Here is a 112,694-nt window from a genome sequence, read left to right on the forward strand (position 1 = left end):
CAAAGAAAGTGAGTCGCCCGCCGGGGCGAAACCCGGCCCCGGAAAACAAACCAAGTCCAGCCACCGGCAGGCAAACCGACGCCCCTTACCAGTCCTCTTTCACTGCGAGCACCACGTCCTTGCCTGCCGCGGCCCGTCCCGCCAACCACGCGGTCACGGTGCCAGCCACCACCACCGCACCGCAAAGCACCAACAGCCTCGTCCAAGGCACCAGCAAATCCATGCTCCAGTGAAAGCTCTGCGGATTCACCACCTTCACCAGCACCACCGAAACCGCCAGCCCCAGCAAGAGCCCCGCCACCGCACCAATGGCCGTCCATGCCGCACCTTCACCCGCCACCACCGCCAGCACTTGCCGCCGCGTGAACCCCAGGTGCGCGAGCAGCCCGAACTCCTTGCGCCGCGCCAGCACCTGCGCGCTGAAGCTCGCCGCGATGCCGAAGAGCCCGATGGCAATCGCCACGGCCTGCAGCCAGTAGGTCACCGCAAAACTGCGGTCGAAAATGCGCAGCGAGGTTGCGCGGATCTGCCCGACCGATGAAATTTCGATGCTCGAATCGGACCCGTCGATCCCGCTCGGCCGGTGTCCCGCCAGTTCGCGAACCGCAGCCTGAACCGCGCCTTCCGATGCACCCGGTGCGAGCCACAACGACACGTCGCTCACCTCGCGCTCGCCCGTCAGCCGTTCGAAGTCGCGCGCGTCCATGGTGATGGCGCCGAACTGCCGCGCATAGTCTCGCCACACGCCCGCCACAAAGAACGCAGCCGGCGCGGCCCCGCTGGCGGTGCCCAATGCGTTCGACAGCGGCGCAAACACGGCTCCCGGCTTCGCGCCGTACAGCTCCACCATCGGTTCGCTCACGTAGATGCCGATCTGCCCAGCCGGTACCGGCAGCGCAGCGCCTACCAGCGGCAGCGCCTGCGAAGCACCACCTTCGAGGCTTCGCGCGATCAGCGTGACGGCGGGTTGCGCGGGGTCCAACTGCAATGATCGGGTGCGCAGCGTGCCAGTGCGCTCCACGCCCGGCAATTGCGCCAGCGCCTGCACGAATGCCGGAGAAAAAGTGGCGGTATCGCTGCTGCTCTGCGTGCCCGAATTGGCAGAGCGGCCGCTCGATGTGGCGCGAAGATAAAGATCGGCCGGCAGCACCACGTCGAGCCAGCGCGTTACTGAATCGCGAAAGCTCGCGACCATGACCGTGAGCGCAACCGCGAGGCTCAGGCTGGCGACCACGCCGCTGACGGCCACCGCCGCGGTGCCGCGCATGCGCCGTGCGCGCTCGATGGCCAGCATCGGCAGCACGCTTTGCGCAAAGGCGGGCGCGATGCGGTCGTACAGCAGCGCAATCAGCCAGGGCAATGCGGTGATGCCGCCCACCAGCAGGCAGCCTACCGACAGATACGCCGCCACCGGAATGCCGCCGACAGCCGGCATGTTGGCCAATGCCGCACTTGCGGCAATAAGGCCGAGCGCCAGCCAATGGCTTTTGCTTTGGACCGGCGCGGCGCCCAGGCCCTTGAGCGTTTGTGCCTCGGGCAGGGCCTGCGCCGCACGGGCGGGCCACCAGCCGCCCACCAACGCCGCAAGTACGCCGAGCCCGCCGTACAGCAAAGCCGAGCCGGTGCTCCAGTGCAGCGTGGGCGCCACGCCCTGAAAGTAGCCGCCGCCCAGGTCGCCGCCCAGCACCCGCAGCGCAAGGGCCGCGAGCGCGGTGCCCAATGCCAGGCCGGCGGCGCTTCCTATCAGGCCAAGCACCAGCGACTCCGCCAGCACAAGGCGCAGCCGCTCGCGCGGCGTGAGGCCCAGCACGCCGAGCAGCGCGAATTGCTGTGCGCGCTTGGCAACGCTGAGTGCCAGCACCGAGAACACCAGGAACGCGCCGGTAAAAAGCGCCACCAGCGCAAGCACCGTCAGGTTGACTCGGTAGGCACGCGATAGATTGCTCACCCGCTCGGCCGCATCGCCCGGCTCTGCAAACTGCAAGCCTGCGGGCCAGCCCGCCGTCCGCTGCAGCGATGCGATGAACGCCTCCCGGTCTGTACCAGGAGCAAGCTTCAGGTCGACGCGGCTGAGCTGGCCCACCTTGTCGAACAGGTCTTGCGCAGCACCGATATCCATCACCGCGAGCGCGGTGCCGCTGGCTGCCACATGGCCCGCCAGTTCGAGTCGATGCCAGGCGCCGCCGCTGCGCAGTTGCGCCGTTTCGGCACCGTCTTCGGCCGCTTGTGCAGGCAGGCCCAACACATTGCGGGCGGCGGCGTTCACAAACACGTGGCCGGGCGCCAGCATGGCAAAGCGGTCCGCATTCTTGTGGGGCTGCGGCATCAACGCCGGCGCAATGGCGGGCAGTGCCAGCGCGTCGACGCCGATCACGCGCATCGGCACCTGCCGTTCACCAACAAGCGCAAAGCCCTGGAACTCGAGCACCGGGCTCGCCAAGCTCACCTGCGGATGCCGGGCAAGCCGCTCGAACACCGCTTCGTCGAAGCTGCCCTGAACAGCACGCACTTCCAAATCTGGCTGGCCGTTGACGGACCTGACCGCACTGGAGAATTCGTCGAGCGCGGAGGCGTTGATGAGCTGCACTGAAAACGCAAGCGCCACTCCCAGCATCACGGCCAGTACGGCCGCGGCATTGCGCCAGGGGTGATGGCGCAGTTCCTGCCAGGAAAAGGTGGTGAGCAAGGCACGCATGCCGCCATTGTGGCCGCCGAAAAGGCCCCGGGGGGCATGCACGGGGGGCGGGGCTTGCGGTGCCGCGCACCGATGAATCCCGCGGTCCGCTAGGCAGCCTTGGCCTGCACGGACGGCGCGAACATGGCTTCCATTTCGGCGCGCAGTTGGTAGGCGCGGGTCGAGGTGTCCATGGCCACATCAGCCCAGCAAAGGCTTTGGCCCTTCTTTACCGCGCGCACCAGCTTGACGTTGTGCGCCAGCCCGAGCGGCAGGCCGCCCAGGCGCATCGAGCGATCGGCCGGCAGCAGCTTGCCCCACACGGTGTAGCCGCCTTCGCCATCGAGCATTTCGCCGGGCGCGAGGTCGCGCTTGGCGGTGGCGACCACGTCGGCGTTCCAGCAGGTGGCAACGCCTGTGGGTTCGCTGCGCAAGGCCACGCTGGCTACAGACATGCCGACCTCCAGGCCGATGAGGTGCCAGCGTTTGTAGAGAGTGAAGTAGCGGCCGCTCGGGTCGGTGTGGGCGTTGTATTCCTCAAAGCAATTCTTGATGTAGTCGGTCTCGGCCTCGACCGTGACCCACACACCCATGCGGATGTCGTATGGAATTTTTCGCCCATTGGCTTCGAGAGATGAGATGACCTCGACCATGCCCTTGCGCTCCAGCACGCCGCCTTGGCTCTGCGGACGCGTCACAAAGGGAATGTCCTCCACGCTCGCGGGCGGGTAAAGCAGGCCGTCCGAAGGCACCGTAAGGCCGGTGGCATTGGCCACCGCCGAGCTTTCTATCGAAGGCTTGGAGCCGTCGAGAAAGCTGTTGAACATTTTCGGGTTGAGCCCACCGCGCAGCGCCTGTTCGGGCGTGAGGCCATAGTTGCCCCACACGGTTTCAGGTGTCGATTCCGTGAAGTGCGGTAGCCACTTGTGGCCGCGCCCCGCCGCCACCACCGGAAAGCCGCAAGTGCGTGCCCAATCGACCAGGTCGCAGATGAGCGCGGGCTGGTCGCCAAAGGCCAGCGAATAGATCACACCCGCCTGCCGCGCCTTGTGCGCCAGCAGCGGACCGCAAAAGGCGTCTGCCTCGACCGTCACGTTCACCACATGCTTGCCGTGCGCATATGCATCCAGGCAATGGTCGACCGCAGCCACCGGATTGCCTGTGCACTCGACAACGATGTCGATGGAGGGTTCGCGCGTCACGGCCTGCCAGTCGTCGGTGATCCATGTGCTGCCAGTCTTCAGCGCCTGCTGCACCGAGCCCGCAGCCGTGCGTTCGGCCTGCCAGCCGACCCGCTCCAGGTTGACGCGCGCGGCGGCGGGCGAGAGGTCGGCAATTGCCACCAGCTGCACGCCGGGCGTGCGCGGAATCTGTGCGAGATACATCGAGCCGAACTTGCCCGCGCCGATCAGGCCGATGCGGACGGGGCGACCTTCGGCGGCGCGCTGCTGCAGGCGGGTGTAGAGGCTCATGGGATCAGGCCTCCGCCGTGTCGAGAGTTTCGAGCGAGGTCTGCAACGCGCTTTCGGGCAGGCCGTTTTTCCATGGCACCTCGACCGGGTAGGGCTTCAGCAGGCAGTCGTCGGGCAGCATCTCGATGGGCGTGAAGTCGCGGTGCGCGATGTACTCGGGCCGCTTGTGGCGCCGAATGTGGTTGCTGACGGCGCACAGGCTAAGGTACACCGCCACGCGATTGAAGGGCGAGAGATTGCTGCCCGATGCATGCACGAGGCAGCTGTGGAACAGGATCATCGAACCGGCGGGCCCCTTGGGCGAGACGATGCCGCCATGCTTGCCGCCGGCGCGCTCCACCAGTTGGCGGATGAGGTTGTTGTCGACTGTCCAGAGAGGGTAGCTGGTGGTCGTGAGGTCGTGCTTCGCATCGACCACGCCCTTGCGGTGGCTGCCCGGAATGAACATCAGCGGGCCGTTGTGCTCGTTGACGTCGTCCAGAAAAATCGCCACGTTCATTGCACGTTCAGTCGGCATCAGGTCGTCGTTGAGCCAGGTGCCGTAGTCCTGGTGCCACTGCCACACGTCGCCCTCGAAAGCCATCTTGCCGTTGATCTTGAACTGGTGCATGTAGACCTGTTCGTCGAACAGGTCCATCACCGGCCCTACCATTCGCGGATGGCGCGCCAGCCGGGCGAAGGGTTCGCTGATCAGGTGCGCGGCAAAGTTCGTTCGCACGGCGTCCGAGCCCTTCTCGCGCACGTTGAAGGCCTCGCGCCGGCTGTAGAGCTCGGGCACCGCATCGGTCAGCACCTTCGTCTCTTCGGGTGAGAAATGGCCGGGAAAGAACAGGTAGCCGTCGCGCTCGAATTGCGCGCGCTGGTCGGGGCTCAACTTCATGCCTTGTCTCCTTTGCGTTGGGTGGTGTGTCGGGTGTTGGATGCGTTGCGCGCCAGCTGCTGTGCGAGCCGCTGGCTCAATGCTTCGCTGGCTTGGGCAACATGCTCTTCGCTCAGCTGCGCGGCGCGTTGTGCGTTGCCTGCGGCAATGGCGTCGGCAATGGCCTGGTGCTCGTCCCACAGCGATTCCCGCTGTGGTTCGGCCTGCAGCACCGCGCCCATGGCGCGGCGAAGATGGCGCCAGTGCTGGCCGGCGCTCTGGCCGATCAGCGGATTGCCGGACGCCTCGTAGATGGCCTCATGAAACGCCATGTCGGCGTCGATCATGGCTTCGACATTGCGCCCGCGCGCTGCGCGCCGGCCGCGTTCCATCAGCTTGAGGTCGATGCGAAAGCGCTGTGCTGCGGCAAGCCGGGCGGCCAGCACGTCGAGCGCGCCGCGAACCTGGTAAACCTTGCACATCCACTCCGCATCGAGCGGCGCCACCAGCACGCCGCGACCCGGTGCATCGAGCACGAAGCCGTCTTTCTTGAGCAGGCGCAGCGCCTGCAGCACCGGCTGGCGCGACACCGAGAGGCGCTGCGCGATGTCTTCCTGCGTGATGCGCTCACCAGGCGCGAGCGAGCCGCTGCTGATGGCGCCGAGCAGGGCGCGGTAGACCTGGTCGACGAGGTCGGGCGAGGCTTCGATGCTGACGAGGTGGGCTGGCATGGATCGTTTTTCTCTGAACTCTGTATACAGAGTACAAAGATGCGGACCCGGCGTATCCCGGGTTTTTACCCATGGGCCCTGCAAAAAAACGTAAGCCGCCGCTAAGCTCTCCGCATGCAACTACCCACCTACGACGACGTCATTGCCGCGGCCGCGCGGCTCGAAGGCCACGCCCATCGCACGCCCGTGCTGCGATCGACCACCGCCGACGAGCGGTGGGGCGCACGGTTCTTCTTCAAGTGCGAGAACTTCCAGCGCATGGGCGCGTTCAAGTTTCGGGGTGCCTTCAATGCGCTCTCGAAGTTCGACGCTGCGCAGCGCAAGGGCGGCGTGATCGCGTTTTCTTCAGGCAACCACGCGCAGGCCATTGCGCTGTCGGCGCAGCTGCTGTCGATGCCCGCGGTGATCGTCATGCCCAAGGACGCGCCCGCTGCCAAGGTGGCCGCCACCAAGGGCTACGGCGCTGAAGTGATGATGTACGACCGCTTCACCGAAGACCGCGAGGCGCTGACGAGGCGGCTCGCGCAGGAACGCGGCATGACGATGATCCCGCCCTACGACCACCCCGATGTGCTCACGGGCCAGGGCACCGCGGTGAAAGAGTTGATCGAGGAAACCGGTCCGCTCGACCACTTGTTCGTGTGCCTTGGCGGCGGTGGGCTGCTGTCGGGCTCGGCGCTGTCGGCGCGTGCGCTGGCGCCCGATTGCAAGGTCTATGGCGTAGAGCCCGAAGCCGGCAACGACGGCCAGCAGTCGTTTCGCGCCGGAAAGATCGTGCACATCGAAACGCCCAAGACCATTGCCGACGGCGCGCAGACACAGCACCTTGGCGAGTACACCTTCGGCATCATCAAGCGCGACGTGAACGACATCTTCACGGTGACGGACGACCAGCTCGTCGAGGCGATGCGCTTCTTTGCGGAGCGCATGAAGATCGTGGTCGAGCCGACGGGTTGCCTTGCCTTTGCGGGCGCCATTGCCGCGGGCAAGCTCATCGAGGGGCAGCGCGTCGGCATCGTGATCAGCGGCGGCAACGTCGACCTGTCGCGCTACGCGGCGTTGCTCGCCTAGCTCAGGCGCGGATGCCTTCGGCGGTCAGGTGCAGCAGCCGGCCTGCACGGGCCGCGGCGCTTTCGGAGTGCGTTACAAGCACCAGCGAGGCGCCGTGTTCACGCGTCTGGCCAATGAGCAGTTCCATCACTTTGGCCGCGGTGCCGGGATCGAGATTGCCGGTGGGCTCGTCGGCAAGCAGCAGGGCGGGGCGGTGCACGAGCGCGCGCGCAATGGCCACACGCTGCAGTTGCCCGCCTGAGAGCGTTTGCGGCAGCCGGTCGCCCATGCCGGGCAAGCCCACCGCATCGAGCATGTGCGCGACACGGCTTTCATCGCGTTGCTGGCCGAGCAGCATCAGCGGCAGCGACACGTTTTGCGCCACGTCCAGGTGCGGCAGTACGTGGAAGGCCTGAAACACAAAGCCGACATGGCGGCGGCGCCATAGCGCGCAGGCTTCGCCGTCGAGCGCGCCTATGTCGGTGCCGTCGTGCGTCACGGTGCCCGCGTCCCAGCTGTCGAGCCCGGCCATGCAGTTGAGCAGCGTCGACTTGCCCACGCCCGATTCGCCAACGATGGCGACAAACTCGCCGGGTTCGACTGTGAGCGTTACGTTCTCGAAGACGGGTACGTCGCCGTAGTGCTTGGCAAGGTTGGATATGCGCAGTGTCATGCGGCGGCTGCAATGCGTTGAACGGCGGTGCGCACCGCGTCGGGCGCGTCGCAGGCGATGACGGTGCGCGCAGGCATGCTGCGCAGCCAGGTGATCTGCCGCTTGGCCAGCTGGCGCGTGGCGGCAATGCCGCGCTCCCGCAGTTCGGCCATGGCCTTGGCATCGGGTCTGGCGCCGCCGCAGGTGTCGAGCATTTCCCACGCTTGCCGGTAGCCCACGCAGCGCATCGAGGGAAGATCAGTCGAAAGGTCGCCGCGTGCGCGCAACGCTTCTACCTCGTCGAGAAAGCCGGCGGCGAGCATGGCATCGAAGCGCTCGGCAATGCGCGCATGCAGCCAGGCGCGGTCGGCGGGCTCGAGCGAAAAGAGCGCGCCGCCGGCCAGGCCTTTCACGGCCTTGTCTTCAACGGCATGAAAGCTCGACAGGGGCTGCCCGCTGCTTTCCCACACTTCGAGCGCGCGCTGGATGCGCTGGCTGTCTTGCGGCGCAAGGCGCGCGGCCGTCACGGGATCGACCTGGGCGAGCCGCGCGTGCATGGCGGGCCAGCCGAGGGCGGCGGCTTCGGCGTCGATGCGTGCGCGCACCGCTGCATCGGCGGCGGGCATGGCGTCGATGCCGTCGAACAGGGCCTTGAAGTACAGCATGGTGCCGCCCACCAGGAGCGGCAGCGCGCCGCGCCCGCGAATCTCTTCGACAAGCCGCGTTGCGTCGGCCACGAAAGCCGCTGCGCTGTAGCTCTCGGCGGGGTCGCGAATATCGATGAGGTGGTGCGGCACGCTCGCCAGTTCGGCCTTGCTCGGTTTGGCGGTGCCGATGTCCATGCCGCGGTAGATCAATGCGGAATCGACGCTGACGATTTCCACGGGCCGCAGTTGCGCCACCGCGAGCGCCACCGCGGTCTTGCCGGAGGCAGTCGGCCCCGCGAGCGCTATGTATTTCAGGTTTTCAGGAAGGCCGGAAGCGGCAACGGAGGGCGGCATAAGCGCCCGAGGGTAACAACAAAATGGCGCCGGGACTCCGGCTCAGATTGCCTGCGCGCTTGCTGCGGCCTTGGCGCGCGCTTCTTGCGGCAGGGCGGGCGAATCCGCGCGAGGCGCCGCTGGCAGCACAGGCACCGGCTGGGCGCCGCGCACGACCGGCGCGCCTTCTGCTTGCCTGGAGGAGGCCAGGGTGGTCTCGGGCTTCATGCGGAACAACTGCGAAAGCGCCGAGCGGTACTGCGCCTCGCCGACCGAATTGGTGTTGTGGTGCGACCCGCCCTCGACCAGCACGAAGAGCTTGGGCACGGTGGCCGCGTCGTAGAGCTTGCGGCCCAGCGTGGGGTTGATCAGGCTGTCGGCGGTGCCATGCACCACCAGCAGCGGCGCGCCGATGTCCTTGACGCGGTTGATGGCCTCGAAGCGCTGCGTGATGAGTGGACCGAACGGCAACCAGCCCCACTTGAAGCCGCTCACCACGTCGGCAATGGAGGTAAAGGTGCTTTCGACGATGGTGCCGCTCTCGTCCTTGACGTTGGCCGCCAGGTCGATGCCGATGGCACCGCCGAGCGAATGGCCGAAGATGTAGCGGTGCTGGCGCGGGTGGCGTGCGGCGAGCCACATCCAGGCGGCGCGGGCGTCTTCACGCGCCGATTCCTCGGAAGGCAGGCCCTTGGAGCTCTTGCCGAAACCGCGGTAGTCGATGGCCAGCACCGAAAAACCCAGTTCGTGCATGCGCTGGATGCGCGGGGCCGAACCGGCCACGTTGTAGCGGGCGCCGTGCAGGTACAGCATGACGGGCCGGTCGGTGGTTTCAGGTTCGCCGCCCAGCCAGAGGCCGTGCAGCCGTGCCGGTTCGCCGGTAATGGACGACTGGAAGTCGATCCAGACGTCTTGCATGCCTTCGGTCATGCTGGCGGTGTTGCCCCAACTGCGGTCGCTGGGCTGAAAAATCCATTCGCGTTGCTGCTCGTCGAATGTGGAGCAGCCGGCGGCCAGAAGGGCGCACAGCGAAATAACGGAGGCAAGCAGAGACCAGCGTTTCATGGGCTAGAGGGACAGCGAAGCCGGCAGAAAGTTCATACGCTTTCGACTGAAACGCGCCGACACTGCGCTTCAGGACCTCCCCTTGAGTGCCTCAAGTGGCACTTTGTTCTACACATGCAACGCCCGTGCCCGCTTCACGGATGACCGCAAAAAACTCCGTGAAAACCCTCAAAATGCCCGGTTTTGTTACCTGCCGCGCATAAAAAGCGCGTCCAGCTCACGAATCGACAGCTGCCGCCAGGTGGGACGGCCATGGTTGCACTGGTCCGAACGCTCGGTCGCTTCCATTTGTCGTAATAAAGCGTTCATCTCGTCGATGGTGAGCTTTCGGTTGGCCCGCACGGCGCCGTGGCAGGCCATGGTCGAAAGCAGTTCGTTTTGTGCCCGCTGCACCACCGTGCTGGCGTCGTGCTGGGCCAATTCGGCCAAAACGCTGCGAGCAAGCTCCACCGGGTCGCCGTCGGCCAGGGTGCCCGGCACTGCGCGCACCGCAAGGGTGCGAGGCGAAAACGGGGTGATTTCGAGGCCCAGCGTCGGCAGCACGGCAGCACAGGCCTCTGCCGTGGCCACTTCTTGCGGCGTGGCCGCAAAAGTGGCCGGAATCAGCAGCGGCTGGCTGGTAATGGCCGCGCCGTCCAGCTGTGTCTTGAGCCGCTCGTAAACGATGCGCTCGTGCGCTGCATGCATGTCGACCACGATCAGGCCCTGGCTGTTCTCGGCCAGGATGTAGATGCCATGCAACTGGGCTACTGCGCGGCCGAGCGGCCAGGCCTCTTCGTTGGTGGACAGGGATTCGGCGGCCGCAGGGGCCGCAGGCAGCCCGACAGGCGCCCGGAACGACATGGGCGGTGTGCCGATCACGGGCCAGTGCGAGGTTTCTGCCCCGGAATGCTCCAGCGCCGATTCGTCGGCCCGTCGCGGCCACATGGCGTCGAAGTCGCCCACGCCGCGTTCTGCTGCCGTGAAATTGATTGCCGGCTGTGCCCAGGTGGCACCCGAGGCCGGCACATTCGGCTTGAAGAAGGGTTGCTGCGCCGCAATCGGCACGACTGCATCGCCCGCACGCGGCGCTGCGAGTGCGTTTTCGATGGCGTGGCGCACCGCCTGGTGCACCTCGCGCCCGTCGCGAAAACGCACCTCGATCTTGGTCGGATGCACGTTCACATCGACCCGCGACGGATCGATTTCGAGGTACAGCGCGTACACAGGCTGGCGCTGGCCGTGCAGCACGTCTTCGTAGGCGCTGCGCACCGCATGCGAGAGCACCTTGTCGCGCACGAAGCGGCCGTTGACGTAGAAGAACTGCTGGTCGCCGCGCGACCGGGCCGCGTCGGGGATGCCTGCGCGCCCCACCACGCGCACTGCGCCGCCAATGTGATCGACAGCCACGCTCTGCGCCACGAAATCGTCGCTGAGTGCATCGGCCAGCCGCTGTTCGCGCTTGTCGGCGGCGCGCCACTGCTCCATCAGCTTGCCGTCATGCCACACCGAAAAGCCGACCTCGGGGCGCGCCAGTGCATGCCGGCGCACGGCCTCGATGCAGTGGGCCAGTTCGGTGGCGTCGGTCTTCAGGAACTTGCGGCGTGCGGGCGTTGCAAAGAACAGTTCGCGCACCTCGACGGTGGTGCCGACCGCGCGGGCCACCGGGCGCAGTTCGCCGGTGCGTCCATCGAGCGCAAAGGCGCTGTCGGCACCGGTAAAGCGCGAAAGAATGCTGAGTTCGGCAATCGCATTGATTGCCGCGAGCGCCTCGCCGCGAAAGCCCATGGTGCCGACCGTTTCAAGATCGTTGAGGCTGGCGATCTTGCTGGTTGCATGGCGGCGCAAGGCAACCGTGAGTTCTTCGCGCGGAATGCCCAGGCCGTCGTCTTCGACAGAAATCAGCCGGACCCCGCCCGAGGCCAGCCGCACCGTGACCTGGCTTGCGCCCGCGTCGAGTGCGTTGTCGAGCAGTTCGCGCACCACCGACGCCGGCCGCTCGACCACTTCGCCGGCGGCAATCTGGCTGATCAGCTCGTCGGGGAGCTCGCGGATCGGCCTGCGTTCGAGGGAGGGAATGGAAGAGGGAAGGGCGCTCACGCGAGCATTCTAGAAGCCCGGGCAGGTTGTATCGACCTGTCATTGGGCGTCACTGAATCCATCACGGAAAGCCTGCAGGCGTGCAGCAAGGATAATCCGCCACCATGGAAATCATCAGCTTTCTCGTCGACTTCATCCTGCACGTCGACAAACACCTCGAGGCCTTCGTTGTTGCCTATGGTCCTTGGGTCTACGCGCTGCTCTTCCTGATCGTGTTCGTGGAAACCGGTGCAGTGGTCATGCCGTTCCTGCCAGGCGACTCGCTGCTTTTCATTGTGGGCGCGCTGTGCGGCGTGGGGCTCATGAGCTTTCCGATTGCATGCACGGTGCTCATCGTCGCGGCCATTCTGGGCGACCAATGCAACTACAGCATCGGCCGCTACTTCGGGCCCAAGGTCTTCCAATGGGAGAACTCGCGCTTCTTCAACCGCAAGGCTTTCGACCAGGCGCATGCGTTCTACGAGCGCTACGGCGGTATCACGATCGTGCTTGCCCGCTTCATGCCGTTCATTCGCACCTTTGCGCCCTTCGTGGCCGGCGTGGCTGAAATGAACCGGGCCAAATTCACCATGTTCAACGTGGGCGGCGCGCTGCTCTGGGTGCTGGGCATTGCAACTGCGGGTTACTTCTTTGGCAACCTGCCGTTCGTTCGCGAGCATCTCGACAAGATCATCTGGGCGCTGATCTTCGTGCCCGGGTTGCTTGCAATCTTCGGTGCCTGGCGAGCCTCGCGCGCAGAAAAGGCGCGCGCGCAGTTGCCTTCAAAGGCTTGAGTTCAGCGCCCATGAAAAAAGCGCGCCAGTGATGGCGCGCTTCAAGAACGGGTTGGTAGAAGGTCAGTAGGTCGGGCCATTGCGCGGGTAGTAGGTACCCGGCGGATAGGCACGCTGGCTCTCGTAGTAGTTGCGCTGGTTGCGTTCGTCGACGCTGCGGCCCACTTGATTGCCGATTACACCGCCCACGGCTGCACCGCCCAGCGTACTGGCCGTGTTGCCGCCAATGGCATGGCCCACTGCCGCACCGCCAAGTGCGCCAACGCCGGTGCCCAGGTTCTGGTTGGGACCAGATGCGCAGCCCGCCAATGCCATGACCGAAGTCGCCGCCGCAGCGGTAATCCAGATGCGTGCTTTCATGATGTCCACCTTTCTAAAGTGATGGCTCATGATGGGCAAAAGCGGCCCGAACCCAGTGTAGGAGCCTGCCGCGCCTGACTGTGCGGTGCCACGGGCCGCCCTGCGTGGGACAGCAGGGCGGCGCGCAAGGGTTTAAAGCTGACGGCTGCGCGCGAGCGGCGGGTTCTGCGCAAAGTAGCGCTGGATGCCGCGCATGAGCGCATCGGAGAGGCTTTCCTGGTAGCTGACGCTGCGCAGGTTCGCTTCTTCTTCAGGGTTGCTGATGAACGCAGTTTCGACCAGCACGCTTGGAATATCTGGCGCCTTGAGCACGGCAAAGCCCGCCTGCTCGACCTGCGGTTTGTGCAGCCGGGCGCCAATGCCGCGTATCTCGCCGAGCATGGCGCCGCCGAGCTTGAGGCTGTCGTTGATCTGCGCGGTGGTGCTCATGTCGAGCAACGCGCGCTGTACCTGCACTTCGTGGTTGCCGACGTTCACGCCGCCCACCTTGTCGGCATCGTTCTCTTTGTTGGCGAGCCAGCGTGCCGCGCTGCTCGAGGCACCGCTCTGGCTCAGCGCAAAAACGCTGGCGCCGCGCGCGGCGGGCGTGGTGAATGCATCGGCGTGGATGCTCACGAAGAGATCGGCCTGCACGCGCCGCGCTTTTTGCACGCGCACGCCAAGCGGCACGAAGAAGTCGGCATCTCGCGTGAGAAACGCGCGCATCGGGTTGCCGCCGACGCTGCTTGCGTTGATGCGATCGCGCAGGCGATGCGCGATTTGCAGCACGATGTCTTTCTCGCGCGTGCCGTTCGGGCCGATGGCGCCCGGGTCTTCGCCACCATGGCCGGGATCGAGCGCCACGATGATGATGCGGTCGGTGCGGCTTGAGGTGGCGCCACCGCGCGAGGCCGTTGCGGGTGCAGGAGAAGGCGCCACTGCCACCGGAGGCGGCGGTGCAGCAGGCGGTAGCGGCGGCGCGGCGACGGGGCGCGTGGCCTGTTGCGCCATGAGTTCGCCGAGCGGATCGGGCGCGGGCGCGGAGGGAGGCATGGCCACCGCGACCGGTGGCCGTGCAGCAGGCGCGGCGGGTGCAGTAGGCGCGGCGGGTGCAGGAGTGGCAATGGCACCGGGCGCGGGGCGCGGCGCGGGCACGTTGGGCGATGGCCGAACAAGGATGGGCGGGCCGCCGTCGGGCGCAAGCCGCGAGGTAGGCGCGGCTGGTGGCGGCACCGACGGAGCGGTGGCCACTGTGGTGTCGTTGTTGCCGCCGGTGCTGCCGCGCGGCGCTTCGCGCAGGCGCTCGGTGATCAGCGCCTCCATTGGGTCGACGGCTTTTTCGGGGTAGAGGTCGAGCACCAGGCGGTGCTTGTACGCGGCAATTGGCGCAAGCGAAAAGACCTGCGGCACCACGGCCTGCTTCAGGTCGAACACGATGCGCACTACCTTCGGCGCGTTCTGGCCGACACGCAGGCCGTTGATGTAGGGGTCGCCCGGCTTGATCTTTCCGACCAGCTCGCGCAGCTCGGGGTTGAGATCGATGCCCTCGATGTCGACCGCCAGCCGCGGCGGGCTGCCGACCACCAGCTGCTGCGAGTGGAGCCGCGCATCGGACTCGATGGTGACGCGCGTGTAATCGGCCGCGGGCCACACGCGCACGGCGAGGATGGAGGCACCGCGCGCAATCTGGTGCACGCCGAGCATCAGCGCAATGCTGCCGCCCTGCAGCAGCACGCGCCGTTTGAGACCGCCGGCCTTCATGCGCCGGCGTGCGTCAGCAGGCCGCTGCCGCGAGGGGTGTTGGCAAGAAGGGTCACGCTGCGTGTGTCGTCTGTCATTGCTTCTATTTTAATAGCGAGGTCCGCAATTGGTGTGCGGCCTGCAGCGTTTTCGGGCCATTCGGCGAGCTTGAGGCCCGGTCCCGCGAAAATGTCACGAAAACCGGCATCGTCCCACTCGCGTGGATCGTTGAAGCGATAGAAATCGAAGTGAAAGATGGCAAGGCCGTCCGGCGCCTCGTGCGGCTCGACCACGGCATAGGTCGGGCTCTTGATGCGCCCTTGGATGCCGAGCGCGCGCAGCAGGTGCCGCACGAAGGTGGTCTTGCCCGCGCCAAGGTCGCCATGCAGCGCAATGAAGGCGTCGCGCAAAGCGGGCGCAGCGGCTAGCGCGCGTGCGAAGGCGTCGGTGTCCTCCTCGCTGCGCCAGCGCAGTGTGCGGCCGGCGTTCTTCGGCGTTTCTACAATCGGCAAGTGATCGTCAGCCATCCACTCGTTGCTCGTATTCAGGCATTGGCCCGGGAACTCGGATTCTCCCAAATCGGAATCGCGGGCGTCGATTTATCGAGCGCCGAGGAAGGTCTGATGCAGTGGCTGGCCCATGGGTTCCATGGCGAGATGAAATACATGGCAACGCACGGCACGCGCCGCGCGAGGCCCGCCGAACTGGTGCCGGGCACGGTGAGCGTGATTACCGCGCGCATGGACTACCTGCCACGGGGCACGCAGCTGGACGACTGGCAGGCCGTCGAGTTCGATCGTCTCGCGCGGCCCGGCGAGGCCATCGTCTCCGTCTATGCGCGTGGCCGCGACTATCACAAGGTGCTTCGCGCACGGCTCGCCAGGCTGGCCGAACGCATTGCCGAAGAGGTCGGCCCATTCGGGCATCGCACCTTCACCGATTCGGCCCCTGTGCTCGAGGCCGAGCTCGCATCGCGCAGCGGCCAGGGCTGGCGCGGCAAGCACACGCTGGTGCTGGACCGCAGCGCGGGTTCGATGTTTTTTCTTGGCGAGATCTACGTCGACATGGCGTTGCCCGAGAGCGAGCCCGTCACCGCACATTGCGGCAGCTGCAGCGCCTGCATCGACGTGTGCCCGACAAAGGCCATCATCGCGCCGCACCGGCTGGACGCGCGGCGCTGCATTTCGTACCTCACCATCGAGCACGGCGGGCCGATTCCGCTGGAGCTGCGGCCGTTGATGGCCAACCGCATCTACGGGTGCGACGACTGCCAGTTGATCTGCCCCTGGAACAAGTTTGCAAAGAAAAGCGCGCTGCCCGACTTCGATGCGCGCGAAGGACTCACGGGGCAGGCGCTGGCCTCGCTCTTTGCCTGGACCGAAGAAGAGTTTCTGCGCTACACCGAAGGCAGCCCGATCCGCCGCATTGGCCACGAACGGTGGCTGCGCAACATTGCCGTGGCCTTGGGCAACGCGCTTCGCGCCGACGAGAGCGGTGCCGCAGAGGCGCTTGCCATGCGGGCGGCGGATGCGAGCGAACTGGTGCGGGAGCACGTGGCCTGGGCGCTGGCACAGCGCCCCGAGGCAGCGAAAAAGCCCTAGCGCGGCAGCGCCAGCGCAAACGGCAGGCTTGCCACGCCCAGCAGCGTGGAGAGGGTCACCAGCCCGGCCACATAGGGCCCGTTGTAGCCCATGCGCGCCGCGAGCACATAGGCACTCGAGGCCGTGGGTACGGCGGAAAACGCCATCAGCACGGAAGCCTGCGTTGCGTCGAGCCGCAGCGCATGAGACAGGCCCCAGGCGACCAGCGGCAGCAGCAGGTGCCGAATCGACAACACCGAAACCGCCAGCACCTTGCCGCGCCCCAAGGTGGCGAACTGCATGCCCGCACCCGCTGCCAGGAGGCCGAGCGCAAGCGATGCGGCGCCGATGCGCGTGAGCGTTGGCGTGGCCCAGCCCGGAACGGTGAAGCCCAGCAGATTGGCCAGCAGACCCGCCACCGTGGCGACGATCAGCGGATTGCGCACCAGCTGCCGCGCAAAGCCGGACTGCGCATGCCGAGCCATGGGCCACACGGCAGCAATATTGAACATCGGCACGCACACGCCGATCAGCACCGCAATCAGCAGCAGGCCCTGCGGACCGGCGAGCCGTTCGGCAAGCGCAAGGCAGATGAATGAGTTGAAGCGAAATGCGATCTGCGCGCTGGCGGCGTGGTCGCGGCGGTCTATGTGCGATCGCAGGCCCGGCACGTAGGGCAGGGCGTAGGCGAGCGCAATGCCGCTGAGCCCGACACCCACGCCCGCCGTGAGCAAGCTCGATGTGGCGCCAAAATCGAGCGGGCTGCGCACGATCGAATGGAACAGCAGCACCGGAAAAAGAAAGTAGTACACCAGGCTTTCGACCTGGTCCCACACGCGGCGGTCCAGGGCGGTGTAGCGGCAAAGAAGCCAACCGATGGCAATGAGCGAAAAATCCGGAAAGAGCAGCTGGGCGAAGTTCACCGCTTCGAGCATAAACCGTCGCCGGCCATGGGTAATCCACAGCACCGCCAGCGTGCGAAGCAGCTAGCATCCGGGGCTTTGCTTTTTCGACATCAGTCAATCAAGGAGTTATAGATGCAACGTCGTCAATGGGGCGCCATGGTGGGGGCCGCCGCGCTGGTCGCGGCCGCGGGCCAGAGCTTCGCGCAGGGCTATCCGAACAAGCCGGTCGAACTGAGCGTGCCCTTTGCACCAGGTGGCACGACCGACATCGTGGCGCGCGTCATTTCCGATCCGTTGGGCAAGGTGCTGGGCCAGCCGGTGGTGGTGATCAACCGCGCTGGCGGCGGCGGCATTGTGGGTGCGGCAGAAACGGCACGCGCCACGCCCGATGGCTACAAGCTGGGCGTTGCCACCGTTTCGAGCACGGCGGCCAACCCGGCCATCAACCCCAAGGTGCCGTATGACCCGGTCAATGATTTCACGCCAATCATCAACATTGCGGCCACCCCGAACATCATTGCGGTGAACCCGAGCTTCCCGGCCAAGAACTACGCCGAATTCGTGGCCGAGATCAAGAAGAACCCCGGCAAGTATTCGTACGCCTCGTCGGGCACGGGCGGCATTGGCCACCTGCTGATGGAGCTCTACAAGAGCCTCACCAACACCTTCGTCACGCACATTCCCTACCGCGGCGCGGGCCCCGCGCTGAACGACGTGGTGGCGGGCCAGGTGCCGATCATGTTCGACAACATTCCGTCGGCCATGCCTTTCATCCAGAGCGGCCGCCTGATTCCCATCGTGGTGTCGGCGCCCCAGCGCCTTGCCGCGTTGCCCAACGTGCCGACCTTCAAGGAAGTGGGTCTGGAGCCTGTCAACCGCATGGCCTACTACGGCATCCTCGGCCCCAAGGGCCTGCCGAAGGAAGTGGTCGACAAGATCAGCGCGGGCGTGAAGAAGGCGGTGGAAGATCCGGCCGTGAAGAAGCGCATCGAAGACACGGGTTCGCTCATCGTGGCCAACACACCCGAGCAGTTCGCCGCGCAGATCAAGGCCGAATACGACGTCTACAAGCAAGTGGTGGTCAAGCAGAAGCTGAAGCTCGACTGATCTGTTTTACCGGAGCAAAGCCGCCCGCAACCGGGCGGCTTTTTTCTTTTTGCTATCTTGCAACGCATGACAGAGGCCGCCGCCCCACAAACTCCCGAGATCGACGATTTCATCGATGCCCTTTGGCTCGAGGACGGACTGTCGAAGAACACGCTGGCTGCCTACCGGCGCGACCTGGCACTGTTCGCGCAATGGCTCCGCAAGGAGCGCAGCGGCGCGGCGCTCGACACCGCCAAGGAAAACGACCTGCAGGCCTACATGGGCGTGCGGCTTTCCACCAAGGGCAAGGCCACTTCGGCCAACCGGCGGCTCACCGTGTTCAAGCGCTACTACCGCTGGGCACTGCGGGAGCGGCGCATCGTGGCCGACCCGAGCCTGCGCCTCGCGCCGGCGCGGCAAATGCCGCGTGCCATCAAGACCCTGTCGGAAAAGCAGGTGGACGATCTGCTGGCCGCGCCCGACGTGGAAACGCCGCTCGGGCTGCGCGACCGCGCCATGCTCGAGCTGATGTATGCGAGCGGGTTGCGCGTGAGCGAGCTCGTCGCGCTCAAGGCCATCGACATGAGCCTGAACGACGGCGTGCTGCGCGTGCTTGGCAAGGGCAACAAGGAGCGCCTGGTGCCGTTCGGCGGGGAGGCGCGGCGGTGGATAGAGCGCTACCTCGAGGAGTCGCGCCCCGCCATTCTCGATGGGCAGCAGACGCCCGACCTGTTTGTGACTTCGCGCGGCGCAGGCATGACGCGCGTGATGTTCTGGGTGATTGTGAAGAAGCAGGCAGCCGCAGCCGGCATTCACGTGCCGTTGTCGCCGCATACCCTGCGCCACGCTTTCGCCACGCATCTGCTGAACCATGGCGCCGACTTGCGCGCGGTGCAGCTGTTGCTGGGCCATGCCGATATTTCGACGACCACCATCTACACGCACGTGGCGCGCGAGCGGCTCAAGCAACTGCATTCCCAACATCATCCACGGGGCTGAGGACCGGGCGAATGATCCGCACGATGCCGCTGCCGTCGCTCCGCACAGGTTGCGCCGGCTGGAGCCTGCCGCGCGACCTGTGGCCGGAGTTTCCGTCCGAAGGCTCGCACCTGGAGCGCTATGCGCAGCGCTTCGACGTGGCGGAAATCGACACGTCGTTCTACCGGCCGCACCGGCGCGAAACCTATGAGCGATGGGCTGCGAGCACGCCCGACGGCTTTCGCTTTGCGGTCAAGCTGCCGCAATCCATTACGCATGAAAAACGGCTCGTCGACGCGATGCCCGAGTTCGAAGCGTTCGTTGCGCAAGTCGATGGACTCGGTGCCAAGCTGGGCTGCCTGGTGGTGCAGCTTCCGCCCAGCCTTGGGTTCGATGCCGCTACGGTGAAGCGCTTTCTCTCGGCCGTGCGGCGCCGGCACGAGGGACCGGTAGCGCTCGAGCCTCGGCATCGCAGCTGGTTTGTGCCGCAAGCGGAGTCGTTGCTGTCGCGACTGCACGTTGCGCGCGTGCTGGCCGACCCGGTGCTGTTCGACGAGGCGGCCGCACCCGGCGGTTGGCCCGGCCTGGTCTATCTGCGGCTGCATGGGTCGCCGCGGCGCTACTGGTCTGCCTACGACGATGCGGTGCTCGAACGGCTTGCCTCGCGGCTTCGACTGGCGCAGGCCGATGGTGCCGAGTGCTGGTGCATCTTCGACAACACAGCGGGCGGCGAGGCCGTTGGCAACGCGATGACCTTGGCGCGGCTGCTTCAGAATTGCTGATTCATCCGAGGAGACAGAACCATGAACTTCAAGAAAAAACTCTGCGCAGGCCTGGCGCTGGCTGCAGCAGCCGGCCTTGCAGCGGCGCAAGCCTTTCCCACTGCCAAGCCCATCCGGCTGATCGTGGGCTACCCGCCGGGCGGCGGCATCGACTTTGCGGCGCGCACGGTGCAGGTGCCGCTGCAAGAGGCCCTCAAGCAGCAACTGGTGGTCGACTACAAGCCCGGCGCAAGCGGCATGATCGCGGCCACCGAGCTCACGCGCCAGCCGGCCGACGGCTACACGCTGCTGCTGGCCAACACCGGGCCCTTCGCCATTGCACCGTACCTGCAAAGCAAGCCGCCGTATGACCCGGTCAGGCAGTTCACCTACATCGGCCAGATCAGCCAGGGCAGCTACATCGCGGTGACGCGGCCGGACCATCCGGCAAAGAACCTCAAGGACTTCGTCGCCTGGGCCAAGGGGCAGCCGGGCAAGGTCAACTTTGCCTCGGGCGGCAACGGCACCTCGACGCACCTGAATGGCGAACTGATGAACCAGGTAACGGGCCTGGACATGACCCACGTGCCCTACAAAGGCAGCGCACCCGCGGTGCAAGACCTGCTCGGCGGGCAGACGCAGATCCTCATAGACGCAGGCAGTGTGCTGCTGCCGCAGGTGAAGGGCGGCAAGCTGAAAGCGCTGGCGGTAACCGGGCCGGTGCGCGATCCGCAATTGCCCGACGTGCCGACCGTGAAGGAACTGGGTCTTGCCGGCATGGAGTCCGTCGGCTTCCAGGGCCTGGTGGGGCCGGCCAGCATGCCCAAGGACGTGGTCGAGCGGCTTTCGAACGAACTGGCCCGCGTGCTGGCCCAGCCAGACGTCAAGGCCAAGTTCGCGACCGCGGGCGCCGAGGTGCATCCGCTCGGGCCGGCCGAGTTTGCGGCTTTCGTCAAGGCCGACAATGAGAAGTGGTCCAAGCTCATCCGCGAGCGCAAGCTGCAACTCGACTGAATCTCTTTCCCGCGACATTGACCGCTACCGTTACCGTGACCGACATGCATTTCTCGTCATTCAAGCCTTCATGGCTGCTCGCCGCCGCCGCCGCACTCTGCGCTGCAGCCGGCGCGCAGGCACAAACCATCCCCAAGACCGTCCGCCTCATCGTGGCGTACCCCGCCGGAGGCGTGAGCGACGTGGTCGCGCGTGCGCTCGGCGACAGGCTCGCCGCGCAGCTGGGCACCACGGTTGTCGTCGACAACCGCGCCGGTGCGAGCGGCGCCATCGGCATGGACGCCGTCGCCAAGGCCGCGCCCGACGGTGCAACGCTGGGCTTCTCGGCCATCAGCCCGCTGGTGCTGAGCCCGCACCTGGGCAAGCTGCCTTTCGATGCGCAGAAAGACATCGCGCCCGTGGCAAGCGTGATGTATTCGCCCGTGCTGCTGATTGCCACGCCGGCCAGCAAGTCGAAGGACTTTCGTGCGCTCATTGCCGATGCCAAGGCGCAGCCGGGTGCGGTGCGCTGGGCCACTTCGGGCCCGGCCTCGCTCGGCCACATCGTGCTCGAGCAGGTAAGGGCGGCCGCGGGAGTCGACATTACGCACGTGCCCTACAAGGGTGGCGGCCAGCAGCTCAACGATGCGCTGGGCGGGCAGTTCGAAATTCTGTCGACCAACGCGAGTCCCACGCTTTCTTCGCACATCCAGTCGGGCAAGCTGCGTCCGCTTGCGGTGGGCGCGCCCGCGCGGCTGGAGAGCCTGCCGCAGGTGCCCACGCTGGGCGAGCTGGGCTACAACGCCGCAAACATCAACTCGCTGTTCGGTGTGTTCGCGCCTGCCGCAACGCCGCCCGCGCTGATTGCAAAATACAACGCCGAGATCAACAAGGCGCTGGCCAGCCCCGAGCTGCGCGCCAAGCTCACCGCCACCGACAATGTGCCGACCGGCGGCACCTCCGCCGCGTTTGCAAAGGAAATTGCCTCGGAGTTCGAGAGCAATGGCCGGATCATCAAGGCGGCGAACATCAAGGCCGATTGACCCTGCTGCTTGCAGGCCCGCCGCACCCTACCTTATAGTAGGTAGATGTCCACCGCCACCGCACTTGCCACCGGCAGCACCCGCGAGCAGATTCTTGCGGTGGCGCGTTCGCTGATTGAAACGCGCTCGTACCTGGGCTTCAGCTTCCAGGACGTGGCCGATGCAATCGGCATTCGCAAGGCGAGCCTGTACCACCACTTTCCCACCAAGGAAGCGCTGGGCATTGCGGTCATCCGCGAAGCCACCCAGCTCTTCAAGGCCTGGGACGCGGCGCGGGTGCGCACGCCCAAGGACGCGCTCGAATCCTATTTCCGCATGTACCGCAACACGCTCAAGGCGGGTTCGGGCATGTGTCCCGCAGGGGCGCTGACGCCTGGCTGGGACTGCATCAATGAAGAGTTGCGCCAGGCCGTCCAGGAGTTGCGCAACACCCAGGTGCTGTGGCTCACCGGCGTGCTGGGCGCACTGGCGCCGGCCACGCAGGAAAAGAGCGTGCCGGTCGCATCGCTGGCTGCCTATGTGTTTTCGGTCTGCCAGGGCGCGCTGCTTGCATCGCGCATGACCGGGCGCGCCGAAGACTTCGACGAAGCCATTGCGCACCTCAGGAGTTCATTGCCCGGCTGACTGCGGGCGGTATCGCTGGCACGCATCGGTGTGCCTATTTTTTGATCTTGTTGCCTACCGACTGGATGGTAGCTTTACCGTAAAGGAACATCTCCATGAAAGCCGTCATTTCCGCCTACGCCCGCTCGCCGTTCCACTTTGCCAAGAAGGGCGCGCTCGCAGAGGTTCGCCCCGACACGCTCGCCGCCGGCGTGGTGGGCGGCCTGCTGCAGCGCACCGATCTCGACCCCGCGGTGCTCGAGGACATCGTGCTTGGCTGCGCCTACCCCGAAGCCTCGCAGGGCAACAACCTCGCGCGCATCGTCGGGTTGCTCGCGGGGCTGCCGCACGAGGTGGGTGGCATGACGGTGAACCGCTTTTGCGGCTCGTCCATGCAGGCGGTGCACATTGCCGCGGCGCAGATCGAGGCGGGCATGGGCGAGGCTTTCCTGTGCGTTGGCGTGGAGTCGATGACCATGGTGCCGCAGGGCGGCTTCAATTTTTCGCCCAACCCCGAACTGAAGGAAAGCACCGACGCCTATATCTCGATGGGCGAGACCGCCGAAAACGTGGCACAGCGCTGGAACGTGAGCCGCGCCGACCAGGAGGCCTTTGCCGTCGAATCGCACCGCAAGGCTGCAGCCGCGCGCGCCGAGGGCCGCCTGGCAGGAGAGATCGTGCCGGTGCGGCTCGCATCCGGCGACGTTGTCGATGCCGACGGCTGCATTCGGCCGACCACCTCGGCCGAGGCGCTGGCGGGCCTGAAGCCGGCGTTCCGCCCCGATGGCGTGGTAACGGCCGGCACCTCTTCGCCGCTCACCGATGGCGCGGCGGTGGTGCTTGTTACCAGCGATGCCTTTGCGGCAAGGCACAACCTGCAGCCGCTTGCCCGCATCAAGTCTTTTGCAACGGTGGGTGTGGATCCGGCCATCATGGGCATTGGCCCGATCCCCGCAACGCGCAAGGCGCTGGCCCGCGCGGGCCTCTCGGCCGCCGATCTCGACGTGATCGAACTCAACGAAGCCTTCTCGTCGCAGGCGCTGGCCTGCATCAGAGACCTGGGGCTCGATCCGGCAAAGGTCAATCTCGACGGCGGCGGGCTGGCCATCGGCCATCCGCTGGGTGCCACCGGTGCGCGCATCACGGGCAAGGCGGCGGCCCTGCTGGCGCGCGAGAAGGGCCGCTACGCGCTGGCCACGCAATGCATTGGTGGCGGGCAGGGCATTGCCACCATCCTCGAGCGCATCTGAAGGTTGAAAATGCGCGCAGGCACTACAAGGAACCCTCATGGCGGCACTCCCTGACCACACCGGCGCCGAGCGCGCGTTGTATCTCGAAGACCTGTCGGTCGGCGATCGTTTCCAGAGCGGTGAGCACACGCTGGACGCAGCGCAGATCAAGGCGTTTGCGCTTCAGTTCGATCCGCAGCCTTTCCACACCGACGAAGAGGCCGCAAAGAGCACCTTCTTCGGTGGCCTTGCGGCAAGCGGCTGGCACACGGCTGCGCTCACGATGAAGCTGTTGGTGGAAAGCGGCATTCCGCTGGCCGAAGGCATCATTGGGTCGGGCGGCGAGCTTCAGTGGCCCAAGCCGACGCGGCCTGGCGATGTGCTGCATGTGGTGAGCGAGGTGCTGGACATCACCCCCTCGCGCTCCAAGCCGGGTCGGGCAATGGTGACGATGCGCTGCCGCACGCTCAACCAGCGCGGCGAAGTGCTCCAGTACTTCACGCCCAAGCTGGTGGTGCACGCCAGGCCTGCGTAGGCCTGCTTCTATTCAGCCTTGCTGCCGGCCGAGAGCGCGCGCATTTCTTCGGCGCTGAAGCCGGCGCGTTCGCGTGCTTCGAAGTTGAAGGGCGGCTTCAGGCGCGGTGCTTCGTATTGCGCCACGAGCTCCGGGTAGGTCTGCTCGGGGTCGCGGCCGGCGCGCTCGCAAAGCCAACGGTACCAACGGTTGCCGATCGCAACATGGCCAACCTCGTCGCGCAGGATGATGTCGAGAATCTCGACCGCGCGCAGTGCATCGGGCGTATTGACGCGCTTGAGCTTTGCCTGGATGAGCGGCGTGGCGTCGAGCCCGCGCGCCTCGAGCGTGCGCGGCACCAGCGCCATGCGCGCGAGCACGTCGCTCCTGGTTTTTTCGCACATGCTCCAGAGTCCGTCGTGGCCCGGAAAGTCGCCATAGCGGTAGCCCATGCCCTGCAGGTGGGCGTGCAACAGCGTGAAGTGCTGCGCCTCTTCATCGGCCACGCGCAGCCAGTCGCGGTAGTAGGCCTCGGGCATGCCGTCGTAGCGCCACACGGCATCGAGTGCCAGGTTGATGGCGTTGAACTCGATGTGGCAGATTGAATGGATCAGCGCGGCGCGGCCTTCGGGCGTGAAGGGCGACCGCTTCTGCACGGCAGTGGCGGCCACGCGCACCGGCTTTTCGGGGCGGCCCGGCACGCCGACATCGTCCCCTTCGGCTCGCAGGGGTTCAATTGCTATGGAATCGGTAGCTGCCAGCGCAGCAACGGCGCGAGTCGCGGCAACCTTGGCTTCGGGGTCGGCCAGTCGCAGTGCGGCCAGCGCGCTCAATCGGGGGTGCATCCCTACAATTCTAGTTTTTGCCCCCGGAGACTCCACGATGGCCCTTTATGAACTCGACGGCGTTGCGCCGCAACTCGGCACCGGTGCATGGGTGGCCGACAGCGCGGAAGTGATCGGCAACGTGAAGTTGGGTGAAAACGCGAGCATCTGGTTTGGCGCGGTGCTGCGCGGCGACAACGAGACGATGACCATCGGCCGCAACAGCAACGTGCAGGACATGTCGATGTTGCATTCGGACCCAGGCAGCCCCCTGACCATCGGCGAGAACGTCACCATTGGCCACCAGGTCATGCTGCACGGCTGCACCATCGGCGACAACTCGCTGATCGGCATCCAGGCCGTGGTCTTGAATAACGCCAAGATCGGCCGCAACTCGATTGTCGGCGCCGGCAGCGTGGTGACAGAGGGCAAGGAGTTTCCGGACAACTCGCTGATCTTCGGTTCGCCCGCCAAGGTCATGCGCACGATCAGCGACGAAGACGCCGCCCGCTTGCGCCACGGCTCCGACCACTACGTACAGAACGCCGTTCGCTATGCGAAGGGCTTGAAGAAAATCGCCTGATTCCATTCAGGCACAACTGAAAGAAATCCGTTTTGAGCGAGCTGCACAAATTCCTGTTCGATGGCCTGCCGGTGCGCGGCGTGATCGTGCGCCTGACAGATGCGTGGCAGGAAATCCTGGCGCGGCGCGCCTCCAACACCACCACCGGCGCCTATCCGCCGCCCGTGGCCGAACTGCTCGGCGAAATGACCGCCGCGGCCACGCTGATGCAGGCCAACATCAAGTTCAACGGCTCGTTGATCCTGCAGATCTTCGGCGACGGCCCGGTCAAGGTCGCCGTGGCCGAAGCCAAGCCCGACTTGAGCCTGCGTGCCACCGCCAAGGTCATCGGCGATCTGCCGGCCGACGCGCGCCTGCCCGACATGGTCAACGAGAACAACAAGGGCCGCTGCGCGATCACCCTCGACCCGAAGGACAAGCTGCCGGGCACCACGCCCTACCAGGGTGTGGTGCCGCTCTTCGACGACGATGGCGAGAAGCTCGGCAAGCTGAGCGACGTGCTGCAGCACTACATGCTGCAAAGCGAGCAGCTGGACACCACGCTGGTGCTCGCGGCAGACGACAAGGTGGCAGCGGGCCTCCTGATTCAGCGCCTCCCGGTAAAGGGCGAGGGCAACCTCGAAGGCTCGTCGAGCGGTACTTCCGGCAAAGACCACGACCAGGCGAATGAAGACGAGATCGGCCGCAACGAAGACTACAACCGCATCTCCATTCTTGCATCGACCCTGACGCGCGACGAACTGTTGACGCTGGACGTCGAGACCATTCTTCGGCGCTTGTTCTGGGAAGAAAAATTGCTGCGCTTCGAGCCGCAGATGGGCTTGCTCGGCCCGCACTTTGCCTGCACATGCGGCCGCGAACGCGTGGCGCAGATGATCCGCGGGTTGGGGGTGCAAGAGGCCGAAGAAATTCTGGCCGAGCGCGGCGACATCGAAGTGGGTTGCGACTTCTGCGGCAAGCAATACCGCTTCGATGCGGTCGACACGGCGCAGATTTTCACGCCGCCCGGCGACCAGGTGCCCGCGAGCCCCGTGGTGCAATAGCGCTCGCCGGTCTTTGTAGCGTCCGCTCAGCGCGGAACGGCGTCGTCGAAGCCGCCGAATGAGATATCGGGTGCGCTCGTGTTGTGCCGCGAAGGCAGGCTGCGCCCAAAGCGCATCTGCGTGCCGCTCAGTGTCTTCACGTCCGGCAGGGGCAGCACCTGCTCCGCGGCGTCGGGCGATTCCTGCCAGCGCACTTCACTCACGTCGGCGTTGTCCGGGGCCACGTACATCGACCGCAGCACTGCAAAGGGCCGCGCATCTGTGGTCGGCGAGGAAAGGCTGACGTCGAGCGCCGTACGCGTGCGGCTGATTTCAGACAGCTTGGCCACGGCGCTGCCGCCCCTTGCAAAGCGCAGGTGGATCGCCATCGGCTTTGGCACGATGCGGATCGACGCAATGTCGACCACCGGCCGGCTGCCTTGCTCGACCGGGCCGAGCAGGAACGAAGAGCCGTACACGCCGTCGCCAAAGCGTGCTTCCGGCAGCGGCTTGATGCGCCAGTAGCCGTCGGCGGGGTAGAGCACCAATGCCTCGAGCACCTTGCCTTCTTCCTTGCGGAAGATCTGCAGCAGATGAAAGCCGCGGTCGGTGCGGGCGCCCACGCGCACCGGCACCTGCTGCGGTCGCCAGAAGCTGGGCAGCGTCATGCCGACGATGCGCCACTGCGCGTCGTCGAGAAGCACCACCCGGCGCGGCTTGAACTTGTGCGCGGGATCGGTGGGGTGGGCGCCGCCGTCGAAGTTGCAGCCTGAAAAGTCGGGCGCGGTGACGTCGTTGCCAATGCTGCCCAGATACGCAGGCTGCAGCGCCTCGATGCGCATGCGCCGGATGCCTTCGCCCCGCAGCACCAGCGAGACGTTGTCTTCCTCGGCACAGGCAGTGGTTGTCGTGGCGTTTTCCACTGTGGCCGCAACCGGTGCGGCTGTCGCGGTGCCGGCCAGCAGGAGCGCGGAGCCAAGCAGATGAACAAGACAGGCGAGACGCGAAATGCGAGGCGGGAACATCAAATCTCCGAACGAGGGTTTGGCGGGTTGTCGCGGCGGCCGAGCAGGTCGCTGAACAGACGATGTTCGCATTCCGGGTCGGAACATTTCTCGCAAGGCCATGACCAGGAGGTGGGTTTCGCGTCGCCGCGGCTTCCCCGTGCCCGGGCCTGGCCTTCGTTGCCGGCTATCGAGTTGATGGCGTTCCATGCATTGGAGAGCCGTTCGCCGCCGGTGCCATGCACTACGGCGAATGAGAGCCCGGCGCCAGAAAGCGCCGCACGCACCAGCGTGTCCGTCGGCTCGCGCGCGTGGTCGCCGTCGCGCAATGCGTCGGCAACCCAAGGAATGTCGAGCGCAGTAAGCAGCGTGATCGCATAGCGGCGCTGTGCGGCGAGCGCATCGGCGTAAAGGGAGGTGTCGCCGAACAGCTGGTCGCTGTACACCGCGGTCATGAGCGCGGTGGTGTCTGCCACCACCACCCCCGAGGCGGCTGCGGCTTCAATACGACGGGTTTGCTCATCGGCGATGGCGCGTTGCTCGTCGGGGCGAGGCGTGCGACCTTCGCGCTCGCACCACTCGCGCAGGTACTCGGTCACGAGCGTGGCGGCAATGCCGCGTTCTTGCAGGCGCTGCGTGAGCGCGCGGGCGAGTTCGGTCTTGCCTGTGCTCTCGGCGCCGAGCAGCGCAATGACGCAGCCTGTGGGCAGCGTGGGCGTCATGCGCGCGCAGCCTTGCTCTGCATGCGCGAGCGCCACGCAACAAAACCCGCCACGCTGAGCACAGCGAACACCGCATACAGCCCCACCGTGAGCCACAGGCCCTTGTGGACGAACAGGCCCACGCTCACGATGTTTACCGCCAGCCACACCAGCCAGTTCTCGATGAACTTGCGTCCAAGCAGAAACTGGCCGACAAGGCTGAGGCCGGTCGAAAAACCATCCCACCAGGGCACGTCGCTGTCGGTGAAGCGGTGCAGGAAGAGGGCGACCGCGGGCCATGCCACGGCGCAGGCCAACAGCGCAAACGCAATGCCACGCGGCGAAAGCCGGCTGACCTGCAGTGCACTGCCGTCAGCCCGATGGCCCCGAAGCCATTGAAACCAGCCCCAGAACGCGACGAGCGCGAAGAACACCTGGAGCGAGGCATCGCCGTAGATGCGCGCCTCTGCAAACACGGCCACGTAAAGCAGCGAGCTGATGATTGCGAGCGGCCAGCCCCAATGGATTTCGCGCATGTTGCAGCCGACCATGGCCAGCGCCAGCACGGCAGCCAGGAGTTCGAGCCAGCTGACTGGTGAGCCCCAGAGCGCGAAGGCGGGGGCCGAGAAGAACTCGGGCATCAGGACGTCAGGCGCCGAGCGCCGCCGGGCCGCCCCAAGGCGCGAGCGGCCCCCTTGGGGGGCAGTGAGGACACGCAGTGCCGAGCGTGGGGGCCAGGACCATGTTCAGTGTGTGACTTGAACGAACACTTCGTTGGGCTTGACCATGCCCAATTCTTGCCGCGCTCGCTCTTCGACCATTTCAAGGCCGACCTTGAGATCGTTGACCTCGGAGGCCAGCCGCTCGTTGGTGACGGCGGCCTTGGCGTTGGCCTCTTTCTGCGCAGCCAGCTTGGTCTGCAGCTGCGACACGTCGCGCACGCTGCCGCGCCCGTTCCACAGCTGCCACTGCAGGACGACCAGCAGCAGCAACAGCACGATGGGTGGAACGAGGCGCGAGCGCATGCCGCGGAGCCGGGCGCTACTTCAGGTTGTAGAACGCGCCGCGGCCGGGGTAGCTGGCGATGTCGCCCAGGTCTTCTTCGATGCGCAGCAGCTGGTTGTACTTGGCGATGCGGTCGGAGCGCGAGAGCGAACCGGTCTTGATCTGGCCCGCGTTGGTGCCCACGGCAATGTCGGCAATGGTGCTGTCTTCGGTTTCGCCCGAGCGGTGCGAAATGACGGCGGTGTAGCCCGCGCGCTTGGCCATTTCGATGGCCGCGAAGGTTTCGGTGAGCGTGCCGATCTGGTTGATCTTGATCAGGATCGAATTGGCAATGCCCTTGTCGATGCCTTCCTGCAGGATCTTGGTGTTGGTAACGAACAGGTCGTCGCCCACCAGCTGCACGCGTTTGCCGAGGCGGTCGGTGAGCAGCTTCCAGCCGTCCCAGTCGCCTTCGTGCATGCCGTCTTCAATGCTGATGATCGGGTACTTGTCGACCCAGGTAGCCAGCATGTCGGCCCAGTTGCCGGCCGAGAGCGTGAGGTTCTCGCCGGAGAGCACGTAGTTGCCGTCCTTGTAGAACTCGCTGGCTGCGCAATCGAGGCCGAGCGCAATCTGCTCGCCGGCCACGAAGCCCGCCTTGTCGATGGCTTCGAGAATCAGCTGGATGGCCGCTTCATGGCTTTCGACGCTGGGCGCAAAACCGCCTTCGTCGCCCACCGCCGTGCTGATGCCGCGGTCGCCCAGAATTTTCTTGAGTGCATGGAACACCTCGGCGCCGTAGCGCACGGCTTCGCGGAAGCTCGGCGCGCCCACGGGGATGATCATGAACTCTTGCAGGTCGAGGCTGTTGTTTGCGTGCGCGCCGCCGTTGATGACGTTCATCATTGGCACGGGCAGTTGCATGCCGCCCATGCCGCCGAAGTAGCGGTACAGCGGCAGGCCCGACTCTTCGGCCGCGGCGCGTGCCACGGCCATCGAAACGGCGAGCGTCGCATTGGCGCCCAGGCGGCCCTTGTTGTCGGTGCCGTCCAGGTCGATCATCGTGCGGTCGAGGAAAGCCTGCTCGCTGGCATCGAGGCCGAGCACGGATTCCGAGATTTCGGTGTTGATGTTCTCCACCGCCTTGAGCACACCCTTGCCGAGATAGCGCTTCTTGTCGCCGTCGCGCAGCTCGATGGCTTCACGCGAACCGGTCGATGCGCCCGAGGGCACAGCCGCGCGGCCCATGGTGCCCGATTCGAGCAGCACGTCGCACTCGACTGTGGGATTGCCGCGGCTGTCGAGAATTTCGCGGCCGACGATGTCTACGATTGCACTCACTTATTGCCTTTCGTTTTGAACTGAATCTCAGACCGGGGCGGAAACGCCCTCGACCAGAACCATATTGAAGAATTCGGTCGTTCCGGCGCGTTTGGCGCGCGCGGCACGGTACAACTCGTCGTCGTAGAAAGCCTTGGCCTTCTCATAGCTGGGAAAGCGCAGCATGGCGATGCGTGCGGGCTGCCAGTTGCCTTCAAGGGTTTCGAACTGGCCGCCGCGCACGAGGTACTCGCCGCCCGCCGCCTTTACCGCGTCTGGCGCAATAGCCATGTACTGCTTGTACTGCTCGGGGTCGGTGACCTTCATGTCGACGATGATGTAGGCGGACGCCATGTGTTCTCCAGTCTTGTTGTTGGTGCTCAGTTGAAAGAGCTTTCCAGGAAGCCGTTCTTCTTGGTGATGCGGTCCAGCTCAAGCAGCGTTTCCAGCAGGGCCTTCATGTGCTTGAGCGGCACGGCGTTGGGGCCGTCGCTCAAGGCCTTGGCGGGATCGGGGTGCGTTTCCATGAAAACACCGGCCACGCCCACCGCAATGGCAGCGCGCGCCAGCACCGGCACCATTTCGCGCTGGCCGCCCGAGCTTGTGCCCTGGCCGCCCGGCAGCTGCACCGAGTGCGTGGCGTCGAACACCACGGGTGCGCCAGTCTCGCGCATGATGGCGAGCGAACGCATATCCGACACCAGGTTGTTGTAACCAAAGCTCGCGCCGCGTTCACAGGCCATGAAGCTGTTCTCGTCGAGGCCCGCTTCCCTGGCGGCCGCGCGCGCCTTGTCGATCACGTTCTTCATGTCGTGCGGCGCAAGGAACTGGCCCTTCTTGATGTTCACCGGCTTGCCCGACTGGGCCACCGCGTGAATGAAGTCGGTCTGGCGGCACAGGAAGGCGGGCGTCTGCAGCACGTCGACCACCTTGGCGGCCTCTGTGATGTCTTCGTTGGTGTGAACGTCGGTGAGCACGGCCAGGCCGAGTTCGCGCTTCACCTTGGCGAGGATTTCCAGGCCCTTGTCGCGCCCGGGGCCACGGAAGCTGGTGCCCGAAGAGCGATTGGCCTTGTCGAAGCTGCTCTTGAAGATGAACGGAATGCCGAGCGCCGAAGTGATTTCCTTCAGCGTGCCGGCCGTGTCCATCTGCAGTTGCTCGGATTCGACCACGCAAGGGCCGGCAATCAGGAAGAAGGGCTGGTCCAGCCCGATGTCGAATCCGCAGAGTTTCATGCTGCTACCGCCTTCAGGTTCTTTGCACCGCCCGCGCTGCGGGCCTTGTGGTCGAGCGCCGCCTTGATGAAGGCGTTGAAGAGCGGGTGGCCGCTCCAGGGGGTCGACTTGAATTCAGGGTGGAACTGCACGCCCATGTACCAGGGGTGCACGTCTTGGGGCAGTTCGACGATTTCGGTGAGATGCTCGCGCTGGGTAAGAGCGGAAATTACCAGGCCTGCGGCGCGCAGTTCGTCCAGGTAGTTCACGTTGGCTTCGTAGCGGTGGCGATGGCGTTCGGTCACCACGTCGCCGTAGATGCTGTGGGCCAGCGTGCCGGCCGCCACGTCGGAGCTTTGCGCGCCCAGGCGCATGGTGCCGCCGAGGTCGGACTTCTCGTTGCGCGTTTTCACGGTGCCGTCTGCGTCTTTCCACTCGGTGATGAGTGCGATGACGGGGCAAGGGGTTTCGGGGTCGAACTCGGTGCTGTTGGCGTTTTTCAGGCCCGCCACGTGGCGCGCGTATTCGATGGTGGCCACCTGCATGCCCAGGCAGATGCCAAGGTAAGGCACCTTGCCTTCGCGCGCAAAGCGGGCGGCGGAAATCTTGCCTTCGACGCCGCGCTGGCCAAAACCGCCGGGCACCAGGATGGCGTCGTACTTGGCAAGGCGCGACACGTCTTGCGGCGAAATGGTTTCGGAGTCGATGTAGTCGATCTTCACGCGCGCATGGTTCTTCATGCCGGCGTGGCGCAGTGCTTCGTTCAGCGACTTGTAGCTGTCGGAGAGGTCGACGTACTTGCCGACCATGGCAATGCTCACTTCCTGCTGCGGATGCTCGACCTCGTAGACCAGCTCGTCCCAGCGGTTGAGCTTGGCCGGCGGCGTGTTGATGCGCAGCTTGTCGCAGATGAGGCCGTCCAGGCCCTGCTCGTGCAGCATGCGCGGCACCTTGTAGATGGTGTCCACGTCCCACATCGAGATCACGCCCCATTCGGGGACGTTCGAGAACAGCGAGATCTTGGCGCGCTCGTCGTCGGGAATCGGGCGATCGGCGCGGCACAGCAGCGCGTCGGCCTGGATGCCGATGGCGCGCAGTTCCTTGGCGGTGTGCTGCGTGGGCTTGGTCTTGAGCTCGCCGGCGGCGGCAATCCAGGGCACGTAGCTCAGGTGCACGAAGGCCGAGTTGTTCGGGCCCATGCGCAGGCTCATCTGGCGAACGGCTTCCAGGAAGGGCAGCGATTCGATGTCGCCCACCGTGCCGCCGATTTCGACGATGGCCACGTCGACTTCGTGCGCCGTGCCAAGGCCGGCGCCGCGCTTGATGTATTCCTGGATCTCGTTCGTGATGTGCGGGATCACCTGCACCGTCTTGCCGAGATAGTCGCCGCGGCGCTCTTTTTCGAGCACGGTCTTGTAGATCTGGCCGGTGGTGAAGTTGTTGGCCTTGCGCATCCGCGTGGTGATGAAGCGCTCGTAGTGGCCGAGGTCGAGGTCGGTTTCAGCGCCGTCGTCGGTAACGAACACTTCGCCATGCTGGAACGGTGACATCGTGCCGGGGTCGACATTGATGTACGGATCGAGCTTGATGAGGGTGACCTTGAGGCCGCGCGATTCGAGGATCGCGGCGAGGGAGGCGGAGGCGATTCCCTTGCCAAGGGAAGATACGACACCACCGGTGACGAAGACAAATTTGGTCATGCCAGTTCCGGACCATAGATCCGGGCAGTGGGAAATTCCGATTATAGGTGTGCCCATTGCGACACCCTGCGGCAAGGGCATCTTTCGAAGGGGCGCCCGCCCGAGCGCCCGCAAGCTGGGGTGAGCAACAATACGCCCCATGCAAGATCTCGCCGGCAAACACATCGTCCTGGGCCTTACCGGTGGTATCGCCTGCTACAAATCGGCCGAGCTGTGCCGCTTGTTCGTCAAGGCGGGCGCCACCGTGCAGGTGGTCATGACCGAGGCGGCCGAGCAGTTCATCACGCCGGTGACGATGCAGGCGCTTTCGGGGCGCACCGTCTACACCTCGCAGTGGGACGCGCGCGAGCCCAACAACATGCCGCACATCAACCTGAGCCGCGAGGCCGATGCCATCGTGCTCGCACCCTGCAGCGCCGACTTCATTGCGCGGCTTGTGCAGGGCAGGGCCGACGACCTGCTGAGCCTGATGTGCCTGGCCCGCCCGATGGACCGCGTGCCGCTCCTGATTGCGCCCGCCATGAACCGCGAAATGTGGGCTCACCCCGCCACCCAGCGCAACCTTGTGCAAGTGTCGGCCGACGGCGCCACGGTGCTGGGCGTGGGCAGCGGCTGGCAGGCCTGCGGCGAGACGGGCGACGGGCGCATGCTGGAGCCGGCGCAGCTGCTCGAAGACATTACCGCCTTCTTCGCCCCCAAGCTGCTTGCGGGCCACAAGCTGCTCGTTACCGCCGGTCCCACCTTCGAGCCACTCGATCCGATACGCGGCATCACCAATCATTCGTCGGGCAAGATGGGTTTTGCCATTGCGCGCGCTGCGCACGAGGCGGGCGCACAAGTCACGCTGGTGGCCGGCCCGGTGCATCTGCCGACGCCGCGCGGCGTCAACCGGATCGATGTGCTGTCGGCGCAAGACATGCTGGACGCTACCCTGCGCGCAGCGGAGGCTGCTAGCATTTTTGTAGCAACGGCTGCGGTTGCCGATTGGCGCCCGGCAACCCACAGCGAACACAAGATCAAGAAAGACGGCAGCGGCAAGACGCCGGTGCTGAATTTCGTCGAGAACCCCGACATCCTGCTTGCCGTGGCAAAGAGCGAGCGAGCGCAATCGCACAAGCTCTTCTGCGTTGGCTTTGCGGCCGAGAGCGAGAACCTGGCCGAGCATGCCAAGGCAAAGCGCCAGCGCAAGGGAATCCCGCTCCTGGTCGGGAACATCGGCCCGCTGACCTTCGGCCAGGACGACAATGCGCTGCTGCTGGTGGACGCCAACGGCACGCGCGAGTTGCCTCGGGCCCCCAAGCTCACCCTCGCGCGCGAACTCATGACCGAAATCGCCGCACGCCTGCCTGACTGGAGGGTCTGATGAATCCGCAATGGAACACGCCGCCGAATGGCGACTTTGCGAGCTATGTGGAGCGGCTCTCGGCACAGGCCGCACTGCCCAGGCGGGCGCCGCATGAGGGCGACCATGGGCTGGACGTCGGCATGAACCCCGCGCAGGGTGCGCCCGGTGCGCAGGGCGCCGCCGCGGCGCAGAGGCGAGTAGCCTCGAACGAGGACACCCCTGCGCAGGGCGGGCCGTTCACGCCCGCGGTGCTCAAGGCCATGGCTGTCGGGGGCGCGCTGGTGTTTCTGGTGCTGTGGTCAGCCGGCGTGCCTATCGTCGTGCTGGTGGTGCTATTTGGCGCGGCGCTCTGGCTCGCCAGCAAGTTGAAGGGCCTCAAGCTCTCCCCCGGCGTTGCCAAGTGGCAGCAGGTGCTCGAAGAAGCCGCCCGCAAGCAAAAAGAACAGCAACATAAACAAGGCAGGCAGAAGTGAAAGTAGACGTTCGTATCCTCGATCCACGCATGGTGGATCAATTGCCAGCCTATGCCACGCCCGGTAGCGCGGGGCTCGACCTCAGGGCCTGCCTCGATGCGCCGATCACGCTGGAGCCCAATGCCTGGCAGCTCGTGGGCACAGGCATCGCAATCCACCTGGCCGATCCGGCTTATGCGGCGCTGATTCTGCCGCGCTCGGGTCTCGGCCATAAGCACGGCATCGTGCTGGGCAATCTGGTCGGCCTGATCGACAGCGACTACCAGGGCGAACTGAAGATCAGCGCCTGGAACCGCAGCGACACGCCTTTCGTGCTCGAACCGATGGAGCGGCTTGCCCAACTCGTGATCGTGCCTGTGGTGCAGGCCCAGTTTCGGGTGGTCACAGAATTTGCAGCCACGCAACGCGGCGAAGGCGGCTACGGCTCCACTGGCAAGCACTGAAATCCCGGTTCGTATCGGCCCAGTAAAGTTTTGGAACCGATCAGCTTGCGGTTTGCTCCTACATACCGGTGTGTGTCGGACGTCATCCCCTGTGCGGGAATGGCGTTAAACACAGGCCCAGGCTTGGTGCTTCCGGATGCTCCGGTTGCATTGACTAATTCCGAGGAGCCATCAACATGAAAATTTCAACGCGCTTCATTTCCATCGGCGCTTCCGTGCTGGCACTTGCCACGCTTACCGCCTGCGTCGCTCCCGCGCCGGTCTATCACACCACGCGCTACCCCTACCAGGCACCGCCGCAGGCCGTTCCGTACCAGGAAGCGGCGTACGTCGAGTATGGCCACGTGGCCAACATCGAAGTGCTGCGCAGCGAAACCAGGGGCACAGGCACTACCGGCGGTGGCGCCGTGGCAGGCGGTGTCGTAGGCGGCGTGGTGGGCAACCAGTTTGGCCACGGCAGCGGCCGGGCCGCGGCAACCGCGCTGGGCATTGTGGGTGGCGCCCTGCTGGGCAACACCATCGAAGCCCAGAACAACGGCCCACGCGCATACGAGAGCTACCGCATCTCTGTGCAAACCGACCGCGGCGGCTATCGCGCCTTCGATGTGCAGCACCCGGGCGACCTGCGCATCGGCGATCGTGTGCGCATCGACAACGGCCAGCTCTCGCGCATGTAGAAGGCATCGAAAGCGCTTTTCGCGAGCAGCAAAAAGCCGGGCAGTGCCCGGCTTTTTTGTTTGCCGCCGGGGCTCGGCCTCAACGCAGCAGGTCAGTGCAGCAGGTCAGTGCAGCAGGTCGTTGCCTGGCGCCGTGGGCGGCACCTTGAAGAAGGCCGTGCCCGCCGTGCCGCGGCCGACTTCTTCTTCGGTGGCCTCGCGTACCGAGCGAACCGTGATGTCGAGCCGAACCGCAATGCCCGCGAGCGGATGGTTGCCGTCGAGCACCAGGTGGTCCGGGTAGATTTCGGCCACCGTATAGATCACGTCCTTGGGCATCGCCTCGCTCACCCCCTTGGGCAGCGCGGCGCCGTCGAAGGTCATGCCTTCTTCCGTGCCTTCCGGAAAGAGCGACCGAGGCTCGAGAAAGAGCAACTGGTCGTTGAAGTCGCCAAAGCCTTGCTCAGGCTCCAGCTGCAGTTGCACCTTGGCGCCGGGCTCGTGGCCCTGCAGGGCGGCTTCGATCACGTCGAAGAGGTCGTCGCCTCCCACCATGAATTCAACGGGCTCGTCGAGCACGTCCAGCACTTCGCCCAAAGTGTCTTTCATGGTCCAGGTCAGGCCGACCACGCATTGTTCAGAGATTTCCATTGCAGAATTCTCCCATGGAGATTACACAACCGCTGCCGTTGCTCGGCGGCCTGAGCGCCGCGCAGTTCATGCGGCGGTATTGGCAGAAAAAGCCGTTGCTCGTGCGTCAGGCGATACCCGCCATGGTGCCACCGATCGAGCGCAGCGCGCTCTTTGCCCTGGCCGAGCGCGAGGACGTCGAATCGCGCCTCATCCGCCATGGCAAGGCGGGCTGGACGCTCAAGCACGGGCCGCTCTCGCGCCGCGCTTTGCCGCCGCTCAAGCAGCCCGAATGGACGCTGCTGGTGCAGGGCGTCGACCTGCATCACGACGGCGTGCATGCGCTGCTGCAGCAGTTTCGCTTCTTGCCCGATGCGCGGCTGGACGACCTGATGATCAGCTACGCCAGCGACAAGGGCGGCGTGGGCGCGCATTTCGACAGCTACGACGTCTTTTTGCTCCAGGCCCAGGGCACGCGGCGCTGGTCGATCGGAAAGCAAGGCGACCTGCGCCTGCAGCAGGGCGTGCCGCTCAAGATCCTCGAGCAATTCGAGCCCGAGCAAAGCTTTGTGCTCGAGCCCGGCGACATGCTCTATTTGCCGCCGCGCTACGCGCACGACGGCGTGGCTGTCGGCGACGACTGCATGACTTATTCCATTGGCCTGCGGTCTTCCGCCGCGGGCGAGCTCGGTGCCGACCTGCTGGCCCGCATGGCGCAGGCCTATTCAGAAGCCCTTGAAGACGCCGGCCCCGCCGAGTTGGCCCGCTACCGCGATCCGGCGCAGCCCGCGGTCGATGCGCCAGCCGCCATGCCTGCGGCGCTGCAGGCCTTTGCGCGCAAGGCAGTCGATGCTGCCCTGCGCGACCCTGACGCCATCGACCGCGCGCTCGGGGAATCGCTGACCGAGCCCAAGGCCAATGTCTGGTTCGACGAAGGCGCCGAAGCGCCCGGCGCGCTGCACAGCGTGGTGCTCGACCGCCGCACGCGCATGCTTTACGACGCGCGGCATCTCTACATCAACGGCGAGAGCTTTCGCGCCGGCGGCGCTGATGCAACGCTGATGCGCAAGCTGGCTGACCAGCGTGCGCTGGGCCCCCGCGAACTGGCGCGCGCAAGCAGCGGTGCGCTCGCGCTGCTGGCCGAGTGGTGCGAAGCGGGGTGGCTCCATGCCGAATGAGCGTACGGCAGGGGAGCAGCCCTTGCCCGAAGGCTGGTTCGATGGCCGGGAGGCCTTCGATGGCATCGTGCGGGCCGCGCTCTCGGCCGCAGTCCGGCAAGGCTGGAAAGAACTGGTCTTGAGCGACCCCGATTTTGCCGACTGGCCGCTGGGAGAGCGTGCCAGCGTGGAAGCGCTGCAGGCCTGGTCGGCTTCCGGCCGCCGCTTCATCTTGCTGGCACAGCGCTTCGATGTAGTCGAACGTAACCATGCACGCTTTGTGCCCTGGCGCCGGATGTGGGATCACATCATCGAATGCCGCGTCGTGCGCGCAGAGGGCAGCAACGCCGTGCCAAGCGCCATCTGGACGCCCGAGTGGTGTGCCCACCGCACCGACCCGGAGCGCAGCCGCGGCGTGAGCGGTTTCGACCCGCGGGCAAGGCGCGAACTGCGCGAAGCCATCGATGAGTCGTGGCGAGCGGCGCGGCCTGCGTTTCCGGCATCGACACTGGGCTTGTAAGCCAATGCCGCGAATGACGGCGCGAGACACAAACGGGCAGTGATGCGGGTCTAGAATTTTTTGGTCCAGACATTCATTGCAAAGGAGTTTCCATGAAGAAGCCGTCATCCGTCCTGCTGGCCTCGCTGATTGCCGCTGCCGCACTCGTGGCTTGCGGAAAGAAAGAGGACGCCGCGCCGGCGGTTGTGACCCCGCCTCCCGCTCCGGTGACCGAACCGGCTCCTGCACCGCCCGCGGCTGCTCCGGCACCCTCGACCACCGATCCCTCGGCCGCAACTACGCCTTCGCCGGGTGCTTCGTCGGCCCTCGATGCGGCCAATGCCGCCACCGAGGCTGCCAAGAAGAACGAAGCCCCCAAGCAGTAACAAAGCCGAAGCGGGTATTCATTCACCCAGCAAAAAAGCCGCCTCATGGCGGCTTTTTGCATGGGCCATTCGCGGGCGGCGCCAACCGACAATCAAACGTCCAGCCAGGGCGAACCTTCCGAAGCACTGGCCGTGAGCATCTCGGCCTCGTGTGCCCCTAGGGCTTCAGCCATGAGGCGGCGCACGATTTCGGGACGGTTGTTCTGCTCGCTCAGGTGCGCCGCGACCACATGGCGCAGGCCGTCGTGCCGAACTGCGCGCGCGATCTCCGCGGCGGCTTCATTCGACAAGTGGCCGTGCTTGCCGCCTACGCGCAGCTTCAGGAAGGCCGGATAGGCCGAATTGGCCAAGAGCTCGCTGTCGTGGTTGAACTCGAGCAGCAGCGCATGAACGCCGCTCAGCCTGGAGAGCACATGGGCCGTGGCGTGTCCCAGGTCGGTGAGCACGCCCAGCGTTCGCGCGCCGTCGGAGCAGCGCAGCTGCAGGGGCTCGCGCGCGTCGTGCGGCACGGTAAAGGGCTGCACCGCGATATCGCCGACCGCAAACTCCGCGTCGTCTCGTGCCAGGTTGAGCCGGCCTTCGAAGTCGCGTCCGCCGGTGGCGAGCCAGGTGCCTTCGCTCATCCACACGGGAATGCGGTTGCGCCGCGACAGCGAATGGGCACAGCCGATGTGGTCGCCATGCTCGTGCGTGACAAAGATTGCGTCGATATCGGTGGCTGCGAGGCCTGCCTTGGCAAGCCGCAGATCGAGCTGCCGCAGGCCAAAGCCGCAATCGACCAGGAGCCGTGAGGTGCGGCCGCCGCTGGTCGCTTCGACCAGCGCGGCGTTACCCGTGCTGCCGCTGCCGAGGCTTCGGAAGCGGAGCATGCGGGTTACTTCAGGTCGTCTGCAATGACCTGGACGATGCGTTGCGCATTGGCCGAGGTTTCAGGTGCGCCGGATTCGTTCAGTACCGAGACCGTGGTCGATTCGCCCTGGCCCTTTACCAGAATGCGGAACTTGATCGGCGCCTCAGCCTTGCTGGAGCCGCTGAAGAGCTTGCCGAAGAAGCCGGGTTCCTTCTTGTCGGTGTTGGGCGTCACGTAGCGCACGTAGTAGATGCCGGCGCTGCGGTCGCGGTCTTCAACGGTGAAGCCGGTGCGGTCGAGTGCAAGGCCCACGCGGCGCCATGCCCGGTCGAAGCCTTCGTTGATCTGCACGACCGGCTGGCCGCCTGCGTTCGAGACGGTGGCAGTCTTGGTCGGCGCCGTGGTGGCGGCCAGGATCTTCGACTGCTCTTGCGAAACGCCGAGCTTGACCATCAGGCGGCGCAGGAACTCGGTTTCGAGTTCAGGGTCGCTCGGGCGGGGCTGCCACACGGTCTGGTCCTGGCGGCTGTTGTTGTAGACCTCTTGCATGCCGCGGTGGCTGATGAAGATCTCGGTGCCATTGGGCGTGCGCTCCAGGCGGGTGCGGAAGCGGTCGAGTTCGCCGGTCGAGTAGACCGAATCGACCAACTTGCCCAGCGTGCCGCGGATGATGTCCTGCGGCAGCTTGGCGCGGTTTTCAGCCCAGTCGGTTTCCATGATGCCGAGGTTGCGCTGCTCGGTGGTCAGCAGGAAGCCGCTTTCCTGCCAGAAGTCTTTCACCGGATCCCACAGCTGGTCGGGCGAGCGGTTGATGACGATCCAGCGCTGCGTGCCCGAACGCTCCATGCGAACGTCGCCGATGTTGGCAACTGCAGTGGGAATGCCAGGCGCGTTGGTTGCGCCGGCCTGGTAGGCGTTGGCGGTGACCGCGCCGCCCGGAACCGCATAGCGGTTCTCGCGCGAAAGCTGCGACAGGTCGGGCGGGACCTCGAGCGTCGGGGCCTTGCCGGCGCTCTTGTAGTCGATCTTGTCGCCCTCGAGAACGGAGCAGGCGGCGAGGCTGACAACAAGGGCCAGCAGTGCGAATCGCGAGATATGCGAAAGGTTCTTCAACGTCGTCTTCCTTGTTGGAATGGGTTCGATCAATCTATGGGGCCGCATTGCCCGCACTCTGTGAGCACGGTTCAGGCAAAAGGTTGCGTAACCTCGATGCGGCGGGGAGAAAAGAGGTGTTTGGGGGAGAAAGCGGGCTCAGCCCTTGAGCAGGCCGCAGGCGCGCAGGGCAGCCTCGACCACGGGTTGGTTGGTTTCAGCCAGTTCGGTGAGCGGCAACCGCAGGCTGCCGCCGCAGAGACCAAGCCTGGACATGGCCCACTTGAGAGGAATCGGGTTGGGTTCGACGAACAGGTTGCGGTGCAGCGGCATCAGCTCGAACTGGATCTGCATGGCCTTGCGCACGTCGCCCGCGATGGCCGCAACGCACAGCTCGTGCATCTTCCGCGGGGCAATGTTGGCCGTCACGCTGATGTTGCCCTGGCCGCCGCAGAGCATGAGAGCCACCGCTGTCGGGTCGTCGCCGGAATACACGGCAAAGTGCTTGGGCAGGTCGCGAATGAGCCACTGGGCACGCTCGATGTTGCCGGTGGCTTCCTTGATGCCGATGATGCCAGGCACCTGCGCGAGGCGCAGCACGGTGTCGTGCGCCATATCGGCAACGGTACGGCCGGGCACGTTGTAGAGCACGGTAGGCAGGTCGCCCACGGCTTCTGCAATGGCCTTGAAATGCTGGTACTGGCCTTCTTGCGTCGGCTTGTTGTAGTAGGGCACCACCTGCAGCTGCGAATCGGCGCCAACGCCCTTGGCGAACTTGGCAAGCTCGATGGCTTCCTTGGTCGAATTGGCGCCGCAGCCGGCCATCACGGGCACGCGGCCCTTGGCCTGCTCGACCGACACGCGGATGATTTCGCAGTGCTCCTCCACGTCGACCGTGGGCGATTCGCCGGTGGTACCGACGACGCCGAGGCAATCGGTGCCTTCGTCGATGTGCCAGTCGATCAGTCGGCGCAGGGCCGGGTAGTCGACACTGCCGTCTTCGTGCATCGGCGTGACGAGAGCGACGATGCTGCCTGTCAGTTGCTCCAAGGGGGAATCTCTCTGTCGGGTGGACGAAAGCGCCGATTCTACTTACTCCGGCGGCCCCGGAAACCGCCGCGGCGGCGGGGTCAGATTGCCGGCAGGAGATGGCGGTCGGGCTCCCCGGACGAGGCGCTGCCGGCACGAACCGCGGCAATGCGCTGCACGAAGCGATCCGGCTCGGCGAGAAAGCCGTCTTCATAGGCCACCACGCGCAGGCCCTGGCAGGCGGCCAGCAGTTCGCCCGGCTGCAGCAGGAAGTCGGGGCGAGAGGGCTTGCCTACCGTTTCGTTTCCGGCGGCAAAGGTTTCGTAGAGCAGCACGCCACCGGGCGCAACCGCGGCCACGATGTCGGCCATGCGCGGTCGCCACAGGTAGTTGGTGACGATCACCGCACCAAAAACGTGGCCCCCGAAAGGCCAGGGGCCGGCTTCGATGTCGGCGGTTACCGTGTCGCCAAAGACGCGAGCGGCCTTGATTGCTTCGGTGGAGCGGTCGACGCCCGTGACCGTATGCCCGCGTCCGGCAAACCACTGCATGTGCCGCCCATTGCCGCAGGCCACGTCGAGCACTGTGGCGCCTGGTGCGAGCAGGTGCGACCACCGCACGATCCATTCCGAGGGCTTCGATCCGCTGTGCAAGGTTGCTATGTCTTTCATGGCAATCAAAAGCAGGACCAGACCTGGTTGGCCAGCGTGACGAGAAAGTCCGGGTGAACGTAGAGCGCGAAAACGCCGCCCAATACCGCCACCGCGGCGGTGAGCCAGCCGGCGTGCACGAGGCGGTGGCGCGTTTGCGGAGTCATGGCCGCCATTGTCCGCCGCCTGATCAGCCCGGCACAACCGCAGGCCGCGCCGCCCGGGCAATTGCGCCCTCCTTCACCGGCAGGTTGATCAGCGCGGCGAACACGCCCAAGGCAATTGCGATGTACCAGACGATGTCGTAGCTGCCTGTGGTGTCATACAGGTAGCCGCCAAGCCAAACGCCGATGAACGACCCGACCTGGTGGCTCAGGAACACGAAGCCGCTGAGCATCGACAGGTGCGCCACGCCGAAGATGCCCGCGATGATCGCGTTGGTTGCGGGCACCGTCGAAAGCCAAAGAAAGCCCATGGCCGCCGAAAAAACATAAACGCTCAGCGGAGAAATCGGCACCAGCAAAAAGAGCACGATGGAAACGGCCCGCGCAAAGTAGATGGCCGCCAGGATCTTTCGCTTGGCCAGCTTCTGGCCCAGCAAGCCCACGGTGTAGGTGCCGAACACATTGAAGAGCCCGATCAGCGCCAGCGCGTAGCCGGCCACCTCTACCGGCAGCTTCTGGTCGCGCAGGTAGGTCGGCATGTGGATGCCGATGAAGGCCAACTGAAAGCCGCACACGAAATATCCCGCCATCAGCAGCCCGAAGCTCGGGTAGCGAAACGCCTCGCCCACCGCCTGCACCACCGATTGCTCACGGTGCCCCGCCAATGCGCCTTGCCGCGGCTCGCGCAGGCCCAATGCCAGTGGCACGATCACCAGCACGAGTACAGCCACCACCGCAAGGGCGGTTTGCCAGCCCAGGTGCCCGATCAACTGGCCTTCGATCGGCGCCATCAGAAACTGCCCGAACGAGCCCGCCGCAGCGGCCACGCCCATGGCCCACGAGCGCCGTTCTGCGGGAATCTGCCGCCCGATCACCCCGTAGACGACGGCATAGGTCGTACCTGCCTGCGCCGCGCCAATCAGCACGCCGGCGCTCAGCGTAAACAGCAGCGGCGTGGGCGAGTAAGCCATGCCAAGCAGGCCGAGCGCATAGAAGACCGTGCCGGCCAGCAGCACGCGGAATGCCCCGAACCGGTCGGACAGCATGCCCGCGAAAACTCCGAAGATGCCCCACGAGAGGTTCTGCACGGCCAAGGCAAACGAGAAGGTCTGGCGGCTCCAGTCCTGCGCCTGCGTGATCGGCTGCAGCCACAGGCCGAAGCCGTGGCGAATGCCCATTGAGAGCGTGACGATCATGGCGCCGCAGATCAGCACCTGCTTGATCGAGAGGGTGGGGGAGGAGGCTTGCATTGCTCTGAATGTACCGATTTGCTACTTTGACGGGAGGCGCAGCGGGCAAAGCCATTGATGATTTGTTCCGGCCACACCGATGCTTCAGACGCATCAAAGCCGCAGTTTCTCGCCAGCCTGGGATTGCTTGTAATTGGTTACATTTGCGTTTTCTCAACGCCACTGATTGCAAGGATCCTCACCCATGAGAAGAGCCGTCCTGAAGTTCGCCGCCCTTGCGGTGCTGACCGTCGCAGTTGCCGGCTGCGCCAGCGGCCCGACCGGGCCCAAGTTCCAGGAGATGGGCAACGTCATTCCCAAGCTCAAGCCGGGCAACGGCCGCATCTATTTCTTCCGTGCCGCCGGGCCTTTCGGCGCCTCGCTGCAGCCTGGGGTGCGCCTCGACAAGCTGCGTGTCGGCACGTCGAAGCCCGGCAGCTTCTTTTTTGTCGACCGGCCGGCTGGCACCTACCAGGCCGCCACGACCAGCGACCTGCGCAAGACACTTGAAGTACCGCTTGCTGATGGCGAGACGAAATACGTGCGCATGTCGCCTTCGTTCGGGCTCGCGGTCGGAAGCATCGTTCTCGATCTCGAGGCGCCCGAGAAGGCCCGGGCCGAAATGGGTTGGCTCAGCTACGCGGGGCAGTTCATCGGCGACAAGTAAGTCCTGCGCCAGGCGGAGCATCGGCCGGGGGCGGATCGGTGCCCCTGTATGGGTATCCAGTCATTTCGCACCGACTGACTACAATCCGCCCCCATGGCGACTCCCCCCAAGACTCCCCCCAGTTCATCGTCCGCGTCCTCCGGGTACTCGGAAGGTTCCATCCGCGTGCTCAAGGGCCTTGAGCCCGTGAAGCAGCGCCCGGGCATGTACACCCGGACAGACAACCCGCTGCACATCATCCAGGAAGTGCTGGACAACGCCGCCGACGAGGCGCTGGCCGGCTACGGCAAGAAGATCAAGGTCACCCTGCATGCTGACAACTCGGTCAGCGTAGAGGACGATGGCCGCGGCATTCCCTTCGGTATGCACCCCGAAGAAAAGGCACCCGTGATCGAGCTGGTCTACACCCGGCTGCACGCGGGCGGCAAGTTCGACAAGGGCTCCGGTGGCGCCTACAGCTTTTCGGGCGGCCTGCACGGCGTGGGTGTTTCGGTAACCAACGCGTTGTCGAAACGGCTCGAAGTCACTTCGCACCGCGAAGGCTCGGCCGCCAGGCTGGCCTTCAGCGCCGGCGACGTGATCGAGGCGCTCGAGATCCGCAAGCTCGAAGCCGGCGAACGCAAGCAGGGCACCACCGTGCGCGCCTGGCCCGACGCCAAGTACTTCGAAACCGCAGCCCTGCCCATGGGCGAGCTCACCCACCTGCTGCGCAGCAAGGCCGTGCTCATGCCCGGCGTGAGCGTGACGCTCACCATCGAGAAGACCAAGGAAACGCAGCAGTGGCTCTACAAGGGCGGCCTGAGCGACTACCTGATGCAGACGCTCAACGGCGACCCGGTGATTCCGCTCTTCGAAGGCAGCGGCCATGCCGACAAGAACGCCGACAACTTCGCCGAAGGCGAGGGCGCCGACTGGTGCGTGGCCTTTACCGAAGACGGCCAGCCGGTGCGCGAGAGCTACGTCAACCTGATTCCCACCAGTGCCGGCGGCACGCACGAAAGCGGCCTGCGCGACGGCCTGTTCACCGCGGTGAAAGGCTTCATCGAACTGCATTCGCTGCTGCCCAAGGGCGTGAAGCTCTTGCCCGAAGACGTGTTCGCACGCGCTTCGTATGTGCTGAGCGCCAAGGTGCTCGATCCGCAGTTCCAGGGCCAGATTAAGGAGCGCCTCAACTCGCGCGACGCGGTGCGGCTGGTGTCGAGCTTTGTTCGCCCCGCGCTCGAGCTGTGGCTCAACCAGCACGTCGACTACGGCAAGAAGCTCGCCGAACTGGCCATCAAGGCCGCGCAAACACGCCAGCGCGCCGGCCAGAAGGTCGAAAAGCGCAAGGGGTCGGGCGTAGCCGTGCTGCCCGGCAAGCTGACCGATTGCGAAAGCAAGGACACGAGCCACAACGAGGTCTTCCTGGTCGAGGGCGACTCCGCGGGAGGCAGCGCCAAGATGGGCCGCGACAAGGAAAGCCAGGCCATCCTGCCGCTGCGCGGCAAGGTGCTCAACACCTGGGAAGTGGAGCGCGACCGCCTCTTCGCCAACACCGAAATCCACGACATCTCGGTGGCCGTGGGCGTCGACCCGCACGGGCCCAACGACACGCCCGACATGAGCGGCCTGCGCTACGGAAAGATCTGCATCCTTTCCGATGCCGACGTGGACGGCTCGCACATCCAGGTGCTGCTGCTCACGCTGTTTTTCCGGCACTTTCCAAAACTCATCGAAGCCGGCCATGTGTATGTCGCAAAGCCGCCACTTTTCCGTGTCGACGCGCCGGCGCGCGGCAAGAAACCGGCTTCCAAGGTCTATGCACTTGACGAGGGCGAACTGACCGCCACACTCGACAAATTGCGCAAGGACGGCGTGCGCGAAGGCGCCTGGAGCATCAGCCGCTTCAAGGGCCTGGGCGAAATGAGCGCGGAACAATTGTGGGAAACCACGCTCAATCCGGATACCCGGCGCCTCATGAAGGTACAGCTGGGGCGCTTCGACTTCACGTCCACCCAGGGAGAGATCACCAAGCTCATGGGCAAGGGCGAGGCAGCCGCGCGGCGCGAGCTCATGGAACTGCGCGCCGACGATGTCGATATCGATGTTTGACCATCCTCGTGAAAATTTCAGATTTCATGCGTCCGTTGCTCCTGGCCTTGCTGCTTTGCACGCAGCAGGGGCTTGCGCACGCCGCTGACATCTACGGCTACATCGACAGCAAGGGCATCGCCCATTTCGCTTCCGAGAAGATCGACGAGCGCTACCAGATCTTCTTTCGCGGTGGCCAGAGCTTCGACACTGCCAAGGGAATTTCGCCGCTAGGCCGCGGTGGGCACAGGCTCGACGGCAAGGTGCCGCCGGCATCGCAAACCTTGCTTGCGCTGTTCGAAGCTTCGCCAAGCTACAAGACTGCAAAGGCCGCGCTGCGCGACGCATCGAACAAGCATTCGATCGACTACGAGTTGCTGCAGGCGCTGATTGCAACCGAATCGGGCTTCGACGCGCAGGCCGTCTCGCCAAAGGGCGCGATGGGCCTCATGCAACTCATGCCGGCCACCGCGCAGCGCTACGGCGTCTCCGCGGACAAGCGCGGCACCATCGAAAAGAAGCTGTTCGATCCGCGCGTCAACATTGCCGCCGGTTCGCGCTACCTGCGCGACCTGATCGAGATGTTTCCGGGGCAGATCGAACTGGCGCTTGCCGCCTACAACGCAGGCGAAGGCGCCGTGCAGCGCGCGGGCAACAAGATTCCGAACTACAAGGAAACGCAGAACTACGTTCAGACTGTGCTGCGGCTCTATGCATATCTGAAGCCGTCGGCAGGCATGGCGGCAGGCGGCAGCAGCACCGGCAATGTGCGGGGCGGCAAGACGCCGGGCCGCATCCGCATGGAGCTGGTGGTTCCCAAGGGCGGGGCGGTGGGGCGTGGCAACATGCCGTCCGATTCGCCGAGCAGCATGCCTGCAATGCCCGGGATGTCCGAGCAGCCGGCGGTGCCGGATGCTGCCGTAGAAGCGCCCGTGTCCTGATGCCCGTGCACTGATGCCGCACACCCGCCTTTCTTCGTCGCCAATGAAGGAGCCCGCCATGCAACGCCGAAGCTTCGTTCTTGCGACCGCCGCTTGCGCGGTAGCCGGCGCTGCACGCGCGCAGCATGCGGCCACGCACGACACGCTGCCGCCGGTGCCTTCGTCGAAGGATCCGTATGCAAGGCTCCAGGGCGGCGTTCCGCATCACATGACACCCGAGCAAGAGGCCCAGCGCGTCACGGACAGCCCCGCGCCCGCCGGGCCCGCAGGGCGCTGGGTAAAGCGGGCGGCCCTGCCGATTCCGCGCAGCGAGATGGCCTGGGCCACTGCCGCGCAGGGACGCATGCATGTGGTCGGCGGCTATGGCGAAGGCGCCGTCAACCGCGACTACCACCACATCTACGACCCCGCGGCCGACCGCTGGCTCGACGGTGCGCCGCTGCCGCGCGGCGCCAACCATGTGGCGGTTGCCGCCGACGAGGGCCGCGTCTATGCACTCGGCGGCTTCGTCGAACAGAACCGCCGCTCCGACACCAACGCCTACGTCTACGACATAGCGGCCAACCGCTGGACCACCATTGCGCCGTTGCCGCGGCCCCGCGGCGCGGCGGCCGCCGTGATGCTGGACGGCTCGCTGCACCTGATAGGCGGCGCTTCCGAGCCCGCGGCCGAACGCGCGAGCGTCGGCTGGCATGAGGTCTACGACGCCAAGGCCGACCGTTGGACCCCGCGCAAGCCGTTGCCTGGCGCGCGAGACCACGTCGGCTGCGTGGCGAGCGGCGGCCAGATCCACGTGATTGGCGGACGCTTCAACACCTTCGAATACAACACCGACCTGCATCATGTGTACCTGCCCATGCGCGACACCTGGGAGCTGCGCGCGCCGCTGCCCACCGCACGTTCGGGCCACGGACTGGTGGTGTACCGGGGCCGCCTCTTCGCCATGGGCGGGGAGGGCGGGTTCCTGGTGGGCGGCGTGCCGCGCCAGGCCAGGGTTTTCGGCCAGATGGAAAGCTACGACCCCCTGGGCGACACCTGGCAACGACATGCACCGATGACCACGCCGCGCCATGCCGTCGGCGCCGCGGTCATCGGCGACTGGATCTACGTGGCCGGCGGCGGCGCGGTGCTCGGCGGCTCCGTGCAATCCGCGGTACACGAGGCCTTCACATTAGGCTGAGCGCGCAAGCGCCCGGCCCGCAACTGTTTTTCTTTCTCTCTTCTCCATGGACGACTCCCAACCTCCGCTCGATCTCCAGGGTCCCACCGACGGCGACACCACCCTCACCCTTGCCGACTATGCACAAACCGCGTATCTCGAATACGCGCTCAGCGTGGTCAAGGGCCGCGCGCTGCCCGATGTGTCCGACGGCCAGAAGCCGGTGCAGCGGCGCATTCTTTATTCGATGTCGCGCATGGGCCTGGGCTTTGGCGGCACCAACGGCACCGTGGGCGCCAAGCCGGTCAAGAGCGCACGCGTCGTCGGCGACGTGCTGGGCCGTTTCCACCCGCACAGCGACCAGGCGGCGTACGACGCGCTGGTGCGCATGGCGCAAGACTTTTCGCAGCGCTACCCGCTGGTCGACGGGCAGGGCAATTTCGGCAGCCGCGACGGCGACGGCGCCGCGGCCATGCGCTACACCGAGGCGCGGCTGGCCCGCATCACCAGCCTGCTGCTGGACGAGATCGACGAAGGCACGGTCGACTTCATTCCCAACTACGACGGCAGCACCGAAGAGCCGCGCTTGCTGCCAGCGCGCCTGCCCTTTACGCTGCTCAACGGCGCAAGCGGCATTGCAGTGGGCCTGGCCACCGAAATTCCGAGCCACAACCTGCGCGAAATTGCCGACGCCTGCGTGGCGCTGATCAAGTCGAACGGCAAGCTCAGCGATGAAGAGCTGCTGCAGATCGTGCCCGGCCCCGACTACCCGGGCGGCGCGCAAATCATCAGCGGCCCGGGCGACATTGCCGACGCGTACCGTACTGGCCGCGGCTCGCTCAAGGTGCGCGCACGCTGGAAAATCGAAGACCTCGCACGCGGCCAGTGGCAGCTTGTGGTCAATGAGCTGCCGCCGGGTGTCAGCACGCAGAAGGTGCTCGAGGAAATCGAGGAAATCACCAACCCGAAGGTCAAGGCCGGCAAGAAGGCCCTGAGCGCCGAGCAGACGCAGCTCAAGGCCGCAATGCTGTCGGTGCTCGACGTGGTGCGCGACGAATCGAGCAAGGACGCCGCCGTGCGGCTGGTGTTCGAGCCGAAGACCTCGCGCATCAGCCAGGAAGAGTTCATTACCACGCTGCTCGCGCAGACTTCGCTCGAAACCTCATCGCCGATCAATCTCACCATGGTGGGCATCGATGGCAAGCCGACGCAGAAGTCGCTGCGCCAGATGCTTAACGAGTGGATCGCGTTCCGCGAAATCACGGTCGAAAAGCGATCGCGGCATCGGCTGAACAAGGTGCTCGAGCGCATCCACATCCTTGAAGGCCGGCAGCTGGTGCTGCTGAACATCGACGAGGTGATTGCAATCATCCGCGCGGCGGAAGACCCGAAGGCTGCGCTCATTGCGCGCTTCAACCTCAGCGAGCGCCAGGCCGAAGACATTCTCGAAATTCGTCTGCGCCAACTCGCGCGGCTCGAAGCCATCAAGATCGAGCAAGAGCTCAAAGGCCTGCGCGACGAGCAGAAAAAGCTCGAAGACATCCTCGGCAGTCCGGCGGCCCTGCGCCGCCTGCTGGTGAAAGAAATCGAAGCCGACGCAAAAACCTTCGAAGACCCGCGCCGCACGCTGATCCAGGCCGAGAAGCGCGCTGTCGCCGAAGTGAAGGTGGTCGACGAGCCCGTCACCGTCATCGTTTCGCAAAAGGGCTGGGTCCGCGCGCAAAAGGGCTGGGCCAGCGAGAAGGCGGCAGGCAACGGCTCGGCCGCGCCCGAATACAGCTTCAAGTCCGGCGACGCGCTCTACGGTGCCTTCGAGTGCCGAAGCGTCGACACGCTGCTGGTCTTCGGCAGCGCAAAGGACAAGACCGTGCGCGTGTACACAGTGCCCGTGGCGTCGCTGCCGGGCGCGCGCGGCGACGGCCAGCCCGTGACCACGCTCATCGAGCTGGATGCCGGCACGCACGTCACGCACTTCTTTGCGGGCCCGGTGGGCGCGAGCGTGCTGCTGGCCAACACCGGCGGCTACGGCTTCATCGCCACCGTCGAAAACATGATGTCGCGCCAGCGCGGCGGCAAGGCCTTCATCGACGTGGGCGAGGGCGAGCAGCTTTGCCGCCCATCGCTGGTGGGCGGTGCGAGTGGCGCCGAGCCGATGCCCGCGGCCACGCACGTGGCCTGCGCCTCCACCGGCGGCCGCATCCTGACCTTCGACATTGCCGAACTCAAGAGCCTGCCGAAGGGCGGCCGCGGATTGACCCTGATCGACCTCGACGCCAAGGACACGCTCGCGGGCGCCGCGGCCTACACGCGCAGCGTGAAGATCGAAGGCATTGGCCGCGGCGGCAAGGAGCGCGACGAAACCCTGGAGATCCGCACGCTCAACAACGCGCGCGGCAGCCGTGCACGCAAGGGCAAGGCGGCCGACCTCGGGTTCAAGCCGACGAGCATCGTGCGGGTCCTGTGATGGGCGGCATCGACTTCAGCACTATCGGCCTCGCGATTGCGGTGGTCACGGGCATTGGCAGCTTCTGGTTCGGCCGCCAGATGCGCCTGAAGCGCGGCGCCAAGCAGCGCGAGAAAGATCGCATTGCTGCGCAAGCCAACGAAACCCGGCAGCAGCGCCGGGCGCGCGAGCGCAAGGAACGCGGCTAGCCCTGAGCCCTGGGTGGGCGGCCTATTTGAGGCCGTCCCACCAGCGCTCGTTGGTGCGGGCCTTTCCTACCGTCAGCACTTCGCCGATGACCGGCGTTGCGAGTTCGATGTTCTTTGCCTTCGAGAGATTGGCGATGCGGTCCAGCGGATCGTGCCAGGTGTGAAAGGCAAGGTCGAAGGTGCTGTTGTGCACCGAATAGAGCACCTTGCCCCGCAGGTCTTCGAAAGCCTGCACGCTTTGCTCCGGCGTCATGTGCACGGCGGGCCAATAGGCGTCGTAGGCGCCGTTTTCCATCAGCGCCAGGTCGAAGCCGCCGAAGCGTTCGCCGATTTGCTTGAACCCCGGAAAGTAGCCGGAGTCGCCGCTGTAGAAGATGCGCTGGTCGCCGCTTTGCACCACCCATGAGGCCCACAGCGTGCGATCGCGGTCGGTCAGCGTGCGGCCCGAGAAGTGCTGCGCCGGTGTGGCGGTGAGCTTCACGCCGTCGTGTTCACCGCCTTGCCACCAGTCGAGCTCCGTCACGCGGTCGGCCGGCACGCCCATGGCCAGAAGTCGTGCGCGTACGCCCAGCGGTACGAAGTAGCGCTGCACACGCTGCGCAAGATATTCGATGGTCGCCACGTCCAAATGGTCGTAGTGGTCGTGCGAAAGAATCAGCCCTTCGATGGGCGGCAACTGCTCGAGAGTGAGCGGCGGCTTGTGAAAGCGCTTGGGCCCCACCCAGGTGAACGGTGACGCGCGCTCGCTGAACACCGGATCGATCAGCCAGTATTTGCCCTGCAGCTTGAGCAGGTGAGACGAATGCCCGAGCCGCACCACGTGGTTGGCCTTGGGGTCGAGCGCATCGAGTTCGGCGGTGCTCAGCGTGTGCACCGGAATCGGATCGACCGGCACCGTGCCTACCTTGCTGCCCACGATGAAGCGCGACCAGATTCGCCAGGCGCTGGCGGAGGGCAGGACTTCCGGGTTCGGCAGGTTCTGGAAGCCGCAGCCCTTGAACTGTGGCGATGCGTCGTAGCGTGCCTCGCACCCGCTGCTGCTCACGCAGCCGGCGACCATTGCGCAGCTTGCCGCGAAGAGCGAAGTGCCGTAGCGGCGAAAGCGGCTCAAGCGGTGCTTCAGAAGGAGGAGGGGGCGAGCAACGTCGTTCATGGATGCGGATGTTCGGGGGTGTTTGCGGCGCGAGCTTAGCCGGGGCTTCGTTGCCAATGGTTTCAACGGCAGAAACATTCGGCGCACAGGGACATTGCCGCACCGCTTGTCGTATGCCATGTGCTCTATGGCCGGGCGGGTCGCCGCGCGGCACACTGAAAAGCGCCAGACCCGCGGGCTTTGAAAGGGCGACACCCACCATGAGCAGCAATCGCTATCCCATCATCTACGTGCGCGGCTACGCCATGACCGAGGCCGAACGCGACGACACGGCGGCCGACCCGTTCTGCGGCTTCAATGTGGGCTCCACCGTGTACCGGGCCACCGTCAAGAAGGACGCGCCGGCGCAGAAGTTCGTCTTCGAATCTCCGGTGGTGCGTCTCCTGGCGGACTTTCAATACCAGAGTGTTTATCAGAACGGCCTCGACATTCTGGACAACGACTGGAAGCCCTCGCCGGACGAAACCGGCAAGGACGTGGACGGCATTCCAGCCGCATCCATCGTCATCTACCGCTACTACGACAGCGGCTCTGAACTGCTGGGCGACGGCAAGTCGCGCGACGTGAAAATCTACGCGCAGGGCCTTGGCAAACTGATTCTCAGAGTGCGTGAACTGGTCGCGCTGCGCGAGGGCGCCGCCTTTTCGCCCGCGGACTTTCGCTGCTACCTGGTGGCGCATTCGATGGGCGGCCTGGTCGTGCGGGCCTTCTTGCAGAACCCCACGCTCGCCGAGCCCGCTGCTCGCGCCTGTGTCGACAAGGTGTTCACCTATGCCACGCCGCACAACGGCATCGACCTGGGCGGAGTCAACGTGCCGGGCTGGCTGACCGCGAATGAGATGAACACCTTCAACCGCGAGAAAATGTCGGAGTTCCTCGACACCGCACCGGTCGATGGCCGCATGGACTACCTGCCCGCCGCGGCCTTTCCGGCCGAGCGCTTCTTTTGCATGGTGGGCTCCAACCGCGGGGACTACGAGGCCGCGAAGGGCCTGTCGCGCATGTTCGCGGGCCACGGCAGCGATGGGCTGGTGCGCATCGAGAACGCCTCGCTCTGGTCCATCGACGAGGCAAAGCGCAGCAAACCCGTCGCCACCGCCTACGCCTTTCGTTCGCACTCGGGCTACTTCGGCATCGTCAATTCCGAGGAGGCGTACCAGAACCTGGTGCGCTTTCTGTTCGGCGACGTGCGCGTCGATCTCTGGTTCGACGTCGACGGCGTCACCTTGCCGCCCGACCTGCCCAAGGACGCCGACGTCGATGCGCTCTACCAGGTAGAGTTGCTCGCTGCCCCGCGCGGAAAGCGGTGGTACCTGAGCCGTCGCGTGGCCGAAGAAGATTCGCCCGCCTGCCGCACCCACAAGGAACTCACCGATCCGGCCAAGCCCGAACGCCGCTCGATCTATCTGTCGACCGTGTTCCTTGCCAACAAGGCACGCGTGAAGCAGGACCGGCCAACGCTGGCCTACGCCATGACGCTCGGGGTGCGCGTGCCCGACTACCAGGTCAACAAGAAGTTCTGGCTCGACGGCCACTACGAGGGCAGTTCGCTGTTCCGCGACACGCTGGTCATCGAGCTTTCCCCGCCCCAGGCGGACGATCCGGCGCAGAACTGGAACATCAAATACGGCTGGCAGACTGACACCGCGGGCAAAGCCTCGCTGCCGATGAGTTCGACGCAGCTGGCCAATGGCAAGCAGCAGTGCATCGTGCCGCTTTCGAGCCTGGGTGCGGCAGCGGCTGCGCCGGGTATCAGCGGCAAGGTGCGGCTGGAGGTGAGCGCCTGGAATTGAAGAGAGAAGCGGACTGAGATGGCTCACAATTGAGCCTGATATGCACTACTTGCTCTTCATCGGCGCCTTCATCTTCTTCGCCTTCTTGGCGCCGCTCAAGCTCACAGTGGCCGTCGGCGCGCTCGTGCTGTTCGTGACTGTGGTGGTGAAGATCTCCGCGCAGGTCGTCGCGGGGGTCTCGCCGACGTTGAGCGAATCCTTCAAATCGGTTTTCTACGCCTCCCTGTTCGTGGCCCTGGCCCTTCTCGCGTTCGTGAGCTTTTCCAGCGGAACGGGCATTCACCAAGTCGACGGGTTGCCCGCCTTGGCGGTAATGGCGGGGCTGTTCGTCGCCTATACGCTGGGCTTCCAGCTTGGCATCGGCACATCTTTCGGCGCCAGCGCGGTCATTGCGCTCATCTCGACCCTGCTGTCGGGTGTCATCCTCTGGTCTATCAAAGGCCTTGCTTTCTAACGCCATGCTGAAAACCGCCGTTCTCGTCATCGACATGCAGCGCGGCCTCTATGACGATCTGCCGCGCCCTCACGAAGCTGGCGAGGTCGCGCAGCGGGTCAATGCTCTGACGGAGCGTGCCCGCGCCGCGGGAGTGCCGGTGGCCTTCATCCAGCACGAGAACACCATCGACCTGGAATTCGATTCCGAGCGATGGCAACTTGCCGACGCCTTGCGCGTGATTGCGGGCGATACGAAGATTCGCAAGACAACCTCCGACTCGTTCCTGCGCACGCCGCTCGAAGCGTGGCTCGCCGGCCAAGCGGTGCAGCGCGTGGTGATCTGCGGCTATTCCTCGGAGTTCTGCATAGATAGCACCGTGCGGCGTGCCGCCGCGCTGGGCTACGAGGTGGTGCTTGCGGCCGACGCGCACACCTCGCACGACAAGCCGCACGCCACGGGTGCCTTCATTCGTGCGCACCACAACGCCACGCTGTCGGACATCACGAGCTTTGATGTGCCGATCCGCGCGGTGGACAGCGCGCAGATCGCGTTCGGCGATTGAACCGGAAGCTCACGGCTTCCGGTGCGAGGAGGTTTTCCGTAGATGTCGGAGGCGAGGGCTGCACGCATCTGTGGGTTTGTCCGGTAAGTGGCCGCGAGATCTTGGTCCTGACGTGTTTCTTGTGAGCGCATTCAGGGCGCGTGCAAAGGCCACCGGGTACTCCCCTCCGCGAATGTCCCCCGCCTTCGGCTCCTCCTTTATTTCGCTGCGGGGAGCACCCGATGCCCTGTGCACCGGGGCACGCTGCTGGTGTGCGGCCGATCAATGACCGTTGCTCATAACGCGCCCGTCGACGGGGTGCCTTGCGCAGCGAAATAAAGGAGGAGGCCGCAGGCCGGGGGACATTCGCGGAGAAAGGTACCCCGTCGGCGGGCGCGCACCCCGAACAACGTCGGTCAATCCGCCCCCGGCCGCCAGACCCGCGCCAGCGCACTGAGCTTCCCGCGAAACCCCAGCCTATCGTTGGACAGCGCATCGATGAAGTCAGACAGCCGCTGCGACTTCACCATCGTGTAGATCGTGAGCCAAGTCGTAAAGACGAACACCACCCCGAACCAGAGTGCCTTGCGCCACAGCGGCGCATCGGCCTCGGCCAGCAGGTTCATGCCCAGAAAGCCCGTGGTGACGGTGCCGATCAGGCCGAACAGCGTGACCACCGTAAGCCGCACCACGGTGCTCGCCTGCCGGCGCAGGCTGTCTGCATCGAGGTAGGTGTTCATGTCGGCAATGCGCGACTTGACCTCGTCGTAGAGCGGGTCGAGCCCGAGGTGCGTGGTGCACATGTGCGAGAGCGCGCGCACTTGCGCCTGCTCTGAAATCTCGTGGAACCAGTAGCGGTGGGTAAAGCGCAGAAAGCGCTCGAAGCTCGAGCGGATGGCGCGCTTGAACTGCTTCACGCTCGGCGTGCTGCGAATGTCGAGCCGCTTGAGGGCCTCCACCAGCTGGTCCGAGAACATCAGCAGCGAGGCCTTCTGGAAATGCGCGATGAGGAACAGCAGGAAGTGCTGGTGCCTGAACTGCGCGAGCACGCCGCGGTCGCGGCAGCAGAAGAACTCGGAACGCGCGTCGCCGACCACGATCAGCGCATGGCCGTTGCACAGATAGCGCGTGTTCGGCGCAGCGCCTGCATCGACCCAGAAGCGGTCGTAGCAGTACTTGTGCTCGAAGTCGGCCAGGTGCTGCTCTGCATAGGGCAGGTGGGCATCCCGCGCCGCATCGGCCTCGGCGGCACCGGTGACCAGGCCGAGCCGGATGAAGTCGTTGCGCGAAAGGCGCTTTGGATCGTCGAGTGAAAGGTATGCCATTACCGGCATGCGGTAGTACTCGATCTGCCGGTAGCGCAGCACGCCGGGGTCGTCCGAATGGTCGCTTACCAGCGGCTGCATCAGGTAGGCCCAGTGTGCCGAAATGCGCGGTGCCCGGTGCTCGGCCACATGCGCAAGAAATGCGTCGCGGTGCTGTGCATCCGATCTTGCGAGCACGCTGCCGTCGGCCGCCAGCCATTCGACGCTGGCCATGCAATGCAGTGCGCCGCCGTCGGCGCCCCAGCCGGCCGGGTAGGCGCGGCCGAAGCGGTAGAGCAGGTCTTGCGCCTGCGCGAGGCTCAGGTTGTCCGCGCCGACTTCGAGGTTGAGCAGCACCACGTCGACGTCGAAGAAGAAATACAGGTCGCAATGCACCACGTCGAGCGTGATGGGTGCGTCGCCGGCCTGCGGCACCATGCGCACGGCGGCGATGTCGTGGCGCCGAAAGATGCGCATCGGCGAATCGCCGTCGTTGCCGTCTTCTTCCCCGCTCCTGCTCCTGGAGCGGCCCTCGCCGTAGAGAAAGCGCTGCACGTAGGGCAGGAAGCTCACGAACTCGTTGTAGTGGCGCTCGTGAAAACGGCTGCTGTCACCCGTGTATTCGTCGATCTCTTCGCGCCAGGGCGAGGCGTCGCCCATCTCGCGCAGCACGTGCCAAGGGCCGTGGTGCGTGGGCTTGGCGTCAGGCGCGGGCATGAGCCGCAAGGGCCAGAGAAGGGCTTGCCTGAAATGCTGCACGGCAGGTGCTGGGGGTGTATTCAGCATCGCTGCAGTGTAGGCAGAAGGCGCATCGAAAAGCTGACCTAGGGGAATCCCTAGGTCGCTCTGAAACCGGTTTCATATAAGCTGCAAGCATTGCTTTTGGGGCACGCGCACGGCAACGCCCGTGCTCGCAAACATGAACTACCAGTTTCAATTCGACGCCGTCTTCGCTGCCTGGCCGCTGCTGCTCAAGGGCACCTGGATCACGATTCAGCTTTCGCTTTCCGCCACGCTGATCGGCCTGGTGGTCGCCATCTTCTGCGCCTGGGGCAAAACGTCGGGGCCGGCGTGGCTGCGCTTTGTCATCAACGCGTACATCGAGGTCATCCGCAATACGCCGTTCCTGGTGCAGCTGTTCTTTTTCTTCTTCGCGCTGCCGGCCATCGGTCTGCGCTGGTCGCCGCAAACGGCCGCGCTGGTGGCCATGGTGGTGAACCTCGGCGCGTATGCAACCGAAATCATCCGGGCGGGCATCGAGTCGATTCCCAAGGGGCAAATCGAGGCGGGCAGGGCGCTCAATCTCAAGCCGTGGGAGATCTTCCGCTTTGTCATCATCAAGCCCGCGCTCAAGGCCATCTACCCGGCGCTCACGAGCCAGTTCATCCTCCTGATGCTGAGTTCGGCGGTGGTGTCGGTCATTTCGGCCGACGACCTGACCTCGGTGGCCGCCAACCTGCAGTCGCAAACCTTCCGCAGCTTCGAGATCTACATCGTCGTGGCTGCCATCTACCTTGCGCTGGCGCTGGCTTTCTCGGCCATGTTCAAGTTCATCTACAAGCGCACGCTCAACTATCCGGACCGCCGGTAACAACCCACGGACGGAGCAAGACACATCATGCGTACCTTCGGTTTTCCCGAATTCCTGTTCATCCTCGAGGCGGCCAAATGGACGCTCGCGCTCTCGGCCATTGCCTTTGTGGGCGGCGCGATCCTCGGGCTGATCATTGCGCTCATGCGCACGTCCGAGTCGGCATGGGCGCGCGGCGTTTCAACCACCTTCATCCAGATCTTCCAGGGCACCCCGCTGCTGCTGCAGCTGTTCCTGGTGTTCTTCGGCGCGCCGGTGCTGGGGCTGGACATCAACCCATGGATTGCCGCGGGCGTGGCGCTCATTCTCAACAGCGCGGCGTTCCTGGGTGAAATCTGGCGCGGCTGCATCGAGGCGGTTCCGCGCGGCCAGTGGGAAGCCGCCGAGGCACTCAGCCTCAAGTACAGCGCGCGCATGCGCGACGTGGTGCTGCCGCAGGCTTTCAAGATTGCGCTCGCACCCACGGTGGGCTACCTGGTGCAGATCATCAAGGGCACCTCGCTCGCAGCCATCATCGGCTTCGTGGAGGTGACGCGTGCGGGGCAAATCGTCAACAACGCCACCTTCCAGCCGCTCATCGTGTTCTCGGTGGTGGCCGCCATCTACTTTGCGATCTGCTGGCCGCTCTCGCTGCTGGCCGGGCGCATGGAACGCAAGCGCGCGCAAGCGCTCGCACGCTGATCCGTCGTTTTCATTTTTTCTTTCTCTGTTCTCGTCGCTTCCTTTTCATTTTCAGGAGACACATCCAATGACCCGTACCACCACCCGCCGCGTTGCGCTGGCAGCCCTTGGCCTTGGCGCCGCGCTCACCGTGTTCGCACCTTTCGCGTCGGCCCAATCCGTGGCCGACATCAAGAAGAAGGGCGAGATCACCATCGGCATGCTGGTCGACTTCCCGCCCTACGGCACCACCAACGCGCAGAACCAGCCCGACGGCTATGACGCCGACGTGGCCAAGCTGCTCGCCAAAGATTGGGGCGTCAAGGCCAACATCGTGCCGGTGACCGGCCCCAACCGCATTCCTTTTCTGCTGACCAACAAGGTCGACCTGCTGGTCGCCTCGCTGGCCATCACGCCCGAGCGTGCCAAGCAGGTGCAGTTCTCGCAGCCCTATGCGGCCGCCACCATCGTGCTGTACGGCGCCACCAAGACGCCCATCAAGACCGCAACCGACCTGAAGGGCCTGCGCGTGGGCGTGGCCCGCGCTTCGACGCAAGACGTGGCAGTGACCAAGGCCGCACCTGAAGGCACCGAAATCCGCCGCTTCGACGACGACGCATCGGCCATGCAGGCGCTGATCTCGGGCCAGGTCGACGCCATCGGCTGCTCGGTGACCGTGGCTGCGCAAATTGCCAAGCGCGTGCCCGCCGGCAGCTACGAAAACAAGTTCACGCTGGTGCAGCAATCGATGGGCATTGCAATGCGTCCTGGCCAGGAAGAGCTGCACAAGGCGGTCAACGAATTCGTTGCCAAGAACACCGCCAATGGTGAGCTCAACAAGCTCTACCAGAAGTGGCTGCAGGCCGACCTGCCGAAGATGCAGTGAACCGCAAGGGCTGAAGAACAAGGAATCCCGGCATGACGACGGAATCGATCATCCGCATGGAAGCGGTCAACAAGTGGTACGGTGAATTCCAGGTGTTGACCGGCATCGACCTGTCGGTGCGCCAGGGCGAACGCATCGTGATCTGCGGGCCTTCGGGCTCGGGCAAGTCGACGCTCATCCGCTGCATCAACCGGCTCGAAACGGTGCAGAAGGGCCGCATTGTGGTCGACGGCATCGACCTGACGGCAGGCGGCAAGAACGTGGACGCGGTGCGTGCCGAGGTTGGCATGGTGTTTCAGCAGTTCAACCTGTTTCCGCACCTCACCATTCTGGAAAACTGCACGCTTGCGCCGATGCGCTCGCGCGGCATGACCAAGGCACAGGCGGAAGAGGTGGCCATGAAGTACCTCACCCGCGTGCGCATTCCGGAGCAGGCGAGCAAGTACCCGAGCCAACTCTCCGGCGGGCAGCAGCAGCGCGTGGCCATTGCGCGTGCGCTGTGCATGACGCCCAAGATCATGCTGTTCGACGAGCCCACTTCCGCGCTCGACCCCGAAATGGTCAAGGAAGTGCTCGACACAATGATCGGCCTTGCCGAAGACGGCATGACCATGCTTTGCGTCACGCACGAAATGGGCTTTGCCCGCAGCGTGGCCGACCGGGTGATCTTCATGGCCGAAGGCAAGATCGTGGAGCAGGCGCCGCCGCAAGAATTCTTCAGCAATCCGCAGAACGAAAAAACGCGCCAGTTCCTTGGCCAGATCCTGAGTTCCCACCAAGCCCACTGATGTCTTTTCAGGTACTCATTTCTCTGTCGTCCTTCGGTGCGGCCGAGGTGGGCCGGCACGGCCAGCTCTGGTGCTCGCAACTGGCGCTGGAAGCAGGAGCCGATTCGGTCGAGGTACGCGGCGAGATGCTGCGCAACCCGGATGCGGAACTGCCTTCGCTCGCAGGGCTTGCCTCTGTGTATTCCAGTCCCGAAGGCCTGTGGGCCGAAGGCGGCTGGCTCGACAGCGCGGCGCTTGCGCGCGGCATTGCCGCCGCAACCAGGCTGGGCGCCAGGCGGCTCAAGATGTCGATCGGCGACTTTCGTGCGTCGTCTCACGGTTCGCTCTGGGGACTGAAGGTGCAGCTCGCCGAAACGCGGGTCGAACTGCTGATTGAAAACGACCAGACCGTTCGCGCCGGCACGTTGTCTGCGTTGCAGGCCTTCTTCGATGCGGCCGACCGTGCCGGCGTCGAACTTGGCATGACCTTCGACATGGGCAACTGGCACTGGCTTGGCGAATGTCCGCTGCAGGCGGCGCAGGCGTTTTCGCAGCGCGTGCGCTATGTGCATTGCAAGGGCGTGCAGCGCCTGCCGCACAAGTGGGTGGCGGTGCCATTGGGCGACTCGGCCGCGCCGTGGCGCGCCGTGCTGCGCGCGCTGCCTGCGGATGTGCCGCATGCCATCGAATACCCGCTCGTGGGCGACGACCTCCTGGCCGTTACACGCACGCAAATCGATTTCATCCGCTCCGCGCGAGCGTAGGAACACATGACAGAACCGACCGCTTTCGACGTTGCCCTGTTCGGCGAGGCCATGCTGCTGCTGGTGGCCGACAGGCCCGGCCCGCTGGAAAACGCGCAGTCATTTCACAAGCGCACCGCGGGCGCCGAAACCAACGTGGCCATCGGCCTTTCGCGCCTGGGTCTCAAGGTGGGCTGGGCCAGCCGCCTCGGTACCGATTCAATGGGCCGCACGCTGCTGGCGACGATGCAGGCCGAAGGCATCGACTGCTCGCACGTGATTTGCGACCCGACGCAGCGTACCGGTTTTCAGTTCAAGGGACGTGTTACCGACGGCAGCGACCCGCCGGTCGAGTACCACCGCAAGGGTTCGGCCGCAAGCCACATGGGCCCCGCCGATGTCGATGAGGCTTGGCTGCGTTCGGCACGCCACCTGCATGCCACGGGCGTGTTCGCGGCTATTTCCGACACCAGCCTGCAGGCCGCGCTCAAGACGATGGACGTGATGCGCGCGGCGGGCCGCACCATCTCGTTCGACACCAACCTGCGGCCCACGCTCTGGTCGTCCAAAGAAACCATGCGCCACTGGATCAACGAGCTGGCCTCGCGCGCCGACTGGGTGCTGCCAGGCATCGAAGAGGGGCTGCTGCTCACCGGGCATACCCAGCCTGAAGACGTGGCGCGCTTTTATCGTGAGCGCGGCGCAAAACTGGTGGTCGTCAAGCTCGGTTCCGAAGGTGCGTACTACGACAGCGACGTGGCCGGCACCGGACGCGTCGACGGTTTTCCCGTGAAGGAAGTGATCGACACCGTTGGCGCTGGCGACGGTTTTGCGGCCGGCGTGGTGAGCGCATTGCTCGAAGGCAAGAGCGTGCCCGAGGCCGTTCGCCGCGGTGCGTGGATCGGCGCACGCGCGGTGCAGGTGCTGGGCGATACCGAAGGCCTGCCCACACGCGCCGAACTCGAAGAAGCAGGACTCTGACCGTGACCGCAAGAAAAAACGTGCTCGTCTTCAGGGCGCTGCCTCAAGACCAGCTGGCGCGCCTGCAGGCTGCGCATCATGTGACCATTGCCGACCCGCGCAAGGAGCCCGAGGCATTTGCCGCGGCGCTGCGCACTGCAAACGGCCTGATCGGCTCGAGCCACACGGTCGATGCGGCGCTGCTCGATGCGGCGCCGCAGCTGCAGGTGATCTCCAGCGTGTCGGTCGGCGTCGACAACTATCCGCTGGCAGAGCTGAACAAGCGGGGCATCGTGCTGTGCCACACGCCCGACGTGCTCACCGAAACCGTGGCCGACACGGTGTTCGCGATCCTGATGGCTACGCAGCGCCGCGTGGTCGAGCTGTCGAACCTCGTGCGCGAAGGCCGCTGGACGAAGAACATCGGCGAAGAATTCTTTGGTACCGATGTGCATGGCAAGACGCTTGGAATTTTGGGCTTCGGCCGCATCGGCCAAGCCGTGGCACGGCGCGCGGCACTGGGCTTTGGCATGCCGGTGCTCTACCACTCGCGCAGGCCTGTCGACCTGGCCGCGCAGGCGCCGGAACTGCAAGGCCGTGCCACGCATACGCCGCTTGACGAACTGCTCTCGCGTTCGGACATCGTGCTGGCGATGCTTCCGCTCACCGATGCGACGCGCGGCATGATCGATGCCGGCTTCTTCGCGCGCATGAAGCCGGGGGCGTCCTTCATCAACGGCGGCCGCGGCGCCACGGTGAACGAAGCCGCCTTGCTGCACGCGCTTGATCACGGCACGCTGCGCTCCGCCGGCCTCGACGTGTTCGCGAAAGAGCCGCTGCCCACCGATTCGCCGCTGCGCACGCATCCGCGCGTGACGCCGCTGCCGCACATTGGCTCGGCGACGCATGAGACGCGGCATGCCATGGCGGAATTGGCAACGACGAACCTGCTGCAGGTGCTGGCCGGCGAGAAGCCGACGGCGCCGTACGACACGGCGGCTGCATGACGGTTGCCCTCGGGTTCTTCTCCCTCCCCCACTGGGGGAGGGTTGGGGTGGGGGCAAGCGGCGCAACCATTGCGCGCCCTGCCTGCCCCCATCCCAACCCTCCCCCAGCGGGGGAAGGAGAAGAACCATGAAACCCACAGGCCGCGCCACCATCGCCGACGTCGCCGAAGCGGCAGGCGTTTCCAAGGCCACCGTCTCGCGCTTTCTCAATCACCGCGAGCGCCTCTTGAGCCACGACATCGCGGCGCGCGTGGAGGCGGCCATCGCCAAGCTGGCCTACACGCCCAGCCCGATGGCGCAGGCGCTGAGCCACGGGCGCTCGCGTCTCATCGGCCTGATCGTGGCCGACATCACCAATCCTTACTCCGTGGCCGTATTGCGCGGCGCCGAGAAGGCCTGCCAGGACGCGGGCTACCTGGTGATGCTGTTCAACCTGGGCAACGAGAGCGAACGGGAGCGCGAGGCCATCGATGCGCTCGCGGGCTACCAGGTCGACGGCTTCATTCTCAACACACTGGGGCGCGGCAGCAACGTGGTCGATGCAGTCACGCTGCACGGCAAGCCCGCGGTGCTGGTCGACCGGCGGCATACCGGGATGCACACCGATTTCGTCTCGCTCGACAACCATTCAGCCATGCGCGACACCTGCGGCCATCTGGTCGAAGGCGGCTACCGCGAACTGCTCTACGTGACAGAGCCGCAAAAAGGCGTGAGCTCGCGGCGTGAACGCACCGCCGCCTTCGGTGCGTGCGTGGCGGCGCACGAGCCGCGCGTGGCGGGCGAGGTGTTCGAAAGCGTCGAAGGAGAAAGCGATGCGCTCGACGATGCCTTGCGCGCCTTGCATCGGCGTGCAAAGCGCGGCCGCCGTGCGGCAGTGGTTGCGGGCAATGCGGTGGTTACGCTGCGCATTGCCCAGGCCATGGCGCGCCTGGGATGGCAATTCGGGCAAGAACTGGGCTTCGTCGGCTTCGACGATCCGGAGTGGGCTTCGCTCATCGGCCCCGGACTGAGCACCGTGGCGCAGCCGACCGACGCCATCGGCCGCTGCGCGGCTACGTGCCTGATCGAACGGCTGCAGGGGCTGGATGTGGCGGCTCGCCAGCTGCTGCTGCCGGGGCAACTGGTGGTGCGGGGCTCTTCGCAGCCGGCATAGCAGCCGGCGCAGCGGCGGAGCGATCCACAGCGCCAACGAGGCGGCTGAGTTCGACGCGCTCGGCAATCCAGCGCTCGAAATTCCGTTCGGCCTGCAGCTTGAACTCGTTGCGCGTACGGTTGCAGATTGCGTGGGCGAGCCGGCGGTGTTTCTGCTTGCGCACGCCGCCCAGCGTCGAGTCGTTCAGGTGTTCGATGGTGGCCGAATCGGGCGTGCTGCGAGGCTCCGCAAAATCCATCGGCAAGCCGCACCAGTGGCAGTTGTTGCCGAAGGACGAGCGCAGTGCCTGCACGCTCATGGCTGTTGCTGCCCGCGCGGGAGCCGGTCAGCCGACTTCGGCAACCAGGTCGATCTCGACGCAGGCGCCCATTGGCACCTGTGCCACGCCGAACGCGCTGCGCGCATGCGAGCCCTTTTCGGCGCCGAACACTTCGGCAAACAGCTCGCTTGCGCCGTTGGTCACCAGGTGCTGCTCGGTGAAGGTGCCGACGGAGTTCACCAGGCTCATGACCTTGACGATGCGCGTGATCTTGTTCAGGTCGCCAACGGCCGCGTGCAGCGTGCCCAGCAGGTCGATGGCAATGGCGCGTGCGGCCTGCTTCCCTTCTTCGGTGCTGATGCTGGCGCCGAGCTGCCCGGTCCAGACCTTGCCGTCCTTCTTGGCGATGTGGCCCGAAAGAAAAACCAGGTTGCCGGTGCGCACAAAGGGCACATAGGCCGCGGCGGGGGCGGCGACCGGGGGCAGGGTGATGCCGAGGCTGGAAAGCTTGTCGTAAACGCTCATTGGATATCCTTGTCAGAGGGTTGCGATTGAATCTGGGATTGTGTCTGTGACTGCGTCTGCGATTGTGACTGTGCCGCTTGCGCAGCCTGCGTGCGCAGCTCTTCGATCGGTTGCACGGTGACACCCACCTTGAGTGTGTGGCGCGCCCCGCCGTGCAGCACTCCCCGCATGGGCGACACGTCGGAATAGTCCCGGCCGATGGCGAGCGCCACATAGTCTTCGCCCGGCTGGCGCCCATTGGTGGGGTCGAACTCGGCCCAGCCGCCGGCGCTCTCGGGGCCGTCGCCATTGCCGGGCAGGTACACCGACACCCAGGCGTGCGATGCATCGGCACCCACAAGCCGCGGCTGGCCCGGCGGCGGCTGCGTGAGCAGGTAGCCGCTCACGTAGCGAGCGGGCAGGCCCATTACGCGAAAGCAGGCAATCATGATGTGGGCGAAGTCCTGGCACACGCCCTTGCGCTGTGCGAGCGCCTCGACGGCAGGCGTGCTGATTTCGGTGCTGTCGGCGTCGTAGGCAAAGTCGCGGTACATGCGCTCGGTGAGGTCCATTGCCACGTCGAAGGTCGGCCGCTCGGGCGCGAAGCTTGCGCGCGCATAGGCGGCGAAGTCATCGTGGCGGGGCACGTAGGGCGACGGAAAAACGAACTCCGAGGCCGCATCGAAGGTGGCGTCCTTGCGGTAACGAAAGCGCTCGCGAACGGCCTCCCAGGGCAGGTCGCGCGCGACGGCCGGCGACAACACGGGCTCCGATGTTTCGACCACGCTCTCGGCGGTGACCACCAGGCTGTCGTGCGTGGCCTCGAGCGCAAAAAAGGCGCGGGTGTTGCCGTACACGTCGGGCAGTTCGTTACGCTGCGCGGGCTGCGGCTCGATGGCGAGCTTGTGGCTGACCAGCCGCTGCGAAGAGGTGGCCAGGGGCTTCAGGTGGGCCAGGTGCTGCGCCGTTTCGACCGGAGGCGAATACTCGTAGCGCGTTTCGTGCGTGACGTGAAGAAGCATGGGTTTCCTGCTGCGGCGGGTTCTACCTGGGCGTGCTGCCGAAATAAGCCGCGTAGATCTTGTCGTAGCTGCCGTCGGCCTTGATGTCGTCAAGGCCCTTGTTGATTCGGGCCTGGAGTTCCGCATTTCCTTTCTTGACCGCAATGCCGTATTGCTCGGCCGGAAAGGCCGCGTCGCTCACCGTCTTGAAGCCGCCGCCCGGGTTGTTGGCAAGGTAGTGCTCCACCACGCCGTTGTCGGCCACCACGGCCTGTACGCCGCCGGCTTCGAGTTCCTTCAGCGCGAGCGGCGTGGATTCGAAGCGCTTGATGTTGCCGCTCGACTTGCCCTGGAGCTTGCCGACCACCTCGTCGCCCGTGGTGCCGTTCTGCACGCCGACCTTCATTGCCTTGATGTCCTCGAACCTGGCAACCTGCGCGTCGCGCCGGACCGCAATGAGCTGCCTGGCTTCAAAGTAGGGCTTCGAAAAATCCATGGTCTGGCGGCGCTCGGCGGTGATGGTGATGGCCGACACGAGCAGGTCGCGGTCGCCCTGGTCGAGCGCGTTGAAGATGCCCTCCCACGGCGTGTTGACGAACTTCACCTCGAAGCCGGCCTTGCCCGCAATTGCCTTGACCACGTCGATATCGAAGCCGACGATTTCGCCTTTTTCGTTCTGCGACTCGAAGGGGGTGTAGGCAGCATCGGTGCCGACCACCAGCACCCGCGGCGCCGTTGGCGGAGGCGGCGTCGTATTGGCGGTGGCGGTGGCGGTATTGGGCTCTTGCTTGCCGCAGCCGGCCAGCGCAAGGCAGGCAAGGCCTGCGAGAAGACCAGCGGCAATCCACGTGGTGCGTCGGTTGGCGAGCATGTTGCGGCCTCCTTCAGAAAAGGCGTGTTCAGGCGCCGACCGAACGCAGCGATTCCGACGTGAGCGTGAAATAGCGCGTGCCGATGGCATCGGACACATGGTAGGCCGCGGTTTCGCAGTTGGCGAGAAGCTGCACCAACGCAGGGTAGTTGGCATCGGCTCCGGCCGCGCACAGATGCTCGAGCGTCCAGCTGGCGGGGTCGGGCAGCTCGTAAGACAGGGCGGTGAGCTTGCCGGGTGCGCTGCCCGCAAGGCGCGCAATTCGCCCGCGCAGCGTTTGCGTGACCCACGCCAGCGACCGGGGATTCTCGGCATCGAGTACCAGCAAATCGACCAGCGTGGCCACGTCGCGCCGCTGCTGGTAGCGCGCATGAAAGGTGATGGTGCTGTCGAACAGCGCCACCATGGCCTCGAAGCCGCTCACCTCGTGCACGGCCCCATTCTCGAAGCCGGCCTCCAGCGCATTCGACAGAAAGCCCAGCCGCTCGATGTGGCGGCCGATCGACAGCAGGCGCCAGGCGTCGTCGCGCGTCATGCGGTCGGTTTGTGCGCCGGTCATCGCGGCCAGCGCGGTGCTTGCAGATTCGAGCGCACGCAGTGCCGCGCCGGTGGCAAAGCTGCCTTCGCCCGCCTGCTCGGCCGCGCGCCGCAAAAACTCGGCCTCGGCACGCACGATCTGGTTCCAGTTGTCTTGCGAGAGCCTTTCTCGCACGGCGGCGGCGGCCTGTCGGATGCAGCGCAGGCTGAAGCCCACGCTACCGCCGCGATCCACATCGCCGAGTTCGGCGATCAGTGCGCGCTCGAACACGCGGCGCGACTGCGGTGCGCTGGGCACACCCGCCGGCACCAACGCATTGCGCAGGGCCATGCGATGCAGCCAGTCGAGCAGCGTGCGCGACGACTGGTCTTCGCTGCCCAGGAGGTTGAGCGTGAGCCGCGCGAGCCGCACCGCGTTTTCTGCCCGCTCGGTGTAGCGGCCGAGCCAGAACATGTTTTCGGCCGCACGGCTGGTAACGGGCGCACGGTGCCGCGCGAGCGAGGCCGGCGTGGCGTGCGGCTGCAGCAGCGTGGTGCGGTCGACTTCGCCGTGCGTTTGCACCCACACGTCGGCGCTGCTGCCGCCGCGCTGCATGGAGGCGATCTGCGCATCGCGGCCGGCAAGCCGTGCCAGCCCGCCGGGCAGCACTCGCCACGACTGCGCGCCATCGCTCACGGCAAAAACACGCAGCAGCACCGCCCGCGGCGCAATGTGGCCGGGGCCCAGGTCATTGGCCCAGGTGGGCATTTGCGACAGCGGAAGGTAGCTCTGGATGGTGTGGGCCTCGCCGTCGCGCACGATGCGGCCGGCCCATTCGTCGAGCTGGCGCCGGCTCAGCTCGCTGCCGAGCACCGCATCGAAGCTGGTCTGCCCGTCGAACCCAGGATAGGTCGGCTTGATGGCGCATTCGCCCAGCTGAGGCAGCACGGCCTCGAGCGCGGCGCGCTCGCCGCACCACCAGGTCGGCAGCGCCGGCAGCTTGAGCTTTTCGCCGATGAGGCGGCGCGCGAGGCCCGGCAAGAAGCCCAGCAGCGCGGGCGATTCGAGAAATGCCGAACCAGGCATGTTGGCCACGAGCACATTGCCGGCCCGAATGGCCTGCAGCAGGCCCGGCACGCCCAGTGTGGAATCGGGCCGCAGTTCGAGCGGGTCGAGAAACTGGTCGTCCAGCCGCTTGATGAGCCCATGCACCGGGCGCAGGCCCTGCAATGTCTTGAGATAGAGCCGCTGGTCGCGCACGGTGAGGTCGCTGCCCTCGACCAGCGTCACGCCGAGATAGCGCGCAAGGTAGGCGTGCTCGAAGTAGGTCTCGTTGTAGGGGCCTGGCGTGAGCAGTGCGATATGCGGCGGCACGCCGGCCGGGCACATGCGCTGCAGGCCGTCCATCATGGCGCTGTAGGTGGCGGCAAGCCGCTGCACCTGCAACGCCTCGAAGGCCTGCGGAAACTGGCGCGTAATGGCGAGCCGGTTTTCGAGCAGATAGCCGAGGCCCGAAGGCGCCTGCGTGCGCTGCGAAACCACCCACCAGTTGCCGTCGGGCCCGCGGGCCAGGTCGAAGGCCGCAATGTGCAGCCAGGTGTCGCCGGGCGGCTTGACACCGTGCAGCGCGCGCAGGTAGCCGGGGTGCCCGCGTACAAGCGCCGGCGGCAAGAGACCTTCGCTCAATAGTTGCTGCGGTCCGTAGACGTCGGCCATGACGCGATCGAGCACGCGCACGCGCTGCAGCACGCCGGCTTCGATCTGGCTCCAGCTTTCGGGCGAGACGATCAGCGGAAACAGGTCGAGCGACCAGGGGCGCTGGGGGCCATCGGCATCTGCATAGACGTTGTAGGTAACGCCGTTGTCGCGGATCTGCCGCTCCAGGTTGACCGCCCGCCGCGGCAGGTCGCCAAAGCCGCCCGGGCCGAGCTGCTCGAAAAATGCGTTCCAGGCGGGGGTAAGGGGCGGCTTCTCGTTGGAGGGCTGAGGCTGCTGGAGAACCTGGGTCTGTGTCTGCGTCTGCGACTGGGCCTGCGAAGGATTTGGCGTAACCGCGGGTCGCTCGGCCGCCGCATCGTAGAGCATGGGCGGCGTGGCCAGCGCCGGCGCTGCGCCGGTAACCTGGCGCGGCGGCACCGCGGGCGTGGCTTGGCCGCGCAATTCGTCGAAGTGGCCGGGCAGGGCGGCCGGGGCGAGCGCCGACGCCAGGGCGGCTGGAAACTCCAGCGCCTGGGCGTCGAACAGGGATTCGTTCAAAGGTTCCACAGGGGTTCGATTGTCACATTGCCGTCACCAGGGCAGGTGGCGGGCAATGTGCTAAATGTCCCCTTGTGTGCCTATAAGGCCTTTCACCGCCGCAAATCGAGGGTGAACGGGAACTCACGGCTGCCCGCAAGCTCGATGGTGGCCGGGGGCGTGCGCATCAGGCCGGGCGTATGGCCCATGCGTGCAAAGCGCGACATGCGCCGGCTTTCCGCCTCATAGGCGTTGACAGGCAAGGTGTCGTAGTTGCGGCCGCCCGGGTGGGCCACGTAATACTGGCAGCCGCCCAGGGAGCGCTTCATCCAGGTGTCGACGATGTCGAAGGTGAGCGGCGCATGCGCACCGATGCTCGGATGCAGTGCCGAAGGCGGGTTCCAGGCCTTGTAGCGCACGCCCGCCACAAACTCGCCCACGGTGCCGGTCGGCTGCAGCGGCAGCACCTTGCCGTTGACGGTGATCACGTGGCGGCTTTCGTTCAGGCCCGTTACGCGCACCTCGATGCGTTCGAGCGACGAGTCGACATAGCGCACGGTGCCGCCGGCGGATCCTTCTTCGCCCATCACGTGCCAGGGCTCGAGCGCGTTGCGCAGCGAAAGCTCCACGCCCATGGCCTGCACCTGTCCCACCAGCGGAAAACGGAACTCGAAATGCGGCGCGAACCAGTCGACGTCGAACGCGAAACCGGCCTGGCGCATTTCGCTGATCACATCGTCGAAGTCCATCTTGACGAAGGTCGGCAGCAGGAAGCGGTCGTGCAGTTCGGTGCCCCAGCGGGTAACGGGGGCCTTGTACGGGTCGTCCCAGAAGCGAGCCACCAGGGCGCGGATCAGCAGTTGCTGCGCAATGCTCATGCGCGCATGCGGCGGCATTTCGAACGCGCGCAGTTCGAGCAGGCCCAGGCGGCCGGTGCTCGAGTCGGGCGAATAGAGCTTGTCGATGCAGAACTCGCTTCTGTGCGTGTTGCCCGACACGTCGATCAGGATATTGCGCAGCGTGCGGTCGACCAGCCAGGCCGGCATGTTCTGGCCGTGGATCTCGCGGTTTCTCGCGATTTCCTTCAGGGCGATTTCAAGCTCGTAGACCTGGTCGTTGCGCGCTTCGTCCACGCGCGGCGCCTGGCTCGTCGGGCCGATGAACATGCCCGAGAACAGGTAGCTCAGCGACGGATGGTTGTGCCAGTAGAGCAGCAGGCTGGCCAGCAGCTCGGGCCGGCGGAGGAAGGGGCTGTCCGCCGGCGTGGCGCCGCCCATCACAAAGTGGTTGCCGCCGCCGGTGCCGGTGTGGCGGCCGTCGGTCATGAACTTCTCGGCCGACAGGCGGGTTTCGAACGCGGCGTTGTACAGAAATTCGGTGTGGTCGACCAGTTCCTTCCAGTTGTGCGCCGGATGGATGTTGACTTCGATCACGCCCGGGTCGGGGGTGACGGCCAGCATTTTCAGGCGCGGGTCGCGCGGCGGCGGATAGCCTTCCATCACGATGCGCATGCCGAGCTGCTCGGCCGTGGCTTCGACGGCCGCCACCAGGTCGAGATAGTCTTCCAGCCGCGCGAGCGGCGGCATGAAGACATAGAGCACACCCGAGGCGCTGCCCTTTTTCTCGGCCGCCGGGCCGTTGGCACGGCGCGGGTCGCGCACTTCGACGCACAGGGCAGTGCGGGTGACCCAATGCGCCGATTCGCCGCGCAGGGGCTGGCGAGTGGCCGGGTTCGCAGAGCGGTCTGCGGTTTCGGCCGCCGCATCGCCCTTCGCTGCATCGCCGCTCAAGGTTGCGCTGCCGCCGGGTGACTGCATGCGCACGGCGGCCGGCACTGCGGGCGGGGCACCAAAGTCGTAGGGCACGGCGCCAAGGTCGGCGCCGCTCGCGCCACCGGCAGGCACGGCGTAGCGTGCGCGGTAGTCGGCTGACGTTGGCAATGCGGCGCGCGGCGCGGTCGGGTCGCGCTCGACCAGGTAGGGGTAGTCGCCCTTGCTGGCCCAGGGCTGCGAGTCGAGCGGCAGCCGGTAGCCCATGGGCGAATCGCCCGGAATCAGGTAGAGCCGGTCGTCGCGCAGGAACCAGGGGCCGGTTTTCCAGCCCGGGCCTGCAAGTGCGGGCGCATCGGCATCGGCGTTGCCGGGTTCGAGCGGCAGCATGTAGCCGATGACGGCGTCGAGCTTTTGCGTGAACACGCGGCGCAGGCGAACCCGCTCGAGTTCGTCGTCCAGTTTCGATTCGAAGGGGTCGACGTTCACCGGCAGGCGACGTTCGCGCCACAGGTAGTAGTAGACGTCTTCATAGCCGGGCTGGACGTAGCGCTCGGTAATGCCGAGCTTGTGCGCCAGCACGGTGGTGAAGCGGCGTGCGTCTTCGCTGGTGTAGTGCGTGGGCACGCGCTCGTCGGCAAAGAGCTCGGGGTTGTGCCAGAGCGTCTGGCCGTCGGCGCGCCAGAAGATCGAAAGCGCCCAGCGCGGCAGCTGCTCGCCCGGGTACCACTTGCCCTGGCCGAAGTGGAGAAAGCCGCCCTGGCCGTATTCGGCGCGCAGCCTGTGGACGAGTTCGGTGGCGTAGCCGCGCTTCGTGGGGCCGAGCGCATCGGTGTTCCACTCGGGCGCATCTCGGTCGCTGGTGGCCACATAGGTCGGCTCGCCGCCCATCGTTAGGCGCACGTCGCCGGCTTTCAGGCGCGCATCCACCGCATCGCCGAGCGCGAGCACTTCGGCCCATTGTTCTTCGGTGTAGGGCTTGGTGACGCGCGGCGATTCATAGATGCGCGTCACCTTCATCTCGTGGCCGAACTCGACCTCCGATTCGTCGACACCGCCTTCGATAGGCGCTGCGCTCGAGGGTGTGGGCGTGCAGGCGAGCGGAATGTGACCTTCGCCGGCCATGAGGCCCGAGGTGGCGTCCAGGCCGATCCAGCCCGCACCCGGCAGGAACACCTCGCACCAGGCGTGCAGGTCGGTGAAGTCGACCGTGGTGCCGCTCGGGCCGTCGAGCGCCTTCACGTCGGGGGTCAGCTGAATGAGGTAGCCCGAAACGAAACGCGCAGCCAGGCCGCAATGGCGCAGCAGCTGCACCAGCAGCCAGCCCGAGTCTCGGCACGAGCCGCTGCCGTTGATGAGCGTTTCTTCCGGCGTCTGCACGCCGGGCTCCATGCGGATCAGGTAGTTGACGTCTTTCTGGACCTGCTGGTTCAGCCCGACCAGAAAGTCGATGGTGCGCTGCTCCTTGCGATCGATCTTGTCCAGGTAGGCCGCAACGAGTGGCGTGGCCTCTTCGGTGACCAGGTAAGGCGCGAGTTCTTCGGCCTGCGAGGCGGTGTACTTGAACGGAAAGTTCTCGGCCTGCGGCTCGAGAAAGAAGTCGAACGGGTTGTAGACCGCCATCTCGACCACAAGGTCGACCGTGACCTTGAATTCGCGCGTCTTCTCGGGAAACACGAGCCGCGCCTGGTAGTTGGCGAACGGGTCCTGCATCCAGTTGACGAAGTGCTCGGCCGGCTCGACCTGCAGCGAATACGAGATGACGTTGCTGCGGCAGTGCGGCGCGGGACGCAAGCGCACGACCTGCGGGCCCAACTGCACCAGGCGGTCGTATTTGTAGTGGGTGACGTGGTGGAGTGCGGCGTGAATGGACATGCGTTTGTGTGCAGTACTGCGAGATTGCATCGAAAAGATGTCTCTTGTGAGACGCATACTAGCCCAGATACCAAGCAATTAACGCGCCATTGAGCGTGGGTCCGGGGAGGGCTTGCAGCATGAGTTCAGGAGTTTGCGGTTGACGCCGGGCCGGGCGTCTGGCGGCGCAATGGCCGGATCGTGGGCCTTTGCTGCGCTGGGCGGAACCTTGCTTGGCGCAGCATTGCAGTTGCATCAGGCAACCTTGTGGAGCGCTGTGGCCTATGCGGGCTTGTTCTTCGTTGGCGTGGCGGGGTTGGCCGTGCTCTCCAGGCGGCGATCGTCTTATTTGCCGATGGTCGTTGCACTGGCGTGCGGCGCATTCGCCGGAGTCGGCCTTGCAGGCTGGCGGTCGGTGGCCTACTCGAATGGCGCGCTCGACCCGGCAATAGAAGGTCGCGACTTGCAGGTCACCGGGGTAATAGCGCAAATGCCCCAGCACAACGAAGGCGGCACGCGCTTCTGGCTGGATGTCGATTCGGCCCGCTGGGCCGACGAGCCCGCCGCAACCCCGGTTCGCGTACCTGCGCGAATCGCGCTTGGCTGGTATCACGACGACACCGGCCTTTGGGGCCGCACTTCGCAGGCGAGTCCGCCCGCCCCGAAGGTAAATGCGGCCCCGTTGCACGCGGGCGAGCGTTGGCGCCTCACGGTGCGGCTGAAAGCGCCGCACGGCAATCTCAATCCGCATGGTTTCGACAACGAACTGTGGCTGTGGGAGCAGGGCGTGCGCGCCAGCGGCTATGTGCGAACCGGTGCTCGCGATGCCCCGCCCGCGCGGCTTGAATCCACATGGCTGCATCCGCTGGAGCGTGCGCGCGAGGCCGTGCGCGATGCGGTGTTCAGCCGAGTAGCCGACCCGCGGCAGGCAGGCGTTATTGCCGCTCTTGTCACCGGCGACCAGGGCGCCATCGACCGCAGCGACTGGGACATCTTTCGTGCGACAGGGGTTGCGCACCTGATGTCGATCTCGGGCCTGCACATAACAATGTTCGCGTGGCTCGCTGGTCATGCCGTCGGTGCGGCATGGCGGCGCAGCGTGCGGCTCATGCTGCGCTTTCCCGCGCCGCAGGCTGCACTCGTGGGCGGCGTGCTGCTGGCCGGTCTTTATGCGCTTTTCAGCGGCTGGGGCGTGCCATCGCAGCGAACCGTCTGGATGCTGGCCACTGTGGCGCTGCTGCGGCTCACCGGCAGGCGTTGGCCTTGGCCGCACGTCTGGTTGCTGATCGCGGCAGTCGTGGTGGCTGTCGATCCTTGGGCGTTGATGCAGGCGGGTTTCTGGCTCAGCTTCGTCGCGGTCGGCGTCCTGTTCACGACCGGCTTCATGAAGCCTGCCGACGGAAAGACGGGGCCGACGGCCAGGCTGCTGGCGTTTGTTCGCGAGCAATGGGTGATCACGCTGGCGCTCACTCCATTGAGCCTGCTGCTCTTCCAGCAAGTGTCGGTGGTCGGTTTGCTGGCCAATGCGGTTGCGATTCCGTGGGTGACGATCGTGATCACGCCGCTGGCAATGCTGGGCGCCGTGGCGCCGCCGCTCTGGGAGCTTGCAGCGTGGGCCGTGCAGGCGCTGGCCGTGCTGCTGAAATGGTTCGCGGCCATGCCGTATGCCACGTTGTCGATGGCCGCTCCCCCGGTGTGGATGGCCGGCTTTGGCATCGCGGGCGGCATTCTGCTGGCTATGCGCCTACCCTGGACGCTGCGTTTGCTCGGCCTGCCGCTTCTCCTGCCGGTGCTGCTTTGGCAGTCGCCTCGGCCTCCTGCCGGGCAGTTCGAGCTTCTTGCGGCCGACATCGGGCAGGGGAGCGCGGTTCTCGTGCGCACGGCAACGCACAGCCTGCTGTACGACGCGGGCCCGCGCTACAGCCTCGAAAGCGACGCCGGCCATCGTGTGCTGGTGCCCTTGCTGCGTGCCCTCGGCGAGCGGCTGGACATGCTTGTGCTGAGCCACCGCGACAGCGACCACACCGGCGGCGCTGCCGCCGTGCTCGCAATGCAGCCGCAGGCCGAGCTCCTGAGTTCGATCGAAGCCACCCACCCGCTGCAGGCTGTTCGCCCGAACAGGCGCTGCGAAGCGGGCCAGCACTGGAACTGGGACGGGGTGGAGTTCGAAATTCTCCACCCCGCGCCGGCCGACTATCTCTTCTTTACCAAGCCCAACGCCATTTCATGCGTGCTGCGAATCGGCAATGGCCGCGCTACAGCACTGCTGGCGGGTGACATCGAGCGCCTGCAAGAGGCCGCGCTGGTGGTGCGAACCCCCAGTCTTCGGGCCGACGTGCTGCTTGCTCCGCACCACGGCAGCAAGACCTCCTCGAGCGCGGCACTGCTCGAAGCGGTGCGCCCGCGTCTTGCGCTGGTTCAGGCCGGGTACCGCAACCGCTTCGGCCATCCGGCGGGCGAAGTGGTCGAGCGCTATGCGGCCCATGGCGTGAAGCTTGTCGAAAACGTGCCTTGCGGCGCAGCGCTATGGCGCAGCCAGGCGCCCGAAGAGGTCGGCTGCGAACGGGACCGCGGCGCCCGCTACTGGCACCACCACCTGCCCTGAAAAGCACCCCGCGGGGCGGAATCCGCGCCAACATAGGGCTTTCACTGGCCTCGAACTTGCTAAGCTATGGCTCAAGGAGATTGGTCGTTCCATGCACAAATTCGATGAGATGTATGAGCAGTTGCCCTATGCGGGGTCTGCAATCAGGCAGCACTACAAGCGCTACGACCAATGGCTTGCAAAGCAGCCCGGCGAGGTGATGCGGGCGCGGCGCGAAGAGGCGGAAATGATCTTCCGCCGGGTCGGCATCACCTTTGCGGTGTACGGCGCAAAGGACGAAGACGGCTCGGGTACCGAGCGGCTCATTCCGTTCGACCTGCTCCCGCGCATCATTCCCGCCCACGAGTGGGAGAGCATGGAAAAAGGGCTGGTGCAGCGCGTGACGGCGCTCAACCGCTTCTTGCATGACGTGTACCACGACCAGGAAATCATCAAGGCCGGCATCATTCCGGCCGAGCAGATCCTGAACAACGCGCAGTTCCGCCCCGAGATGATGGGTGTGAACGTGCCGCACAACGTGTACTCCAACATCTCGGGCATCGACATCGTCCGTGCGCCAGACGCCCAGGGCAACGGCGAGTACTACGTGCTCGAAGACAACCTGCGCGTGCCCAGCGGCGTGAGCTACATGCTCGAAAACCGCAAGATGATGATGCGGCTGTTTCCCGAGCTGTTCAACCAGAACCGCATAGCGCCCGTGGCGCACTACCCCGACCTGCTGCTCGAAACGCTGCGCGCCAGCGCCCCGCCCGCCACGGCGGAACCCACCGTGGTGGTGCTGACCCCGGGCATGTACAACAGCGCCTACTTCGAGCACGCTTTCCTCGCCCAGCAGATGGGTGTGGAACTGGTCGAGGGGCAAGACCTCTTCGTGCGCGACGACTTCGTCTACATGCGCACCACGCGCGGGCCAAAGCGCGTAGACGTGATCTACCGCCGCGTCGACGACGACTTTCTCGACCCCGAGGTGTTCCGGCCTACATCCACGCTCGGCTGCGCGGGTTTGATGCGTGCGTACCGCGAAGGCAACGTCGTTATCTGCAATGCGGTGGGTACGGGCGTGGCCGACGACAAGTCGATCTACCCCTACGTGCCCAAGATGGTCGAGTTCTACCTGGGCGAGCAGCCCATCTTGAAGAACGTGCCCACCTACATGTGCCGCAACAAGGACGAGCTGCAATACACGCTCGACAACATGAAGGACCTGGTCGTCAAGGAGGTGCACGGCGCCGGCGGCTACGGCATGCTGATCGGCCCGGCCGCCACCGTGGCCGAAATCGAAGAGTTCAAGAAGGCCGTCATCGCCAAGCCCGACGGCTACATCGCCCAGCCCACGCTGAGCCTTTCCACGTCGCCCACCTTCGTGGACGCCGGCATTGCACCGCGCCACATCGACCTGCGCCCCTTCGTGCTTTCGGGCAAGGAAGTGCAGATGGTGCCAGGCGGCCTGACGCGCGTGGCGCTCAAGGAGGGTTCGCTGGTGGTCAACTCGTCGCAGGGCGGCGGCACCAAGGACACCTGGATTCTCGAGGCGGACCGTGGCGCCAAGCCCAAGGCGGCGCAATCGCAAAGTCAATCGCAGTCGGCCTGAGCGCAGCAGGCAAGCAAGCAAGGAATCAGGAGCACAAGAATGCTGTCACGCACTGCCGATCACCTCTACTGGATGTCGCGCTACACCGAGCGCGCGGAAAACACCGCGCGCATGCTCGACGTCAACTACCAGACCTCGCTCTTGCCCCAGTCGGCCGAAGTGGCCAAGTACGGTTGGCAGGGCGTGCTGTCCATTAGCGAGCTGCTGCCTTCGTACAACAAGAAATACGAGCAGATCGCGCCCAACGAGGTGATGGAGTTCATGGTCAAGGACGAGAGCAATCCGTCCTCCATCGTCTCGTGCCTGAAGGCGGCGCGCGAAAACGCACGCGCCGTTCGCGGCGCGCTCACCACCGAGGCGTGGGAAACGCAAAACACCACCTGGCTCGAAGTGAACCGCATGCTGCGTGCCGGAGATTTCGAGCGCGACCCGGCGCAATTCTTCGAATGGGTCAAGTTTCGCTCGCACCTGTCGCGCGGTGTGACGCTCGGCACCATGCTGCAGGACGAGGCCTTTTACTTCTCGCGGCTGGGCACCTTCCTGGAACGTGCCGACAACACCGCACGGCTCGTGGACGTGAAGTTTCACGCCCTCAACAGCGAGTTCTTCGGCACCGCCACGGAGGAAGACCAGGAGTACGACTTCTATCACTGGAGCGCCATCCTGCGCAGCGTTTCGGCCTTCGAGGTGTACCGCAAGGTGTACCGCGACGTGATCAAGCCCGAGCGCGTGGCCGAACTGCTCATTCTTCGCGCCGACATGCCGCGCTCGCTGCACGCGAGCCTGGTCGAGGTGGTGAACAACCTTGCCAAGGTACAGAACGAGCAGAGCGCCGAAACCCAGCGCCGCGCCGGCAAGCTGCTGGCCGACTTGCAATACGCGCGGGTCGACGAAATCCTGGCGACCGGGCTGCATGCCTACCTCACGCAGTTCCTCGATCGCGTGAACGAACTGGGCGGACGGATCAGCCAGGACTTCCTGGTTCCGGCGCACTAGGCCCCGCGGGCCGCCGCACCTCAGGCGGCGGTGGCCTGCCGCACTGCGCGCTCCCAGCGCGCCATCGATTCCTCGGCCTGCGCGCGGCCCATGGTGGGCATGAAGCGCCGCTCCACCTTCCACAGCTTCGACAGCTGGCGCGCGTCGCTGTAGACGCCGGTCGAAAGGCCTGCAAGATAAGCAGCGCCGAGCGCGGTGGTCTCGATCACTTCGGGCCGCACCACGGGAATGCCCAGCAGGTCGGCCTGGAATTGCATCAGCAGGTCGTTCACGCTGGCGCCGCCATCCACACGCAGTTCCGCCACGGGCGTGCCGCCGGCGGCGACGGCATCGCGGCTCATGGCCTGCAGCAATGCGGCACTTTGGTAGGCGATGCTTTCCAGTGCAGCGCGCGCGATGTGCGCCACGGTGGTTCCGCGCGTCAGGCCGGTGATGGTGCCGCGCGCATCGGCGTCCCAGTAGGGCGCGCCCAAGCCGGTGAAGGCAGGCACCATCATCACGCCGCCCGCGTCGGGCACGCTTTCGGCAAGCGACTGCACTTCGGCACTGCCCTTGATTGCCTTGAGTCCGTCGCGCAGCCACTGCACCACGGCGCCGCCGACGAACACACTGCCTTCCATGGCGTACTGCGGTGTGGCGTCTGTCTGCGCTGCGCTGGTGACGAGCAGGCCGTTGTGCGAGGGCTGGAAAGCCGCGCCCGTGTGCATGAGCAGGAAGCAGCCGGTACCGTAGGTGTTCTTGGCCATGCCGGCCGTAAAGCACGCCTGGCCGAAGAGGGCGCTTTGCTGGTCGCCGGCCACGCCGCCGATGGGCAGGGCGCGGCCGAGCAGTGCGGCGTCGGTGTCTGCAAAGTGGGAGCTCGACGGCTGCACCTTGGGCATGAGCGCGGCGGGAATGTCGAGCGCCTTGAGGAGGTCGGCATCCCACTCATTGCTGTGCACGTTGAAGAGCATGGTGCGCGAGGCGTTGCTCACGTCGGTCACGTGCACCTTGCCGCCGGTAAGCAGCCACATGAGCCAGCTGTCGACGGTGCCAAAGGCGAGTTCACCGCGCTCGGCCTGCGCGCGTGCGCCGGGTACGTTGTCCAGCAGCCAGCGCAGCTTTGTGCCCGAAAAATATGCATCGATGACCAGCCCGGTTTTCTCCTGGATGGTGCCGGTCATGCCGTCTTCGCGCAGCTTTGCGCACAGCGGCTCGGCGCGCCGGTCTTGCCACACGATGGCGTGGTGCACGGGCTGGCCGGTCTTGCGGTTCCACAGCACGGTGGTTTCGCGCTGGTTGGTAATGCCAATGGCATGAATGTCTGCTGGCTGGAGCTTGGCCTTGACGAGCACTTCGCGCGCGGTGGCCAATTGGCTGTGCCAGATTTCCATGGGGTCGTGTTCGACCCAGCCGGGCTGCGGATAAATTTGTGTGAGCTCTTTCTGTGCGATGGCAACGATGTGGCCTTCGCGGTCGAACACGATGCTGCGGGAGCTCGAAGTGCCTTGGTCTAGTGCTAGGAGGTAGGTCATGGCTTGGATGTTCCTTGGCGTCTGGTCATGCTTGACTTGTGTTCTTGGCGGTGTGGTTTGGTTGCCGCTGGTTCGGGGCTCGTGCAAAGGCCACCGGCTACTACCCTCTCAATCGCGCGCAATTTCAAGCCGCACCTGTGCCCCATGCAGCAAGTCGGCAAACGGCGGCGGCGGCGGCGCGTCGGTAAACAGCCGGTCGATCTGAGAGAGCGTGCCCAGCTGGATCATCGCCGGCCGGTTGAACTTGCTCGCATCTGCCGCCAGCCATACCTCCCGGGCTTGCGCGATGATGGTTTGCGCCACCTTCACTTCACGCAAGTCGAAGTCGCGCAATGAACCGTCGGCTTCGATGCTCGACACCCCGATCAGCGCAATGTCGACCTTGAACTGGCGAATGAAATCGATGGTCGCTTCGCCCACGATGGCGCGGTCGCGCGGCCGCACCGAACCGCCGGCCACAATCACCTCGCACGACGTGTTGCCGCTCAATATGGTCGCCACGTTCAGGTTGTTGGTAATCACGCGCAGCCCCGTGTGCCGCAGCAGCGCCTTGGCAATGGCTTCCGTGGTGGTGCCGATGTTGAGAATGAGCGAACAGTCGTTGGGCACCAGCTCGGCCACGCGCCGCGCAATGCGCGCCTTGCCCTCCGCATGCAGTGTTTCGCGCTGTTGGTAGCCGATGTTCTCTGTGGTGGAGCTTGGCACCCGCACGCCGCCATGAAAACGCGTGAGCAGGCCCTCGTCCGCCAGCCGCTGCACGTCGCGCCGCACCGTTTGCAGCGTAACGCCGAGCATGTCGGCCAACTGTTCGACGGTAACGGAGCCGCGCGTGCGCACGGTATCGAGAAGGTTGATCTGGCGCGGATTGGAGTTCACAAAAGCGTCGTGAAGAACGGGAAGACTCTCAGAAGGGTACAGGCCGTGCCACTTTAAAACGAAAGAAAACGAACCAAAGTAAGGGAAAACTCGGGGGAAAATCGCGTCAAAAGGAATCCAAGTGAAAAGACGCGAAAATACAATGGCGGCCTTCAGTGACTTAAGTCACGAACCAACGGGCCCATCTTCTGTGAGCGATTTCTCCTCCAATTCGCCCCTGCCGGCAACCGATTGCGATGTGCTGATCGTCGGCGGCGGCATCAACGGCTGCGGCATTGCGCGCGACCTGGCGGGCCGGGGCTGGCGCGTGGTGCTGTGCGAAAAAGACGATCTCGCCTCGCACACGTCTTCCTCCTCGACCAAGCTCATCCACGGCGGCCTGCGCTACCTGGAGTATTACGAGTTCTCTCTGGTTCGCAAGGCGCTGCAGGAGCGCGAGGTGCTGCTCAAGAGCGCGCCGCACATCATGTGGCCGCTGCGCTTTGTCATGCCGCACGACCCGTCGATGCGGCCTGGCTGGATGATCCGCATCGGCCTCTTCATGTACGACCATCTCGCCAAGCGCGAAGTGCTGCCGGGCTCGCGCAGCATCGACTTGCGCAGCCACGCGGCCGGCGTGCCGCTCAAGCCGCAGTTCAAGCGCGGCTTCGTCTATTCGGACGGCTGGGTCGACGACGCACGGCTGGTGGTGCTCAACGCCGTCGATGCCAGGGCGCGCGGCGCCGAGGTGCTCACGCGCACCCGCTGCGTTCATGCGCAGCGCGATGCAGAAGGCTGGACGGCCACGCTCGAGTCGGCGGACGGCGGTATTCGCGTGGTGCGCGCCCGCGCGGTGGTCAATGCGGCCGGTCCGTGGGCGGAATCGTTCCTGCGCGGCGTGGCGCAGTCGGCCAAGGGCGAGGCGCTGGCCACACGGCACCTGCGGCTGGTCAAGGGGAGCCACATCGTGGTGCGGCGCCTCTTCGAGCACGACCATGCCTACATCTTCCAGAACCCCGACAAGCGAATCATCTTCGCGATTCCGTACCAGGACGAGTTCACGCTGATCGGCACCACCGACATCGAGCTGAACGCCGACGATCCCGGCGCGGCGCGCATTGCAGACGAAGAAATCTCCTATCTCTGCACCCAGGCCAGCCGCTACTTCGAAAAGCCGATCGTGCCTGCCGATGTGGTCTGGACCTACTCTGGCGTGCGTCCCCTGCTGGACGACGCCTCGGGCGACCCCTCTGCGGTCACGCGCGACTACATGCTCGAATCCAACACCACTGCGGCGCCTTTGCTGTCGGTGTGGGGCGGCAAGATCACCACCTTTCGCAAGCTGGCCGAAGACGCGGCCGATGAGGTCGGCAAGATGCTCGGCCAGCCGAACACGCAACGCCCGGCCTGGACCGACGGCGCTTTTCTTGCGGGCGGCGACCTGTCCGGATGGATCGGCGCGCCGACGCGGCCGGACGACGACTTCGAGCGGTTCGTGACCGCCGTGCTGGCCCGCTACCCCTGGCTCGACGCCGGGCTTGCGCGGCGCCTCGCACGCGCCTATGGTGCGCGCGTGGCCGAACTGCTTGGCGATGCGCAATCGATGGCCGGCATGGGCGACGCGGTGGCGCCGGGGCTTCATGAGCGCGAACTGCAGTTTCTGCAGGAAAGCGAATGGGCCATGAGTGCGGACGACGTGCTCTGGCGCAGGTCGAAGCTCGGCCTGCGCTACACGGCCGAAGAACGCGCGCAGGTGGCCGCCTGGCTGCAGGCGCATGCAAAGAACAACAGCAACACGATCAACCGGGAGCGCTGATGCAATTGACTCTGGAGCGCGTCACCAAGAAGGTCGGCGCGCAAACATGGCTCTATGAGCAGAGCATCGCCCCGAGAAGCGGTGCGGTCACCGTGCTGCTGGGCGCTACGCAGGCCGGCAAGACCAGCCTGATGCGGCTCATGGCGGGGCTCGACACGCCAACCACGGGCAAGGTGCTGGTCGACGGCAAGGACGTGACCGGCATGCCGGTGCGCGAGCGCAACGTGGCCATGGTGTACCAGCAGTTCATCAACTATCCGTCGCTCAAGGTGGCCGACAACATCGCCTCGCCGCTCAAGCTGCGCGGCGAAAAGAACGTCGATGCCAGGGTGCGCGAGTTGGCCGACAAGCTGCACATCGGCATGTTCCTCGACCGCTATCCGGCCGAGCTTTCGGGCGGGCAGCAGCAGCGCGTGGCGCTGGCGCGCGCGCTCGCCAAGAACGCGCCGCTCATGCTGCTCGACGAGCCGCTGGTCAACCTCGATTACAAGCTGCGCGAAGGCCTCCGCGAGGAACTGACGCAATTGTTCGCAAGCGGCGACTCCACCGTGATCTACGCGACCACCGAGCCCGGCGAGGCGCTCTTGCTCGGCGGCTATACGGCGGTGATGGACGCCGGCGAACTGCTGCAATACGGCCCCACGGCCGAGGTATTCCACGCGCCGCAGTCGCTGCGCGTGGCGCGCGCCTTCAGCGATCCGCCGATGAACCTTTTGCCAGGCACCGCGTCGGCCGGCCGCGTGCAGCTCGCGGGTGGCCCGGCGCTGGCGCTGGCGGTGCCTGAAAGCGTGTCGGGTGCGGTCACTGTCGGCCTGCGCGCAAGTGCGCTCAACGTGGGCGCGGGGGAGGGCGACATCGGCCTGCCCGGCAAGGTGGAACTGGCCGAAATTTCAGGCTCCGACACCTTCGTTCACGTCGATACCGCGGTCGGCGAACTGGTGGCGCAGCTCACCGGGGTGCACCGCTTCGAATTGGGTGCATCGATCACGCTGTACTTCAGCCCCTCGCAAGCCTATGTGTTCGATGCCGGCGAAAAGCTGGCGCTCGCGCCGGCATGGCGCAAAGGAAACTGACATGGCCCGCATCGACCTGGACCTGGCCCACGCCTACCGCCCCAACCCCACGCAGGACAGCGACTATGCGCTGCTGCCGCTGCAGATGAGCTTTCGCGATGGCGGCGCATACGCCTTGCTAGGCCCCTCGGGCTGCGGCAAGACGACCATGCTGAACATCATCTCGGGCCTGCTGGTGCCTTCGCAAGGCACTGTCAAGTTCGACGGCCGTGACATGACCCGCGCCACGCCGCAGGAGCGCAACATTGCGCAGGTGTTCCAGTTTCCGGTGATCTACGACACCATGACGGTGGCCGAGAACCTCGCCTTCCCGCTGCGCAACCGCAAGGTGCCCGAAGACCAGATCAGGAAGCGCGTGGGCGAGATCGCCGAAATGCTCGACATGAGCGGCCAGCTCAACCAGCGCGCCGCAGGCCTCGCGGCCGATGCCAAGCAGAAGATCTCGCTCGGCCGTGGGCTGGTGCGCAGCGACGTGTCGGCCGTGCTGTTCGACGAACCCCTGACAGTGATCGACCCGCACCTGAAGTGGCAGCTGCGCCGCAAGCTCAAGCAGATTCACCGCGAACTCAAGCTCACGCTCATCTACGTGACGCACGACCAGGTCGAGGCGCTCACCTTTGCCGAAGAGGTGGTGGTCATGACCCGCGGCAAGGCCGTGCAGGTGGGCAGCGCCGAAGCCTTGTTCGAGCGGCCGGCCCATACCTTCGTCGGCCACTTCATCGGCTCGCCCGGCATGAATTTCCTGTCGGCAAAAAATGCCAACGGCGCTCTCGAAGTGGCGGGCACGCCGCTCGTGCCGACACGCCAGCTGCCCGAAGGCTCGATCAAGCTGGGTATTCGGCCGGAATACCTGCGGGTGGTCGAAGCGCAGGCGCAGGGCGCCGTGCCCGCCACCGTCACGCAGGTGCAGGACGTGGGCACCCACGCCATGCTGAGCGCCGACGCGGGTGGCACCGCGCTCAAGGCGCGCCTGCATGCCGATGCGCCGCTGCCTGCAGTAGGAGAAACCGTGTGGCTGCGCGTGCTGGACACCCACACCTGCTATTACCGCGACGAGGAGCTGGTTGCATGAAGAACAGCGCATCGCAACAAAGCCGCGTCAACCCCGTACAGAAGATGGAAGCCCCATGGACGCCGTGAACAAACCCATCAACCAGAAGGCCTGGTGGCTGGTGCTGCCGGTGCTGATCTGCGTAGCCTTCTCGGCCATCGTGCCGCTGATGACGGTCGTCAACTACTCGGTGCAAGACATCATCTCGCCCGAGCGCCGCGTTTTCGTCGGCACCGAATGGTTTGCCGCCGTCATGCGCGACGGCGAACTGCACGCCGCCCTGTGGCGGCAGCTCGGCTTCTCGCTGTCGGTGCTGGCGGTCGAGATTCCACTGGGCATTGCGCTCGCGCTCTCGATGCCGGCCACGGGATGGAAGTCGTCCGCGGTGCTGGTGGTGGTGGCGCTCTCGCTGCTCATTCCATGGAACGTGGTCGGAACCATCTGGCAGATCTACGGCCGCGCCGACATCGGCCTCCTGGGCCATGCGCTGCAGAAGATGGGCATCAACTACAGCTACACCGGCGACGCGACCGACGCGTGGCTTACTGTACTGATGATGGACGTGTGGCACTGGACGCCGCTGGTGGCGCTGCTGTGCTTTGCGGGCCTGCGCTCGATTCCGGATGCCTATTACCAGGCCGCGCGCATCGACGGTGCGAGCAAGTTTGCGGTGTTCCGCTACATCCAGCTGCCCAAGATGCGCGGCGTGCTGATGATTGCGGTGCTGCTTCGCTTCATGGACAGCTTCATGATCTACACGGAGCCTTTCGTGCTGACGGGCGGCGGGCCGGGCAACGCGACGACCTTCCTGAGCCAATACCTCACGCAGAAGGCGGTCGGCCAGTTCGACCTGGGCCCGGCGGCGGCTTTCTCGCTGATCTATTTCCTGATCATCCTGCTCCTGTGCTTCATCCTCTACAACTGGATGCAGCGCGTCGGTACCCAGAAGGCGGAGGTGGAGCAATGAACGAGCGCAGGTTCCGCAAGCGCAGCATCTTCCTGCTGCTCTATATTCTTTTTGCGCTGTTGCCCATCTACTGGATGGTCAACATGAGCTTCAAGACGAACGGCGAAATCCTTTCGAGTTTTTCGTTCTTTCCGCAGCAGTTCACCTGGGCCAACTACACGCGCATCTTCACCGACGCGTCGTGGTACTCGGGCTACATCAACAGCCTGATCTACGTGGGCATCAACACGGTGATCTCGCTCACCGTGGCACTGCCCGCGGCCTATGCGTTTTCGCGCTATTCGTTCCTGGGCGACAAGCACGTGTTCTTCTGGCTCCTGACCAACCGCATGACGCCTCCCGCGGTGTTTTTGCTGCCGTTCTTCCAGCTGTACAGCACGGTGGGCCTGATGGACACGCACCTGGGCGTGGCGCTTGCGCACCTGCTGTTCAACGTGCCGCTGGCAGTGTGGATTCTCGAAGGCTTCATGAGCGGCATTCCGCGCGAGATCGACGAAACCGCCTACATCGACGGCTACAGCTTTCCGAAGTTCTTCATTCGCATCTTCCTGCCGCTGATCAAGGCCGGCGTGGGCGTGGCGGCTTTCTTCTGCTTCATGTTCAGCTGGGTCGAACTGCTGCTGGCGCGCACGCTCACCAGCGTCAACGCCAAGCCGATCGTCGCGACCATGACGCGCACCGTGAGCGCATCGGGCATGGACTGGGCCACGCTTGCAGCGGCCGGCGTGCTCACCATCGTGCCGGGCGCGATCGTGATCTGGTTCGTGCGGCACTACATCGCGAAGGGTTTCGCGATGGGGAGAGTCTGAAATGTTTGCATGGATGTCCTGGACCACTCCGGTGGCCGTGTTCTTCATCTGCATCGCGCTCATGCTGGTAGGCATGACGGTGTGGGAGATCAAGTCGCCCACCACGCTGCGGCGCGGCTGGCTGCCTATCGAAACCACGCGAGGAGACCGGCTGTTCATCGGCCTGCTCTCGGCGGCCTATATCAACCTGATCTACATCGGCCTTGCGGAATGGGCCAAGTCTGCAATGACGCTGCAGGCCGAGCCTTCGATCTGGATCGGCTTTGTGTTTTCGATGCTGGTGCTCGCGCTGATCATGCGCAAGGGCTAGCTCGCGTACTCCGGCAATTCGGCCCGGTGCTTCCCCGGGGCCGAGGTGAATTCAGCCGCACACGGGGAAGCGAAGGAACGAGGAGATAAACCATGAAGTTGCGCTACACCGCGCTCGCGGCCGCTATGGTGCTGGCACTGTCGGCCTGCGGAAAGAAGGACGAGCCTGCGGCCCAGGCTCCGGCAAGTACCCCTGCACCGGCACCGGCGGCGGCTCCTGCCGCGGCCACTCCGGCGGCAGCACCGGCTGCGCCCGATGCGGCTGCCAAGTGGATCGACAGCGAATTCCAGCCGTCGACGCTCAGCAAGACGCAGCAGGCCGAAGAACTGAAATGGTTCGTCGATGCCGCGGCAAAGCTCAAGGCCAAGGGTGTGAACGAGATCTCCGTGGTCTCCGAAACCATCACCACGCATGAATACGAGTCGAAGACTCTGGCCCGCGCCTTCGAGGAAATCACCGGCATCAAGGTGAAGCACGACCTGATCCAGGAAGGCGACGTGGTCGAGAAGCTGCAGACCTCCATGCAGTCGGGCAAGTCGATCTACGACGGCTGGATTTCGGACTCGGACCTGATCGGTACCCACTACCGCTACGGCAAGATGATGAACCTGACCGACTACATGGCAGGCCCCGGCAAGGAGTTCACCAACCCCGGCCTCGATGTTGCCGACTTCATCGGAACCAAGTTCACCACCGCTCCGGACGGCAAGCTGTACCAGTTGCCCGACCAGCAGTTTGCCAACCTGTACTGGTTCCGCGCCGACCTGTTCGACCGCCCCGACCTGAAGGAAAAGTTCAAGGCCAAGTATGGCTACGACCTGGGCGTGCCGCTCAACTGGAGCGCCTACGAGGACATCGCCGAGTTCTTCAGCGTGGACGTGAAGAACATCGACGGCAAGCCGATCTACGGCCACATGGACTACGGCAAGAAGGACCCGTCGCTGGGCTGGCGCTTCACCGATGCATGGCTCTCGATGGCCGGCACAGCCGACATCGGCATTCCGAACGGCCTGCCCATCGACGAGTGGGGCATTCGGGTGGCCGACGACAAGTGCACGCCGGTGGGCGCGGCCGTGTCGCGCGGCGGCGCCACCAATTCGCCGGCCGCCGTGTATGCGCTGACCAAGTACGTGGACTGGATGAAGAAGTACGCGCCGCGCGAAGCCACCGGCATGACCTTCGGCGAAGCCGGCCCCGTGCCCGCCCAGGGCCAGATCGCGCAGCAGATCTTCTGGTACACGGCCTTCACGGCGGACATGGTCAAGCCGGGCCTGCCGGTGGTCAACGCCGACGGCACGCCCAAGTGGCGCATGGCCCCTGGACCGAACGGACCCTACTGGAAGCAGGGCATGCAGAACGGCTACCAGGACGTGGGTTCGTGGTCGTTCTTCAAGGGCCATGACGAGAACAAGACCGCGGCAGCCTGGCTGTACGCGCAGTTCGTCACCTCCAAGACGGTGTCGCTCAAGAAGACCGTGGTGGGCCTCACGCCTATCCGCGAATCGGACATCAAGTCGCAGGCGATGACCGACATGGCGCCCAAGCTGGGTGGCCTGGTCGAGTTCTACCGCAGCCCGGCGCGCGTGGCATGGTCGCCGACCGGCACCAACGTGCCCGACTATCCGAAGCTCGCCCAGCTCTGGTGGAAGAACGTGGCCGAAGCCGTCACCGGCGAGAAGACGCCGCAAAAGGCAATGGACACGCTGGCCGACGAGATGGACGACGTGATGGGCCGGCTCGAGCGCGCCGGCATGGACAAGTGCGCACCCAAGCTCAACCCCAAGGGCGACCCCGCCAAGTGGCTGAGCGACGAGCACGCCCCCTGGAAGAAGCTGGCCAACGAGAAGCCGAAGGGTGAAACCATCGAGTACAACAAGCTGCTCACCGCCTGGAAGGAAGGCAAGGTGCGCTGACCCTCCAGCGTTCGCAAAAAAGCCGCGCCAATTGGCGCGGCTTTTTTTTCGTCCATTCGTGGGATCGGCGCGACGGCATGACCAATGGCAGATGCGCCAGGCGTACGGTTGGCTTACATTCGACGGCCCTCGTTTCGCCCCAGCAAGTGACCTCAAGCATTTCCAGCCCCGCCGCGCGCCCCAAACGTGTCCTGGTGATTCACTATTCGCAGACCGGTCAGCTCGGCAGCGTCGCCGAGCAGATCGTTGCGCCGCTCAAGGCCGATCCGGCAATCTCCGTGCATGTCGAAACGCTGCGCCCGCTGGCGGATTTTCCGTTTCCCTGGCCGTTCCTGACCTTCTTCGACGCCTTTCCCGAGTCGGCGCACATGAAGCCACCACCGCTGGCGCCGCTCTCGCTCACGGGAGACGAGGAGTTCGACTTGGTCATCCTGCCGTACCAGGTGTGGTTCCTGGCGCCGTCGCAGCCGATCGTTGCCTTTTTGAAGCATCCGCTGGCGCAGCAACTGCTGCGGGGCAAGCCCGTCGTCACGGTGATCGCATGCCGCAACATGTGGCTGCTGGCGCATGAAAAGCTCAAGGGCCTGCTGGATGCAGTGGGCGCGCGCCTGATCGACAACGTGGTGCTGACCGACCCGGGCCCGACGCTGGCCACGTTCTTCACTACGCCGGCCTGGCTGATCTGGGGCCGCAAGCGCGGCTTCTGGGGCATGCCCGACGCCGGCCTCAGCGCCGGGCAGATCCGCGGTGCCGGCCGTTTTGGCCGTGCGCTGCAGGAGGCGCTGCACGGCGATCTCGAACGCGGATCGCAGCCGCTGCTCTCGGGTCTCGGGGCTGTTCGTGCCGATGCAAAGCTCCTGATCAGCGAAAAAGCCGGCACGCGCAGCTTTTTCCTGTGGGGCAAGCTGATCATGGCCGCGGGGCGGCCGGGCGCGTGGCAGCGCAAGCCGTTGCTGCTGCTGTACGTGGCCTTCCTCCTCGTGCTCATTGTCACGGTCGTGCCAGTGAGCTTGACGCTCCAGGCGCTGCTGAGGCCGTTGTTCAAGGGGTGGCTGACTAAAATGACGGCTCATTTCGAGCGCCCGTCGGGCTCGGCCACGGACCGTTCTCCCCGCTATGACGACTGATGTCTTCCTGACCCGCACCGCCGCCTTTCTGCCCTTTTCCCCGGTCAGCAATGAAGATATCGAAGACGTTCTCGGTCGCATCGGCGGCAAGGCTTCGCGTGCGCGGCGGCTGATTCTTCGCAGCAACGGCATCCAGTCGCGCCACTACGCGATCGACCGGGCCACCGGCCAGCTCGCCATGAGCAACGCGCAGCTCACCGCGGCGGCCATCCGGGCGCTGGGCGACGACATCGGCCCGGTCGATTGCCTCGCCACCGGCACTTCGCTCCCCGACCAGCTCATGCCCAACCACGCGGTCATGGTGCACGGCGAACTCGGCTGGCCGCGGCTCGAAGTGGTGGCCTGCGCGGGCATCTGCCTGGCAGGCACCACGGCACTCAAGCATGCATGGCTCTCGGTGCGTTCCGGCGATGCGCGCCGTGCGGTGGCCACCGGGTCCGAGCTGGCCTCCGCGGTGATGCGCGGCTCCCGCTTCGAGGCCGAGATCGAGCACAAGCTGCAGGCGCTCGAGGAACGGCCCGAAATTGCCTTTGAAAAAGACTTTCTGCGCTGGATGCTCTCCGACGGCGCCGGCGCCGTGCTGCTCGAGCGCGAGCCGCGCGGCCCGTTGTCGCTGCGCGTGGAATGGATCGACCTGTCTTCCGCCGCGCACGAACTGCCGGCGTGCATGTATGCAGGCGCCGAAAAGAACGCCGACGGCGGCCTTGATGGCTGGGCCCGCACCGCGCCCGAAGACTGGCATCGCGAATCGACCTTTGCCGTGAAGCAGGACGTGCGCCTGCTCAACGAGAACATCGTGCGCGCCACGCTGGGCGAGCCTCTGGCGGCCATCGTCGAGAAGCGAGGCCTCAAGGCTTCCGATGTCGACTGGTTCCTGCCGCACCTTTCGTCCGGCTACTTCATCGAACCCGTGAGCCAGTGCCTCGAGGCAATGGGTTTTGCCATTCCGCGCGAGCGCTGGTTCAGCAATCTTGCGACCAAGGGCAACACCGGCTCGGCATCGCCCTACATCATGCTCGACGAGCTGTTTCGTTCGGGCCGCATCAAGCCCGGCCACAAGCTGCTGATGTTCGTGCCCGAAAGCGGTCGCTTCTCCAGCGGCTTCATCTACCTGGAAGCCATCTAGCCATGGATCTCGACGCCGTTCCGCAAGAAGGCAATGCCACCCTCGACGGCCACGCCAAGCTCATGTATGCGCGCGATGCGCAGGGCCGCGTCGTCACCACCCGCTCGCGCGGCTGGGAGGCGGAAGAAATCGTCACCAGCCACGCGGTCGACGTGCTGGTCGAGCAGGCGCAGGCCGCAAAGGAGCGAGTGGCGCAGGGGCTCGCATCGCCGCTCGAATACTGGATGTACGAGCGCCGCATGGACGTGGCGCTGCTCTCCCAGACCAGCGGGTTCTGGCAATGGCGCGTGCGGCGCCACCTGAAGCCGAAGCACTTCGCGGCACTCCCGGCGAAGCACCTGGCGCGCTACTCCGAAGCGCTGGGCCTGCCCGTTTCCACCTTGCAAGGCCTGCCGTGAAATTCGAACACCAGCAAGCGGCGCATTGCGAAAGCGGCGTCATCTCCAACCTCATGCGCCATCACGGCGTGCCAATGACCGAGAGCATGGCGCTCGGCCTTTCGTCGGCTCTCTCGTTCGCCTACCTGCCGTTCATCAAGCTGTCGGGCCTGCCGCTCATCTCTTACCGCATGCCGCCCAAGGCCATCATCAAGGGTCTCCTGGCACCCATGGCTGCGCGCTTCCGGTTCGAGACCTTTCGCAGCGCCGAAGCCGGCGCACAGCGCCTGGACGCGCTGTTGGCAGACGGGCAGCTCGTGGGCTTGCAGACGTCGGTCTACTGGCTGCCGTACTTTCCTCCCAACATGCGCTTTCACTTCAACGCGCACAACCTGCTGGTGTACGGCAAGGAGGGCGACGACTACCTGATCAGCGACCCGGTGTTCGAAGAGCCGGTGCGCTGCGCCAGCGCAGACCTGTCGCGTGCGCGCTTTGCCAAGGGGGTGCTCGCGCCCAAGGGCCTCATGTACTACCCGCAAGCCATCGAGCGCAAGACTGTCGATGCGGCGTCGGTCACCAAGGCCATACGCAAGACCGTGCGCAACATGCTCGCGCCCGTTCCCATCGTCGGCGTGCGCGGCATGCGCACGCTGGCCAATCGCATGCAGAAGCTTTCGCCGGCCGATCCGCGCAGCGTCGACTTCATCGGCCACGTGGTGCGCATGCAAGAAGAAATCGGCACGGGTGGCGCGGGCTTCCGCTTTATCTACGCCGGCTTTCTGCAGGAGGCGGCGGCACTGCTCGACAAGCCGCAGCTGCAGCAGATGTCCGAAAGGCTCATCGCCATTGGCGACGGCTGGCGGGCGTTCGCGCTCAAGGCAGCACGCATGGTGAAGGGGCGCGAGCCGGTCGATCCCGCGGCGCTGGCTGGCAAGTTGCGGGAGCAGGCGGAGCAGGAAGAAGCGTTCTTTCGCGATCTGAAGGCTGTTGTCGCCTGAGATGACGCATTGCCATTTTGTTCGTCGTGTTGTGTTCGATATGCGTTGCTCAGGGCGCGCACCCGCTACATGCTCGAACTGAAGAACCTCAGCTACCGTTACCCGCATGCAGACGCACCGGCGTTGACCGAGGTTTCGCTGGCGGTCCCCAGGGGCTCCGTGATGGGCTTGCTCGGCCCCAACGGCGCAGGCAAGACCACCCTGATCTCGCATCTTTCGGGTGCGCTTGCGGTGCAGTCCGGCGAAATTCACATCGATGGCCAGCCGCTCCAGCAGGTGCGAGCCAAGGCGCCGACGCGCATCGCAGTCGCGCCGCAGGACCAAGCCTTTTATCCCATGCTCACGGTGGCCGAGAACCTCGCGTGCTTTGCCGCGGCAGGGGGCCTTTCTGGCGAACGGAAGAAGGCGCGCATCGAAGCCTGCACCCGCTTTTCGCAGCTTGAACAGTTTGCGGGCGTGCGAGCCGAGCGGCTCTCGGGTGGCCTGAAACGCCGATTGAATCTCGCGATCGCGCTGTTGCCCGAGCCTGAACTGATGCTGTTCGACGAGCCCACCGTGGGCGTCGATCCGCAATCGCGTGCGTTCATTCTGGACGCCATCAAGAGCCTCGCGCAGCAGGGCGCAGCCGTTATCTATGCGTCGCACTACATGGAAGAGATCGAGGCCATTGCCGACCGCGTGGCCATTCTTGACCACGGCCGCGTGCTGCGCGAAGGCTCGCTCGAAGAGTTGCTGTCGAAGAGCGCAATGCTGCTGACACTGGCAGCCGATGGCCTCGACGAGGCCATGCTCTCGCGCTTTGGCACCGTGGAGCAGGGCGGTGTGGACTGGCGCGTGCATTTGCGCGAGGGCACCGGCCCCGGCCCCGTGTTGCAGGCGCTGGAAGCCGAAGGCATCGAAGTGCGTCATGCGGAATTCGGCCGCCACGACCTCGAGCAGCTCTTCATGGCGCTCACCCACCGCTCCCTGCGCGACTGAACACACCATGCTCTTTGCGCTCATCAAGAAAGAACTGCTGGCGCTCGTGCGCGACATGCACGGGCTGGCGGCGCTGTTTCTCATGCCGATGGTCTTCATCGTGCTGATGTCGCTCACGCTCAAGGACATCTACCGCCCACCGCTGGCCGAACTCAGCTACGCCGTTGACATGCGCGACACCGAAACGCCGGCTCAGTGGCTGCAGCAAATCTGGCAGCGCAGCCATGGCACGCCACAGCCGCTCGGCACCGACTGGGAGGCGCGGTTGCGCAGCGGCGCGCTCAAGTACGTCGTGGTACTGGAGCCGGGCCTCTCGGCGGAGCTCGAATCGGCCACGCTCTCGACCAAGGCGCACGTCCGCTTGCTCGCAGAGCCGGGCATCGACGCGAACCTGTTCAATGCCCTGCGCGCCGAGCTCGTAGGTGCCTCCGGCGAATTGAAGGCGCGCCTGGCGCTCGCGGTGCCCGGCACCTCGGGCCCGCCGCCCGGTGCCTCGATTCAGGCGCTGGTAAATGCCGAGCGTTACTCCACCGCCGGGCCGCGGCCCACATCGGTGCAGCAGAACGTGCCCGCGTGGCTGGTGTTCGGCATGTTCTTCGTGGTGGCGTCGCTCTCCAGCCTGTTCGTGCAGGAGCGCAGCTCGGGCGCGCTGGGCCGGCTGCGCAGCCTGGGTGTGTCGCGCTCCATGCTGCTGCTGTCCAAGGCCTTGCCTTACCTCGGTGTCAACGCGCTGCAGGCCGCGCTGATGCTTGCCGCGGGAATCTGGCTGATGCCCCTGATCGGCGGCGACGCGCTTTCGCTTGCGGGTATCGATTGGAGCGCGCTGGTCGTTGCGCTGGCGGCCGTGAGCCTGGCCGCGGTGAGCCTGTCGCTCGCGCTGGCTTGCGCGGTGCGCAGCCATGCACAGGCCGCGACCATCGGACCGATGGTCAACGTGCTCATGGCTGCGGCTGGCGGCATCATGGTGCCGAAGTTCGTCATGCCGGGCTTCATGCAGCGGCTGGTCGAAATTTCGCCGATGAACTGGGGGCTCGAGGCTCTGCTCACCGTGCTGCTGCGCGGTGGCGGCGTGGCCGACACCCTGCCGCAGGTCGGCCGGCTTGCGCTGTTTGCGGCCGCCATGTTCCTGCTCGCCGTCTTCTTGTTTCGCAGGCCCGCATCGTGACCGACTCCGTATCCGCCGAATTCATTGCCAGCCTGAAGGCCATGGTGCTCGAGGCCGTCGAAAAAGAGGTGCCTCCAGGGGGCCTCGGCGACGACGAGCCGCTGTTCGGTCCTGAAGCGCGGCTCGACCTCGACTCGCTCGATGCCCTGCAGGTGTCCATGGCGATCCAGCAGCGTTTTGGCTTGCGCATGCCCGACAGCAAGGAAACGCGCCGCGCGCTCACATCCATCGCCCACCTGGCGAATCACCTGGCGCAAGCGGGCAAGGCATGACCGTTGAGGGCGTGTATGTCGCAGGCATGGGCCTGGCCTGCGCGCTCGGCAACGATCTTCCGTCGTCCGTGGCCGCACTTGCGCGCGGCGGCGTGCGGCCCACGCCGGTGGGCGTTTCGCCTGGCGTGCAGTGGCCCGTCTACACGTTGCCGCCGCAGCACGGCAGCTGGATCGAACGGCTGCGGCGCATTGCGCGCAGCGTGGCCGCCCAGGCCGGCGAAGGAGCGGGGCGCTCATGCCCGCTCTTCGTGGCATCGTCTTCGCTGGACATCGGCCACATGGAAGAAGAGGCCCAAGACCTGCGCCTGGGCGGCGACCTCCAGGACTTTGCCGGGCTTGTGGCCGCTGCACTCGATTGGCAGGGGCCTGTGTTCACCATCTCGACGGCGTGCACATCGTCGCTCAATGCCGTGCTCGCAGGCTGCGACCTGGTTCGAAGCGGAGAGGCCGAAGAGGTACTGGTGATCGGCGCCGAACTCGCCAACCGCTTCACGGTGGCGGGCTTTGGCGCCATGCAGTTGTTGTCGCCCGATAGTGCCGAGCCCTTCGGTGCCGGGCGCAACGGACTGGTGCTCGGCGAGGCGGTGGCCGCATTGCGCCTCAGCGTGCGCCCTGGGCGCTGGCGGATCGCGGGTGGCTCCAACGTGGTCGACGGGCGCAATCCTTCGGGCACCGAAGCGAGCGCGGTCATTGCCATGTGCCACGAAGCATTGGCGCAGAGCGGTTTCGGCGTGCGGGACATCGACCTGGTCAAGGTGCAGGCCGCAGGCAGCCCGGTCAATGATGCTATCGAGGCGCAGGCGCTGAAGCAGGTTTTCGACGCGCTGCCGCCGCTGGTGTCGCTCAAGTCGCTGATCGGGCACACGCTGGGCGCGTCAGGAGCGGCCGAACTCGCCTTGCTGGTTGGTTGCATCGAAGCCGGCGCGTGGCCCGGTGTCGGCTATGCCATGGACGATGAGCTTGGCATTGCATTGAGCACCCAAGCTCCGGCCAGGCTGCGCAACATGCTGCTCAACGTGGTGGGGTTCGGCGGCGGGCACGCTTCGCTGGTGCTGCAGGATTGCGCCGCATGAAGCCTGCATTTACCCCGGGCGAGGCGTGGCGCATCGTCTCGCATTTCACGGCCGATCCGCTGCCTCCGGATTGGCGCGACCAGCTTGCGCAGCGGCTCGGGCGCCGGCCGCGGCGCGTGGGCCTGTGGACCGAACTTGCAATGTACGGTGCGCGCCGCTGCCTCGACGAGGCCGGCGAGTCGGCTTTGCCGGCCGGTGCGCGGCTGCGGGTGTCGAGCACGCGCGGCGCGTGGGGAGCGACGCATGCGGCACTGGCCCAGCTCGACGGGGGTGTGCTGATGCCGTTCACCTTCATGCAGAGCCAGCCGGCGTTGATGCTGGCAGAGGTCGGCCGCTGCCTTGAATGGCAAGGCGATGCAAGCTTTGCGCTGTGCCGCGATGCGCAGCAACTACTGCGGCTCTCGGCAGTGGGCGCCGGAAGGAGCGGCTTGCTGATCGGCGTGGTGGAAGAAGAGCGCAACGGCGACAAGCCGCGTTCCGAATGGTGGCGGCTGGTGCCGGCCTGAAGAATCGCGTTGCCGCCTTCAGGCGGCCACATCAAGCCGAAGCGGCAATAGACCGGGCGAGGTTGGCGCGCGCTTGCGCCTCGAGCAGCGCATGCATTGACGGCGTGGTGTAGATCGCCTCGCGCGCCATGAAGCGCTGCAAGATTGCGCAGCGGCGCGGCCGGCGGATCTCATCGGGCACGAAGGCGTATTCGGCATGCACCTGCCGTTCGTACTCGTCGAACCTCGCGCGGTCGGCACCGAGGATCGAGAGGTCGATGTCGATCAGCAGTTCGGCATCCCGGCCCTGGGGCACGGCGTGGTGTCGGGTGGCCATGACCAGCGCATGCACTCGCGCTGCCGCTTCGGCGGGTGCGCTGCGCTCGAGCATTGCGCTGCGTGCCCAATCGGCGCTATGGGCTTCGTTGTCGTGCGCGTGCACATCGTAGATGGCGTCGTGAAACCACAGCGCGAGCGCAACCTCGCCGGGGCGCTCGGCCAGTTGTTTCTGGCGCTCGAACCACGCCAGGCATTCGCCCAGGTGCTGCATGGTGTGATAGTGGCGCTGCGGCTCGCTATAGCGGCGCTGCAATTCGATGCACAGTGTTTCGTCCGCATCGGCAACGCCCAGGGCGTGCCAGGCAGCGTTCCAGTTGGCCAGCAGCGCTTCGGGTGTCATGGGGTCATTGCTCCATGGCGGCCTTGACCTCCTGGCCAAGGTCGAGCACCGACATTGCGTAGTAGCTGCTCCAGTTGTAGCGCGTGATCACGTAGAAGTTGCGCGTGCCGGCCACGTAGGTCGGCGGTGCATCGGCGCCATTTTGCAGTTCGATCAGCGCGAGAAGGCCTTTGTGGCGAAGCCCTTCGCCTTCGGGCACGGCACCGGCAGCCACGAAGCTGTCGATGCTGAACGTCGGCAAGATGTCAGGTGCCAGGAGCAGCGCCTTCTTGAGGCGTTCTTCTTCAAGATGCACCGGGTAGACGGCCGGCATGCCGGGTTTCCAGCCAAAGGCCTTGAAGTAGCTGGCCACGGAGCCGATCACGTCGGCCGTGTTGTCGACCAGGTCGATGCGGTTGTCCCCGTCGAAGTCGACCGCGTACTTGGCAATGCTGCTCGGCATGAACTGCGGCATGCCCATGGCACCGGCATAGCTGCCCACGGGCACCAGCGGGTTCTCTGACGTGCGGCTTTCGGTGCTCAGAAAGCTCTCGAGTTCGCCGCGAAAGAAGGCTTCGCGCTCTGCCGCGCGCGGATGCGCCTGCGGAAAATCGAACGACAGCGTGGCCAGCGCATCGATCACGCGAAAGTTGCCCATGTTGCGGCCGTAGATGGTCTCTACACCCACGATGCCCACGATGATTTCGGGCGGCACGCCGTACACCTGTTCGGCCCGTGCGAGGGTGTCGGCGTTGTTGCGCCAGAAGCGCACACCCGCCGCGATGCGCGTTGCGTCGATGAAGCGGCTGCGATACGCCTGCCAGTTTTTTACCGAGCCAACGGGTCCGGGCAGCATCAGGCGCGGCACGTTCGGCAGGAAACGGGCTTTGCCGATGGTGGCGCGCACCCATTCGCGGTCGAGGCCGCGGCGCTCGGCCACCTCGTCGGCAAAGCGCATGGCGTCTTCGCGAGTGACATAGGGTGTGCTGCCGCTCACGGTTTTCACGCTGCGGGCGCCGGGCGCCTTTTGGGCTTGCACACCCGGGGACCACGCGCAGCAGGCGGCGAGGAGGGCAAGAGAAACGGCGCGAAACGGCGCGGGAAGAAAAGATCGCATGGGGCGATTGTGCCGCCCGGCCGGGAGGCTCCCGCCGAGCTCAATACACGCGGTTCGGCGCCTGGGATTCAGCGCGGCCAATTCAGCCGGCGGAACTCGCTGCGCAGGGCGGCCAGCGATTGAGGCGAGGCCTTGGCATAGCGCTGCGCTTCGAGCTTCAGCAGCCAGTCGCGCACCGCTTGCCCGGCGGGGCCGAAGCGCGCCTCCGCTTGGTCGGCCATCTGGCGCGGCGGTGCTGTTTCGGGCACCTTGAGCCCGGCTTTCGCAAGGCGCGTGCGTGCCTGGCCCAGCAGGCGCAGCCAGGGGTCGTGCTGGCTGCGTTCCCACAAAGTCCAGGCCGCGCCGGCAAGGCTGGCACCCACCAGCAGGTAGAGCAGCACGTAGGCCAGGTCTTCGAGACTCGGCGCTTCAAAACCGATGCTCTTCAGCAGGTTGAGCTGGCGGCTCTGGGTGTAGTTGAGCACCCACTGGTTCCAGCTGTTGTTCACAGCCTCCCAGGCGGCGCGCACGTTTTGCGCGAGTGTGGGGCTCATTGCGCCGATGGCGCCGGCAAAGAGGCCCGGCTGGGGCGCAAGGCGCTGGAACTGCCCAACCCGGCCCGGTGACACGGCAGAGGTGGGGTCGACCCGAACCCAGCCCAGGTCTTCTTGCCATACCTCGGTCCATGCGTGCGCATCGCTCTGGCGCAGCACCCAGTAGTTGTCGACGCTGTTGAGTTCGCCGCCCTGGTAGCCGGTCACGATGCGCGCCGGAATGCTCAGCCCGCGCATCAGCACCACGAAGGCCGACGCGATGTGCTCGCAGAAGCCTTGCTTGCGGTCGAACCAGAACTCGTCGGCCGTATTGGCACCGTAGACACCAGGCTCCAGCGTGTAGGTGTAGCCGCCGGTGCGCAGCCGTTGCATCGCAGCCCGCACGAAGGCGGCCGTATCGGCGTTGGCGAGCTCGGGCTGCGCGCGCAATTCGGCGGCGAGTGCGGCGGTGCGCGGGTTCAGGCCAGGCGGCAGTGCGAGGTAAGGCCGCAGCGCGCCCGTCTGCCGCGTGGGTCCGCTCAGAAACTGCGTATGGCTTTCGGCGCGGTAGCGCACAAGGTCGGAGACCGGCCGGTTGGCAATCCATTGCAGGTCTGGTGTGCCCATCAATTCGAAGCCCGGCGCGTCGGGCGGGTTTTGCGCGGCATCGAGGGTGAGCAGCCAGGGCCGGTGGTTGGGCTCGAGCGTGATCTCGTAGCGAAACGGAGCGCCGCTGGTGCGCAGATTGGCCGACGATTGCGCGCCGCGCGCCCAGGGCGGCAGCGCAGTCCACTCGCGCCCGTCGAACTGCGTCAGCACCGGGCCGCGAAAGTACATCTGGCTTTGCGGGGGCGCGCGGTCGTTTTCAAACTTGATGCGCGCCGCAATGCTGTCGTTGAGGGCCAGTTCGGCGATGGTTCCCACGCGCATGGTGTTCGACAGGCCCGTGCGGCCGGCCATGGCGTCTCCCGGCGTCCCCCACAGCGGCGCGAAACGCGGAAACAGCAGGAACAGCGCAAGCATGATCGGCGCGCCCAGCAGGGCCATCCAGCTCGCTGTGCGCGCGGCCTGCATCAATGGCGGCTTGCCGACCGGCATGTGCGCATTGACCAGTGCAGTCAGCAGGCCCAGCAGCGCGAGCAGCATGGTGAACGCCGTCATCAGCGACTGCGAGTAGAAGAAGTTCGTCAGCATCGCGAAGAAGCCGAGGAAGAACAGCACGAAGGCGTCCCGTCGCGCGCGCAGCTCCAGCGTCTTGAGCGCCAGCAAGATCACCACCAGGGTCACGCCCGGGTCGCGCCCGAGCAGCGTCCGATGTGTGGCAAACGTTGCAGCCACCGCCAGCGCCAGCAGGCCGGCGCGCCACCATTTGCTCGGGAGCGGGCGGGCTTCGATCGCGAGGGTGCCGCGCCACACCAGAACCATGGCGGTAATGGCGGTGCACCACCACGGCAGGTTCTCGGCCTGCGGCAGCACGATCAGCGCAATGACCGAAAGCAGGAACAGCGTGTCCCGGGCATCCCTCGGCAGCGCCGTGATTTCGCGCATGAACTTGTTCAGCATAGTGCTAAGGCCTCCAGGCAGGCCCTGCGGTGCGCTTCGCCCTGCGAGGGCTGCACCACACGCCCGGCGATGCGAATGCCGTAGTCCACGCCCAGGCGGTCGGCCATCAGCACCCATGCGCACAGCCGCGACGCACGGGCCTCGGTGTCGGCCAGGTTGGTGGCCTGCGCGTCGAGCCACAGTTCCTCGCGCTGGGTCTGCTGCATGTCGCGGCTCACGAGTTCTTCAGACCCGGTGGCTTGCGCCCTGGCCGCTTTTTTCCAGACCACCAGCTTGAGCGGGTCGCCGCGCCGGTAGGCCCGCAGCCCGTCATATTCGCCGGCCGACTGGGAGCGCAGGGCGGCCGATGTTGCGGCCGGCCCCGATAGGGGCTCGCCAGGCGGCAAGGGCGGCGGATGCGCTTCCGGCGTCGGGTAGACCAGCATCTGCGCGGCCGGCCGCCATACCGTCCAGACGCGGAATGTGCCCAGCGGAAACCGGGTTTCGGCGGTGAGCGGTGGCACGGGATGAAGCCCGCGCCTCTCGGGCTTGAATGCGATCTCGACGGTGGAGGTGCCTTCGGCCGGCACGTCGGTCCAGGCCCATTGGCCGCTGCCGCGCACCGCCATGCCGATGCCGTAGCGCACGCTGCGCCGCGTGTTGTGCAGCACCACCCGAAAAACTGCGGCGGCGCCCGCATAGTGCGCATCGGGCGGCGTCAGGTGCATGGCGAGGCCGCGCAGCGTGGCGTGGCAGACGTGCATGCCCACGGCCACGCTGCCCGCGAGCAAAAAGGTCAGCAGGTAGCCCAGGTTGAGCTGGTAGTTGATCGATGCAATCAGCAGCACCAGCAGCGTGGCGCCCAGCGTCCAGCCCGCGCGCGTGGGCACGATGTAGACGTTGCGCTGCGTGAGCTCCAGCGTGTCCGAAGGCGGCCGGCGCGACAGGAACCAGCCGTCGATGCGCGAGCGTAGCGACGCGATCATCGGTGGCAAACGAGACGGTTCATTGTTATGGGAGCGGCACGTCCGCGATCATCGCGCGCACCTGCTCCACGGCGCCGCGGCCGGCGTCGCCCACGGGTGTGAGGCGGTGCGCAATCGTCTGCGGCAAGATCGATTGCACGTCATCGGGTGCAACGTAGCTGCGGTTGGCGAGCAGCGCCTGGGCTTTGGCGGCGCGCAGCACGGCAATGCCGGCGCGCGGCGAAAGGCCCTGCAAAAACCACCGGCCGGAGCGCGTGGCTGCGATCAGGTCTTGCACGTAGTTCAAAAGCGGCTCGGCCGCATGCACCTGCTGCACGCGCTGCTGCAGGGCCGTCAGCTCGCCGGCGGTGAGCAGCGCGGGCAGGGTGGCCAGCATTTCGCGGCGGTCGGCCCCCGCGAGCAGTTCGCGCTCGGCCGCGCGGTCGGGGTAGCCCAGCGAAATGCGCATGAGGAACCGGTCGAGCTGCGATTCGGGCAATGCGAAGGTGCCGAGCTGGTCCTGCGGGTTCTGCGTGGCAATCACGAAGAACGGCGTGGGCAGCGGCCGGGTCTCGCCTTCGATGGTGACCTGCTTCTCTTCCATTGCCTCGAGCAGCGCGCTCTGGGTCTTGGGGCTGGCACGGTTGATTTCGTCCGCCAGCAGCACCTGCGCGAATATCGGGCCGGGATGGAAAACAAAGGCCTGCTGGCCCCGGTCGTAAATGGCCACACCCGAAAGGTCGCCCGGCATCAGGTCGGCCGTGAACTGCACGCGCGAGAACTGCAGGCCGAAGGTGTGCGAGAGCGCGTGGGCGAGGGTGGTCTTGCCGACCCCCGGCACATCCTCGATCAAGAGGTGCCCGCCCGCCAGCAGGCAGGCCACGCAGTCGCGCACTTGCGCCTCTTTGCCGACGATCACCGTGTTAAGCTGATTCAGCAAAGTGGCAAGCTTCGCAGCAACGTCCATATTTGTATCCATATGCAAACGATACCGTAAGACCGCGCGGCCCCATGCTGTGTGAGGTCTAGATACGACAGAGACACGGCAAAGAGATGGGCAAGACCGGCTACTTCACACATCGCGATTGCTGGAAGCACGACATGGGCCGGGGCCACCCCGAATGCCCCGAGCGGCTGGACGCCATCGAAGACAGGCTGCTGCTGACCGGCGTGGGCGACGCCCTCGAACACCGGGCAGTGCCATTGGCAACCCTTGCGCAGATCACTCGGGCGCACAGCGAGGCGCACCTCGAATACCTCGAAGAGCTCCACCAGCGACTGGTGGCCGACGAGCCGGCGGGCGGGCCCGCCCATGCGATGCTCGATCCCGACACCATCCTGAACCGCTACACGCTGCTGGCCGCACGCCGGGCAGCCGGTGCGGCCATTGCCGCCACCGACGCGGTGATCGGCGGCGAGGTCGACAACGCCTTCTGCTCGGTCAGGCCGCCAGGGCATCACGCCTGCCGTGAACAAGCCATGGGCTTTTGCTTTCTCAACAACGTGGCGATTGCAGCGCGGCATGCGCTCGAGGTGCATGGCCTAGAGCGCGTGGCGGTTGTCGATTTCGACGTGCACCACGGCAATGGCACCGAGAACATACTTTCGAATGATCCGCGGGTGCTGATGGTGGGCTTTTTCCAGCATCCGTTCTATCCGTACAGCGGCACCGACCATCCGGCGTCGAACATGCTGAACCTGCCCATCCCGGCCTATACCAAGGGCATGGATGTGCGTGAACTGATCGAGGCCGCCTGGATTCCCCGGCTCGAAGAGTTCGGGCCCGAAATGATCTTTGTCAGCGCGGGCTTCGACGCCCATCGCGAGGACGACCTGGGCCAGCTCGGGCTCACCGAGAACGACTTTGCCTGGATCACGAGCCGCATCCAGGACGTGGCCAGGCGCCATTCGCGCGGGCGCATCGTCTCGATGCTCGAAGGCGGCTACAACCTCGATGCGCTGGCGCGCAGCGTCGAGGCGCATATCCGCGTACTGGCCGATCTGTAACGCCGCGGGCGCGTATACGGCGCCATGTTTCTGCAAGAGATGAACTTCAACGATTTCACACAACGTCTGCTTCAGGTCGACGCGCGCGGCCTGGGCATCGAACTGGCGGCGCTCGTGGCTTGCGTCGTATTGGCCTGGATGGCAAGCCGCTGGTTCGGGCGCGACCAGCCCAAGGATTCGATCTGGTTCGGCGAGCGCACCTTCGACGGTGTGCTGTTTCCTTTGCTGGCGCTGGTTTTCACCGAGCTCGCCCGCCGCCTCGTGACCGGCTTCCAGCCAGTGCTGGTGCTGCGCATCGCGGTATCGGTGTTCCTGTCGCTCCTGGTCATCCGCCTGTTCGCCCGGGTGATGAGGGCGGTTTTTCCCGCCTCCAACCTGGTGCGGCTGCTGGAGCGCACGATCTCCTGGCTGGCCTGGATTGCCGCCATTCTCTGGATCGTCGGGCTGCTGCCGCCGGTACTGGCCGAGCTCGACAACATCACCCTGTCGTTCGGCAAGACCCGCGTCAGCCTGCAGACCATCGTGCAAGGCGCGCTCTCCGCCGGGCTGGTGCTGGTCATTGCGCTGTGGATTGCCGCCACCATCGAGAAGCGCATCCTGCTGGAGGCTGTAACCGATCTTTCGATGCGCAAGGTGGCGTCGAACGCGATCCGCGCCATTCTGCTGCTGGTGGGCCTGCTGTTTGCGCTGTCGGCGGTGGGGGTCGACCTTACTGCGCTCTCGGTGCTTGGGGGCGCGCTGGGCGTGGGCCTGGGCTTCGGCCTGCAGAAGCTGGCAGCCAACTACGTGAGCGGCTTCGTCATTCTGCTGGAGCGCTCCATCCGCATCGGCGACAACGTCAAGGTCGATACCTTCGAAGGCCGCATCACCGACATCAAGACCCGCTACACGCTCATCCGTGCCGGCAACGGGCGCGAGGCCATCGTGCCGAACGAGTCGCTCATTACGAGCCGTGTCGAAAACCTGTCGATGGCGGACCGCAAGTTCAACATCACGACCAGCATCGTGGTGGGCTACGACAGCAACGTGGCCCAGGTCCAGTCCATTCTTTGCGGGGCCGCAAAGGCGCAGCCGCGCGTCATGACCGACCCCGAGCCGGTGACCTTTCTCTCCAGCTTTGCGCCAGACGGGCTCGAGTTTGTCCTTAACTTCTGGGTGGCGGACCCGGACAAGGGCAAGGACAACGTCCGCTCGGCCATCAACATCGCCATCCTGGAGGGCCTGCGCGGCGCGGGCATCGACATTCCCTACCCACAGCGCGTGGTGCGGGTCGAGTCGCTGCCGCCGGGCGTTTCGGGTACCCCGGACGCTGCCGTATAATCACGAAAAAGCACGACCGTTCTTTTTTGTAACCCGCAGTGCCAATCGCCATGAAAGCAGAGGCGGCAAAGGTCGGACTCTAGAATGACCGGTTGCCCTCGAAGCCCCCTTTTTGCAATCCAATGGAGTCAAGTCAATGAAGGTTCTAGTGCCTGTCAAACGGGTCGTCGATTACAACGTCAAGGTGCGCGTGAAGAGCGACGGCACCGGGGTGGACATTGCCAACGTCAAGATGAGCATGAACCCCTTCGACGAGATCGCCGTTGAAGAAGCCGTTCGCCTGAAAGAGAAGGGCGTTGTGACCGAAGTCATCGCCGTGTCCTGCGGCGATGCCAAGTGCCAGGAAACCCTGCGCACCGCCATGGCCATCGGCGCCGACCGCGGCATCCTGGTCGAGACCACCGAAGAGCTCCAGCCCCTGGCCGTTGCCAAGCTGCTCAAGGCGCTGGTCGAGAAGGAGCAGCCCCAGCTCATCATCCTGGGCAAGCAGGCCATCGACGACGACGCCAACCAGACCGGCCAGATGCTCGCCGCCCTGACCGACCTGCCGCAAGCCACCTTCGCCTCGAAGGTCGAAGTGGCGGACGGCAAGGCCACCGTCACGCGCGAAGTCGACGGCGGCCTGGAAACCATCCAGCTCAGCCTGCCGGCCGTGATCACGACCGACCTGCGCCTGAACGAGCCGCGCTACGTCACCTTGCCCAACATCATGAAGGCCAAGAAGAAGCAGCTCGACACCTTCAAGCCCGAAGACCTGGGCGTGGACGTCAAGCCGCGCCTGAAGACCCTCAAGGTCAGCGAGCCGCCCAAGCGCGGCGCCGGCATCAAGGTGCCCGATGTTGCAACGCTGGTGGACAAACTGAAGAACGAAGCGAAGGTGATCTGAACATGACCGCACTTGTTATTGCCGAACACGACCACGCGACCGTCAAGCCCGCGACCCTCAACACCGTGACCGCGGCGCTTGCCTGCGGCGGCGACGTGCACGTGCTCGTTGCCGGTGCCAATGCCGCTGAAGCCGGCAAGGCCGCCGCGCAGATCGCCGGCGTGACCAAGGTCATCGTGGCCGACAGCCCCTCGCTCGCCGAGAACCTGGCGGAGAACGTGGCTGCCCAGGTGCTGGCCATTGCCGGCAACTACAGCCACATCCTGTTCCCCTCGACTGCCAACGGCAAGAACGTTGCCCCGCGCGTGGCCGCCAAGCTCGACGTGGCGCAAATCTCCGACATCACCAAGGTCGACAGCCCCGACACCTTCGAGCGCCCGATCTACGCCGGCAACGCCATTGCCACCGTGCAGAGCAGCGACGCCACCAAGGTGATCACGGTTCGCACCACCGGCTTCGACGCCGCAGCCGCCACCGGCGGCAGCGCAGCCGTTGAAACCGCCGAAGGCGTGGCCGACAGCGGCAAGTCGAGCTTCGTGGGCCGCGAAGTCACCAAGAGCGACCGTCCCGAACTCACCGCCGCCAAGATCATCGTCTCGGGCGGCCGTGCCCTCGGCAGCGCCGAGAAGTTCACCGAAGTGATGACGCCGCTGGCGGACAAGCTCAACGCCGGCCTGGGCGCCAGCCGCGCCGCAGTGGACGCAGGCTACGCACCCAACGACTGGCAAGTGGGCCAGACCGGCAAGATCGTTGCGCCGCAGCTTTACATCGCAGCCGGCATCTCGGGCGCCATCCAGCATTTGGCCGGCATGAAGGACTCCAAGGTGATCGTCGCGATCAACAAGGACGAGGAAGCACCGATCTTCTCGGTGGCCGACTACGGCCTTGTGGCCGACCTGTTCACGGCTGTGCCGGAACTGGTGAAAGCGCTCTGATCGCAACGCCGCACTGAGCCGGAGGGCATCGTTCGCGATGCCCTTTTCGTATCCGCTGTATCTGGAGACAAGAGATGAGCTACACCGCCCCCCTCAAGGACATGCTGTTCGACATCGAGCACCTGGCCAACATCGGCGAGATCGCCAAGCTGCCCGGCTTTGAAGACGCAGGCCTCGAAACCGCGCAAGCCGTGCTCGAGGAATGCGCGCGCTTCAACCAGGACGTGGTCGCGCCCCTGAACGTGGAGGGCGACCGCAACCCCTCGTCGTTCAAGGGCGGAGAGGTGACCACGACGCCGGGCTTCAAGGAAGCCTTTGCGCAGTACGTGTCGGGCGGCTGGCAGGGCCTGCAGCATCCGGCGGACTTCGGCGGCCAAGGCCTGCCCAAGACCATCGGCGCGGCCTGCGGCGAGATGCTCAACTCGGCCAACATGAGCTTTGCGTTGTGCCCGTTGCTGAGCGACGGCGCCATCGAGGCGCTGCTCACGGCCGGCTCCGACGAGCTCAAGGCGGTGTACCTCGAAAAGCTGGTGAGCGGCCAATGGACCGGCACCATGAACCTCACCGAGCCGCAGGCCGGCAGCGATCTTGCCCTGGTGCGCAGCCGCGCCGAGCCGCAGCCCGACGGCACCTACAAGGTCTTCGGCACCAAGATCTTCATTACCTACGGTGAGCACGACATGGCCGAGAACATCGTGCACCTCGTGCTTGCACGCGTTACCGGCGCGCCCGAGGGTGTGAAGGGCATCAGCTTGTTCGTGGTGCCCAAGTTCATCGTCGGCAAGGACGGATCGCTCGGTGAGCGCAACGATGTGCACTGCGTGAGCATCGAGCACAAGATGGGCATCAAGGCCTCGCCTACCGCCGTGCTGCAGTACGGCGACCATGGCGGCGCCGTGGGCTACCTCGTCGGCCAGGAGAACCGCGGCCTGGAGTACATGTTCATCATGATGAACTCGGCCCGCTACGCCGTGGGCATGCAGGGCATTGCCATTGCCGAGCGCGCCTACCAGCATGCCGTGGCCTACGCGAAGGACCGCGTGCAGAGCCGGCCGGTCGATGGCTCGATGAACGCCAGCGCGCCCATCATTCACCACCCCGACGTCAAGCGCATGCTGATGACGATGCGCGCCTGCACCGAAGGCTGCCGTGCCATGGCCAGCGTGGCCGCCGCCGCCTACGACGCGGCGCACCACCACCCCGATGCGGAAGCCCGCAAGCAGAACCAGGCGTTCTACGAATTCATGGTGCCGCTGGTGAAGGGCTACAGCACCGAGATGAGCCTCGAAGTGACCTCGCTCGGCGTGCAGGTGCACGGCGGCATGGGCTTCATCGAAGAGACAGGTGCGGCGCAGTACTACCGCGACGCCAAGATCCTGACCATCTACGAAGGCACCACCGCCATCCAGGCCAACGACCTTGTGGGCCGCAAGACCGCGCGCGACGGCGGCCAGACGGCCAAGGCCATTGCGGCGCAAATCGAGAAGACCGAAGCCGAGCTGGGCAAAAGCGAAAGCGCGGCTGCCGCTGCCGTGCACAAGCGCCTGAAGGCCGCACGCGAGGCATTCATCGAGGTGGTCGACTTCGTCGCGGGCCAGACCAAGGCATCGCCCAATGCGGTGTTCGCGGGCAGCGTGCCCTACCTGATGCTGGCAGGCAACCTGGTGGCCGGCTGGCAGCTGGCACGCTCGCTCATCATTGCCCAGGAGCTTGCCTCCCGCAGCGTCGACGTCGACTTCATGCAAGCCAAGATCGTCACTGCGCGCTTCTACGCAGAGCACATTCTCAACAAGGTGCCGGGCATCCGCGACAGCATCGTCAACGGCGCAGAAAGCGTGACGGCACTGGCGATCGACGCTTTCTGAAGCTCCGGGCCCCGTGTCGCCCACCTGACGGGCGATGCGGCCTTCCTCTTATATAAAACCGAAACCTTATCCCGGAGACGACATGTCCAAGCTGCCCCCCGTGCTCGCCAACCTGCCGCTGCCCATCATCGGCTCGCCGCTGTTCATCATCAGCAATCCCAAGCTCGTGATCGCGCAATGCAAGGCTGGCGTGGTCGGCGCGATGCCGGCTCTGAATGCCCGCCCCGCCGCCCAGCTCGAGGACTGGCTGGCCGAGATCACCGAAGAACTCGCGGCCTATAACAAGGCCAACCCCGACAAGCCCGCAGCACCCTTCGCCATCAACCAGATCGTTCACAAGAGCAACGACCGGCTCGAGCACGACATGGAAATGGTCGTGAAGTACAAGGTGCCGATCGTCATTACCTCGCTGGGCGCGCGCACCGATGTGAACGACGCGGTGCACAGCTACGGCGGCGTCACGCTGCACGACATCATCAACAACAAGTTCGCGCAGAAGGCCATCGAGAAGGGCGCCGACGGCATCATTGCCGTGGCGGCCGGTGCCGGCGGCCACGCGGGCGTGAAGAGCCCGTTCGCGCTGGTGCAGGAAATCCGCCAGTGGTTCGACGGCCCCATTGCGCTGTCGGGCTCCATTGCCACCGGCGGCGCGGTGCTCGCGGCGCAGGCCATGGGCGCCGACTTTGCTTACATCGGCACCGCATTCATCGCCACCGAAGAAGCGCGCGCCAGCGATGAATACAAGCAGGCCATTGTCGACGGCACCTCTGACGACATCGTGTATTCGAACCTCTTTACCGGCGTGCACGGCAACTACCTCGCGCCCAGCATCGTCAAGGCCGGCATGGACCCGGCCAACTTGCCAGAGGGCGACGTGAAGACCATGAACTTTGCTGCCGGCGAAGGCAGCAAGGCCAAGGCCTGGAAAGACATCTGGGGCTCGGGCCAGGGCATCGGCGCCGTCACCGAAGTGGCCAGCGCCGCGGCCTTCATCGAAAAGCTCAAGCGCGAATACCAAGAGGCAAGGCAGCGACTCGCACTTTGAACGGCGCGGACAAACCGGCACTCGCCCCTGCGCTTGCGCAGCGCGGGCGAATGCCATTGCTCGATATTGCCAAGGGCATGGCTTGCGCGGTGATCGTGGGGCATCACCTGTGCCGCTATGGCGCGATGCCGGTGGGGGCCTTTGCACTGGCGCCTGGTTTCGTGGGGTGGCTGGCCGACGACGGCCGGCTTGCCGTGCAGGTGTTCCTCGTGATTGCGGGCTTTCTGGCGGCTTCCAGCCTGGCGCCAGATGGCGTGCTGCGGGTCGACAGGCCGGTTGCGCGCATCTTGCAGCGCTATGGCCGGCTGGTCATGCCTTACCTGGCTGCGCTCACCGTGTGCGTGCTGGTGGCTGCAATCGTGCGTCCGTGGATGAGCGGTGACGACGTGCCGGCTTCGCCGAGCATCGGCCAGTTGCTGGCGCACGGACTGCTGATGCAGGACCTGCTGGGCTACGACTCGCTCTCTACCGGCGTCTGGTATGTGGCCATCGATTTTCAACTCTTCGTGCTCGCGCTCACGCTTGTGGGAATGCCGGCCCTGCTGCGGCGGGGCGGGGCGGCGGTGGCTGCAGCCTCGCGCGAACGCTGGATTCCCGTGGCACTTGTGCTCGGGCTGGCGGCAGCCTCGCTGGTGCTCTTCAACCGCAATGCAGAGCTCGACGACACGGCGTTCTATTTTTTCGGCGCCTACGGGCTCGGCATGCTGGCTTTCTGGATCGGACGCGCCACGCGCGCCAGCACCTGGCAAAGCGCCATTGCAATGCTGGCGCTGACCGGCGCGGGCGCGCTTGCCATCGACTGGCGCAGCCGCATTGCCATTGCGCTGGTGAGCGCGCTGCTGATTGCCGTTGCGCAGCGCCAGGGCTGGCTCTCGCTGGCAGGGCGCGCCAATGCGGCCATGCCGCTGCAGCGCCTCGGCCGCATCTCGTATTCGCTGTTTCTCATCCACTTTCCGGTGCTACTGGCCACGAACGCAGCGGTTGCGCAGCTTGGGCCGCATGCCGCGTGGATCGATGCGCTCGGCATGGCGGTTACCTTCGGTCTTTCGATAGCAGCCGCGTTTGTGCTGTACCGCTGGGTCGAAGTGCGGCCAGCCTCATGGCGTGCGGTAGGCGGGTTGTTTGCCGCGCTGCTGGTCAGTGGAATGCTCGTTTCGCACTGATCTGAGTGCAGGTGGACGAAGGCGGGTGTCTATCGGCGCACTCTCCCGCCGTTACTGAGAAAAAATCCGCGCGCTGTGGCACGGCGTTGACTCCATGCTGCGGCACACTCTCTGCATCTTTACGTGCGGAGAACTCTTCTTCAATGACCAGGCATTCCCTTCAGGCTTCCGCAGATCATGTGCGCCAAGCGATCCGTACGTCCACTGCGGGGCTCATCGGCCGCGAGCAACTGGCCGAACTGATCGTGCTGGCCGCCGTGGCGCAGGAGCACCTGCTGGTGGTTGGTCCGCCCGGAACGGCCAAGAGCGCGGTGGTGCGGCGAGTGGCGCAGAGTCTTGGCGGACGCTATTTCGAGTACCTGCTCGGGCGTTTCACCGAGCCTTCGGAGCTGTTCGGCCCGGTCGATCTCAACAAGCTGCGCGCGGGCACCGTCGAGACCGATGTAACTGGCATGCTGCCCGAGGCAGACGTGGCATTTCTGGACGAGGTCTTCTTGGGCTCCACCGCAATCCTGAACACGCTGCTCGGCGTGCTCAACGAACGGCGATTCCGGCGCGGCCACACACAGTTGCACTGCCCGCTGCGTGTGTGCGTGGGCGCGGCGAATGCACTGCCCGACGACGAAGGGCTCGCGGCTTTCGGCGACCGTTTTCTGCTGCATGTTTTCGTCGAGGCCTTGCCCGACCATCAGCTCGAAGCCATGCTCAGCGGCGGCTGGCGCTCCGACCACTCGCCCTCCGGCATGGGCAACGCGATGGCGGACCTGGACACCCTGTGTCAGCAACTCAAGCAGGTCGACTTGAGCGGCGTGCAGCCGGCACTGGCCAACGCGATCCGCAAGCTGCGCCAATCCGGCGTGCAGCTGTCGGATCGCCGTATCGTGAAGTCGCAGCGCCTGCTGGCCGCCGCAGCCGTGTTGGCCGGCCGCCTCCATACCACCGAGGCTGATCTCTGGCCGCTGCTGTATGTGCTCCCCACGCAGGAGGCGCAGCAAAGCGCGCGAGACGTGCTGCGCGACGCTTTCGCCAACGCCAATCACCCGCACCTGCTGAGCGCGGTGGAAGAGGCCACGCTACAGCCGCTGTCGCGCGCCGCGCGGCTGGCCGAGTCGGCGCGCGCTTGCCTGGAGGGTGAACCCGCCGCTGCGCGCACGCAGACGGAGAGCGTGCTGCGCGAGATCGACGCCAACTTCAACAGCGAGCAATTGCCAGAGGCATTGGCCGATCTGCGTGGGCAACTCGTCGAACGCCTCGCGTCCGTTGTTTCTGCGTCTGTTTCTGCTCCCGCTTCCGCATGATGAGCCAGGCGAGCTCGTTCGCCTGGCGCTGGCGTGCGCGCGCCGAGGCGCTGCCCGCGCAGGCGGCTGTTGCCTGGGGGGCTGCGGCACGCGTGCTGCACGCACGGCTGCTGCAGTTCGAGCCCGAGCAGCAAGTGGGGCTTTCCGTCACAGCCAGCCGCGACCTGCTGATCGTGGTGGGCGAGGGGGCCGCTCTCCCGTGGGTCGACGGCATCGCCTATGCCGGTCCCTGCACCGAAACGCCCGGTCTCTGGCTGCCGACGATTGAAGAGCCCGACTTGCCCGCGGATTTGATCGCACGCAGCCTGGAGCGCCAGCACCAGGGGCGCCAGCCGTTGTTGTTGTGGCCCCGGCCTGAGGCCGTGCTGCCGCTGGACCGGCTGCTGCCACTGTCGCAGCCGCTTCTCGCGCGAATTTCGGCGAACTGGCAAGGTAGCAGAGCGTGAGCGCCGCGGCCACCGAACTGCCCGAGGCGCTCAAACCCTGGCACCCATGGCTCGAATGGTTCGGCGCCGAGTTTGCGGCCGAACTCGGCGCGCTGATCCAGCGTTTGCAGCCGCTTCTGGGCACATTTCAGGGCGAGGTGCGCGGCGGACAGCCCGAGCCCGACGGTCTTGACGACCTGCGTCGGCGCGGACGCTACGAGCGCCTGCTGTCCACCGAATGGCTGCTGGCCGACGAACTTCCCGACGAGTTCCTGCGTCGCGCGGCTTCGAGCGAGCATCT

At 65.6% G+C, this 112,694-nt stretch carries 109 protein-coding genes (1 of these 109 cut by a window edge); 66 read left to right on the forward strand and 43 right to left on the reverse strand.

What is annotated here, in order from left to right:
• Positions 1-85: 85 nt before the first annotated feature.
• The 4 genes from J2X67_RS07445 to J2X67_RS07460 form a co-directional block, all read right to left on the reverse strand.
• Positions 86-2,695: an FtsX-like permease family protein gene (locus J2X67_RS07445; protein WP_309951882.1), complete on the reverse strand. Its 2,610-nt coding sequence runs from the start codon at positions 2,693-2,695 to the stop codon at positions 86-88.
• 89 nt (positions 2,696-2,784) lie between these two features.
• The gene (locus J2X67_RS07450) at positions 2,785-4,146 is read right to left on the reverse strand and encodes a Gfo/Idh/MocA family oxidoreductase (protein WP_309951883.1); all 1,362 of its coding nucleotides are present in this window, start codon (positions 4,144-4,146) and stop codon (positions 2,785-2,787) included.
• 4 nt (positions 4,147-4,150) lie between these two features.
• A complete protein-coding gene (locus J2X67_RS07455; RefSeq protein ID WP_309951884.1) occupies positions 4,151-5,026 on the reverse strand; it encodes a phytanoyl-CoA dioxygenase family protein in 876 nt (291 codons plus the stop codon).
• Entirely contained in the window at positions 5,023-5,736 is a 714-nt protein-coding gene (locus tag J2X67_RS07460) for a GntR family transcriptional regulator (RefSeq protein ID WP_309951885.1), read from the reverse strand. The genes J2X67_RS07455 and J2X67_RS07460 overlap by 4 nt, the downstream gene beginning before the upstream one ends.
• Before the next feature lie 114 nt (positions 5,737-5,850).
• Here J2X67_RS07460 and J2X67_RS07465 point away from each other — a divergent pair, with 114 nt between their 5' ends.
• Positions 5,851-6,807: a threo-3-hydroxy-L-aspartate ammonia-lyase gene (locus tag J2X67_RS07465; protein ID WP_309951887.1), complete on the forward strand. Its 957-nt coding sequence runs from the start codon at positions 5,851-5,853 to the stop codon at positions 6,805-6,807.
• Position 6,808: 1 nt separating this feature from the next.
• On the opposite strand, the gene J2X67_RS07470 is transcribed toward J2X67_RS07465, so the two are convergent.
• The 4 genes from J2X67_RS07470 to mutL form a co-directional block, all read right to left on the reverse strand.
• Positions 6,809-7,459, reverse strand: coding sequence for an ABC transporter ATP-binding protein (locus J2X67_RS07470; protein WP_309951888.1), 651 nt, complete (start codon positions 7,457-7,459; stop codon positions 6,809-6,811).
• On the reverse strand, positions 7,456-8,439 hold the full coding sequence (gene miaA / locus J2X67_RS07475; protein ID WP_309951889.1) for a tRNA (adenosine(37)-N6)-dimethylallyltransferase MiaA: 984 nt from the start codon (positions 8,437-8,439) through the stop codon (positions 7,456-7,458). Before miaA ends, J2X67_RS07470 begins: the two co-directional genes overlap by 4 nt.
• 42 nt (positions 8,440-8,481) lie before the next feature.
• Positions 8,482-9,483 (reverse strand): alpha/beta fold hydrolase, encoded by a 1,002-nt coding sequence (locus J2X67_RS07480; protein WP_309951890.1) that lies wholly within the window; start codon positions 9,481-9,483, stop codon positions 8,482-8,484.
• Positions 9,484-9,669: 186 nt separating this feature from the next.
• The gene (gene mutL, locus J2X67_RS07485) at positions 9,670-11,562 is read right to left on the reverse strand and encodes a DNA mismatch repair endonuclease MutL (protein WP_309951893.1); all 1,893 of its coding nucleotides are present in this window, start codon (positions 11,560-11,562) and stop codon (positions 9,670-9,672) included.
• Between the two features lie 104 nt (positions 11,563-11,666).
• Between mutL and J2X67_RS07490 the strand changes: the two genes are divergently transcribed.
• On the forward strand, positions 11,667-12,335 hold the full coding sequence (locus J2X67_RS07490) for a DedA family protein (protein ID WP_309951895.1): 669 nt from the start codon (positions 11,667-11,669) through the stop codon (positions 12,333-12,335).
• A gap of 63 nt (positions 12,336-12,398) precedes the next feature.
• Here J2X67_RS07490 and J2X67_RS07495 read toward each other — a convergent pair whose 3' ends face one another.
• From J2X67_RS07495 to tsaE, 3 genes are all read right to left on the reverse strand, one after another.
• On the reverse strand, positions 12,399-12,695 hold the full coding sequence (locus J2X67_RS07495; RefSeq protein WP_126748955.1) for a glycine zipper domain-containing protein: 297 nt from the start codon (positions 12,693-12,695) through the stop codon (positions 12,399-12,401).
• Positions 12,696-12,827: 132 nt separating this feature from the next.
• Positions 12,828-14,435: an N-acetylmuramoyl-L-alanine amidase gene (locus J2X67_RS07500; protein ID WP_309951898.1), complete on the reverse strand. Its 1,608-nt coding sequence runs from the start codon at positions 14,433-14,435 to the stop codon at positions 12,828-12,830.
• Complete coding sequence (gene tsaE, locus J2X67_RS07505; protein ID WP_309951900.1) at positions 14,432-14,941, reverse strand: tRNA (adenosine(37)-N6)-threonylcarbamoyltransferase complex ATPase subunit type 1 TsaE; 510 nt, start codon at positions 14,939-14,941, stop codon at positions 14,432-14,434. Before tsaE ends, J2X67_RS07500 begins: the two co-directional genes overlap by 4 nt.
• On the opposite strand from tsaE, the gene queG reads away from it, so the two are divergent.
• Complete coding sequence (gene queG / locus J2X67_RS07510; RefSeq protein ID WP_309951901.1) at positions 14,927-16,015, forward strand: tRNA epoxyqueuosine(34) reductase QueG; 1,089 nt, start codon at positions 14,927-14,929, stop codon at positions 16,013-16,015. The genes tsaE and queG overlap by 15 nt on opposite strands.
• On the opposite strand, the gene J2X67_RS07515 is transcribed toward queG, so the two are convergent.
• Positions 16,012-16,929 (reverse strand): AEC family transporter, encoded by a 918-nt coding sequence (locus J2X67_RS07515; RefSeq protein ID WP_309951903.1) that lies wholly within the window; start codon positions 16,927-16,929, stop codon positions 16,012-16,014. The two genes, queG and J2X67_RS07515, sit on opposite strands and share 4 nt — an antisense overlap.
• Positions 16,930-17,031: 102 nt before the next feature.
• Here J2X67_RS07515 and J2X67_RS07520 point away from each other — a divergent pair, with 102 nt between their 5' ends.
• The 8 genes from J2X67_RS07520 to J2X67_RS07555 all read left to right on the forward strand — a co-directional run bounded on the left by J2X67_RS07520 (position 17,032) and on the right by J2X67_RS07555 (position 24,127).
• Complete coding sequence (locus tag J2X67_RS07520; protein ID WP_309951906.1) at positions 17,032-18,006, forward strand: tripartite tricarboxylate transporter substrate binding protein BugE; 975 nt, start codon at positions 17,032-17,034, stop codon at positions 18,004-18,006.
• Positions 18,007-18,072: 66 nt separating this feature from the next.
• Positions 18,073-18,984 carry a site-specific tyrosine recombinase XerD gene (gene xerD / locus J2X67_RS07525; RefSeq protein WP_309951908.1) on the forward strand — a complete coding sequence of 304 codons (912 nt, stop codon included), beginning with the start codon at positions 18,073-18,075 and terminating at the stop codon, positions 18,982-18,984.
• An 11-nt stretch (positions 18,985-18,995) separates the two neighbouring features.
• On the forward strand, positions 18,996-19,745 hold the full coding sequence (locus J2X67_RS07530) for a DUF72 domain-containing protein (RefSeq protein WP_309951909.1): 750 nt from the start codon (positions 18,996-18,998) through the stop codon (positions 19,743-19,745).
• A gap of 21 nt (positions 19,746-19,766) precedes the next feature.
• Positions 19,767-20,738 (forward strand): tripartite tricarboxylate transporter substrate binding protein, encoded by a 972-nt coding sequence (locus J2X67_RS07535; protein ID WP_309951910.1) that lies wholly within the window; start codon positions 19,767-19,769, stop codon positions 20,736-20,738.
• A gap of 44 nt (positions 20,739-20,782) precedes the next feature.
• The gene (locus J2X67_RS07540) at positions 20,783-21,760 is read left to right on the forward strand and encodes a tripartite tricarboxylate transporter substrate binding protein (RefSeq protein ID WP_309952504.1); all 978 of its coding nucleotides are present in this window, start codon (positions 20,783-20,785) and stop codon (positions 21,758-21,760) included.
• 45 nt (positions 21,761-21,805) lie between these two features.
• Positions 21,806-22,384, forward strand: a complete 579-nt coding sequence (locus J2X67_RS07545) for a TetR/AcrR family transcriptional regulator (protein ID WP_309951911.1) — start codon at positions 21,806-21,808, stop codon at positions 22,382-22,384.
• Positions 22,385-22,479: 95 nt separating this feature from the next.
• Positions 22,480-23,613: a thiolase family protein gene (locus tag J2X67_RS07550; RefSeq protein WP_309951912.1), complete on the forward strand. Its 1,134-nt coding sequence runs from the start codon at positions 22,480-22,482 to the stop codon at positions 23,611-23,613.
• A 37-nt stretch (positions 23,614-23,650) separates the two neighbouring features.
• On the forward strand, positions 23,651-24,127 hold the full coding sequence (locus J2X67_RS07555) for a MaoC family dehydratase (protein ID WP_309951913.1): 477 nt from the start codon (positions 23,651-23,653) through the stop codon (positions 24,125-24,127).
• A gap of 8 nt (positions 24,128-24,135) precedes the next feature.
• Here the strand turns inward: J2X67_RS07555 and J2X67_RS07560 are convergent, their stop codons facing one another.
• Entirely contained in the window at positions 24,136-24,951 is an 816-nt protein-coding gene (locus J2X67_RS07560; protein ID WP_309951914.1) for a ferritin-like domain-containing protein, read from the reverse strand.
• A 37-nt stretch (positions 24,952-24,988) separates the two neighbouring features.
• Here J2X67_RS07560 and J2X67_RS07565 point away from each other — a divergent pair, with 37 nt between their 5' ends.
• Both J2X67_RS07565 and J2X67_RS07570 read left to right on the forward strand, forming a co-directional pair.
• Entirely contained in the window at positions 24,989-25,513 is a 525-nt protein-coding gene (locus tag J2X67_RS07565) for a gamma carbonic anhydrase family protein (RefSeq protein ID WP_157614698.1), read from the forward strand.
• A gap of 32 nt (positions 25,514-25,545) precedes the next feature.
• Positions 25,546-26,556, forward strand: a complete 1,011-nt coding sequence (locus J2X67_RS07570; RefSeq protein WP_309951915.1) for an Hsp33 family molecular chaperone HslO — start codon at positions 25,546-25,548, stop codon at positions 26,554-26,556.
• Between the two features lie 26 nt (positions 26,557-26,582).
• Here J2X67_RS07570 and J2X67_RS07575 read toward each other — a convergent pair whose 3' ends face one another.
• The 8 genes from J2X67_RS07575 to J2X67_RS07610 form a co-directional block, all read right to left on the reverse strand.
• Positions 26,583-27,560: a hypothetical protein gene (locus J2X67_RS07575; RefSeq protein WP_309951917.1), complete on the reverse strand. Its 978-nt coding sequence runs from the start codon at positions 27,558-27,560 to the stop codon at positions 26,583-26,585.
• The gene (locus J2X67_RS07580) at positions 27,560-28,261 is read right to left on the reverse strand and encodes an ATP-binding protein (RefSeq protein ID WP_309951918.1); all 702 of its coding nucleotides are present in this window, start codon (positions 28,259-28,261) and stop codon (positions 27,560-27,562) included. The genes J2X67_RS07575 and J2X67_RS07580 overlap by 1 nt, the downstream gene beginning before the upstream one ends.
• Positions 28,258-28,881 carry a nicotinamide riboside transporter PnuC gene (gene pnuC, locus J2X67_RS07585; protein WP_309951919.1) on the reverse strand — a complete coding sequence of 208 codons (624 nt, stop codon included), beginning with the start codon at positions 28,879-28,881 and terminating at the stop codon, positions 28,258-28,260. Before pnuC ends, J2X67_RS07580 begins: the two co-directional genes overlap by 4 nt.
• 105 nt (positions 28,882-28,986) lie before the next feature.
• Positions 28,987-29,265: a cell division protein FtsB gene (gene ftsB / locus J2X67_RS07590; protein ID WP_281146611.1), complete on the reverse strand. Its 279-nt coding sequence runs from the start codon at positions 29,263-29,265 to the stop codon at positions 28,987-28,989.
• Positions 29,266-29,281: 16 nt separating this feature from the next.
• Positions 29,282-30,565, reverse strand: coding sequence for a phosphopyruvate hydratase (eno, locus tag J2X67_RS07595; RefSeq protein WP_018905898.1), 1,284 nt, complete (start codon positions 30,563-30,565; stop codon positions 29,282-29,284).
• A gap of 27 nt (positions 30,566-30,592) precedes the next feature.
• Positions 30,593-30,898, reverse strand: coding sequence for a DUF1330 domain-containing protein (locus tag J2X67_RS07600; protein ID WP_281146610.1), 306 nt, complete (start codon positions 30,896-30,898; stop codon positions 30,593-30,595).
• Positions 30,899-30,924: 26 nt separating this feature from the next.
• Positions 30,925-31,779, reverse strand: a complete 855-nt coding sequence (gene kdsA / locus J2X67_RS07605) for a 3-deoxy-8-phosphooctulonate synthase (protein WP_309951921.1) — start codon at positions 31,777-31,779, stop codon at positions 30,925-30,927.
• Positions 31,776-33,458, reverse strand: coding sequence for a CTP synthase (locus J2X67_RS07610; RefSeq protein ID WP_309951922.1), 1,683 nt, complete (start codon positions 33,456-33,458; stop codon positions 31,776-31,778). Before J2X67_RS07610 ends, kdsA begins: the two co-directional genes overlap by 4 nt.
• Positions 33,459-33,597: 139 nt before the next feature.
• Between J2X67_RS07610 and coaBC the strand changes: the two genes are divergently transcribed.
• From coaBC to J2X67_RS07630, 4 genes are all read left to right on the forward strand, one after another.
• Positions 33,598-34,821, forward strand: a complete 1,224-nt coding sequence (gene coaBC / locus J2X67_RS07615; RefSeq protein ID WP_309951923.1) for a bifunctional phosphopantothenoylcysteine decarboxylase/phosphopantothenate--cysteine ligase CoaBC — start codon at positions 33,598-33,600, stop codon at positions 34,819-34,821.
• Positions 34,821-35,276, forward strand: coding sequence for a hypothetical protein (locus J2X67_RS07620; protein WP_309951925.1), 456 nt, complete (start codon positions 34,821-34,823; stop codon positions 35,274-35,276). Before coaBC ends, J2X67_RS07620 begins: the two co-directional genes overlap by 1 nt.
• Positions 35,273-35,719: a dUTP diphosphatase gene (dut, locus tag J2X67_RS07625; protein ID WP_309951927.1), complete on the forward strand. Its 447-nt coding sequence runs from the start codon at positions 35,273-35,275 to the stop codon at positions 35,717-35,719. The genes J2X67_RS07620 and dut overlap by 4 nt, the downstream gene beginning before the upstream one ends.
• 176 nt (positions 35,720-35,895) lie before the next feature.
• Positions 35,896-36,396: a glycine zipper 2TM domain-containing protein gene (locus J2X67_RS07630; RefSeq protein ID WP_281146604.1), complete on the forward strand. Its 501-nt coding sequence runs from the start codon at positions 35,896-35,898 to the stop codon at positions 36,394-36,396.
• 105 nt (positions 36,397-36,501) lie between these two features.
• Here J2X67_RS07630 and J2X67_RS07635 read toward each other — a convergent pair whose 3' ends face one another.
• Complete coding sequence (locus tag J2X67_RS07635; protein ID WP_309951931.1) at positions 36,502-37,026, reverse strand: FKBP-type peptidyl-prolyl cis-trans isomerase; 525 nt, start codon at positions 37,024-37,026, stop codon at positions 36,502-36,504.
• Positions 37,027-37,040: 14 nt separating this feature from the next.
• On the opposite strand from J2X67_RS07635, the gene J2X67_RS07640 reads away from it, so the two are divergent.
• From J2X67_RS07640 to J2X67_RS07650, 3 genes are all read left to right on the forward strand, one after another.
• Positions 37,041-38,183, forward strand: coding sequence for a JmjC domain-containing protein (locus tag J2X67_RS07640; RefSeq protein WP_309951933.1), 1,143 nt, complete (start codon positions 37,041-37,043; stop codon positions 38,181-38,183).
• Positions 38,173-38,682 (forward strand): hypothetical protein, encoded by a 510-nt coding sequence (locus J2X67_RS07645; RefSeq protein WP_309951935.1) that lies wholly within the window; start codon positions 38,173-38,175, stop codon positions 38,680-38,682. The genes J2X67_RS07640 and J2X67_RS07645 overlap by 11 nt, the downstream gene beginning before the upstream one ends.
• Positions 38,683-38,774: 92 nt before the next feature.
• The gene (locus J2X67_RS07650; protein WP_309951936.1) at positions 38,775-39,047 is read left to right on the forward strand and encodes a hypothetical protein; all 273 of its coding nucleotides are present in this window, start codon (positions 38,775-38,777) and stop codon (positions 39,045-39,047) included.
• 92 nt (positions 39,048-39,139) lie between these two features.
• Here J2X67_RS07650 and J2X67_RS07655 read toward each other — a convergent pair whose 3' ends face one another.
• From J2X67_RS07655 to J2X67_RS07680, 6 genes are all read right to left on the reverse strand, one after another.
• Positions 39,140-39,916: an MBL fold metallo-hydrolase gene (locus tag J2X67_RS07655; RefSeq protein WP_309951938.1), complete on the reverse strand. Its 777-nt coding sequence runs from the start codon at positions 39,914-39,916 to the stop codon at positions 39,140-39,142.
• A 5-nt stretch (positions 39,917-39,921) separates the two neighbouring features.
• Positions 39,922-41,010, reverse strand: a complete 1,089-nt coding sequence (gene bamC / locus J2X67_RS07660; protein WP_309951940.1) for an outer membrane protein assembly factor BamC — start codon at positions 41,008-41,010, stop codon at positions 39,922-39,924.
• 138 nt (positions 41,011-41,148) lie between these two features.
• Positions 41,149-42,039 carry a 4-hydroxy-tetrahydrodipicolinate synthase gene (gene dapA, locus J2X67_RS07665; protein ID WP_281146599.1) on the reverse strand — a complete coding sequence of 297 codons (891 nt, stop codon included), beginning with the start codon at positions 42,037-42,039 and terminating at the stop codon, positions 41,149-41,151.
• An 80-nt stretch (positions 42,040-42,119) separates the two neighbouring features.
• Positions 42,120-42,689 (reverse strand): class I SAM-dependent methyltransferase, encoded by a 570-nt coding sequence (locus J2X67_RS07670; protein WP_309951941.1) that lies wholly within the window; start codon positions 42,687-42,689, stop codon positions 42,120-42,122.
• Between the two features lie 5 nt (positions 42,690-42,694).
• Entirely contained in the window at positions 42,695-42,835 is a 141-nt protein-coding gene (locus tag J2X67_RS07675) for a hypothetical protein (RefSeq protein WP_309951943.1), read from the reverse strand.
• Positions 42,836-42,858: 23 nt separating this feature from the next.
• Complete coding sequence (locus tag J2X67_RS07680; protein ID WP_309951945.1) at positions 42,859-44,082, reverse strand: MFS transporter; 1,224 nt, start codon at positions 44,080-44,082, stop codon at positions 42,859-42,861.
• Positions 44,083-44,266: 184 nt separating this feature from the next.
• Between J2X67_RS07680 and J2X67_RS07685 the strand changes: the two genes are divergently transcribed.
• The 6 genes from J2X67_RS07685 to J2X67_RS07710 all read left to right on the forward strand — a co-directional run bounded on the left by J2X67_RS07685 (position 44,267) and on the right by J2X67_RS07710 (position 51,550).
• Entirely contained in the window at positions 44,267-44,728 is a 462-nt protein-coding gene (locus tag J2X67_RS07685; protein ID WP_309951947.1) for a DUF2846 domain-containing protein, read from the forward strand.
• Between the two features lie 93 nt (positions 44,729-44,821).
• Complete coding sequence (locus tag J2X67_RS07690; RefSeq protein ID WP_309951948.1) at positions 44,822-46,819, forward strand: DNA topoisomerase IV subunit B; 1,998 nt, start codon at positions 44,822-44,824, stop codon at positions 46,817-46,819.
• Between the two features lie 26 nt (positions 46,820-46,845).
• Entirely contained in the window at positions 46,846-47,739 is an 894-nt protein-coding gene (locus tag J2X67_RS07695) for a lytic transglycosylase domain-containing protein (RefSeq protein WP_309951950.1), read from the forward strand.
• A gap of 58 nt (positions 47,740-47,797) precedes the next feature.
• A complete protein-coding gene (locus J2X67_RS07700; RefSeq protein WP_309951951.1) occupies positions 47,798-48,919 on the forward strand; it encodes a kelch repeat-containing protein in 1,122 nt (373 codons plus the stop codon).
• Positions 48,920-48,965: 46 nt separating this feature from the next.
• Positions 48,966-51,362, forward strand: a complete 2,397-nt coding sequence (parC, locus tag J2X67_RS07705) for a DNA topoisomerase IV subunit A (RefSeq protein WP_309951952.1) — start codon at positions 48,966-48,968, stop codon at positions 51,360-51,362.
• Positions 51,362-51,550: a hypothetical protein gene (locus J2X67_RS07710; RefSeq protein ID WP_309951953.1), complete on the forward strand. Its 189-nt coding sequence runs from the start codon at positions 51,362-51,364 to the stop codon at positions 51,548-51,550. Before parC ends, J2X67_RS07710 begins: the two co-directional genes overlap by 1 nt.
• 22 nt (positions 51,551-51,572) lie before the next feature.
• On the opposite strand, the gene J2X67_RS07715 is transcribed toward J2X67_RS07710, so the two are convergent.
• Positions 51,573-52,703 (reverse strand): MBL fold metallo-hydrolase, encoded by a 1,131-nt coding sequence (locus tag J2X67_RS07715; protein WP_309951954.1) that lies wholly within the window; start codon positions 52,701-52,703, stop codon positions 51,573-51,575.
• 200 nt (positions 52,704-52,903) lie between these two features.
• Between J2X67_RS07715 and J2X67_RS07720 the strand changes: the two genes are divergently transcribed.
• From J2X67_RS07720 to J2X67_RS07730, 3 genes are read left to right on the forward strand one after another with little or no spacing between them, the layout of a single operon-like run.
• Complete coding sequence (locus J2X67_RS07720; RefSeq protein ID WP_309951956.1) at positions 52,904-54,496, forward strand: hypothetical protein; 1,593 nt, start codon at positions 52,904-52,906, stop codon at positions 54,494-54,496.
• A gap of 40 nt (positions 54,497-54,536) precedes the next feature.
• Positions 54,537-54,950, forward strand: a complete 414-nt coding sequence (locus tag J2X67_RS07725) for a hypothetical protein (protein ID WP_309951957.1) — start codon at positions 54,537-54,539, stop codon at positions 54,948-54,950.
• Positions 54,951-54,957: 7 nt separating this feature from the next.
• Entirely contained in the window at positions 54,958-55,494 is a 537-nt protein-coding gene (locus J2X67_RS07730) for a cysteine hydrolase family protein (RefSeq protein WP_309952506.1), read from the forward strand.
• A gap of 395 nt (positions 55,495-55,889) precedes the next feature.
• Here the strand turns inward: J2X67_RS07730 and J2X67_RS07735 are convergent, their stop codons facing one another.
• Positions 55,890-57,563, reverse strand: a complete 1,674-nt coding sequence (locus tag J2X67_RS07735; RefSeq protein WP_309951959.1) for a hypothetical protein — start codon at positions 57,561-57,563, stop codon at positions 55,890-55,892.
• Positions 57,564-57,696: 133 nt separating this feature from the next.
• On the opposite strand from J2X67_RS07735, the gene J2X67_RS07740 reads away from it, so the two are divergent.
• The 8 genes from J2X67_RS07740 to J2X67_RS07775 all read left to right on the forward strand — a co-directional run bounded on the left by J2X67_RS07740 (position 57,697) and on the right by J2X67_RS07775 (position 64,544).
• Positions 57,697-58,368 (forward strand): amino acid ABC transporter permease, encoded by a 672-nt coding sequence (locus tag J2X67_RS07740; RefSeq protein WP_309951960.1) that lies wholly within the window; start codon positions 57,697-57,699, stop codon positions 58,366-58,368.
• 27 nt (positions 58,369-58,395) lie between these two features.
• Entirely contained in the window at positions 58,396-59,049 is a 654-nt protein-coding gene (locus J2X67_RS07745; RefSeq protein ID WP_281146584.1) for an amino acid ABC transporter permease, read from the forward strand.
• A gap of 67 nt (positions 59,050-59,116) precedes the next feature.
• Positions 59,117-59,914: a transporter substrate-binding domain-containing protein gene (locus J2X67_RS07750; RefSeq protein ID WP_309951962.1), complete on the forward strand. Its 798-nt coding sequence runs from the start codon at positions 59,117-59,119 to the stop codon at positions 59,912-59,914.
• A gap of 32 nt (positions 59,915-59,946) precedes the next feature.
• A complete protein-coding gene (locus J2X67_RS07755) occupies positions 59,947-60,702 on the forward strand; it encodes an amino acid ABC transporter ATP-binding protein (protein WP_309951964.1) in 756 nt (251 codons plus the stop codon).
• A complete protein-coding gene (locus tag J2X67_RS07760) occupies positions 60,702-61,445 on the forward strand; it encodes a glutamine ABC transporter ATP-binding protein (RefSeq protein ID WP_309951965.1) in 744 nt (247 codons plus the stop codon). Before J2X67_RS07755 ends, J2X67_RS07760 begins: the two co-directional genes overlap by 1 nt.
• A 6-nt stretch (positions 61,446-61,451) precedes the next feature.
• Entirely contained in the window at positions 61,452-62,405 is a 954-nt protein-coding gene (locus J2X67_RS07765) for a sugar kinase (protein ID WP_309951968.1), read from the forward strand.
• 2 nt (positions 62,406-62,407) lie between these two features.
• Positions 62,408-63,391 (forward strand): 2-hydroxyacid dehydrogenase, encoded by a 984-nt coding sequence (locus J2X67_RS07770; protein WP_409050472.1) that lies wholly within the window; start codon positions 62,408-62,410, stop codon positions 63,389-63,391.
• Between the two features lie 127 nt (positions 63,392-63,518).
• Positions 63,519-64,544: a LacI family DNA-binding transcriptional regulator gene (locus J2X67_RS07775; protein WP_309951970.1), complete on the forward strand. Its 1,026-nt coding sequence runs from the start codon at positions 63,519-63,521 to the stop codon at positions 64,542-64,544.
• Here the strand turns inward: J2X67_RS07775 and J2X67_RS07780 are convergent.
• From J2X67_RS07780 to J2X67_RS07805, 6 genes are all read right to left on the reverse strand, one after another.
• Entirely contained in the window at positions 64,444-64,842 is a 399-nt protein-coding gene (locus J2X67_RS07780; RefSeq protein ID WP_309951972.1) for a hypothetical protein, read from the reverse strand. The two genes, J2X67_RS07775 and J2X67_RS07780, sit on opposite strands and share 101 nt — an antisense overlap.
• Positions 64,843-64,869: 27 nt before the next feature.
• Positions 64,870-65,328: a RidA family protein gene (locus J2X67_RS07785; protein ID WP_309951973.1), complete on the reverse strand. Its 459-nt coding sequence runs from the start codon at positions 65,326-65,328 to the stop codon at positions 64,870-64,872.
• The gene (locus tag J2X67_RS07790) at positions 65,325-66,329 is read right to left on the reverse strand and encodes a transglutaminase family protein (protein ID WP_309951976.1); all 1,005 of its coding nucleotides are present in this window, start codon (positions 66,327-66,329) and stop codon (positions 65,325-65,327) included. Before J2X67_RS07790 ends, J2X67_RS07785 begins: the two co-directional genes overlap by 4 nt.
• Before the next feature lie 22 nt (positions 66,330-66,351).
• Positions 66,352-67,179 (reverse strand): basic amino acid ABC transporter substrate-binding protein, encoded by an 828-nt coding sequence (locus J2X67_RS07795; protein ID WP_309951978.1) that lies wholly within the window; start codon positions 67,177-67,179, stop codon positions 66,352-66,354.
• A gap of 28 nt (positions 67,180-67,207) precedes the next feature.
• Entirely contained in the window at positions 67,208-69,961 is a 2,754-nt protein-coding gene (locus J2X67_RS07800) for a circularly permuted type 2 ATP-grasp protein (RefSeq protein WP_309951979.1), read from the reverse strand.
• A gap of 83 nt (positions 69,962-70,044) precedes the next feature.
• A complete protein-coding gene (locus J2X67_RS07805) occupies positions 70,045-73,575 on the reverse strand; it encodes a transglutaminase family protein (protein ID WP_309951981.1) in 3,531 nt (1,176 codons plus the stop codon).
• Positions 73,576-73,744: 169 nt separating this feature from the next.
• Here J2X67_RS07805 and J2X67_RS07810 point away from each other — a divergent pair, with 169 nt between their 5' ends.
• From J2X67_RS07810 to J2X67_RS07820, 3 genes are all read left to right on the forward strand, one after another.
• Entirely contained in the window at positions 73,745-76,159 is a 2,415-nt protein-coding gene (locus J2X67_RS07810) for a DNA internalization-related competence protein ComEC/Rec2 (RefSeq protein WP_309951982.1), read from the forward strand.
• Between the two features lie 91 nt (positions 76,160-76,250).
• Positions 76,251-77,750, forward strand: coding sequence for a circularly permuted type 2 ATP-grasp protein (locus J2X67_RS07815; protein ID WP_157614653.1), 1,500 nt, complete (start codon positions 76,251-76,253; stop codon positions 77,748-77,750).
• 39 nt (positions 77,751-77,789) lie between these two features.
• The gene (locus tag J2X67_RS07820; protein ID WP_307700137.1) at positions 77,790-78,746 is read left to right on the forward strand and encodes an alpha-E domain-containing protein; all 957 of its coding nucleotides are present in this window, start codon (positions 77,790-77,792) and stop codon (positions 78,744-78,746) included.
• 20 nt (positions 78,747-78,766) lie between these two features.
• On the opposite strand, the gene glpK is transcribed toward J2X67_RS07820, so the two are convergent.
• Both glpK and J2X67_RS07830 read right to left on the reverse strand, forming a co-directional pair.
• The gene (gene glpK / locus J2X67_RS07825; RefSeq protein WP_309951985.1) at positions 78,767-80,260 is read right to left on the reverse strand and encodes a glycerol kinase GlpK; all 1,494 of its coding nucleotides are present in this window, start codon (positions 80,258-80,260) and stop codon (positions 78,767-78,769) included.
• Positions 80,261-80,368: 108 nt separating this feature from the next.
• Complete coding sequence (locus J2X67_RS07830) at positions 80,369-81,136, reverse strand: DeoR/GlpR family DNA-binding transcription regulator (RefSeq protein ID WP_309951987.1); 768 nt, start codon at positions 81,134-81,136, stop codon at positions 80,369-80,371.
• A gap of 121 nt (positions 81,137-81,257) precedes the next feature.
• On the opposite strand from J2X67_RS07830, the gene glpD reads away from it, so the two are divergent.
• From glpD to J2X67_RS07910, 16 genes are all read left to right on the forward strand, one after another.
• Positions 81,258-82,931 carry a glycerol-3-phosphate dehydrogenase gene (glpD, locus tag J2X67_RS07835; RefSeq protein ID WP_309951989.1) on the forward strand — a complete coding sequence of 558 codons (1,674 nt, stop codon included), beginning with the start codon at positions 81,258-81,260 and terminating at the stop codon, positions 82,929-82,931.
• Positions 82,931-84,004, forward strand: coding sequence for an ABC transporter ATP-binding protein (locus J2X67_RS07840; RefSeq protein WP_309951990.1), 1,074 nt, complete (start codon positions 82,931-82,933; stop codon positions 84,002-84,004). Before glpD ends, J2X67_RS07840 begins: the two co-directional genes overlap by 1 nt.
• Position 84,005: 1 nt before the next feature.
• Positions 84,006-85,076, forward strand: a complete 1,071-nt coding sequence (locus J2X67_RS07845) for an ABC transporter ATP-binding protein (protein ID WP_309951992.1) — start codon at positions 84,006-84,008, stop codon at positions 85,074-85,076.
• A 55-nt stretch (positions 85,077-85,131) separates the two neighbouring features.
• Entirely contained in the window at positions 85,132-86,022 is an 891-nt protein-coding gene (locus J2X67_RS07850) for a carbohydrate ABC transporter permease (RefSeq protein ID WP_157614645.1), read from the forward strand.
• The gene (locus tag J2X67_RS07855) at positions 86,019-86,831 is read left to right on the forward strand and encodes a carbohydrate ABC transporter permease (RefSeq protein WP_126749023.1); all 813 of its coding nucleotides are present in this window, start codon (positions 86,019-86,021) and stop codon (positions 86,829-86,831) included. The genes J2X67_RS07850 and J2X67_RS07855 overlap by 4 nt, the downstream gene beginning before the upstream one ends.
• Position 86,832: 1 nt before the next feature.
• Positions 86,833-87,141, forward strand: coding sequence for a DUF2160 domain-containing protein (locus J2X67_RS07860; protein ID WP_126749024.1), 309 nt, complete (start codon positions 86,833-86,835; stop codon positions 87,139-87,141).
• A gap of 92 nt (positions 87,142-87,233) precedes the next feature.
• Positions 87,234-89,054 carry an ABC transporter substrate-binding protein gene (locus tag J2X67_RS07865; protein WP_309951995.1) on the forward strand — a complete coding sequence of 607 codons (1,821 nt, stop codon included), beginning with the start codon at positions 87,234-87,236 and terminating at the stop codon, positions 89,052-89,054.
• 146 nt (positions 89,055-89,200) lie between these two features.
• Entirely contained in the window at positions 89,201-90,181 is a 981-nt protein-coding gene (locus tag J2X67_RS07870) for a dialkylrecorsinol condensing enzyme (protein ID WP_309951997.1), read from the forward strand.
• Positions 90,171-91,307, forward strand: coding sequence for a beta-ketoacyl-ACP synthase III (locus J2X67_RS07875; RefSeq protein ID WP_309951998.1), 1,137 nt, complete (start codon positions 90,171-90,173; stop codon positions 91,305-91,307). Before J2X67_RS07870 ends, J2X67_RS07875 begins: the two co-directional genes overlap by 11 nt.
• Before the next feature lie 2 nt (positions 91,308-91,309).
• The gene (locus J2X67_RS07880; RefSeq protein ID WP_281148655.1) at positions 91,310-91,705 is read left to right on the forward strand and encodes a hypothetical protein; all 396 of its coding nucleotides are present in this window, start codon (positions 91,310-91,312) and stop codon (positions 91,703-91,705) included.
• Positions 91,702-92,682 carry a BtrH N-terminal domain-containing protein gene (locus tag J2X67_RS07885; protein WP_309952000.1) on the forward strand — a complete coding sequence of 327 codons (981 nt, stop codon included), beginning with the start codon at positions 91,702-91,704 and terminating at the stop codon, positions 92,680-92,682. Before J2X67_RS07880 ends, J2X67_RS07885 begins: the two co-directional genes overlap by 4 nt.
• A gap of 69 nt (positions 92,683-92,751) precedes the next feature.
• Positions 92,752-93,660: an ABC transporter ATP-binding protein gene (locus J2X67_RS07890; RefSeq protein ID WP_309952002.1), complete on the forward strand. Its 909-nt coding sequence runs from the start codon at positions 92,752-92,754 to the stop codon at positions 93,658-93,660.
• Positions 93,661-93,667: 7 nt separating this feature from the next.
• A complete protein-coding gene (locus tag J2X67_RS07895) occupies positions 93,668-94,825 on the forward strand; it encodes an ABC transporter permease (protein ID WP_309952004.1) in 1,158 nt (385 codons plus the stop codon).
• 41 nt (positions 94,826-94,866) lie between these two features.
• Positions 94,867-95,097, forward strand: a complete 231-nt coding sequence (locus J2X67_RS07900; protein WP_409050475.1) for an acyl carrier protein — start codon at positions 94,867-94,869, stop codon at positions 95,095-95,097.
• Complete coding sequence (locus tag J2X67_RS07905; RefSeq protein ID WP_309952007.1) at positions 95,094-96,170, forward strand: beta-ketoacyl synthase N-terminal-like domain-containing protein; 1,077 nt, start codon at positions 95,094-95,096, stop codon at positions 96,168-96,170. The genes J2X67_RS07900 and J2X67_RS07905 overlap by 4 nt, the downstream gene beginning before the upstream one ends.
• The gene (locus J2X67_RS07910) at positions 96,167-96,676 is read left to right on the forward strand and encodes a hypothetical protein (RefSeq protein WP_309952009.1); all 510 of its coding nucleotides are present in this window, start codon (positions 96,167-96,169) and stop codon (positions 96,674-96,676) included. The genes J2X67_RS07905 and J2X67_RS07910 overlap by 4 nt, the downstream gene beginning before the upstream one ends.
• Before the next feature lie 31 nt (positions 96,677-96,707).
• Here the strand turns inward: J2X67_RS07910 and J2X67_RS07915 are convergent, their stop codons facing one another.
• From J2X67_RS07915 to J2X67_RS07935, 5 genes are all read right to left on the reverse strand, one after another.
• Positions 96,708-97,334, reverse strand: coding sequence for an N-methyl-D-aspartate receptor NMDAR2C subunit (locus J2X67_RS07915; RefSeq protein ID WP_309952010.1), 627 nt, complete (start codon positions 97,332-97,334; stop codon positions 96,708-96,710).
• A gap of 4 nt (positions 97,335-97,338) precedes the next feature.
• Entirely contained in the window at positions 97,339-98,430 is a 1,092-nt protein-coding gene (mltB, locus tag J2X67_RS07920; protein ID WP_309952011.1) for a lytic murein transglycosylase B, read from the reverse strand.
• A gap of 68 nt (positions 98,431-98,498) precedes the next feature.
• Positions 98,499-100,505, reverse strand: a complete 2,007-nt coding sequence (locus tag J2X67_RS07925) for a transglutaminaseTgpA domain-containing protein (RefSeq protein WP_409050473.1) — start codon at positions 100,503-100,505, stop codon at positions 98,499-98,501.
• Entirely contained in the window at positions 100,499-101,470 is a 972-nt protein-coding gene (locus J2X67_RS07930) for a DUF58 domain-containing protein (protein ID WP_309952013.1), read from the reverse strand. Before J2X67_RS07930 ends, J2X67_RS07925 begins: the two co-directional genes overlap by 7 nt.
• Before the next feature lie 25 nt (positions 101,471-101,495).
• Positions 101,496-102,416, reverse strand: a complete 921-nt coding sequence (locus J2X67_RS07935; RefSeq protein WP_157614631.1) for a MoxR family ATPase — start codon at positions 102,414-102,416, stop codon at positions 101,496-101,498.
• Between the two features lie 86 nt (positions 102,417-102,502).
• Here J2X67_RS07935 and J2X67_RS07940 point away from each other — a divergent pair, with 86 nt between their 5' ends.
• The 10 genes from J2X67_RS07940 to J2X67_RS07985 form a co-directional block, all read left to right on the forward strand.
• Entirely contained in the window at positions 102,503-103,456 is a 954-nt protein-coding gene (locus J2X67_RS07940) for a histone deacetylase family protein (RefSeq protein WP_309952015.1), read from the forward strand.
• 39 nt (positions 103,457-103,495) lie between these two features.
• On the forward strand, positions 103,496-104,776 hold the full coding sequence (locus J2X67_RS07945; protein WP_309952512.1) for a mechanosensitive ion channel domain-containing protein: 1,281 nt from the start codon (positions 103,496-103,498) through the stop codon (positions 104,774-104,776).
• Positions 104,777-104,912: 136 nt separating this feature from the next.
• Positions 104,913-105,662 carry an electron transfer flavoprotein subunit beta/FixA family protein gene (locus J2X67_RS07950; protein ID WP_126749040.1) on the forward strand — a complete coding sequence of 250 codons (750 nt, stop codon included), beginning with the start codon at positions 104,913-104,915 and terminating at the stop codon, positions 105,660-105,662.
• 2 nt (positions 105,663-105,664) lie between these two features.
• A complete protein-coding gene (locus tag J2X67_RS07955; RefSeq protein ID WP_309952017.1) occupies positions 105,665-106,597 on the forward strand; it encodes an electron transfer flavoprotein subunit alpha/FixB family protein in 933 nt (310 codons plus the stop codon).
• A 74-nt stretch (positions 106,598-106,671) separates the two neighbouring features.
• On the forward strand, positions 106,672-108,462 hold the full coding sequence (locus J2X67_RS07960; protein ID WP_309952018.1) for an acyl-CoA dehydrogenase: 1,791 nt from the start codon (positions 106,672-106,674) through the stop codon (positions 108,460-108,462).
• Positions 108,463-108,544: 82 nt separating this feature from the next.
• Positions 108,545-109,507 (forward strand): nitronate monooxygenase family protein, encoded by a 963-nt coding sequence (locus J2X67_RS07965; RefSeq protein ID WP_309952019.1) that lies wholly within the window; start codon positions 108,545-108,547, stop codon positions 109,505-109,507.
• A 50-nt stretch (positions 109,508-109,557) separates the two neighbouring features.
• On the forward strand, positions 109,558-110,670 hold the full coding sequence (locus J2X67_RS07970; protein WP_309952021.1) for an acyltransferase: 1,113 nt from the start codon (positions 109,558-109,560) through the stop codon (positions 110,668-110,670).
• A gap of 143 nt (positions 110,671-110,813) precedes the next feature.
• Positions 110,814-111,968: an AAA family ATPase gene (locus J2X67_RS07975; RefSeq protein WP_309952022.1), complete on the forward strand. Its 1,155-nt coding sequence runs from the start codon at positions 110,814-110,816 to the stop codon at positions 111,966-111,968.
• Positions 111,965-112,414 (forward strand): hypothetical protein, encoded by a 450-nt coding sequence (locus J2X67_RS07980; protein WP_309952024.1) that lies wholly within the window; start codon positions 111,965-111,967, stop codon positions 112,412-112,414. The genes J2X67_RS07975 and J2X67_RS07980 overlap by 4 nt, the downstream gene beginning before the upstream one ends.
• On the forward strand, positions 112,411-112,694 hold the beginning of the coding sequence (locus J2X67_RS07985; RefSeq protein ID WP_309952025.1) for a hypothetical protein. Its footprint extends 1,591 nt past the window's final position; the window shows 284 of its 1,875 coding nt (coding positions 1-284); it begins with the start codon at positions 112,411-112,413; the stop codon falls past the right edge of the window. The genes J2X67_RS07980 and J2X67_RS07985 overlap by 4 nt, the downstream gene beginning before the upstream one ends.

This window comes from Variovorax sp. 3319, assembly GCF_031456585.1.
Classification (GTDB): Bacteria; Pseudomonadota; Gammaproteobacteria; order Burkholderiales; family Burkholderiaceae_C; genus Variovorax; species Variovorax paradoxus_P.

Coding starts and splice junctions, on each gene's coding strand:
- J2X67_RS07445 (WP_309951882.1), bottom strand. CDS start 2,695: ATGCGTGCCTTGCTCACCACCTTTTCCTGGCAGGAACTGCGCCATCAC.
- J2X67_RS07450 (WP_309951883.1), bottom strand. CDS start 4,146: ATGAGCCTCTACACCCGCCTGCAGCAGCGCGCCGCCGAAGGTCGCCCC.
- J2X67_RS07455 (WP_309951884.1), bottom strand. CDS start 5,026: ATGAAGTTGAGCCCCGACCAGCGCGCGCAATTCGAGCGCGACGGCTAC.
- J2X67_RS07460 (WP_309951885.1), bottom strand. CDS start 5,736: ATGCCAGCCCACCTCGTCAGCATCGAAGCCTCGCCCGACCTCGTCGAC.
- J2X67_RS07465 (WP_309951887.1), top strand. CDS start 5,851: ATGCAACTACCCACCTACGACGACGTCATTGCCGCGGCCGCGCGGCTC.
- J2X67_RS07470 (WP_309951888.1), bottom strand. CDS start 7,459: ATGACACTGCGCATATCCAACCTTGCCAAGCACTACGGCGACGTACCC.
- miaA (WP_309951889.1), bottom strand. CDS start 8,439: ATGCCGCCCTCCGTTGCCGCTTCCGGCCTTCCTGAAAACCTGAAATAC.
- J2X67_RS07480 (WP_309951890.1), bottom strand. CDS start 9,483: ATGAAACGCTGGTCTCTGCTTGCCTCCGTTATTTCGCTGTGCGCCCTT.
- J2X67_RS07490 (WP_309951895.1), top strand. CDS start 11,667: ATGGAAATCATCAGCTTTCTCGTCGACTTCATCCTGCACGTCGACAAA.
- J2X67_RS07495 (WP_126748955.1), bottom strand. CDS start 12,695: ATGAAAGCACGCATCTGGATTACCGCTGCGGCGGCGACTTCGGTCATG.
- J2X67_RS07500 (WP_309951898.1), bottom strand. CDS start 14,435: ATGAAGGCCGGCGGTCTCAAACGGCGCGTGCTGCTGCAGGGCGGCAGC.
- tsaE (WP_309951900.1), bottom strand. CDS start 14,941: ATGGCTGACGATCACTTGCCGATTGTAGAAACGCCGAAGAACGCCGGC.
- J2X67_RS07515 (WP_309951903.1), bottom strand. CDS start 16,929: ATGCTCGAAGCGGTGAACTTCGCCCAGCTGCTCTTTCCGGATTTTTCG.
- J2X67_RS07520 (WP_309951906.1), top strand. CDS start 17,032: ATGCAACGTCGTCAATGGGGCGCCATGGTGGGGGCCGCCGCGCTGGTC.
- xerD (WP_309951908.1), top strand. CDS start 18,073: ATGACAGAGGCCGCCGCCCCACAAACTCCCGAGATCGACGATTTCATC.
- J2X67_RS07530 (WP_309951909.1), top strand. CDS start 18,996: ATGATCCGCACGATGCCGCTGCCGTCGCTCCGCACAGGTTGCGCCGGC.
- J2X67_RS07535 (WP_309951910.1), top strand. CDS start 19,767: ATGAACTTCAAGAAAAAACTCTGCGCAGGCCTGGCGCTGGCTGCAGCA.
- J2X67_RS07540 (WP_309952504.1), top strand. CDS start 20,783: ATGCATTTCTCGTCATTCAAGCCTTCATGGCTGCTCGCCGCCGCCGCC.
- J2X67_RS07545 (WP_309951911.1), top strand. CDS start 21,806: ATGTCCACCGCCACCGCACTTGCCACCGGCAGCACCCGCGAGCAGATT.
- J2X67_RS07550 (WP_309951912.1), top strand. CDS start 22,480: ATGAAAGCCGTCATTTCCGCCTACGCCCGCTCGCCGTTCCACTTTGCC.
- J2X67_RS07555 (WP_309951913.1), top strand. CDS start 23,651: ATGGCGGCACTCCCTGACCACACCGGCGCCGAGCGCGCGTTGTATCTC.
- J2X67_RS07560 (WP_309951914.1), bottom strand. CDS start 24,951: ATGCACCCCCGATTGAGCGCGCTGGCCGCACTGCGACTGGCCGACCCC.
- J2X67_RS07565 (WP_157614698.1), top strand. CDS start 24,989: ATGGCCCTTTATGAACTCGACGGCGTTGCGCCGCAACTCGGCACCGGT.
- J2X67_RS07575 (WP_309951917.1), bottom strand. CDS start 27,560: ATGTTCCCGCCTCGCATTTCGCGTCTCGCCTGTCTTGTTCATCTGCTT.
- J2X67_RS07580 (WP_309951918.1), bottom strand. CDS start 28,261: ATGACGCCCACGCTGCCCACAGGCTGCGTCATTGCGCTGCTCGGCGCC.
- pnuC (WP_309951919.1), bottom strand. CDS start 28,881: ATGCCCGAGTTCTTCTCGGCCCCCGCCTTCGCGCTCTGGGGCTCACCA.
- ftsB (WP_281146611.1), bottom strand. CDS start 29,265: ATGCGCTCGCGCCTCGTTCCACCCATCGTGCTGTTGCTGCTGCTGGTC.
- J2X67_RS07600 (WP_281146610.1), bottom strand. CDS start 30,898: ATGGCGTCCGCCTACATCATCGTCGACATGAAGGTCACCGACCCCGAG.
- kdsA (WP_309951921.1), bottom strand. CDS start 31,779: ATGAAACTCTGCGGATTCGACATCGGGCTGGACCAGCCCTTCTTCCTG.
- J2X67_RS07610 (WP_309951922.1), bottom strand. CDS start 33,458: ATGACCAAATTTGTCTTCGTCACCGGTGGTGTCGTATCTTCCCTTGGC.
- coaBC (WP_309951923.1), top strand. CDS start 33,598: ATGCAAGATCTCGCCGGCAAACACATCGTCCTGGGCCTTACCGGTGGT.
- J2X67_RS07620 (WP_309951925.1), top strand. CDS start 34,821: ATGAATCCGCAATGGAACACGCCGCCGAATGGCGACTTTGCGAGCTAT.
- J2X67_RS07630 (WP_281146604.1), top strand. CDS start 35,896: ATGAAAATTTCAACGCGCTTCATTTCCATCGGCGCTTCCGTGCTGGCA.
- J2X67_RS07635 (WP_309951931.1), bottom strand. CDS start 37,026: ATGGAAATCTCTGAACAATGCGTGGTCGGCCTGACCTGGACCATGAAA.
- J2X67_RS07640 (WP_309951933.1), top strand. CDS start 37,041: ATGGAGATTACACAACCGCTGCCGTTGCTCGGCGGCCTGAGCGCCGCG.
- J2X67_RS07645 (WP_309951935.1), top strand. CDS start 38,173: ATGCCGAATGAGCGTACGGCAGGGGAGCAGCCCTTGCCCGAAGGCTGG.
- J2X67_RS07650 (WP_309951936.1), top strand. CDS start 38,775: ATGAAGAAGCCGTCATCCGTCCTGCTGGCCTCGCTGATTGCCGCTGCC.
- J2X67_RS07655 (WP_309951938.1), bottom strand. CDS start 39,916: ATGCTCCGCTTCCGAAGCCTCGGCAGCGGCAGCACGGGTAACGCCGCG.
- J2X67_RS07670 (WP_309951941.1), bottom strand. CDS start 42,689: ATGAAAGACATAGCAACCTTGCACAGCGGATCGAAGCCCTCGGAATGG.
- J2X67_RS07675 (WP_309951943.1), bottom strand. CDS start 42,835: ATGACTCCGCAAACGCGCCACCGCCTCGTGCACGCCGGCTGGCTCACC.
- J2X67_RS07680 (WP_309951945.1), bottom strand. CDS start 44,082: ATGCAAGCCTCCTCCCCCACCCTCTCGATCAAGCAGGTGCTGATCTGC.
- J2X67_RS07685 (WP_309951947.1), top strand. CDS start 44,267: ATGAGAAGAGCCGTCCTGAAGTTCGCCGCCCTTGCGGTGCTGACCGTC.
- J2X67_RS07690 (WP_309951948.1), top strand. CDS start 44,822: ATGGCGACTCCCCCCAAGACTCCCCCCAGTTCATCGTCCGCGTCCTCC.
- J2X67_RS07695 (WP_309951950.1), top strand. CDS start 46,846: ATGCGTCCGTTGCTCCTGGCCTTGCTGCTTTGCACGCAGCAGGGGCTT.
- J2X67_RS07700 (WP_309951951.1), top strand. CDS start 47,798: ATGCAACGCCGAAGCTTCGTTCTTGCGACCGCCGCTTGCGCGGTAGCC.
- parC (WP_309951952.1), top strand. CDS start 48,966: ATGGACGACTCCCAACCTCCGCTCGATCTCCAGGGTCCCACCGACGGC.
- J2X67_RS07710 (WP_309951953.1), top strand. CDS start 51,362: ATGGGCGGCATCGACTTCAGCACTATCGGCCTCGCGATTGCGGTGGTC.
- J2X67_RS07715 (WP_309951954.1), bottom strand. CDS start 52,703: ATGAACGACGTTGCTCGCCCCCTCCTCCTTCTGAAGCACCGCTTGAGC.
- J2X67_RS07720 (WP_309951956.1), top strand. CDS start 52,904: ATGAGCAGCAATCGCTATCCCATCATCTACGTGCGCGGCTACGCCATG.
- J2X67_RS07725 (WP_309951957.1), top strand. CDS start 54,537: ATGCACTACTTGCTCTTCATCGGCGCCTTCATCTTCTTCGCCTTCTTG.
- J2X67_RS07735 (WP_309951959.1), bottom strand. CDS start 57,563: ATGCTGAATACACCCCCAGCACCTGCCGTGCAGCATTTCAGGCAAGCC.
- J2X67_RS07740 (WP_309951960.1), top strand. CDS start 57,697: ATGAACTACCAGTTTCAATTCGACGCCGTCTTCGCTGCCTGGCCGCTG.
- J2X67_RS07745 (WP_281146584.1), top strand. CDS start 58,396: ATGCGTACCTTCGGTTTTCCCGAATTCCTGTTCATCCTCGAGGCGGCC.
- J2X67_RS07750 (WP_309951962.1), top strand. CDS start 59,117: ATGACCCGTACCACCACCCGCCGCGTTGCGCTGGCAGCCCTTGGCCTT.
- J2X67_RS07755 (WP_309951964.1), top strand. CDS start 59,947: ATGACGACGGAATCGATCATCCGCATGGAAGCGGTCAACAAGTGGTAC.
- J2X67_RS07760 (WP_309951965.1), top strand. CDS start 60,702: ATGTCTTTTCAGGTACTCATTTCTCTGTCGTCCTTCGGTGCGGCCGAG.
- J2X67_RS07765 (WP_309951968.1), top strand. CDS start 61,452: ATGACAGAACCGACCGCTTTCGACGTTGCCCTGTTCGGCGAGGCCATG.
- J2X67_RS07775 (WP_309951970.1), top strand. CDS start 63,519: ATGAAACCCACAGGCCGCGCCACCATCGCCGACGTCGCCGAAGCGGCA.
- J2X67_RS07780 (WP_309951972.1), bottom strand. CDS start 64,842: ATGAGCGTGCAGGCACTGCGCTCGTCCTTCGGCAACAACTGCCACTGG.
- J2X67_RS07785 (WP_309951973.1), bottom strand. CDS start 65,328: ATGAGCGTTTACGACAAGCTTTCCAGCCTCGGCATCACCCTGCCCCCG.
- J2X67_RS07790 (WP_309951976.1), bottom strand. CDS start 66,329: ATGCTTCTTCACGTCACGCACGAAACGCGCTACGAGTATTCGCCTCCG.
- J2X67_RS07795 (WP_309951978.1), bottom strand. CDS start 67,179: ATGCTCGCCAACCGACGCACCACGTGGATTGCCGCTGGTCTTCTCGCA.
- J2X67_RS07805 (WP_309951981.1), bottom strand. CDS start 73,575: ATGTCCATTCACGCCGCACTCCACCACGTCACCCACTACAAATACGAC.
- J2X67_RS07810 (WP_309951982.1), top strand. CDS start 73,745: ATGGCCGGATCGTGGGCCTTTGCTGCGCTGGGCGGAACCTTGCTTGGC.
- J2X67_RS07815 (WP_157614653.1), top strand. CDS start 76,251: ATGCACAAATTCGATGAGATGTATGAGCAGTTGCCCTATGCGGGGTCT.
- J2X67_RS07820 (WP_307700137.1), top strand. CDS start 77,790: ATGCTGTCACGCACTGCCGATCACCTCTACTGGATGTCGCGCTACACC.
- glpK (WP_309951985.1), bottom strand. CDS start 80,260: ATGACCTACCTCCTAGCACTAGACCAAGGCACTTCGAGCTCCCGCAGC.
- J2X67_RS07840 (WP_309951990.1), top strand. CDS start 82,931: ATGCAATTGACTCTGGAGCGCGTCACCAAGAAGGTCGGCGCGCAAACA.
- J2X67_RS07845 (WP_309951992.1), top strand. CDS start 84,006: ATGGCCCGCATCGACCTGGACCTGGCCCACGCCTACCGCCCCAACCCC.
- J2X67_RS07850 (WP_157614645.1), top strand. CDS start 85,132: ATGGACGCCGTGAACAAACCCATCAACCAGAAGGCCTGGTGGCTGGTG.
- J2X67_RS07855 (WP_126749023.1), top strand. CDS start 86,019: ATGAACGAGCGCAGGTTCCGCAAGCGCAGCATCTTCCTGCTGCTCTAT.
- J2X67_RS07860 (WP_126749024.1), top strand. CDS start 86,833: ATGTTTGCATGGATGTCCTGGACCACTCCGGTGGCCGTGTTCTTCATC.
- J2X67_RS07865 (WP_309951995.1), top strand. CDS start 87,234: ATGAAGTTGCGCTACACCGCGCTCGCGGCCGCTATGGTGCTGGCACTG.
- J2X67_RS07875 (WP_309951998.1), top strand. CDS start 90,171: ATGACGACTGATGTCTTCCTGACCCGCACCGCCGCCTTTCTGCCCTTT.
- J2X67_RS07880 (WP_281148655.1), top strand. CDS start 91,310: ATGGATCTCGACGCCGTTCCGCAAGAAGGCAATGCCACCCTCGACGGC.
- J2X67_RS07890 (WP_309952002.1), top strand. CDS start 92,752: ATGCTCGAACTGAAGAACCTCAGCTACCGTTACCCGCATGCAGACGCA.
- J2X67_RS07895 (WP_309952004.1), top strand. CDS start 93,668: ATGCTCTTTGCGCTCATCAAGAAAGAACTGCTGGCGCTCGTGCGCGAC.
- J2X67_RS07900 (WP_409050475.1), top strand. CDS start 94,867: ATGGTGCTCGAGGCCGTCGAAAAAGAGGTGCCTCCAGGGGGCCTCGGC.
- J2X67_RS07905 (WP_309952007.1), top strand. CDS start 95,094: ATGACCGTTGAGGGCGTGTATGTCGCAGGCATGGGCCTGGCCTGCGCG.
- J2X67_RS07910 (WP_309952009.1), top strand. CDS start 96,167: ATGAAGCCTGCATTTACCCCGGGCGAGGCGTGGCGCATCGTCTCGCAT.
- J2X67_RS07915 (WP_309952010.1), bottom strand. CDS start 97,334: ATGACACCCGAAGCGCTGCTGGCCAACTGGAACGCTGCCTGGCACGCC.
- mltB (WP_309952011.1), bottom strand. CDS start 98,430: ATGCGATCTTTTCTTCCCGCGCCGTTTCGCGCCGTTTCTCTTGCCCTC.
- J2X67_RS07925 (WP_409050473.1), bottom strand. CDS start 100,505: ATGCTGAACAAGTTCATGCGCGAAATCACGGCGCTGCCGAGGGATGCC.
- J2X67_RS07930 (WP_309952013.1), bottom strand. CDS start 101,470: ATGATCGCGTCGCTACGCTCGCGCATCGACGGCTGGTTCCTGTCGCGC.
- J2X67_RS07935 (WP_157614631.1), bottom strand. CDS start 102,416: ATGGACGTTGCTGCGAAGCTTGCCACTTTGCTGAATCAGCTTAACACG.
- J2X67_RS07940 (WP_309952015.1), top strand. CDS start 102,503: ATGGGCAAGACCGGCTACTTCACACATCGCGATTGCTGGAAGCACGAC.
- J2X67_RS07945 (WP_309952512.1), top strand. CDS start 103,496: ATGAACTTCAACGATTTCACACAACGTCTGCTTCAGGTCGACGCGCGC.
- J2X67_RS07950 (WP_126749040.1), top strand. CDS start 104,913: ATGAAGGTTCTAGTGCCTGTCAAACGGGTCGTCGATTACAACGTCAAG.
- J2X67_RS07955 (WP_309952017.1), top strand. CDS start 105,665: ATGACCGCACTTGTTATTGCCGAACACGACCACGCGACCGTCAAGCCC.
- J2X67_RS07960 (WP_309952018.1), top strand. CDS start 106,672: ATGAGCTACACCGCCCCCCTCAAGGACATGCTGTTCGACATCGAGCAC.
- J2X67_RS07965 (WP_309952019.1), top strand. CDS start 108,545: ATGTCCAAGCTGCCCCCCGTGCTCGCCAACCTGCCGCTGCCCATCATC.
- J2X67_RS07970 (WP_309952021.1), top strand. CDS start 109,558: ATGCCATTGCTCGATATTGCCAAGGGCATGGCTTGCGCGGTGATCGTG.
- J2X67_RS07975 (WP_309952022.1), top strand. CDS start 110,814: ATGACCAGGCATTCCCTTCAGGCTTCCGCAGATCATGTGCGCCAAGCG.
- J2X67_RS07980 (WP_309952024.1), top strand. CDS start 111,965: ATGATGAGCCAGGCGAGCTCGTTCGCCTGGCGCTGGCGTGCGCGCGCC.